The organism is Nocardioides iriomotensis, assembly GCF_004168035.1.
Lineage (GTDB): Bacteria > Actinomycetota > Actinomycetes > Propionibacteriales > Nocardioidaceae > Nocardioides_B > Nocardioides_B iriomotensis.
Map to the genome: position 1 here is coordinate 55,547 of NZ_SDPU01000012.1, position 111,739 is coordinate 167,285.

Here is a 111,739-nt window from a genome sequence, read left to right on the forward strand (position 1 = left end):
CTCGCGGACGACGCCGCTGGCCCACAGGTGCTGGCGCGGGCCGAAGCCGGGCAGCAGGATCCCCTGCCGCAGCAGCTCCTCGCGGTTGTTCCAGAGGATCGTCTGGAGGTACGTCGTGCCGGTCTTCGGCAGGCCGACGTGGAAGAAGACGGTGCGGGCCATGCGGAGGCCTAGAGCCCCTTGCTGTACTTCTCGAACCGCTCGACGGCCTCGGCGACCTTGGCCTCGTCGCGCTGCGCGACAGGGAGCAGCAGCTCCTGGACGACGTCGACCAGCTCGGCGAGCCGCAGGTTGACCTGGCGGGCCTCCTGCACCTCCTCCTCGAGCACGGTGACGCGGTCGCGCAGCTCGTCGATCTGCGCGCCGGCACCGAGCCGGGCGACCTTCTCGGCGCCGGTGCGGAGACCGGACTTGAAGCGGTTCATCGTTGCCATGCGACCACCATTCGACAGATGCGACGGCTCGTCTCGCCGTCCTTGATGACCTTGCGGGACACGATCGTGGCCCCGCGCTCCCGTAGCCCGTGCTCGACCAGGTCGACCGGCAGCGGCCGCAGGTGGTGCTGCCGCGCGAACGGGTCGTCCTCGCCACGGGTGTTGAGGAACTCCAGGTAGAGGGTGCCGCCGTCACGCAGCAGCATGTCGGCGATCCGCCAGAGGTTCGCCCGGCCGACCTTGTCGGTCGCGTCGGCGAGGTGCCGGGCGGTCACCACGCGCGGCCCGGGCTCGCGGGCGAGCCGGCCGCCCTCGGCGAGCACGCTGCGCAGCTCGCACAGGTTCAGCATCCGGAAGTCGACCGGCAGCCCCTCCTGCGCGGCGACCTCGGCGGCGGCCTCGCTGCCGCGGATGACGAAGTCGAGCCCGGTGACGCGGGCGCCCTTGCGGGCCCAGAACAGCTCGTCGACGCCGCGGCCGCAGCCGAGGTCGACGATGCGCTCCGGCACGCCGCCGTGCTCGCGCACGACCCACTTGGCGAACGCCGACGCGGTCTGGTCGAGCTCGCCCTCGAGCTTGTGGCCGGAGTAGGTGCGGTCCCACTCGGCGCGCTTCACCCGCGTGCCGCGGAACCAGCCGTTGAGGCGCCGGTGGGTCGACTCGGGCGTCTCGAAGACGTACGCCGGGTCCGGCACGCGCCAGCTCGGGCCGTAGGTGGCGGTGAGGAACCGGTCGGTGTCGGCCGGTGCGGGGTATTCGCGCCCCTCGAGGGTCGTCGTACCGAGGGGGAAGATCCACTCCCGCTTGTACGGCGTCCGGATCTCGCCCATGAGGTGCAGGTAGCCGTCGTCCTCGCTCGGCCCGATGAAGCCGCCGAACACGTCGAGCCCGCGGATCGAGCCGTCGGCCTCGCGGACGTCGACCTTGAACGCGATGCCGCTGTAGCGGGTGATCGCGTAGCCCATGTCGGCGAGCGCGCGCTGGAGGTCGAACGACTCGCGGATCACGTCGACCGGGTGGCTGTGCCGGCTGACGTAGCCGAGGTCGGCGTCGCTGTCGTGGCCGATCAGCTTGCCGCCGCGCACCGCGCCGAGCAGCGTGCCGTAGGCGATGAACGGCTCGATGCCGGCCTTCTGCAGCGCTCCGAGCACCTCGTCGATCGAGTCGAGCAGCGGCGCGACGTGCTCGGCGGAGCGGGTGTCGAAGGTCTGTGCGAGCCTCAGGCTCTTGTCGATGCCGAGCGGCAGGCCGCGGTCGTTGACGACGGCGATCCGGTCGCTCCCCTCGCCGAGCTGGACCTCGGCGTCGTACGCCGTCTGCTGCTCGACGTGGGTGACGAGCTGGAGGCGGGTGGTGCCGTGGAGGAAGCGGCGCAGCGCGCTCGGCCACTCGACGACGTAGCCGCCGCCGCTCGGCTTCCCGTCGCGCGGCAGCCAGAACGACCAGATCCGCCGCTCGTCGAAGAGGACGTCGACGACGAGCTCGCCGTCGCACCGCGCGAAGATCCCGTCGTCGTCGACGCGCACGTCGGTCACCGGGATCGTCACGGCCGCCATGCTAACGACACCGATATCGGTAGCCCGTGCGTGACCCATGGGTCACTCTTCGACTACCGATATCGGTAGTCACGCCTCCGGCGGCGTCCAGACGTCGCCGCGCTCCATCCCGGCGGCGCGGCCCTTGGCGGAGATGACCAGCGCCATCTTGCGCGAGGCCTCGTCGATCATCTCGTCGCCGAGCATGACCGCGCCCTTCGCACCGCCCTTCTCGGAGGTGTAGAAGTCGTAGGCGTCGAGGATGTTCTCGGCGTGGTCGTAGTCCGACTGCAGCGGGCTGAACACCTCGTTGGCGGCGGCGATCTGGTCCGGGTGCAGCGTCCACTTGCCGTCGAAGCCGAGGGCGGCAGCGCGGCCGGCGACGCGCTTGAAGCCGTCGAGGTCCTTGATCTGCAGGTACGGCCCGTCGATGGCCTGCTTGTCGTGCGCGCGGGCCGCCATCAGGATCCGCATCAGGATGTAGTGGTACGCGTCGCCGACGTCGTACCCGGGCGGCTGCTCGCCGACCACCAGGCTCTTCATGTTGATCGACGCCATGAAGTCGGCGGGGCCGAAGATGATCGTCTCGACGCGCGGCGAGGCGGTGGCGATCGCGTCGACGTTGATCAGGCCGAGGGCGTTCTCGATCTGCGCCTCGATGCCGATCCGGCCGACCTCGTAGCCCATCGTGGTCTCGATTTGGGTGAGCAGCACGTCGAGCGCGACGACCTGCTCGGCGGTCTGCACCTTCGGCAGCATGATGCAGTCGAGGTTCGCGCCGGCGCCCTCGACGACCTCGATGACGTCCTTGTAGGTCCACTGGGTCGTCCAGTCGTTGACCCGGACGGTGCGGACCCGGCTGCCCCAGTCGCCGGTGTTGAGCACCTCGACGATGTTCTTGCGGGCGTCGGGCTTGGCCAGCGGCGCGACGGAGTCCTCGATGTCGAGGAACACCTGGTCGGAGTCGAGGCCCTGGGCCTTCTCCAGGAACCGCGGGTTGGATCCGGGTACGGCGTGGCAGGAGCGGCGGGAGCGCAGCGACTTCGTCTCGGTGGCCATGACCGGGAATGTAGCCACCGGCACGCGCGCAGCGGCACCCCCGCGGCCCGTGGCATATCCCACAGGTGCCTCAGGCCGGCGGCGCCTCCTCCGGCAACGGCGTCCGGTTGCTCACGATCACCAGCGCCATCCCGGCGACCATCACGGCGAGCCCGACCAGGGCGGCGGCCGGCGGCTGCTGGCCGAGGATCAGCGCGGCTAGCAGCGAGGCGCCCGGCACCTCGAGCAGCAGCGCGAGCGACACGTAGACCGGCGAGGTCGTGGCAAGCAGGTGGTTGAACACCGAGTGCCCCATCAGCTGCGCGGTCGCGGTCACGGCGACCAGCAGCGCCCACTGCGACGCCGGGTAGCCGGCGAGGTCCTGTCCCGCGACCAGGCAGGCGACCGCGAGGAGCGCCGCGCAGGAGCCGTAGCAGACGAAGGTGTACGTCGTGGTGCTCGTGTGCTGGCGGGCGTGCCCGCCGATCACGGTGTACGCCGCCGCGGCCATCCCGCCGACGAGCGCGAGGAGGTCGCCGACGAGGGCCCGCGTGGACAGCGTGAAGTCGACGCCCGACACGACCAGGACACCGGCGAAGGCGAGCGCCAGGCCGGTCAGCACCCGGCCGCCGAAGCGCTCGCCGCGGGTCATCTGCCACAGCACGATCCAGGCCAGCTGGAGGCACACGATGGCCGTCGCCGAGGACACCGACGTGAGGAACAGCGAGGTCACCCAGGTGCCGAAGTGGATCGCGAGCATCAGCCCGCTGAGCAGCACGAGCCCGAGCCGCCGGCCCCGCATCTCGCGCAGCTCGTCGCGCCGCCGTACCACCGCGCCGGGGGCGAGCACGGCCGTGGCGAGCGCGTTCCGCCAGAACGCGATCGCCAGCGGCGGCACGACGGCGTAGGCCATCAGCGGGCCCGACAGCGACACCGCCACGACCCCGACGGCCATCAGCAGGAGCGTGCGCACGGGGCAGGAGTCTGGCACGCTCGACGGCGTGAGCGAGCCGGATCTCGTCCCCGCCCTGGTCGCCGAGCTGGGCAAGAAGACCGGCGTGTCCTGGTTGACCTACGCCAGCGGCTACGACCAGGTCCGCGCCACCCACGCGGCGTGGCACGCGTGGGTGGAGACCGACGACGGCGGCGCGCTGTACGTCGTGTCCGGCGGCGACGAGCAGCCTCTGCCCGGCATCGAACAGGCCCGCCGGGTCGAGGTGACGATGCGTAGCAAGGAGAACGGCGGCCGCCTGGTCACCTGGGTGGCCGACGCGTCCCGGGTGACGCCCGACGAGGAGAGCTGGGGCACCGTGACGGCCGCCCTGGTCGCGGGCCGGCTCAACCTCGACGACCTCGCCACCGCCGCCGACGGGTGGGCGGCGACCAGCGTGGTGACCCGGCTGGCGCCCACCGGGGAGACGGTCGAGCGGCCGGGCGAGCTGACCGACGCGTCGCACCGAGCGGTCCCCCGCGAGACCGAGGCGACCACCCGCGGCCCGCTGCCGCGGGTGCTGCACCGGCGCGTGAAGAGGCGGCCCCGGCTCAGCTGAGCGGGTCCTGCGGCACGTCGCGGTACGTCGCCACGAGCCGGTCGACGACCGGGTGGGCGGCCGGCCACGCCACGTCGTCGACCTCGGCGACGGGGACGACGCCCCACGAGTTGCAGAGGAACGCCGCGTCGAGGTCGACCAGCTCCTGCACCCGCACCGGGCGGCTGGTGACCGGGACGCCCGCGGCGGGCGCGTGCCGCAGCAGGAGCAGCATCGTGATCCCGGGCAGCAGCGCGCCCTCGGGGAACACGACGGTGCCGTCCTCGACGAAGCCGACGTTCCAGATGGTGGTCTCCAGCACCCGCCCGCCGCGGCCGACGAACAACGCGTCGTCGTAACCCGCCGCCGCGGCCCGGCGGCCCTGGTAGCCCTGCATGAACGTGCCGAGGTGCTTGACCTCCGGCACCTGCCGCTCGGCACCCACGGTCAGCAGCCGCTGCGGGGTCGTCGGCGGTTGTGCCGGGTCGTCGACCACCACGGTCACGGTCGGTCCCTCCGTGACGACGACGCGGACCGACGCGTCCGGGTGGTCGCGGACGGCGTGTCCGGCCATCCGCAGCACGCGTTCGCCGTCCAGCAGCTCGCCGAACACGGTGTGGTGCTGGCGCTCGAGCCGGTCGACGTGCAGGTCGAGCCCGCGGGTCGCGCCGCCCCGCACCTGCAAGGCGGTGACGTGGCCGTAGCCGCGGTGCAGCAGCCGCGCGAGGGTGTCGGCGTCGGGCACGACGCCGTCGACCTCGACGTAGGTCACGGAGCGGGGACCTCGATCTCGCCACGCGCGACCGTCTGCACCTCGCCCGCGACGTGGCACAGCACCGGGCGGCCGTCGGCGTCGACGTCGACACGCCCGTGCAGCGTGGACGGCCGACCCATCTCGAGGCCCTGACGGATCGTGTAGGACCCGCCCCCGGCGAGCCGCCCGGTCTCGACCAGCGCGATACCCAGGCCCGCCGCGGCTGCGCCGGTCGCCGGGTCCTCCGGCACGGACAGGCCCGGCACGAACACCCGGGCGTGCACGGCGAGGTCGTCGCCGGAGCGCGCCACCGAGTACACGTCGACGCCGTCCATCGGGTCGCGGACGTCGGGCTGGTCGTCGTACTCCGAGAGCGCACGCGGCGGCACGTGCACCCGGCCGAGCGCGTCGTCCGCGACGGGCACGTACGCGAAGGTCAGGCCGCAGCCCGCCACCCACACCGGCCCGTCGAGGTCGCTCGGGAAGAGGCCGAGGTCGGCGAGCAGGCGTGCGACGAACCGCCCGTCGTGGCCGACCGAGTCGCGCGGCCGCGCGGACAGCTCGACCGTCCGGTCGCCGCTGAAGCGCACCCCGACCTCGCCGGCGCCGCAGTGCTGCGTCGCGGATTCCCCGGACAGCCGGCCCTGCGAGCGCAGCACCCAGGCGGTGCCGAGCGTCGGGTGGCCCGCGAACGGGATCTCCGAGCCGGGCGTGAAGATGCGCACGGCGTACGCGTCGTCGGACTGCGGCACCGGGAACGTCGTCTCGGAGAAGTTGAACTCCCGCGCGATCTGCTGGCACTGCGCCGTCGTCAGGTCGCCGCCACCGTGGACCACGGCGAGCTGGTTGCCGGCGAAGGGACGATCGGTGAAGACGTCGACGATGTCGTAGGCCAGCCGCATGGCGGCAAGTGAACCAGACCCTCACCCACTAGCCTGTCTGGACGTGAGCACCTCCCCGACCCGAGTCTTCGTCGCACGCCTCGCCGGCGTGCAGGTGTTCGACCCGGCCGGCGACCAGGTGGGCAAGATCCGCGACCTCGTCGTGGTGCTCCGACCCAGCGGCCTCCCGCCCCGCGTGCTCGGTCTCGTCGTCGAGGTGTTCGGCCGTCGCTCGATCTTCGTGCCGATGACCCGGGTGACGAGCATCGACTCCGGCCAGGTCATCACCACCGGGCTGGTCAACATGCGCCGCTTCGAGCAGCGCCCGACCGAGACCCTGGTGTTCGGCCAGATGCTCGACCGCCGGGTGACGATCAGGGAGTCCGGCGCGCAGGGCCTCGTCTACGACATGGCCATGGAGCTGGCCCGCAACCGCGACTGGGTGATCAGCCGGGTGGCCCTGCAGGAGGGCACCGCCAAGCGGTTCGGGAGGCGCGGCCAGACCCACCAGGTCGAGTGGCGCGACATCGAGGGCTTCGCCCCGCCGGAGGAAGCCCAGGGAGCCACCCACCTGCTCGCCGCGCTCGAGGAGATGCGCCCGGCCGACCTGGCCCACGTGATCCACGACCTGCCGCCCAAGCGCCGCGGCGAGATCGCCGCGGCCCTCAACGACGAGCGCCTCGCCGACGTGCTCGAGGAGCTGCCGGAGGAGGACCAGGTCCAGATCCTCGGCGCCCTCGACAGCGAGCGGGCCGCCGACGTCCTCGAGGAGATGTCCCCCGACGACGCGGCCGACCTGATCGCCGAGCTGCCGCCCGAGACCGCGGAGACGCTGCTCCAGCTGATGGAGCCGGAGGAGGCCGAGGACGTCCGGCGGCTGATGTCCTACGAGGAGCACACCGCCGGCGGCATGATGACCACCGAGCCGGTGATCCTGCCTCCCGACGCGACGATCGCCGACGCCCTGGCGCACGTGCGGCAGGCCGAGCTCAGCCCGTCGCTCGCCGCCCTCGTCTACGTCGTACGCCCGCCGCTCGAGCCGCCCACGGGCCGGCTGATCGGCGTCGCGCACATCCAGCGGCTGCTGCGCGAGCCCCCGTCGTCCCTCGTCGGGGCCGCCCTCGACACCGACATCGAGCCGCTGCGCCCGGACTCGACGCTCGAGGAGGTGGCGCGCCACCTGGCGACGTACAACCTGGTCGCCGCCCCGGTCGTCGACGAGGACAACCGCCTGGTCGGCGCGGTGACCGTCGACGACCTGCTCGACCACCTGCTCCCGGAGAACTGGCGCGACACCCCTGCCCCGCTGCGCGGGCTCGGTGACGGACGGAACCTCCGTGGCTAGCCGCCGGGAGGACCGTGGTCCGCGGCTCGACCAGCCGAAGGAGACGCGGCGGCAGCTGATCCGCCGGCCGGACGTGGACAGCGACCGGTTCGGCCGGTTCGCGGAGAACTTCGCGCGCTTCATGGGCACCGCGCGATTCCTGCTCTACATGACGCTGTTCGTGGTCGTCTGGCTGCTCTGGAACTGGCTCGCGCCGGCCTCGTGGCTGTTCGACGGCTTCCCGTTCATCTTCCTGACGCTCATGCTCAGCCTGCAGGCGTCGTACGCCGCTCCCCTGATCCTGCTGGCGCAGAACCGTCAGGAGGACCGCGACCGGGTCATCGCCGAGCAGGACCGGCAGGCCAACACCCGGGCGCACGCCGACATGGAGTTCCTCGCGCGCGAGATGGCGAGCCTGCGCATGGCGCTCGGGGAGGTCGCCACCCGCGACTACGTCCGCTCCGAGCTGCGGGCGCTGCTGGCCGAGCTGGAGGAGAAGGACCGCAAGGCCCGCGACCTGGCGGAGTCCGGCGACCCGGACCGCGACCCGCTCCACTGATCCCGCCACGTACCCTTTCGGTATGGCTTCCCCCGCTCTCGACGCGATCCAGGCTGCGCTGGCCACGGTCAACGACCCGGAGATCCGCCGGCCGATCACCGACCTCGGGATGGTCGACTCCGTGGAGGTCGGCGACGACGGCGTCGTGCACGTCAAGGTGCTGCTCACCGTCGCCGGCTGCCCGCTCAAGGACACCATCACCCGCGACGTCAACGCCGCCGTCGGCAAGGTCCCCGGCGTCACCGGCGTCGACCTGAGCCTCGGCGTGATGACCGCGGAGCAGCGCTCGGGCCTGCAGGACTCCCTGCGCGGCGGCCAGGCGCAGAAGGAGATCCCGTTCGCCCAGCCCGGCTCGCTGACCAAGGTCTACGCGATCGCCAGCGGCAAGGGCGGTGTCGGCAAGTCGTCGGTCACCGTCAACCTGGCGGCCGCGATGGCCAAGCAGGGGCTCAAGATCGGCATCGTCGACGCGGACATCTACGGTCACTCCGTGCCGGCCATGCTCGGTGTCGGCGACACCCGGCCCACCCAGGTCGAGGACATGATCATGCCGGTGCCGACGCCGCTCACCCGGGAGTACGCCGGGGAGCTGTCGGTGATCTCGATCGGCATGCTCAAGCCGCGGCGCGACCAGGTCGTCGCCTGGCGCGGCCCGATGCTCGACCGGGCACTCGTGCAGATGCTCAGCGACGTGTACTGGGGCGACCTCGACGCGCTCTTCCTCGACCTGCCCCCGGGCACCGGCGACATCGCGATCTCGCTCGGCCAGCACCTGCCCAACGCCGAGGTGGTCGTCGTGACCACCCCCCAGGAGGCCGCGGCCGAGGTCGCCGAGCGCGCCGGCACGATGGCGTCGATGATGCACCAGCGCGTCGTCGGCGTGGTCGAGAACATGTCGTTCCTGCCCTGCCCGCACTGCGCCGAGGAGGGCAGGGAGCACCGCCTCGAGGTGTTCGGCAGCGGTGGCGGAGCCCGGGTCGCGGCCACCCTGTCCGGCCGGTTCGGCTACGACGTCCCGGTGCTCGGCGAGATCCCGCTCGACCTCGACCTGCGCGAGGGCGGCGACTCCGGCCGCCCGATCGTCACGACCGCCCCCGGCTCGGCCTCGGCGGCCGCCCTCGAGAAGGTCGCGGCGACGCTGTCCGGCCGCGGCCGCGGCCTGGCCGGCCTGCAGCTCGGGCTCACGCCCGCCGGTAGGCTCTAGGCGTGTTCGGAGTCGGCCTGCCGGAGATGGCAGTCATCGCAGTGGTGGCACTCCTCATCTTCGGTCCCGACCGGCTCCCCGAGTTCGCGAAGCAGGCCGGCCGCATGGTCCGCCAGGTCCGGCAGTTCTCGCAGGCCGCGCGCGACGACATCCGCTCCGAGCTCGGCCCCGACTACGCCGACTTCGAGCTGCGCGACCTCGACCCCCGCCGCGCGGTGCGCAAGTACATCAACGAGGCGTGGGACGAGAACGACGACGACCAGACGGCCTCCGCCCGCGAGCCGGAGCGGCCGGGCCTTCGCCCCCTGGCTGCGGGCGAGCGACCGCCGTACGACGCCGACGCGACCTGACGAAGCCGACCCACGACGCCACGACGAGCAGCCCGACGAGGACCTGCACGACGGCGAGGTACCGCTCCGGGTAGACCACACCCGTCAGGTAGTGCTGGATGAAGCCGCCCGCGGGCAGGGCGGGACGTCCCGCCCGCTCCCGGGCCCACTGCTCCGCCGCGGTGAGCGGGCAGGGGTACCCGATCACCACCGAGCCGAGACCCCACGCCACGACGGCGACGTGGACGGGCAGGGTGCGCGGGTAGCGCCAGGCGAGGAACCCGCCCAGCGTCAGGTACCCGAGGAAGGCGAGGTGCGCGGCCAGCGCGGCCACGACGAGGAGGTCGTAGGGCACCCCGCACCTCCCGTCCCTCGGTGGCCGGTCAGCCCACCTTCGCGTCGAGGGTGATGTCGACCTGCACCTCGTCGCCGTCGCGCAGCACGGTCAGCCGGATCGTCTCACCCGGCTGGTGGCTGCGGATCGCGACGATCAGCCCGATGCCGTCGGTGATCCTCTTGTCGTCGACGGAGGTGACCACGTCGCCCTCCTCGAGACCCGCCACCGCCGCCGGCGTGCCGGACGGGACGTCGACCACCTCGGCCCCGCCGCGCTGCTCGCCGGTGTTGACGTTGGCGCCGATGACGGGGTACTTCGCCTCGCCGCTCGACAGGATCTGGGCCGCCGTGACCTTGACCTGCTCCATCGGGATCGCGAACCCCACGCCGATGTTGCCGGACTCGCCGCCGAACGACCCGCCGGTGGTGGCGATCGCCGAGTTGACGCCGACGACCTGCCCCCGCAGGTTCACCAGCGGGCCGCCGGAGTTGCCCGGGTTGATCGCGGCGTCGGTCTGCACGGCGTTGATGTACGACGACTCGTCCTCGGTGCCGGTCGTGACCGGCCGGTCGATCGCCGAGACGATGCCGGACGTGACCGTGCTGCTCAAGCCGAGGGGCGAGCCGATCGCGACGACACTCTCGCCGATGCGCATCGAGCGGGAGGAGCCGAGCGACGCCGGGCGGAGCCCCTCGAAGTCCTCGACCTGCAGCACGGCGATGTCGTAGACGGGGCTGCGGCCCACGATCGACGCCGCGTGCTCCTCGCTCTTGTTGTCGACGACGGTGATCTCGCCGTCCCCGGTCGCCTCGGCGACGACGTGGTTGTTGGTGATGACGTGGCCCTTGCCGTCCAGCACGAAGCCGGAGCCGGTCGCGCCGCCACCGCTGCCGGCCCCGCCGGCGGCGAGGATCTGCACCGTGCTGGGGAGCAGCTTGGCGGCCACCGCCGCGATGCTGCCGTTGTCGGCCGCGAGCGGCTCGGCGGCCTGCTCGTCGGACTCGATGGTCGGCACGTTGACCGAGCCCGTGCCGTCGAGGGACCGGAAGACCGCCACGGACGCGAGCGTGCCGCCCAGCAGCCCGACGACGAGGGCTACCGCGGCGACGACGGGCCAGAACCAGCCGGGCTGGCCGCTGCTCGACGACGTTCCGCCGGTGGGCGCGGGCTCGCCGTAGGCCTGCTGGTCGTAGGTGCCGTAGGCGGACGTGGGCCAGGCCGGGGTGTGCTGGTCGGGTGCCGGGTCACCGGCCGGCGGCTGCCAGATCGGCGGCGCCTGCCCGGTCGGGGCGTCAGCCGGCGGGTCGGTCTCAGGGCTCGGCGCGTGCGGGTCGGCGCCGGCGATGGGCTGGGTGTCGTCCCAGGCGCCGCGGTCGCCTGCCTGCCCGGTGTCGTCACCGGACACGGGCGGCTGGTCGCGGTCGTCGTACTGGCTCACCCCTCCATGATGGACCACCGGCCCAACGGCGAAACGCCCGCCCGGGACGGTCAGCGGGGGGTCTCGACCGCGGCGCCGGCGACCCGCGCCGCCACGGGGGTGGAGAAGCTCCAGCCGGAGAAGGGCACGAACGACGACGGCACGGTGGCGCCCGTCGACGGGTCGGCCGAGCGCCGGCCACGGACGTCGAGCGTCGAGCCGAGCTGGGCCAGCGGGCCGGTCGTGGGGGTGTTGCGCGTCAGCGCGGAGGGTGGCGGCCCGGAGGGCACGCCGCCGATGCCGAGCGGGGAGCCGCTCAGGGCGGTGAAGCCGAGGACCGCGGCCGAGACGGAGCCGACGCCCACCGCGGCGAGGCCGGCCCGGCGACGGCCTCGGCCGCGCTCCTCGATCTCACCGACCGCGGCCCAGGCCTCGCGCGTCTCGCGCTCGACGGGGTCGAGGTCCGTCAGGGGATGCAGGGCGTGGAGGGAGCCGAGGAGCCCGTCGGGCACGTCGGCCTCGGGGCTGCTGCCGGCCATCCGGGCGAGCTGGCACTTGACCCAGCCCTCGCGCTCGACGGCGCGACGGCACGACGGGCAGTGCAGGACGTGCGTCCACGCCCGCTCGGTGGACTCCTCGTCGAGCTGACCGTCGACGAGGGCGCTCACCGTCGGGCCACCGAGGTGACCGCCGAGGGGTCCGAGTCGCCAGCCGCCGCCCATCACGTCGGTTGGGCGGTCAGGCCCCCGCGCCGCGGCGAGGGTACGTCGAGCGGGCCGGAGTAGCGCGAGCGGCCGGCGCCGGGGGCGCGGTGCGCCAGCGCCTTGCGCAGCATCGAGCGGCCGCGGTGGATGCGGGAGCGGACGGTGCCGAGCTTGAGCCCGAGCACGTCGGCGATCTCCTCGTAGCTGAGGCCCTCGATGTCGCAGAGCACGACCGCCGCGCGGAAGTCGGGCGACAGCGCGGACAGCGCCGCCTCGACGTCGTCGTCGAACAGGCCGGCGAGCACGGCGGCGTCGGGCGTCACGGCCCGGCTGGGCAGCCGGGTGTCGGCGTCGTCGGCGAGCGCGTCGAAGCGGATCTTCGCCTTGCGGCGGGCGCCGTCGAGGAACAGGTTGGTGGTGATGCGGTGCAGCCAGCCCTCGAACGTGCCGGGGGTGTAGGAGGACAGCGACCGGAACACCCGGACGAAGACCTCCTGGGTGAGGTCCTCGGCGTCGTGCTTGTTGCCGGTCAGGCGGTAGGCGAGCCGGTAGACCCGGGCGGAGTGCTGCTCGACGATCTCGTCCCAGGTGGGCACGGCCGGGGCAGCGGGCGACGCAGCGGCCGTGTCGGGCGCACGCCCGTCGGCCGGACTGGCAGGGCTCGTGCTGTCCAACATGGCGTCTCCTCGACGTCGGGTACTCACCGGAGCGGTTCGTCCTCCTCTGAACCTAGGATCTGCGCCTGAGAGCGACCTGAGGAGCAGGCTCGATCATGCTGGGAGTTCCCCCAGCTGTTCCCTCTTGAACGTGTGACGCCGTTCCGGTGTTCCCGGGTTCGATGCCGGTAGAGTCCCGCGCAGGATTCGGACCGAGGAGGCCACCATTTCGGGACTCAAGCCGGCCAGCTGGGCCTACGCCGAGGAGTTCGTCACCGAGGACGAGGTGCTGGCCAACGCCCGAGCCCGCGCCCAGGAGGTCGGCGTCGCGCCGATCGGCCCCGGCGGCGGCGCGGCGCTGCGCTTCCTCGCGGCGATCACCGAGGCGCGGGCCGTCGTCGAGATCGGCACGGGCACCGGCGTGTCCGGGGTCTGGCTGCTGCGCGGGATGCGTCCCGACGGCGTGCTGACCACGGTCGACACCGAGGGCGAGCACCAGCGGCTGGCCAAGGAGGCGTTCACCGAGGCCGGGATCCCGTCCCAGCGGGTGCGGCTCATCCCGGGCCGGGCGCTGGAGGTGCTGCCACGGCTGACCGACGGCCACTACGACCTCGTGTTCGCCGACGGCGACAAGGAGGAGTACCCCGCCTACCTCGACGAGGCGCTCCGCCTGGTCAAGCCCGGCGGCATCGTGGCCTTCGACAACGCCCTCTGGCACGACCGCGTCGCCGACCCGGCCCAGCGCGACGGCGAGACCGTGGCGATCCGCGAGCTGGTCCGCACCGTGGCCGAGCACGACCGGCTGGTGCCGGTGCTGCTGCCGGTCGGCGACGGCCTGCTCGTCGCCAAGAAGGTCTGGACCCCCGAGACCTGAGCCGCGTGGGCACGTTCCGGCTCGTCGACCCGGACCCCGGCTTCCAGCGGTCGTTCCTCGACGCGGCCGACGAGTTCGTCGCGTCCGGGCAGCCGTCGTACGCCGGGATCGTGCACCTGCCTGAGGCCGGCGTGGTCTTCACCCGGGAGGGGCTGGAGGAGCCGGCGGAGTTCGCCCGGCTGGTCGCCTACCTGCTCGGGGACCGGCGCGAGGACTCCCCCCGCCCCGACGGCTGGGTGCCGGCGACGGTCAAGTGGATCGTCGAGGACGACGAGTACGTCGGCCGGGTCAGCCTGCGCCACCGGCTCACCCCCGACCTGCTCACGTGGGGCGGCCACATCGGGTACGGCGTCCGGCCGAGCGCGCGCGGCCGGGGCGCGGCGACGTACGCCCTGCGGGCGATGCTCGAGGTCGCGGGCGGGCGCGGCATCGCGCGGGCGCTGGTCACGTGCGACGTCGACAACGAGGCCTCGCGGCGCACGATCGAGCGCAACGGGGGCGTCTACGAGGACACCCGCGAGGGCAAGCTGCGCTACTGGGTACGGACCCGGCCCTGACGGATCACATGGCGTAGGACGGCGCGGCGAGGAACCCGGAGCCCCCCTCGGCGACCGCGACGACCTCGCAGGGCTCGATCAGGACCGGGGCGGAGCCGACCAGCTGCGAGCCGGGCGACTCGGCCGCGACGGCGGTGAACTCGCGCTCGAACGTGTCGCGCTGGTCGGGGGACTCGAAGACGTAGCAGCCCTCGAACCACTCCCCCTCGCGCATCCGCCAGGTCTTGAAGCGCAGTCCCTCCTTGCCCGTGAAGCGGGCGTGGGAGGTCGACTCGACGTACCCCCGGAGCGCCTCGGCGGCACCCCCGGGGGCGTCCTCGAGCGACCAGCGGACGGTCAGGCCGTGCATGGGAGGCTCCTTCGTTCGGCTTCTGGGGTGGGTCGTCGGGTCAGCCGCCGACGCCGGCGAGCGGCTCGCGCAGCTCCAGCCAGTGCAGGAGCGCGCGGGCGCCGAAGCCGGTGGCGCCCTTGGTGTACTCGTACTCGTCCTTGGGTGCGTCGCCGACCGACGCGATGTCGAGGTGCGCCCACGGCACGTCGCCGGCGAAGTGGCGCAGGAACAGCGCGGCGGTGATCGCGCCGGGCGGACCGGCGGCGTTGTCGGCGTCGGCGACCTTGGAGGAGAGCCGCTCCTCGTAGTCGTCGACGAGCGGCATCCGCCACAGCGGCTCGTCCGCGGAGAGCGAGGCGGTGCGGAGCAGGTCGGCGAGCGCCTCGTCGGTGGCGAAGTAGCCGCCGGTCTTCTGCCCGAGCGCAATCTTCATCGCGCCGGTGAGCGTGGCGATGTCGACGAGGGCGTCGGGCGCGAGCTCGTCGACGGCGTACGCCATCGCGTCGGCGAGCACCAGCCGGCCCTCGGCGTCGGTGTTGGTGACCTCGGACGTGCGGCCGCCGTAGTGGACGAGCACGTCGCCGGGGCGGATGGAGTTCGCGCCGACGGAGTTCTCGGCGAGCGGCAGCAGGCCGGTCACCCGGACGGGGCAGTCGACGGCAGCCAGCGCACCCATGACCGCGAGCACCACGCCCGCGCCGGTCATGTCGCGCTTCATCAGCATCATGTTGTCCTTGGGTTTGATCGACAGCCCGCCGGTGTCGAACGTGATCCCCTTGCCGACCAGGACGACGTGCTTCGCCTTGCGGGCGCCCGACGCCGGCGTGTAGTCGAGCCGGACCATCCGCGGCGGGCGTGCCGAGCCCTGGCCGACGCCGAGGATCCCGCCGAAGCCCTGGGCGGCGAGCTGCTTCTCGTCCCACACCTTGACGGTCAGGCCGGCGTTGCGCGCGACGGTCCGCGCCTGGTCGGCGAGCCACTCGGGCGACTTCTCGTTGGAGGGCACCAGCGCGAGGGTGCGGGACATCCAGCCGGCGCCGGCCACGGCGACCGCCCGGTCGAGCGCGGCCTTGCGCCCGGCCGCGTCGGAGACGCCGGCGAGCACGACCCGCTCGACCGGCTCCTTCAGCGCCCCCGTGGAGCGCCAGTGGAACTCGAACGAACCGAGCACCAGGCCCTCCACCAGCGCGCGGAGGCCCCCGTCGTCGGCGAGCGCCGCCAGCGACGTCGCGACGGTCTCGTGGCCCTTGGCGCGGCGGACCAGGGCGGCGCCGGCGCGGCGCAGCTCGGACGGCGAGCCGCCGCCGACCCCGACCAGCAGGACGAGGCGGAGCGCGTCGTTGGTGAGCCCGGACGGCGACAGCACGGCGTGCTCGACGACCTCACCGACGGCCCCCGTCGCCTTGTGCAGCTCGAGCAGGGAGAACAGGTCGAGGTCGAGCTCGTCGAGCAGCTCGGCCGCACCGGGCCCGAGGGTCGGTCCGGCGGCCTCGGCCCCGTCGCCGGGGTCGGCCAGCACGGGGAGCGCGACGACGTCGGCGCCCACCACCGCGGACGGCGCCACGTCGCTCAGCGCGATCTGCGGCGGGCTGACCTGGGCGGGGAGGGACACGCGGGCTCCTGACGGCTGCGGGGCGGGGTGGCCGGCGTACGCCGGGGTGGCCCCGACCCTACTCGCGGAGACCGCCGTCCCGGCACGGCAGGACCCCGCCCACCCTGAGGGTGGACGGGGTCCTGGCGATCCGATGATCAGTGGTTGTGCGGGGTGGGGGTCAGCCCACGACCTCGTTGAGCGCCGCGCCGAGGGCACCTGCCTCCTCGGCGTTGAGCTCGACCACGAGGCGGCCACCGCCTTCGAGCGGGACCCGCATCACGATGCCCCGACCCTCCTTGGTGACCTCGAGCGGACCGTCGCCCGTCCGCGGCTTCATCGCCGCCATGCGCACACCTCTTCCTGTACCAGTTCAGTGCGCCGTTGCTGTGCGTGGCCTGATCCCACCCGGGTGTGAACCGACCGTGGCGCTGCTTCGTGGTCCATTATTCCCCAAAGACACCCGGTTCGACGGTCGAGTTCCCGAACGGCGGCCGGATCGGTGTCCGCGGCGTGCGGCAGACTGCGTCCAGACGACCCCCGCCACCACCGCGAGAGGCCACCTGCCGATGTCCGACCCGACCCAGCCGCCCGTCCTGCTCGACGTCAGCGACGGCGTCGCGACCGTGCAGCTCAACCGTCCCGAGGCGATGAACAGCCTCGACGTCGCGACCAAGGAGCTGCTGCGCGACACCCTGCAGCAGGTCGCCGCCGACGACGCGGTGCGCTGCGTGGTGCTGACCGGCAGCGGCCGTGCGTTCTGCGTCGGCCAGGACCTCAAGGAGCACATCGGGCTGCTGGAGAGCGGGACCTCGGACTCGCTGTTCACCACGGTCCCGGACCACTACAACCCGATCGTCACCGCGCTCGTCACGATGCCGAAGCCGGTCGTCGCCGCCGTCAACGGCGTCGCCGCCGGCGCCGGCTGCAGCCTGGCGTTCGCATGCGACCTGCGCGTCGTCGCCGACACCGCCGGGTTCAACCTGGCGTTCACCGGGATCGCGCTGTCCTGCGACACCGGCTCCTCGTGGACCCTCCCCCGCCTGGTCGGCCGGGCGAAGGCGCTCGAGCTGCTCTACTTCCCCCGCACCATCCCGGCCGCCGAGGCGCTCGACCTGGGCTTGGCCACCAAGGTGGTGCCGGCCGACGAGCTCGCCGGCGAGGTGGCCGAGCTCGCCACCCGGCTGGCGGAGGGCCCGACCGTGGCCTACGGCGCGGTCCGCCGCGCGGTGACGCACTCCTCCGAGCACGACTTCGCCGACTCGGTCGCGTTCGAGGCCGAGATGATGGCGCTGACCGGCCGTACCCGCGACCACCGGCACGCGGTCGAGGCGTTCGTGGGCAAGCAGAAGCCGTCGTTCGAGGGCCGCTGATCGTGGGCCGCCTCTCGGGAGTGCTCGCGGCCGGCCTCGGCGCGGTCCTGCTCGTCACGACCGTGGCGGTGCCCGGTCCCGCCGCGGCCGCCGGTTCGCTGCCGTCGTACCTCCAGGTGGGCGACGGGGTCCGCCAGCTCGTCACCGTCACCAGCGACCGGTGGAGCGACACGCGGGCGCGGTTGTCGGTGTGGGAGCGCGCAGCGGGCGGTGACTGGCAGCGGGTCCGCGGCCCGGTGCGGGTGCGGCTGGGCTGGAACGGCTGGGTGCCGGGCGGCAGGCGGCGGCAGAACACCGGGACGACGCCGGCCGGGTCGTACTCCATGGAGCGCGCCTTCGGCACCCGCACGAGTCCCGGCACCGCGCTGGACTACCGGCACGTCGACCGCGACGACGTCTGGCCCTACGAGCCGCGCGACCCGGCGACCTACAACATCCTGCAGCCGCGCCGGGCGGCCGGCTCGCACTGGCGGCCCGACTACCACGAGCGGCTGCGGTCCTACGGCTACGAGTACTCCTACGCGGTCGTGCTGGGGTTCAACCTGCCCCGGGACGTGCGCTGGTCGTCGGAGCGGCGGCAGTACGTCGCGGGCACGCCGGCCGACACCAGGCGGGGCGGCGGGATCTTCCTGCACGTGCAGCGCTCGACGTACACCGCCGGCTGCGTGGCGGCGCCGCTCGACGACGTCCGCTGGATCGTGCGGCGGCTCGACCCGGCCGCCTCGCCGCGGATCGTGATGGGCCCGACGGACTGGGTGAAGCGCCGCTACTAGTAGTGGCCGCCGAGCGTGCGCACCAGCTGGCGCGGGGCGCGGTGCCGCATCCGGTGCTGGCCGGGACGGGCGGCGTACTCGACGGTGACGGCCTTGCCGCGGTACCGGTGGTTGAACCACTGCGTGAACGTGCCGTGGCAGACGCCGCCGCAGACGAATCGCTTGCGCGGCAGGTTCAGCCCGCGCGAGAGCCGCAGCGCGAACCGCCGTACCGACGGGACCGACGTGTCCACGCCGTGCAGCGGCTGGTGGAAGCTGACGACGTACCGCGGCCGGATCTCGTCGAAGAAGGCCATGACCGCCCGCGTCTCCGGCTCCGACGCAGCGTGCGGCCCGGACTCGTAGCTGCCGTCGAGGTCGGCCCAGCGGTAGGGGAAGTTGCGGTTGAGGTCGACCCCGTGGGCGTTGCGGCGGGTGTGGCGGGCCAGACCGTCGGGGTTGTAGGTCGGGATCACCCAGAGGTCGAGCCCCTTGACCTTCCGGCCGTCACGGATGCCGCGCAGGATGTGCCGTGTGGCCGGCTCGTTGCCGTGCATGGTCGCCATCGCGACGGCGGTGACCTTCGCGTCCGGGTTGCCGACCCGGTAGGCCATGATCTTGCGGCCCTTGACCGACAGCCCGACCACGCGGGTCTGGACCACTGCGGAGCGCTCCTCCCCGGCGGCGCGGACCGCACCGGCGGGCGGGGGTACGACGAGCAGGGCGGCGAGGACGACGAGGGCGGTCCCGAGAGCGCGGCGCATGACCTAGATGTTGCCGGTGGCGAGGAAGCCGGTGAAGAGCAGGACGCCGACCAGCAGACCGACATGGGCCAGGGCGGAGAGCCCGGGGCCCTCGCCCCAGGTGTCCGCGGTCGGTCCGGACGAGTGCCGCCCCCGGGCCGGGAGCCAGCGCGCCAGGATCAGCAGGCCGGCGACCACGGTGACCCACCAGAACAGCAGCGCGATCCAGCCGAGCAGGGCGTTCCCGGTGACGAGGAAGGCGACCCACAGGATGACGGCCGGCACGCCCGAGAACGTGTGCGTGTTGAGCAGACCACGCGGGATCGAGAGTCGTCCGGCGCCCTCGTCCTTCGCGAGCCGGACGCGGGTGAGGACCACGACGACCGCGGCGAGGACGGTGAGCACCAGGGTGATGCGGTACGGAGTCACGCGACGATCCTGCCGTAACGCCCTGGTCACCTGCACGCAACCTGCCGTCGCGGTCCGAACCGGTGGTGCTCTCCGGGACTCTCCGGGGCCGCGGCTAGGCCCGGGCGGCTTCCTCGGGGCCGCCCTCGAGGCGCTCCTTGAGCACGGCCAGCCCCTGGTCGAGGAGCCGCTCGATGACGGGCCGCGCGACCTTCCAGCCGAGCGCCCCGAGGCGCCCGCCGGGCACGACCGCGAGCTCGGACCACAGGAACCGCGAGGCGTCGGGGCCGTCGGCGACGACCTCGAACTCGCCCTCGCCGCGCACGACCGTGCCGGTGTGCAGCACCTCGCAGCGGCCGCCCCCGTCGGGCCGGACCTCCCAGGAGGTGATCGTCATGGTGTCCCAGAACCCGATCCGGCCCAGCCCGGACCAGGCGCGGATCCGTCCCCCGACGCCGCGCGCCGGTGCGGCGGGGTCGGCGTGCTCGACACGGGTGTGCGGCACCCAGTCGCTCTGGCTCGGCCAGTCGGTGACGTACTCCCACGCCGCCGCGGCCGGCACGGCGAGGGGCACCTCGCGCCGGATCAGGGCGCGCATCAGCCCGCCCCGTCCTCGCGCCGTACCCCCTCGTCGCGGTCGGCGTCGCCGATCTCGGCCGCGTCGCGCTCGGCGGCGAGACGGTCGAGCAGCGCGTCGACCTCGGACATCCGGTAGCCGCGGAACGCGGTGGAGAAGCGCACCCGCCGCAGGTCCTGCGAGGTCAGCGGGCCGTCGGCCTGGACGCGGCTGTCGGGCCGGTCGTCGAACGTCTCCGCCATCGCCCCGCCGCGCCCGGTCGCCGCGACGGCGACCACGCCGATCAGCGCGACGATCAGGATCGCGAACACCCAGGTCATGAGGCCCATCCTGCGCTACTCACCCTGACGGTCACTCGGGCGGCACCGTCGCGTCGCCCGGCTCCGCCTTGGCCCGGTCGCTGCCCCGCGGGCGGCGGGTGCGCGCCTCGACCATCAGCGCGACCGCCTCGTCGACGTCGTCGGTGACCGTGAACATGTCGAGGTCGGCCGGGCTGACCTTGCCCTCGGCGAGCACGGTGCCGCGGATCCAGTCGACGAGTCCGGCCCAGTAGGAGGTGCCCATCAGCACGATCGGGAACGAGGTGACCTTGCGGGTCTGCACCAGCGTCAGCGCCTCGAACAGCTCGTCGAAGGTGCCGAAGCCGCCCGGAAGCACGACGAAGCCCTGGGCGTACTTGATGAACATCGTCTTGCGCGCGAAGAAGTAGCGGAAGTTCAGGCCGAGGTCGACGTACTCGTTGAGCCCCGACTCGAACGGCAGCTCGATGCCGAGCCCGACGGAGTGGCCGCGCGCGGCGCGGGCGCCCTTGTTGGCCGCCTCCATGACGCCGGGACCGCCGCCCGTGATCACCGCGAAGCCCGCCTCGACGAGCTTGCGGCCGATCTCCTCCCCGAGGGCGTACGACGGGTCGTCGAGGGTCGTGCGCGCGGAGCCGAACACCGAGATGGCCGGTCCGAGCTCGGCCAGAGAGCCGAAGCCCTCGATGAACTCGCTCTGGATACGCAGCACTCTCCATGGGTCGGTGTGCACCCAGTCCGTCGGGCCGCGCGAGTCCAGCAGCCGCTGGTCCGTCGTACTCGTGTCGAGCTCGCCGCCGCGGAGCCGGGTGCGACCGCGGTACTTCTCGTGGGGCTGCTCGGTCAGGTCGCTCACGACGCGGCCCCCAGCCAGGTGCGCAGCTGCTCCTCGACGGAGCGGATGTGGTCGAGCGGCACGAACTCCTCCTGCTTGTGGGCGAGGTGCGGGTCGCCGGGGCCGAAGTTCACCGCCGGCACGCCGAGCACGCTGAAGCGGGCGACGTCGGTCCAGCCGAACTTCGGGTTGGCCGTGCCGCCGACCGCCTCGACGAAGGCGGCCGCCGCGGGCACGCTCAGCCCGGGCATCGCGGCGGGCGCTGAGTCGCTGACCTCGATGTCGAAGCCGTCGAACACCTCCCGCATGTGCGCGAGCGCCTGCTCCTCGGTGCGGTCGGGCGCGAAGCGGTAGTTGATCGAGACCCGGCACTCGTCGGGGAGCACGTTGCCGGCGACGCCGCCGGAGATGAAGACGGCGTTGAGGCCCTCGTGGTACTCCAGCCCGTCGATGACCGGTCGGCGCGGCTCGTACGCGTTGAGCCGCGCGAGCACCTCGGCGGCGCCGTGGATCGCGTTGACGCCCATCCAGGAGCGGGCCGAGTGGGCGCGCTCGCCGCGCGTGATCACGTCGACGCGCATCGTGCCCTGGCAGCCGGCCTCGACGACCGCGTCGGACGGCTCCATCAGGATCGCGAAGTCCGCCTGCAGCAGCTCCGGGTGGCTCTGCGAGAGCAGGAATAGGCCGTTGCGCTCGGCCTCGACCTCCTCGCACTCGTAGAACACGTACGTCACGTCGCGGTTGGGAGCCGGCACCGTGGCGGCCGTCCGGAGCGCGACCGCGACCCCGCCCTTCATGTCGCAAGCACCGAGGCCGTGCAGGTCGGTGTCGGTCAGCTTGGCGGGCAGGTTGTCGTTGAGCGGCACCGTGTCGATGTGCCCGGCGATCACGACGCGCTCGTCGCGGCCGAGGTCGGTGCGCGCCACCAGCGTGTGGCCGAAGCGCTGCACCGTCAGGTGGTCGAGCCCGCCGAGCGCGGCCTCGATCGCGTCGGCGATCGCCGCTTCGTTGCCGCTCACCGACTCGATGTCGACGAGGTCGCGGGTCAGGCTGACGGCGTCCTGCGTGAGGTCGAGAGACATATGGGTCATCCTGCCAGCGCAACCGGTGGTCCGCCCCAGGACCGTGGTTCCTGCCATCCAGAACTGTCGGTGCTCGGTGGTCGAATGAGTCATGGCAGAGATCCCGGCACCCGAGCAGGCGGACACCCCTGCCGCGGTGCTGGCTGCGGTCCGCGCCGAGCGTGAGGCCGCGGATCGCGCGGAGTGCCGGGTCCTGGAGCTGGCCCAGGACTGGGCGGCGATGCACGCTCCCGATGGTCTCGATCCGCTGGGCATGGAGCGGTCGACGCTCGTTGCTGGCCCCGGGACACCGCCGGTCGGCGAGTTCTGTGTCGCCGAGCTCGCTTCCGCGCTGCGGATCAGCACCGACGCCGGCCGGACCCTGCTGGCCGAAGCGGTCGAGCTGGCCCACCGACTCCCCCAAACCTGGCGGCGGGTCCGTGCCGGTGAGCTGCCCGCCTGGCGGGCCCGGCGGGTCGCGCGGTCCACCCTCGCGCTGACCCGGGAGGGGGCGGCGTTCGTGGACCGGCACGTCGCCTCCTTCGCGCACAAGGTCGGGCCCGCGCAGCTGGACCGGCTGGTCGAGGAGGCCCTGGTCCGGTTCGAGCCCGACCTCGCCGACGCCCGCCGCCGCGCGGCCGCCGACGGTCGGCACGTCACGGTGCACACCGACCAGGTCGGCTACGACGGCACCGTGCACGTCGAGGGCGACCTCGACCTCGCCGACGCGCTCGACCTCGACGCCGCCCTGATCACCGGCGCGGCTCGGCTGGCCGACCTGGGCTGCACCGACTCGCTCGACGTCCGCCGCGCGCACACGCTCGGCGAGCTCGCCCGCGGCACCGACCCGACCCTCGACCTGGACCAGCCCGGCCACGGCCGCGAGGTCGTGCTCCACGTCCACATCACCCCCGACGCCCTCAACGGGCACGACGGCACTCACCTCGCGCGGGTCGACAACACCCGCAGCTTCGTCGACGCCGACCAGGTCCGCACCTGGTGCGGCACCCCCGGCACCACCGTCACCGTCCGGCCAGTGCTCGACCTCGACGAGCACATCAGTAGCACCGCCTACGAGACCCCCGACCGGCTCGCCGAACAGGCCACCCACGTCGACGGCACCTGCGTGTTCCCCTGGTGCACCCGCCCCGCCCGCAGCACCCACGGCACCGACTGCGACCACGTCGTCCCGCATGCCGAGGGCGGGACCACCTGCTCCTGCAACATCGCGAGGCTCTGCCGCCGGCACCACCGGCTCAAGACCCACACCGCCTGGCACTACGACGTCCTCGAGCGCGGCAGCTACCTGTGGACCAGCCCGCACGGACTGGGATTCCTCCGGGACCGCACCGGCACGATCGACGTGACGCCGCCCGATCGACCGTCAGGCAGACACGCCGGCCATCTCCTCGTCGTCTCCGACCCCTGATCACCGCGCCCCTTCCTGCGTGTGTCCTTATCGCACGGACGGAGCCGATGGTCACCGTGCGAGGCATGTCGTACCCAAGTGACCTGACCGATGACCAGTGGGGGCTGCTGGAGCCGGTGTTCAACGCGCCGGGCAAGCGTGGCCGCAAGCACGCCGATGACCTGCCCACCGTGGTGGACGCGATGCTCTACATCGCCCAGACCGGTTGCCAGTTGCGCTACCTCCCGGAGTCGTTCGGACCCTGGACTCGGGTCTGGTCGCAGTTCCGTCGCTGGACACGCAACGGCACTTGGGCGCGAGCGCTGACGGTGCTGCACGAGGCCGCGCGCGCAGCGGAAGGCCGGGCCGATGCGACGCCGTCGATGGTGGTGGTCATCGACCCCACCCCGCCCGAGGAGCGTCTAACGGCGGCTTCTCCTTCCACGACCGCGGCGGCCCCTACGGCCGCAACAAGGGCGCGAAGCGCATCGTTGCGGTCGACGTGCCCGGCCTCCCGGTGGGTGCTCGGGTCGTGCCGGCCTCCACCCACGACAACGGGACCAGCGAGCTCATGCTGGTGCACCTCACTCGACGCCAAGCCCGCGCGCTCGTTCCGGCCGCAGGGTGAGAACGCCGGACTAGGCCCCACCCGGACGATCGTCGCAGCCTGCGTGCTAGGAGGCTCAACCCTCGAGCCTCCCGAAGATCGACGTAGGGTCCATGCGTGAGCCGCGTGGTCTTCATGTGCGGGCCCTCGGGGGCCGGGAAGTCGACATACGCCCAGCGCCTGGAAGGCGAGGGGATGGTTCGGCTCTCATTCGACGTGGAGATGTGGCGTCGCGGGATCTCGACGGTGCCCCTACCCCCAGACGTACGCGACGAGATCGAGACTGACCTGCGGGCTCGGCTGCTGGAGCTTGTCGCGGCGGGCACCGACGTCGTCCTCGACTTCTCGTTCTGGTCGCGACGTATGCGCGACGACTACCGCGAGCTGCTCGAGCCGACTGGCGTCGTACCCGAGACGATCTACCTTGCGACCGATCGCGAAACGGCCCTGAGGCGCATGAGAGCCAGGCGTGGCGGCCATTCCGATGACTTCGTGCTCACCGAAGACCTCGTCGCCCAGTACTTCGACCACTTCGAGACCCCGACGCCGGACGAAGGCCCGCTCACAGTCATTCGGTAGCCCAGTCACCGACATGCCGTTCCGTGCGGACGGCAACGCCCGAGAAGACCGAGCCGTTGAGCGATCGGGTTCACATCGGATCGGCGTTGCTGCCGTCGATCGCCCCCGCTCGGCGGAGTATCTCGTCGACGACATGGTCGAGTGGTGCGGTCGCGTCGATCGGGATGCCGTCCGTGGGGATGTCTTCGCCCGTGCGATGCAGCCGCACGATCAGGTCGCGTTCTGACTCCCGCGCGCCGAACTCGTCGTCCGGCCGCTGGTCGAGTCGCCGGTTCAGGGTGTCGAGATCGACCTCCAGGACGAAGACGCCGTCGAACAGGTCCACGAACTTCGAGAAGTTCCGCGAGCCGCCGCAGAAGAAGGTGACAGGCTCGCCCTGGTCGGCCACCAGCGCTCGGACCTTGTCCACGTCCCAGATGTGATGGAAGTGCGACGGCGTGCCGTTCGCGGGCTCACCCGTCTCCGGGTCCCCCTGGTAGGCCAGGTCGGTGTCACCGTTGACGGCGTGGAAGCCACGGCGGCGCAGCTCGTGGCAGACCGACGTCTTGCCGGTGCCCGAGACGCCCTCGACCAGGTAGTTGCGTAGGCCCACGTCAGACCGGCGGGAAGACGCAGAACTCGTTGCCCTCGGGGTCGGCCATCGTGATCCACTTCGGCATCTCCCACAGCACGGTCGCGCCGGCTCGCTCGAACGCGGCGACGTCGCCGTACACGTCCCAGTGCACGCGGTTCTTGACCGTCTTCGGCTCGGGCACGGGGGCGAAGTCGAGCGTCATGACCGGGTCGTGGGTGACCTTCTCGAGGGTCCACCAGTCCTCGCCCTCGGGGTTGACCGGCTCGACGCCGAAGCGCTCGCCCCACCACCGCGCGGTCGCCTCGGCGTCGACGCAGTCGATACCGACCCCGTGCAGGCGGTACGGCGGCAGCTTGTCGGGCTCGCGCAGGAAGGCGCAGAACTCGCCGCCCTCGGGGTCGGCCATCACCGTCCAGCCGAGCCCGGACTCCTCGGCCGGGATCTGCACGGTGGCGCCCAGCGCCTCGAGGTCGGCGATCGAGGCGGTGTAGACGTCGAGGTGGACGCGGTGCTTGACGGTCTTGCCCTCGGGCACGACGCACATCGCGATGCCACCGCCCTCCGGCACGTCGACGACGACGTCGCCGGCCGGGTCGTCGGCCGAGGCGCGGTGCTCGCCGCCGATCACGGCCGCCCAGAACGCACCCAGGCGCGGACCGTTCTCCTGCGTGTCCATGCACAGCTCCAGCCAGCGGGCGTCGGGTGTGGCGGGGGTCATCGCAGTGCGGTCCTCTCGGCGGCGGGTCGGCGTGCCTGGGTAGCGTTGCACAGATGACGGACAACGCCGCGCCTACGACGCCTGCCCCGACGACCGCCTGGGCCTACGGCCTCGCGACCTTCGCCGGCACCGAGGGCGAGGCCCCGTCCGGTGCGCGTGTGCTCGACACCTGGTACCCGATGCCGGCGCTGGGCCGCGCAGAGGACGACAAGGCGTCCAGTGAGGCGCCGGCCGAGCTGGTGAGGCTGGAGGGTGTCGACGAGGCGCGCGGCGTCCGCCGGTCGGTCGTGCTCACGATGATCGAGGACCTCCAGGCGCCGCCGGTCGACACCCACGACGTCTGGCTGCGGCTGCACCTGCTCAGCCACCGTTTGGTGGCACCGCACAGTGTCAACCTCGACGGCGTGTTCGGCCTGCTCACCAACGTCGTGTGGACCAGCGCAGGCCCCTGCGCGGTCGACGGCTTCGAGCTCACCCGGATGCGGTTGAGGGAGGCGCACGGCCACGTCACCGTGTACGGCGTCGACAAGTTCCCGCGCATGGTCGACTACGTGCTGCCGGCGGGCGTGCGGGTCGCCGACGCCGACCGGGTCCGTCTCGGCGCCCACCTCGCGGACGGCACGACCGTCATGCACGAGGGCTTCGTGAACTTCAACGCCGGCACGCTCGGCACGTCGATGGTCGAGGGCCGGATCAGCGCCGGCGTCGTGGTCGGCGACGGCTCCGACGTGGGCGGCGGCGCCTCCGTCATGGGCACCCTGTCCGGCGGCGGCAAGCAGGTCGTCTCGATCGGCGAGCGCTGCCTGGTCGGCGCCAACGCGGGCATCGGCATCTCGCTCGGTGACGACTGTGTCGTCGAGGCGGGCTGCTACGTCACGGCCGGCACCAAGGTGCTGCTCACCGACCACACCGGCGCGGAGCCGAAGGTGGTCAAGGCGCTCGAGCTGTCCGGCGCCTCCAACGTCCTGTTCCGCCGCAACTCGACCACCGGCGCCGTGGAGGCCGTGCCGTGGAAGGGCCAGGGCATCGAGCTCAACGCGGACCTCCATGCCAACTAGCCGACCCAGCCCCGCGCGCCTGCGGGCCAGGCGTGCGGGGGCTGTCGTGATCACCCTCCTCCTCGCCGTCGGTGTCGTCGCGGGCGTGGGGTGGTACCTGCGCGGCGGTCCCCCGCTGCTCGACCTCAACGGCTGCACGGCCGAGGTCGGCGGCGTGGTGGTGGACCTCGACACGGAGCAGGCCGAGAACGCCGCGACGATCGCTGCCATCGGCGTCCGCCGCGGCATGCCCGCGCGGGCGGTGTCGATCGCCCTCGCCACGGCGTACCAGGAGAGCAAGATCCGCAACCTCGACCATGGGGACCGCGACTCGCTGGGCATCTTCCAGCAGCGGCCGTCGATGGGCTGGGGCACGGAGGAGCAGATCCAGAACGTCCGCTACGCGACGAACAAGTTCTACGACGAGCTGCAGAAGGTCGACGGCTACGAGTCGATGCGGATCACCGAGGCCGCGCAGATCGTGCAGCGGTCCGGCTTCCCCGAGGCCTACGAGGACCACGCCGAGGACGGCCGCGCGCTCGCGTCCGCGCTGACCGGCTACAGCCCGCACGCGTTCACGTGCGAGGTGGACGACGTCGACGGCATGGACGAGCAGGACCTCAACCCGGCCGGCCTGACCCCGCGGGCGGCGAAGGTACGGCGCACGCTGGAGCGCGCCTTCGGCTCGCAGTCGCTCGGCGGGTTCGCGCCCGGCGGCGTCCAGGACGGCCACCAGGAGGGGTCGGCGCACTACGAGGGCCGGGCGGTCGACGTGTTCTTCCGGCCGGTCAATGCCGAGAACCAGCGACTCGGCTGGGCGATGGCGCAGTACCTGGTCGCGCACGCCGAGCGGCTGGACATCGCGACCGTCATCTTCGACGCCCGGATCTGGTCCGCCCGGCACTCCGACGACGGCTGGCGGACGTACGACCCGGGCGAAGGACCCGGCGACCCGGCCGTCCGGCTGCACCGGGACCACGTCCACGTGGACGTGGGGTAACGCTTCCTGGACGGGTGAGCCACCCGATCGGAGTCGGGGATCGGCCAAACGGACATTCCTTGCCTGTCAGGCGGTGGATCCGCGTGTCTCGCCGTCATGCGGGGACGTTCCGGGCGTCTACATTTCCAGAAGTCAGACCTGTGGGGGTCCATCTCGGGACTTGAGGGGAGGCAGACGATGAGCTCGATCCTGTACACCATCGGCACCGCACTGAACCGCGCGCACGACAACGACGTGCCCGTGCAGGTGCTCGTCGAGGGCCAGTGGCTGTCCGGCCGCGTCGCGGCCGTCGACGGTCACGGCCTGGTCCTGCACTCCGACGAGCTCGAGCACTCGGTCATCCGCGTCGAGAACGTCGCGGCGGTCCGCGTGTTCAGCGAGGCGCCCCAGCGCACCCCTATCCCCAAGGAGGCGACCCCGATGGGGCCGCGTCCGATGGCCTTCGCCGCGGCCGCGGCCGCGGGCGCCTGAACCCTACGCAGCCACCTCGGCGAGGCGGCGTACCGCAGCCTCCACGCGCTCGTCCGTCGCGGTGAACGCGACCCGGACGTGCTCGGCCCCCTTCGGACCGTAGAAGTCGCCGGGGGCGACGAGGATCCCGAGCTCGGCCATCGCGGCGACCGTGTCCCAGCACGGTTCGCCGCGGGTGGCCCACAGGTACAGCGACGCCTCGGAGTGGTCGACCCGGAAGCCGGCGCGCTCCAGCGCCGCCCGCAGCCCGGCGCGCCGCGCGGCGTACCGGGTGCGCTGCTCCTCGACGTGGACGTCGTCCTCCAGCGCCGCGCGCATCGCGACCTGCTGGGGGCCGGGCAGCATCAGCCCGAGGTTCTTGCGGACCGCGAGCAGCTCCCCGACGACGGCCGGGTCGCCGGCGACGAATGCGCAGCGGTAGCCCGCGAGGTTGGAGCGCTTGGACAGCGAGTGCACGGTGAGGATGCCGGTCGGGTCTCCCCCGCACACGTCGGGGTGCAGGACACTGACCGGCCGGATCTCCCAGCCGCACTCGAGATAGCACTCGTCGGAGACGAGCAGGGCGCCGCGCTCGCGGCACCAGTCGACGACCTTGCGCAGGTGCTCGACCGGCAGGACGCGGCCGGTCGGGTTGGACGGCGAGTTGACCCAGACCATCGACACCCGCTCCGGGCCGACGGACGTCAGCGCGTCGGTCGCGACCGTCCGTGCGCCGACGAGGCGGGCACCGACCTCGTAGGTCGGGTAGGCGAGCTCGGGGTGGACGACCAGGTCACCCGGGCCGAGGCCCAGCAACATCGGGAGCGACGCGACGAGCTCCTTGGAGCCGATCGTCGGCAGCACCGTGTCCAGGCCCAGCCCGGTGACTCCGAAGCGGCGGGCCAGCCAGTCGGCCGCCGCCTGCCGGGTCGTCGGCAGCCCGACGGTGGTCGGGTAGCCGGGCGAGTCGGACGCCTCGGCCAGCGCCGCCCGCACGACCTGCGGTGTCGGGTCGACGGGAGTGCCGACCGAGAGGTCGACGATCCCGTCGGGGTGGGCGCGCGCCCGCTCGCCGTACGGGAGGAGCTTGTCCCACGGGAAGTCCGGCAGGCGCTCGCTGACGCGGCCCACCGGCCCCGTCACTCCTGGTTCTGCGGCGGCAGAGCGGCGATCAGCGGGTGGTCCTTCTCGATGACGCCCATCTTGGCGGCGCCGCCCGGCGAGCCGAGGTCGGAGAAGAAGTCCACGTTGGCGGTGTAGTAGTCCTTCCACTGCTCCGGGGTGTCGTCCTCGTAGAAGATCGCCTCCACCGGGCACACCGGCTCACACGCACCGCAGTCGACGCACTCGTCGGGGTGGATGTAGAGCATCCGCGAACCCTCGTAGATGCAGTCCACGGGGCACTCGTCGACGCAGGCGCGGTCCTTGAGGTCCACACACGGCTGCGCGATGACGTAGGTCACCTGGTTCCTCCTCTGTGTTACCGGTCCTCACAGCCTAGTGTGTCGGTCGGTCGGACCGGCGCCCCGGTCCGCCACCTGTCGCCCCGCCGTCCCCGGCCCTCCGGAGGTCCCCGTGCCGCCCGCGTCCCCGCCCGGTCTCGGTCCGCACTGCGTCGGGCAGAGGGTGGTCGTACGGCGGGTCGTCCGCGGCGAGACCGGACCCTCCGGGGGTCCCGCGATGACCGACCTGCTGGGCGAGATGACGGCGTGGTCGGCGACGTCGACGACGGTGCGCGCCGAGGACGGCAGCCTGGTGGAGATCGCCCTCGCCGACATCGTCTCCGGCAAGCCGGTGCCGCCCCGGCCGTCGGTGCGGCTGCGGGTCTCGCCCGACCGTGCCGAGCGGCTCGCGCTCGCCGGGTGGCCGGCGCCGGACAGCGAGCCGTTGGGCGACTGGGTGCTGCGCGCCGCCGGCGGCTTCTCGGCGCGCGCCAACTCCGCGCTCGCCTCGGGCTCCCCGGGCGTGCCGTTCGCCGAGGCCGTCGCCGCGGTCTGCGCCTTCTACGACACACACGGGCTGCCGGCCTGGGTGCAGGTCGTGGTCGGCACGGACGAGCACCGCGGCTTCGAGGAGGCCGGGTGGATGCACGCCCGTCCCGGCGAGGCCGACTCCTGCTTCCAGATCGCCTCGACCGCCCAGGTCGCGCGGGCGCTCCGCCCGCTGGTCCCCGCCGACGCGCCGCCTGCGCACCTGGCCGCGACGGCGTCGGACGCCTGGCTGGCCAACGACAGCCGCGCCCTGCGCTCCCCTGGCGTCGCCCGGGCGGTGCTCGAGGGTCCGGCCGACGTGGGCTTCGTGACCGTCGGCCCCACCCCCGACGACGTGTGGGCCAAGGGCCGGGTCAGCGCCGCCGACGACTGGGCGGGCTTCACCGACGTGTGGGTCGACCCAGCGCAGCGCCGACGCGGTCTCGCCCTGGTCGTGGTGCAGGAGCTCGTGCGCTGGGCCGCGGAGCGCGGGGCCGGCACGGCGTACCTGCAGACGCGGGGCGACAACCCGGCCGCGCTCGCGCTGTACGACCGGCTCGGCTTCGTCACGCACCACGAGTACCGGTACCTCGCGCCGTAGGCTGCGCGGGTGCGCACCCTCCTGGCCGGCCTGATCGTGGCGCTCGCCGTCCTCACGCCGTCCGGCGCGGTCTCCGCGGACACCCGGCCGCTGCGGGCGACGATCACGTTCGACAAGAACTGGCGCGATCCGCACCGCTCCACCCTCACCTGGGAGGTCCGCCGGGGCACCGAGGTCGTCGAGCGGCGCACCTGGCGCGCGGGCTCCGGCTTCACCAAGCGCTCGACCGACGCGTGCCGCCGCAACGACGGGTGGCTCCCCGACGGCAGCTACCGGCCGCGGCTGTACGCCGACTACTGGGGCAGCCTGATCAAGGGCCGCGCCATCGGCCTCGGTCAGAAGCCCTGCGCGAACGGCACGATGCGCACCGACTTGTTCATCCACACCGAGCAGGGCGCCCGCTCGCGGCAGTGCCCCGACACCCGCGGCGACCAGGCGTGCCGGTGGGAGTACCCGCGGATCGACGACTACCGCTCCTACGGCTGCATCAAGCTGTCGCCGGGCGACCTGCGCGAGCTGTGGCGGGCGTGGCGCCGGCACTTCGCCCTCGGGTACGACGCCCGGGTCAGCGTCGTGGTCCGGGCCTGAGTCACGCCGCCAGCAGCACCAGCGCGAGCAGCGGCGGCACGCCCTGCACCGCGGCAGCGGGCAGGAACTTCCGGTCGGTCGTCACGAGCACGACGGCGGCGCCGGCCATCACCGCGCACGCGAAGGCCGCGACCGGCACGCTCGACGTCACGACGCCGACGACGGCGCCGACGGCGAGGAACAGGTTGTAGAAGCCCTGGTTGTACGCCATCGGCCGGACCACCTCGGCGTCCGCCGCGGACAGCCCGAACCGGCGCCGCACCGGGGGCCGCGTGAACAGCAGGCTCTCCATCACGAAGAACCCGACGTGCAGGGCGGCGGCGAGGACCACGAGCACCGCGGCGAGCGTCGACATGCGCTCACTGTCCCACCGGCGGCTGGGTGCGGTCCGGCATGCTGGCCGCGTGTCCGGCGACCTGGCAGCGACCCTCGAGCGCGTGGTCGCGCCCACGGCCGGCCGGTACGTCGCCGTGGCGGCCGCCGCGACGCGGGCCGGGGCGACGGCGTCCCTCACGAGCGGGGTGCGGGACGCGGAGCGGGGCGGCGCGGTCGACGAGCACACCGTGTTCGAGATCGGCTCGGTCACCAAGGTGTTCACCGCGCTGCTGCTGGCCGACCAGGTCGTCGCGGGCGCCGTCGTGCTGGCCGAGCCGCTCCAGGCACTGCTGCCGGACGTCGTCATCCCGGTGCGCGGCCGCCCGGTGACGCTGCTCGACCTGGCGACGCACACGAGCGGCTTCCCGCGGTTGCCACCCGGCCTGGTGCGGCAGGCGCTGCGTCACCGGGACGACCCCTACGCGCGGTTCACCGAGGACGACCTGCACGCCGCGCTCGAGCGGGTGAAGCCGAAGCGCGAGCCCGGCGGGAAGTGGTCCTACTCCAACTTCGGGGCGGCCGTGCTCGGGCACGCGCTCGCGCGGCGGGCGGGCACGACGTACGACCGGCTGCTCGCGGAGCGGGTCACCGGACCGCTGGGGCTGGCCGACACCGTGCTCGCCCTGCGGCCGGACCAGGAGGACCGGCGCGCCCACGGCCACACCCGGCGAGGGAGACCCACCGACGACTGGTCGATGCCGGCGATGCCCGGGATGGGGGCGCTGCACTCGACCGTCACGGACCTGACGACGTTCCTGCGCGCCCAGCTCGACCCGGAGAGCACCCCGCTGGCCGAGGCGATCCGGATGACCCGCGAGCCGCGTGCGGGCAGGGAGCCGATGCAGGTCGCGCTCGGCTGGCTGGTGTCCCCGATGCCGAAGGGCGGCCCGGTCGTGCACTGGCACAACGGCGGCACCGGCGGCGCCCGCAGCTGGGCCGGCTTCTCCGTCGCCGACGACACCACGTGCGTCGTGCTGACGACGGGTCAGCGCAGCCCGGACCAGCTGGGGTTCGACGTGCTCAGGAGCAGATGACCGTGTCCGACGGGGTGTAGGTCGTGTGGAACGTCTCCCGCTTGACCAGCTCGTCGCCGCCGGGCTGGAAGAACGACCGGAAGACGTCGATGTCGAAGCCGCCGTACCCCTCGTTGGGCACGCAGTCGTCGCCGGAGAGCCGCCGGGTCTCCGGCTGCGTCTGGTTGTAGCGGTCGCTCGTGGACGCCTTGATGTCCCAGGTCTTGGTCGACCACATCTTCACGGTCATCGCGCCGGACCGGGACGGGGTGCTCGGCGTGATGTACGCCTGCACCAGCACGCCGTGGTCGGTGTCGTTCTGGAACTGCAGGTCGACGTACGGCCACGCCACCGTCGCCTCGCGCCCGACCGGGTAGCGGTCGATGTAGAACGAGTGCGGCTTGTGCTCGATGTCCTTGAGACCGGCGAAGAACATCGCGTTGAACGTCGTCGTGGCGACCTGGCTGACGCCGCCGCCGAAGTCCTCCTTGTAGACGCCGTCGCTGATGATGAAGCCCTCGGTGAAGCCGTTCTCCTTCGTGCGCTCGCCCACGACGTCGTTGAGGCTGAAGACGTCGCCGGGCTTGAGCACGGTGCCGTTGACCAGCTCGGCGGCGCGACCCAGGTTGGTGTTGCGGTAGGAGGCGTGCGGGTAGTACGTCGTGAACTCCGAGACGACCTCCTTGATCCCGAGGTTGCGCGCGTCCTTCGTCGAGAAGTCCGGCTTCGACACGACCGACGACACGCGCAGCGTGCGGTTGCCGGTGGTCTTCACCACGTCGAGGAAACCGCCGACGAGCTCGTCGGGGTTGTAGGTGACGCCCTTCTGGGACTTGACCACCTTGGGGGCGCCGTTGCGCAGCACGACGGTGGCGTCCTTGGCGGCCAGCGGGTTGCCGGCCATCCGGTCGTCGACCGCCTTGAGCAGCACGTCCCGGTCGAGCACGGGCGCGAGGTCGCCGTCCTCGACCTTCATCGACAGCGCGGGCAGGAAGTCCACGGGCCGCAGCACGACCTGCTCGTTCTCGAGCTCGATCCTCACGTCACCGGACACGGCCGGGTTCGCGAAGCTGTGCATCGCGGTGGACACGTCGGCCTTGCCGATGTCGGGGTCGGCCGTCGTCGTGGGCAGCTCGACCCGCTCCACGTCGGGCTCGGTGAGACCGGCCAGGTAGGCGTCGGTGACCGGACCGAGCGAGCCGTCACGGTCGACGACCTGGCCGGTGCGTGGCTCCTTGGCGACCGCCCGGTCACCCTTGAACAGCACGCGCCCGTCGCGCGGCTTGGTGTCGACCTTGTCGCCGAACTCGTCGAGAGCCTTGGTGAGCCGCGGCTCGTCGACGGTCACGATCGCGTCGAAGTCGTCGCCGCCGGTCAGCGAGTCCCAGATCCGTGCGGGGTTCCACGAGCGGCCTCCCCCGGCCTGCGCGACCGAGGCGGCGACGTCGACGTCGAGGCCTGCGCGGCCCGGGTCGATCCGGCCCCGCTCGCCGAGCGCCCGGACCTTGACCGGCGCGCCGCGGGTGTCGTCGAGGCCGTCGGCCAGCGCGGCACGCGCCCCGGCCGGCTCCAACCCGCCGATGTCGACGCCGGCCACGGTCGCCCCGCGCGGCACCCGGTCTCCGGTCACGGCGTACGCCGCCAGGTACGCGCCACCGAAGAGCAGCACCAGGCCCAGCAGCAGCCACGGGATGACCCTGCGGTCGTTGGTGCGGTAGGGGTCGCGGTCTCGACTCACCCGGAGAAGCCTACGGGCCGGGATGGGCCCTTCCGGGGGCGGCCAGCGACGCCACGCCGAGGACGACGAGGGCGAAGCCGGTGCCCATCAGCGCGTACCCGGGCACGTCGGCGGCGACGGCGTAGTCGCCCTCGGGCCGCCCACCGAGCGCCACGCCCACGACGACCACCCAGCCCAGGCAGTACGCCGCCGCACTCCTGGGCGCCGGGCCGCGCCGGACGTGCCACGCGGTCAGCAGCGAGACGGCCACGGCGAGCAGCAGCCCGGCCGGGACGCCGAGCACCACCCAGCGGTGCACGGCCGTCGCCGCCAGCCCGACGACCCCGCCGAGCAGCAGCGCACCGACGTAGCGCCCGACCGCGACCGGGCCGCGAGTCACAGCCCGGCGAACAGGTCCGTCTCCCAGCCGTGCTCCCCGGTCGGACCCTGCTGTCCCTTCGCCAGGCGGTAGAACTCGGTGCCCCAGACCTCGTTGCCGAGGTTGTTCGACAGCGCGAAGAAGGGGCCGTCGACCTGGATCTGCGTGGAGTGCGCCTTCATCGCCCGCAGCTTGGCGTCGACGAAGTCGTTGGCGTCGACGGCGGCGCCGATGTGCTCGTCCGGGATCGCGAAGCGCGGCAGCGGCTTGTCGGGGTCCATGCCCTCGAAGGTGGTGGTGTCACCGGCCTCGCGCAGGTGCCGGATGCCCTCGCGCAGCCGGCTCTCCGACATCGCGACCCAGTAGATCTTGGCGACGTCGTGCGCGGGGCCGAGGTCCTCGCGGTAGGACGGGACGGCCGCGAGCGAGGCGGCGTAGGTCGCGACGCGGTGCGCCTGGATGTGGTCGGGGTGTCCGTAGCCGCCGAACTCGTCGTAGGTGACCAGCACCTGGGGCCGGACCTCGCGGATCACGTCGACCAGGTGGTCGGCGGCCTCGGTGAGGTCTGCCCGCCAGAACGTGCCCTCCTTGACGTCCTCGCCCGCGACGGCGTGGCCCTCGTCGTGCCAGACCATGCCGCTGTCGCGGTAGCGGCCCTCGCCGCCCAGGAAGCGGTGGTCGGTGACGCCGAGCTCGCGCATCGCGTTGGCCAGCTCGGTGATCCGGTGCGGACCGAGCGCGTCGTCGCGGTCGGCGGCCAGGTGGGCGAGCTCGGGGACGAGCACCTCGCCCTCCTCGCCGAGCGTGCAGGTGACGAGCGTGACCCGGGTGCCGCGGGCGGCGTACTTGGCCATCGTGGCGCCGTTGTTGATGGTCTCGTCGTCGGGGTGCGCGTGCACGAGCAGCAGGCTCTGGTCCATGCCGCTGAGCCTACGGCCGGGCTCCGACTACTCGGTGAAGTGACCCTTGATCCGCCGCGGGCCGTCCGGCAGGTCCAGCGGGGACGGCGACGCCGGTCGCGACGCCGGCGGCTCGCCGTGGTCGACCCAGCCGTCGTGCTCCTCGGTGAGCAGCTCGAGCACGACCTCGGGCGCGTCGGTGAGCACGGCCCAGGCGTGGTCCTCGTCGTCGTCCTCGCCGGCGAACCGGTCCTGCGCGACCATCGCGTCCCAGCCCTCGCGCCGCAGCCGGGCGACGACTGTCTCGGCGTCGTCCTGCCCGTGGAACACCGCCCTCATCCGGCCGCCTCCTCCGCATCGTCGAGCAGCACGCGCAGCTCGGCGAGGAAGGGTACGTCGGGCGCCAGCCACCGGACCGCGTCGAGCTCGTCGGCCGCCAGCCAGCGCACGGCGTCGTGCTCGTGCGGCACCGGCTCGCCGTCGACCAGCACCGCGGTGACCACCTCGAGCGTGTAGCCGGGCTTGACCGGCTGGGACCCGGCGAGCCGGCCGGTCACAGCCACGCCGCAGCCGAGCTCCTCCCGGACCTCGCGGACGACGGCGGTCGCGGCGTCCTCGCCCGGCTCGACCTTGCCGCCCGGGAACTCCCAGGCCCCGGCCGCCTCGGGCGGCGTGGTCCGGCGCGCCGCCAGCACCCGGCCCTCGTGCAGGATCGCGGCCCCGACCACGAGGATGCCGTCCGGAGCCGTCATGCGCGTCATGGTGCCATGAGGTCGCGGGCGGATCGGGAAGGATGGGGCCCGTGCACGATCCCCCCGGCGTCCACCTCGTCCGCGGCGCGGAGCGGTCCGACGAGGTCGACGCCCTCGCGACGCGGCTCGGCGGCCGGGTCGGCCTCGACGGCGTGCTGGCGGACCTCAACCGGGTCGCCGAGCCGGTCCGCGTCCCCGGGCTCGCCGTGCACGCGGGCTTCAGGTGGCAGCACGACGACCAGACGACCCGGCGGTGGTGGCCGCAGGGCATCACCACCTCGGCCGACGCGGGGCCGGACGAGACGTTCGCCGGGCGCCGGGTCGTGATGACCAGCGCCTACAGCCAGCGCGTCGACGGCGTCTCCTGGGGCTCGCGCATCTCGGTCGTGGACGTCACCGACCCGCAGGCGATCCGCTACCGGCACGTGCTGCTCGTCGAGCCGTACGTCGACGGCGACGGCCGGGGCGCGGCCCGCGCGCTGCACGTTCACGCCGGCGGCATCGTGTGGCACGGCGAGCACCTGCACGTGGCGGGCACCCGCCGTGGCTTCTGCACGTTCCGGCTCGCCGACCTCCTCCGGGTGCCCGACGACGCGGGGCTCGACGTCGCCGGCTACCGCTACGTGCTGCCGCTGCGGTTCGGGTACGACGCTGTCACGGCCGACGGCCACGAGCAGCTGCGCTACTCGTTCCTGTCGCTCGACCGGAGCACCACACCGCACGAGCTGGTCGCCGGCGAGTACGGCCGCGACGCGATGACCACCCGCCTCGCGCGCTACGAGATCGACCCGGAGACCGACCTGCTGCGGGCCGAGGAGGACGGCTCGGCCCGGCCGCTGCTGATCGACGAGCGCGGCATCGGGCACATGCAGGGGGCGGTCGTCGTGGGCGGTCGCTGGTACCTGACGACCAGCGCCGGCCGCTACCGCCTCGGCAGCGTCTGGTCGGGCACCCCGGGCGCGCTGCGCCGGCACCGGTTCGCGATCCCGGTCGGGCCCGAGGACATCACCTACTGGCCCTCGACCGACGAGCTGTGGTCGCTCAGCGAGTACCCCGGGCACCGCTACGTGTTCGCGATGCGCCGCGCCTGGTTCGGGTGACGCTCACGACAGCGACGACTGCCGGTTGTCCGCGGCGTCGTGCGCCGAGCGTTGCGCCGGGATGACCGCCCGCTGCGCGACGAGGTGCACCGTCACGTAGCCGCCGACGGTGCTCGGCCGGGTCGCGGCCTCGAACTCGACGTGGTCGGACATGACGTCGGTCGCGTGCGCCTCCCAGAACGAGTAGCTGACCCGGTCGGCCCAGATCTCCTCGAGCCGTCGGGCCACGTCGGCCGCGGCGACCTCGGGCTTGAACTGGCAGAGCGCGATCACGAGCTGGTCGGGGTCGTCTGTGTGCTCGACCTCGACCTCCTCGAACAGCCCGCTGGTGAGCAGCATGTAGCGCAGCGAGCCCTCGACGGTCACCAGCTCCTGCTCGGGCCCAGGGGAGGCGTTGTCCTGGATCGCCGTCCGCATGCGGTGGAATTGCATGAGATCCATGAAGAGATGATCCTGGTTCGGCCCGGTCCGGCTATCCCCCGTTTTGATGAGGCATCGCCGGAGGTTCCGGGCAGAACCGGACGATCCAGGACAGATCGAAGGTAAAACTTCTCGCTCAGCCGCGGCCACCCCGGCGCCGCACCGGGTCGACGAGCGACGGCGGTGCGTAACCGCGGTCGGCCTCGTTGAGCGTCGTCCCCGGAGGCACGATCTCGTCGATCCGGTCCAGCACGTCCGGGGAGAGCGTCACCTTCTCCACCCCCAGCTGCGAGTCGAGCTGCTCCATCGTGCGCGGCCCGATGATCGCCGAGGACACGGCCGGGTGCTCGAGCACGAAGCCGAGCGCCAGGTGGATCAGCGAGATCCCGGCCTGGTCGGCGAGGTCCTGCAGCGCGTGCACGGCCTCGAGCTTGCGCCGGTTCTCCGGCAGCGTCGGGTCGTGCCGTGCCGGCTGCCGCTGCTGGCGGCTCGACACCGGGGCCTGCTCCCCCTTGCGGTGCCGGCCGGACAGCCAGCCGCCGGCCAGCGGGCTCCACGGCAGGATCCCGAGGCCGTACTTCTGCGCGGTCGGCAGCACGTCACGCTCCACCTCGCGAGCGAGGATGGAGTACGGCGGCTGCTCGGTCACCGGGCGCTCCCGGTGCCGCTTCTCCGCCACCCACTGCGCCTCGACGATCTGCGAGGGCAGGAACGTCGACGTGCCGATGTAGCGGACCTTGCCCTGGCGGACCAGGTCGGTGAGCGCACCGAGCGTCTCGTCGACGTCGATCTCCGGGCGCGGCCGGTGCACCTGGTAGAGGTCGATGTGGTCGGTCTGGAGCCGGCGGAGGCTGTTCTCGACCTCGCGGACGATCCAGCGCCGCGAGTTGCCGCCCTGGTTGGGGTCGTCGTCGCTCATCGCGCCGTGGAACTTCGTGGCGAGGACGACGTCGTCGCGACGGCCCTTGAGGGCCCGCCCGACGATCTCCTCCGACTCTCCGCGCGCGTAGACGTCGGCGGTGTCGATGACGTTGATGCCCGCGTCGAGCGCACGGTGGATGATCCGGACGGACTCGTCGTGGTCGGTGTTGCCCCAGGCGCCGAACATCATCGCGCCGAGGGTCAGCGGGCTGACCTGGACGCCGGTGGTGCCGAGACTGCGCCACTGCTGGGTGCTCATGCCGTCTCCTTCGTGAGGGCCTGTCGGTCGGGGTGCGCCGGCGAGTACTGGCTGACCGGCCGGTCGAGGCCGAGGTGCTCGCGCAGCGTGCTTCCTGTGTACTCCTCGCGGAACAGGCCGCGCTTGCGGAGGATCGGCACGACGTGCTCGACGAACTCGTCGAACCCGCCGGACAGCCACGGCGGCATCACGTTGAAGCCGTCGGCGGCACCGCTCTCGTACCAGGCCTGGATCTGGTCGGCGACGTACTCCGGCGTGCCGGTGACCACGCGGTGCCCGCGCGCGCCGGCGAGGCGGTGCATGAGCTGGCGGATCGTCGGCTTCTCGCGGTCGACGATGTCGAGCACGAGCCGCGAGCGGCTGCTCACGCCGCGCTCCCCCGACTCGTCGACGAGCTCGCGCGGGAAGGGCCCGTCGAGGTCGTACGACGACAGGTCGGCGCCGGTGAGCCGGTGCAGCACGTCGAGGGAGTACGCCGGCTGGGTGAGGCCGTTCAGCTCGTCGTGCTTGTCCTGCGCCTCCCTGGTCGTGGAGCCGATGAACGGGCTGATGCCCGGCAGGATCTTGACCTGGCCGGGGTCGCGGCCGAGACGCGCGGCACGGGACTTCACGTCGGCGTAGAACGCCTGCGCGCTCTCCAGCGTCTGGTGCGCGGTGAAGATCGCCTCGGCCCAGCGGGCGGCGAAGGAGCGCCCGTCCTCGGACGAGCCGGCCTGCACGTAGACCGGCCGGCCCTGCGGCGAGCGGGCGGTGTTGAGCGGACCGGCCACGTCGAAGAGCGGGCCCTTGTGGTCGATCGGGTGGATCCGGTCGGTGTCCGCGAACAACCCCGACTCGGCGTCGGCGACGAACGCCTCGTCCTCCCACGAGTCCCACAGCTTCGTGACGACCTCGACGAACTCCTCGGCACGGGCGTAGCGCTCGGCGTGCACCGGGTGCTCGGCGAGGCCGAAGTTCTGGGCGGCGTTGGGCGCCCCGGTCGTCACGATGTTCCAGCCGGCCCGGCCCTTGCTCAGGTGGTCGAGCGAGGCGAACAGGCGGGCGAGGTTGTAGGGCTCGGAGTACGTCGTGCTCGCCGTACCGATGAAGCCGATCTTCTCGGTCACCGCGGCGAGCGCCGCCATCCAGGTGAACGGCTCGAGGCGGAACCGCGAGGCGTACCTGATGTTGTCGGCGAGCGCCGGACCGTCGGCGAAGAAGACGGCGTCGAACGTCGCCGCCTCGGCCTTCTTGGCGAGCTCCTGGTAGTAGGAGATGTCCAGCACCCGCTCAGGCGCCGAGTCCGGGTGCCGCCAGGCGGCCTCGTGGTGGCCGCCGGGGTAGATGAACAGGTTGAGGTGCAGGGTCACGATGCGGCCTTCCGGTCGTAGCGGGTGTGCGCGTGCCGCGGCGCGGGCGCGGAGTCGTCCTCGACGCCGAGCTCGGCCAGCAGCTGGGCGCGCAGCGCGGCGAACTCCGGGTCGGCCTGGGACCGCCGGTCGAGGTCGACACGCAGGTCGCGGGCGACGACGCCGTCGTCGAGCACGATCACCCGGTCGGCGAGCACGATCGCCTCGTCGACGTCGTGGGTGACGAGCAGGACGGCGGGCTGGTGCGCCTCGCAGAGCTTGCGCAGCAGCACGTGCATCCGGATCCGGGTCAGCGCGTCGAGCGCGCCGAACGGCTCGTCGGCGAGCAGCAGCTCGGGGTCGCGGACGAGCGAGCGGGCCAGGGCGGCACGCTGCTGCTCCCCGCCGGAGAGCTCGTGCGGCCACGCCTTCTCGCGGCCCTCCAGGCCGACCTCGGCGAGGGCGACCTGGCCGCGCTGGGCGGCGTCCTTGTCGCGCAGGCCGAAGGTGACGTTGTCGAGGACCCGCTTCCACGGCAGCAGCCGCGAGTCCTGGAAGACGACCGACACCTTGTCGGGTACGTCGACCGCGCCGTGCCCGGCGACGTCCCGGTCGAGTCCGGCGAGGGCACGCAGCAGCGTGCTCTTGCCGGAGCCGCTGCGGCCGATCAGGGCGACGAACTCGCCGGGTGCGATGTCGAGGTCGAGCCCGTTGAGCACGCCTCCCGCCCTGCTGAAGCTGCGGTGCAGGCCGCGGACGCGGACCGCCGCGGTGCGGTCGGTCAGCCGGCCAGGGTGCGTCGCCATGACAGTGCCTTCCTCTCGATGAGCCGGACGGACCCGTCTGCGACGAGGCCGAGGATCGCGTAGACGACGAGCCCGACGACGATGACGTCGGTCTGGCCGTAGTTGGACGCGAGCGTGATCATGTGGCCGATCCCGCTCGTGGAGTTGATCTGCTCGACGACGACCAGCGCGAGCAGCGCACCGGTCACCGCGAAGCGCAGGCCGAGCAGGAACCCGGGCATCGCACCGGGGAGCACGACGTGGCGGACGAACTCGCCCCGGCTGACGCCGGCGGTCTCGGCGAGCTCGGCGTACTTGCCCTCGATGCTGCGCAGGCCGTTGTGCGTGTGGATGTAGATCGGCACGAAGACGCCGAGCGCGATCGTGATGACCTTCATCTCCTCGCCGATGCCGAACCAGAGGATCAGCAGCGGGATGAGCGCCAGGTTGGGGATGGATCGCTTGATCTGGACGGGACCGTCGATGAACGACTCACCCAGCCGGGAGAGGCCGGAGACGATCGCGAGGACCGTGCCGGCCGCGACGCCGATGAGCAGGCCGAGGACCGCGCGGACCGCCGAGGTGGCCAGGCTCTCCTGGAGCCGGCCGCTCTCGATCAGGCCACCGGCGGTGGCCACGACGGTCCACGGCTCCGACAGCGTGCGCGGGTCGATGAGGCCCGTGGCGGAGCCGACGACCCAGAGCGCGAGCAGCGCGACCGGGCCGACGGCGTACCCGAACCGGATGCGCCGGCCGGGGCCGAGCCGCCGACGGACCACGCGGTCGTCGGCCGGCTCGGCGCTAGGAAGCCGGGGACGGGTTGCTTCGATCGTGGTCACGAGTCACCTCCGAGGGCCTGCGCGATGGCCTCCTCGTAGCGGCGGTCGTAGAGGTCCTCGACGTTCAGCGGCTCCTGCTTCTGCTCCTTGACGAGCAGGTCGACGGTCTCCTGGTGACGGGCGATGAAGTCGTCCCAGCTGGTCGGGACGTTGAACTTCCCGAGCGTCTCGACGACGAACTCGGCGTCCTCGGGCGACAGGCCCTCGTGCTCGACGTAGTAGCCCTGGGCGAACTCGTCGGGGTGCTCGGAGATCCACTGCTGAGCCTTGGCCCAGACCCCGACGTACTCCTTGAGCGCCGCGGCCTTGTTGGCGTCCTCGACGGTCTCGACGGGCGCGTACAGGGTCCAGGAGTCGTCGCGGACCCCGGGCTTGATGGTGGTGGCGCCGTCGCGCTCGTACTTGGCGAGGTAGGTCTTGACCAGGCTCTGGCCGAGCGGGGCGACGTCGACCTGCTTGCTGGCCAGCGCGTTGACGTAGGAGTCGTCGACGCTGGTCATCTCGACGAGCTCGACGTCGTCCTGGGTGAGGCCGGCCTGCTTGAGCACGCGCAGGACGAGCGCGCCCTGCGCCTGACCCGGGCTGTATGCGACCTTCTTGCCCTTCAGGTCCTCGAGGCTGTCGACCGTCTGGCCGGGGGCGACGCCGAGCTCGTACGTCGGGTGCTCGAGCGGGTCGACGGTCTCACGGGCGGCGACGATCCTGATGTCGGTGCCGGTCCAGTGCGCGAACAGCGGCGGGATGTCGGCGACACCGCCGACGTCGATCGCGTCGGCGCGGAACGCCTCGAGCGTCTTGGGGCCGCCGCTGATGTTGGCCCACTCGACGTCGACGTCGAGCTCGTCGTCGAGGCCGGAGAGCTCGAGGGCGGTCTGGGTGGCGGGGTCACCGACCCGGAGGACGGTGCCCTCCTCGGGCTTGTCGGGCACGGCCGCCGTCAGCTCCAGGTGCGGGCCCTTCTCCTCGGCGCCGCAGCCGGTCAGACCGAACACGGCCAGGAAGACCGCGACCGCGTAGAGGACCACGAGTCGGGGAGACCGGGCCGCGAGGCGGGCCGGGGTGGTTCCAGGGGATGGCATGGGGGACTCCTCGGGACGTTGTTCTCAGTAAGTCACCTAAATTACTACACTAAAGTTCGGACGCAAGCCGGCCGTCCCATCTGGCGGGCGCGTGTCGGCGCAGCCGAAGATCATGCGATCGGAGGATCCGACGTCCGGTCTGGCGTTCCTAGCCTGTAGGCGAGATCGGTGACCGCGCCGACCGTCGGGAGGAGAGCCCATGCCGTCCACACGCAGCCCGCTCACCATGTCCACCACGCCCACCACGGCGCAACGGCTCGCCGCCGAGTTCCTCGGGACCTTCGTGCTCGTCCTGGGCGGCTGCGGCTCCGCGGTGCTCGCGGCCGTCTTCCTCGACGACGCCGACACCCAGCTCGGCATCGGCTTCCTCGGCGTCGCGCTCGCGTTCGGCCTGACCGTCACGACCATGGCGTACGCCGTGGGGCACGTGTCCGGCGGGCACTTCAACCCGGCGGTCACGCTGGGGCTGGCCGCCTCGCGCCGGTTCACCTGGCGCGACTGCGGGGCCTACATCGCGACCCAGGTGGTCGCCGCCATCGTCGCGGCGACCGTGCTCTACGTGATCGCGTCCGGGGTCGCCGGCTTCTCGGCGAGCGAGTCGGGCTTCGCCACCAACGGGTACGGCGACCGCTCCCCCGGCGGCTACAGCCTGCTCGCGTGCGCGGTCGCCGAGGTCGTGCTGACCGCCGTCTTCCTGTTCGTCATCCTCGGCATCACCGACACCCGGGCGCCGAAGGGCTTCGCCCCGCTGGCCATCGGCCTGTCGCTCACCCTGATCCACCTCGTGAGCATCCCGGTCACGAACACGTCGGTGAACCCGGCCCGGTCCATCGGGCCGGCGCTCTTCGCCGGCGGCGACGCGATCGCGCAGCTGTGGCTGTTCATCCTCGCGCCGATCGCCGGTGCGCTCCTCGCCGGCTTCAGCTACGCAGCCCTGCTCGGCCAGGGACCGGCCGCGCCCCTCGAGGAGGCCACCGAGGGCTGAGTTGTCGCCGGTCAGTGACCGTGCGGGATGACCACCGCGCGGCCGTTCAGCTCGCCGGCCTCCAGGCGGCGGTACGCCTCGAGCCCGTCGTCGAGGCCGAACAGCTCGACCTGGGGCGTGACCTTCCCCGCCCGGTACAGGTCGGCCACCTCGTGCAGCTCCTCGATGGTGCCCCAGTAGGTGCTGGTGAGCTCGACCTCGTAGGGCACGCCGTAGAAGTTCCAGGCGTAGCTGCCGTTGCCGATGCCGACGATCGTCACCCGCCCCTGCAGCGCGACCACCGACATCGCCAGCGCGAGCGTCGGATCCACGCCGACGAAGTCGAACACCGCGTCGACGCCACGGCCACCGGTCAGCTCGCGGACGGCGCCGGCCTGGTCGGGCCCGCCCGGCACCGTGACCGCGCCGTACCCCTCCGCCTGCGCGAGCGCCTCGGGCTTCTGGTCGGTCGCGATCACGGTCGCGCCGGTCAGCGCGCGGAGGATCTGCACCGCCACCTGGCCCAGGCCGCCCAGGCCGATGACCAGAGCGGACCGGCCGCCGCCCGCCAGCACCGGCAGCGACTTCTTGATCGCGTGGTACGGCGTCAGCCCGGCGTCCGCGAGCGGCGCGGCGGCCACGGGGTCGGCCTGCCCGAGCGGGACCAGGTTGCGCGCCGGCACGGCGAGGTACTCCGCCATGCCACCGTCGCGGCCGAGGCCGGCCGCCAGGTACGGCATCGTCGCGGCGTTCTCGCAGTAGGTGTCCTGCCCTCGCGAGCAGGCGCGGCAGTGCCCGCACCCGATCGGCCCGTAGACGAGGAAGGCGTCGCCGACGGTGAAACCCTCCACACCCGGGCCGAGCTCCTCGACCCAGCCGGAGCTCTCGTGCCCGAGCACGAACGACGGCCGCAGCTGCGGCGGACCGAACGACTCGTCGAAGTCGCGGTACACCGCGACGTCGGAGTGGCACGCCCCCGCCCCGGCCACCTTCAGCAGGACCTCACCCGGGCCGGGTGCGGGACGGTCGACCTCCTTGAGCACGGGGGTCGACTTGTACTGGTCGAAGACGATCGCTCGCATGACGCTCCCTCGGGGTCCCGCCGACCCCTCGGGAGGCGTCGGCTCAGCGCTTGGACCGAGCGTACGGCGTGGGCGACCAGATGAGCGCGTCGCCGACGGAGCGCTCGCTGCCGCCGCTCACCGAGTTGGCGACCGCGCCGTTGATGGCCATCGTCGTGGAGCCGCCACCGTCGAGGTTGATGGCGTTGGTGAGGCCGAGCGACAGCGCGACCTGCGCCGTCTCCCGCAGGCTGGCGCCGACGCTGCTGGGCTGCCGGCCGTCGATGGTGACGATGCCGATCTGCCCGGCGTCGGTGCGACCGACGAAGGTGCGCGGGTGCCGCATGAACAGCGACGTGTCGCCGCGCGGGACGACCGCCACGCCGTCGCGGGTCAGCGTGAAGCGGCCGTTGACGCCGTACACCCACGGGCCGGTCGGGATCCGGTTGCCGAGCGCGTCACGCAGGCGCATGGTGCTCCGCAGGCAGGCCTTCTTCTCGCCGGCCTTCTTCTTGGCACGGCTGATCGTCCAGAGGCGCTCGGTCTGCTTGCCGGTGGCCTGGAGCGACGTCTGCACCGGCGTGAGCGTGGTGCCGCGCTCCTTCTCCCGGCTGACCACGCAGCCGCTCCGGCCGAGCACGACCTCGACGCCCTTGCCCGCGGGCGTGGTCTCGCTGAACTTCGCCGGCAGCTTGACCACGTCGCCGTCCTGGCGGCAGTTGGTCGGGTCCTTCTTCTTGGCGCACTTCGACGGCACGACCGGAGGGTGGCCGAGGAACTCGAGCTTGAGGCCGTTGCCGGAGCGCTTGTTGACCATCCGCTCCTGCCACGCGAGCTTGCCGGGGAACGTCACCTGGTTGGTGCGGGCGTCCATGAGCATCGACACCTCCGCGGTGCCGCTGCTCGGCTCGCTGAGCAGGTCCCCGTCGTACAGGCCGAGACCGACGGGGTCTCCGGGGAACGACCGGCTCGCGGTGAAGGTGAAGTACGACGCGTTGACCGCGACCTGGGCGCCGGAGTACGCCGCGAGCTGGCTGACCGTCTCGGTCGGGGCGAGCGTCGGGCCGTAGGTGGCGCGCAGGCTGCCGACGGCCCCGGCGGCCGGGTCGATCGTCACCATCCGCACGCGCCACGGGCCGGTGCGCGTGGTCTGGTAGTCCTTCTCCTTCGCCTCTCCGGTGCCGCGCGTGATGTCGGTGAGGCTCACGCCGGGCGCGATGGGGGTGACCGTGCGCGTCTCCGGCAGCGCCGGGTCACCGAGCGGCAGCCCGGTGTTCTTGGACTGGGCCGGGCCGGCGGTCAGCGACGCCGCCACCAGGGCGGTCAGGCCGACGGCGGCGGCGACAGGACGGACTCGGGATCGGCGCACCACGATCTCCCCCGGGGTATGGGACGGACACAGAAGTAAAGAGTGTGACTCATGGTGCACGCGGGACGCCACACCGGGGCCGCGTGTCGGTGCCCCGGCCACGAGCCGCTTCGCACCCACTCGTCTCGTATTCCTCAGGTCCCGCGCCCGCCTGCCGATGAGGGCTTCCGGCGGATCAGTCCGAGGGGAGAACAGGCATGGCGTGGTCGCAGCGCGCGGCGCGGCGGCGCGTGCACAAGGGCACGACGCTGCTGGCGATCTATGCCGCGGCGAGCCTCGTCCCGGTGCTCGCCCTCGGTGTCACCCTGGTGCGCGGGTACCACGACGCCGGCATCACGCGCGCCACCTCCCAAGCCTTGCACCAGGTGGCGGTCATCGAGCGGATGGTCGTCTCACCCGCACTTCGCGACGCCGATTTCAGCCAGGGTCTGACCGACTCCGAGGAGTACTCGCTCCGGCTCTCCACCGACCTCGCCGTCTACGACGGCGGAGTGGCGCGACTGCGCCTCTATGACTTCGACGGCCACGTGGTGTTCGCTGAGAACGGCGACACAGGCACCGTCCTCGCGGACGACCCTGCCTTCCAGCGAGCCGCCAACGGCAAGCCAAGTGCGACGCTTCTCGACTCGGGCGACGCAAGCTCTCGTGGCGCGGTCATCCGAGTGCTCGCGCAAGTGGTTCCCGAGGCCACCGGTCGCGCGCTCGGCGTGCTGGAGGTCCAGCTGACCTACGACAAGATCGCCGACCAGATCGCCGCCGAGACCCGCGCCGCGATCATCCGGCTCGCGATCGGCCTGGCCGCGCTCTACGCCGTCCTGGGCCTGATCTCCTGGTGGACCACCCGGGCCCTCGGCCGGCACGCGGCGGCGAAGGAGCACCAGGCTCTGCACGACCCGCTGACCGGGCTGCCGAACCGCGACCTGTTCCGGCGGGTGTCCGAGCGTGCCGTGGAGCGCGCGCAGGGCCGCGGCGCCCTGGTGCTCGTCGACCTCGACCGGTTCAAGGAGGTCAACGACACCCTCGGCCACCACGCCGGCGACGAGCTGCTGCAGGTGGTCGGCCGGCGGCTGCAGGAGTCGCTGCGCACCGACGACACGGTCGCGCGGCTCGGCGGCGACGAGTTCGGCATCCTGCTGCCCGGTGAGTCCGACCGGGCCGCGACCGTCGAGCTGCTCACCCGCGTGCGCGAGGCCGTCGGCGCCGAGATCACCCTCGACGACTCCACCCTGACCGTCGACGCCAGCTTCGGCATCTGCTTCTTCCCCGACGACGCCGACACCGTCGAGGACCTGCTGAAGAACGCCGACGCGGCGATGTACCAGGGCAAGCACGGACCCACCGGCGTGGTCGTCTACGAGGAGTCGGCGGCGCGTCCCGCGACCGACTCGCTCGTGCTCCAGCGCGAGCTGCGCCGCGCGATCGCCGACGACCAGCTGCTCCTGCAGTACCAGCCCAAGCTGCACCTGAGCACCGGCCAGGTCAGCTGCGTGGAGGCGCTCGTCCGCTGGCAGCACCCCGAGCGCGGCCTGCTCCCGCCGATCGACTTCCTGCCGGTAGCGGAACGGAGCGAGCTCATCGAGCCGCTGACCCGCTGGGTCCTCCGCCAGGCGCTCACCGACTGCGCGCGCTGGGCCGAGGCCGGCCGGCCGTGGTCCGTCGCGGTGAACGTGTCGGCTCGCAACCTCGCGACCCTGGAGTTCGTCGAGGTCGTGCGCGAGACGCTCGCCGCGACCGCCGTACCGCCGGAGCGGCTGTACCTCGAGATCACCGAGACCGCCGTCGCTTTCGACGCCGGGCAGGTGCGGGAGGTGGTCGAGCGGCTGGCCGAGATCGGCATCTCGGTGTCGGTCGACGACTTCGGCGTCGGCTACACCGGACTCTCCCAGCTGCGCGCCATGTCGATCCGCGAGATCAAGATCGACCGCGCGTTCATCGCCAACCTCGAGGAGAGCCAGCAGGACCGCGCGATCGTCGCGTCGGTCATCGACCTGGCGCACGGCCTCGGCTGCACCGTCACCGCCGAGGGCGTCGAGACCCAGCAGGTCGCGGACTGGCTCGCCGACGCCGGCTGCGACCACGGCCAGGGGTACCTGTGGCTGCGGCCCTCGCCCTGGCAGGAGATCGTCCCGGCCGGCGAGGCGTCCGGCACCGCTCTCCCCGCGTCACCCGCACCCTGAGCCCGGAAGGCACCACCATGCTCGTTCGCAGGACCGCCCTCGCGTCACTGTTGCCCGCCCTCCTGCTCGCCGGCTGCGCCGCCGCCGGGTCCGAGCCGGACCAGCAGGACGCGCCGAGCCTGAGCGTCGACGAGGACCTGCACGCGCTGCTCCCCGCCGACGTCCGCGAGCGCGGCGTGCTGCGCATCGGCACGGACCCGTCGTACGCACCGATGTCGTCGTACGGCGAGGACGGCCGCACGATCGTCGGCATGGAGCCGGACCTCGGTGACGCGCTGGGCGACGTCCTCGGCGTCGACGTGCGCTTCGTCGACACCGACTTCACCACGATCCTCCCCGACGTGGACACCGGCCGCCTCGACCTCGGCATGTCCGCCATGACCGACACGCCGGAGCGCGCGGAGCAGGTCGACTTCGTGAACTACTTCAGCGCCGGCACCTCGATCCTGGTGCAGCGGGGCAACCCCGCTGGCGTGTTCGAGCTCGAGGACCTGTGCGGCAAGGTCGCGGCGGTCGAGAAGGGCACCACGCAGGTCGACCTGCTCGACCGCGCGCAGGGCCGGTGCGACGACGAGCCGATCGACGTGCGCACCTACGGCACCAACTCCGATGCGCTGGTCCAGCTCCGCACCGGCCGCGCCGCCGCCGTCCTCAACGACCTGCCCCCGGCAGCGCTGCTGGTCACCGATCCCGACACCAAGGCGAACTACCAGCTCGCCTCGACCGCGCAGCTCGAGCCGGGGCTGTACGGCGTGGCCGTCGACAAGGACCTGCCCGGGCTGCGGGACGCCGTCCAGGCGGCGCTGGAGGTCCTCGTCGACCGCGGCGTCTACGCCGACGTGCTGGCCCACTGGGGCGTCGAGGACGGCGCCGTGCAGGACGTGACGGTGAACTCGGGTCGCTGACGCGACCCGGGGGCCGCGGACGGCTAGCGTTCCCCCATGGACGAGCGGGAGCGGAGCGGTGACGCCGTGCTCTCGATCGGCGACCTCGCGGAGCGCACCGGCGTCAGCACCGCGACGCTGCGGACGTGGGAGACCCGCTTCGGCTTCCCCGAGCCCGTCCGGCGGCCCGGCGGTCACCGCCGCTACACCGAGCGGCACGTCGCCGAGATCGGCGTGGTGCTGCGGCTGCGCGCCCAGGGCCTGGGGGTCCACGCCGCGATCGAGCAGGCCCGCACCACCGCCACGGCCCCGCACCAGTCGATCGTCGGCGCGCTGCGCGCCACCCACCCCCATCTGCGCAGCCAGCCGCTGAGCAAGCGGACCCTGTTGGCGCTCACGCACGCGATGGAGGACGAGAGCGCTGCCCGGGCGCAGCGTCCGGTGCTGTTCGCGAGCTTCCAGGAGGCGCGGTTCTACGAGGTGGCCAGCCGCCGGTACGCCGACCTCGCCCGCACCGCCGAGCGGGTCGTGGTGCTCGCCGACTTCGACCGGCACGGCAGCGTCGACGAGACGCCTGTGCGGGTCGCCGTGCCGCCCGACTCGCCGGTACGGCGTGAGTGGGTGCTGGTCTGCCAGAGCGCCACGCACCAGGCCTGCCTGGCCGGCTGGGAGGTGCCCGGCCAGGCCGGCGTGCCCGACGGCGACCGGCGCTTCGAGACGGTCTGGAGCACGGCCCCCGACGTGGTGCTCGCGGCGGCCCGGGCGTGCACCGACATCCTCGCCGCGGTCGGCGACGAGGACGTCCGGATCCTCGCCGGCGAGCTCGCGGTGCGGTGGGACGGCGAGCCGGTGCGCGCGGCCGACCCGCAGAGCGTGACCGGCCTGCTCGACCGCGCGCTGCACTACCTCGACGCGCGCTGACCCGTCACCGCTCGAGCGCGTGCTGCTCCCGCTGCTCCCGCTGCTCGAGCTGCTCGTGCTCGTGCGCCGCCTCCAGCTCCTCCGCCGTCGGCTTCTGCACGTTGTGCGCGAACCACGCGCGCGACAGGCGCGCCCGCAGCCGGCCGAGCCGGGGGTGCCGGGCGGCGACGCCGTTCTCGTCGGTCGCGTCGGGCGCCGGGAGCAGCGGGTCGCGGTCGCGGGCGGTCAGCCGGTAGGCCTCGTCCGCCGGGAGCGGCAGGTGCTTCTCGGCGTACCCGCCCTCGGGCGAGCGGGTGATCACGCCGGTCTCGTAGCCGTGCAGCAGCCGCGCCTCGTCCTGGCGCTGGAGCGAGATGCACCAGCGTCGCGTGACGACGAACGCGATCACCGGGCCGAGGAACACCATCACCCGCATGAAGTAGGTGATGTTGTTGATGCTCAGGTTGAACACCACCGCCAGGATGTCGTTGCCGCCGGCCGCCCAGAGCAGGCCGTAGAACGTCATCAGTGCGACGAACAGGGCCGTCCTCGTGGGTGCGTTGCGCGGTCGCTGCAGCAGGTGGTGCTCGCGCCGGTCGCCCGTGATCCAGGCCTCCACGAATGGCAGCACGAGGAGGATCGTGAACATCAGGCCGGGCAGCACGATGATCGGCAGGAAGACGTTCCAGCTCAGGGTGTACCCGAGCAGGTGCGTCTCCCAGCCGGGCATGATCCGCAGCGCGCCGTCAGGCCAACCCATGTACCAGTCGGGCTGCGATCCCGCCGTGACCTCCGACGGGTTGTAGGGCCCGTAGCGCCACACCGGGTTGATGGACAGCAGGCCGCCCATGACCGCGACCAGGCCGAAGACGATGAAGAAGTACCCGCCTGCCTTGGCGGCGTACACCGGCAGCATCGGGTAGCCGACGACGTTGTCGTTGGTGCGGCCCGGACCCGGCCACTGCGTGTGCTTCTGGAAGACCAGCAGCAGCATGTGCGCGCCGATCAGCGCCAGCAGCACGCCGGGGATCAGCAGCACGTGCACGGTGTACAGGCGGGAGATGATCGCGCCGCCGGGGAACTCGCCGTCGAACAGGAAGAACGACGCGTAGGTGCCGATGACCGGGATCGACTTCATGAAGCCGTCGGCCGCGCGGAGGCCGGTGCCGGACAGCAGGTCGTCGGGCAGCGAGTAGCCGGTGAACCCCTCGAGCGTGCCCAGCATCAGCAGCAGGCAGCCGATCACCCAGTTGAGCTCGCGCGGCTTGCGGAAGGCGCCGGTGAAGAACACCCGCATCATGTGGATCAGCATCGCCGCGACGAAGAGCATCGCGGCCCAGTGGTGCATCTGCCGCATCAGCAGTCCGCCGCGCACCTCGAAGGAGATGTGCAGCGTGGACGCGTAGGCCTCGGACATCTCCAGGCCGCGCAGCTGGTCGTAGGAACCGTCGTAGACGACCTCGGCCATGCTCGGCTTGAACCACAGGGTCAGGAACGTGCCGGTGAGCAGCAGGACGACGAAGCTCCAGAGGGCGATCTCGCCCAGCATGAACGACCAGTGGTCGGGGAAGACCTTGCGGATCTGCTTCTTCGACGCCGTGGCGAGGCCCGTGCGGTCGTCCACCCAGGTGGCGAGCACCGCGCCGGGCCGGCGCCGCGGGACAGTGGCGGCTTCGGCGGGCATGCCTCCCACAGTAGGCCGGAACTTCGTCAAACTGAAGAAGTTGACTTCGCCAGTTTGTCGAGGTTTGGCGCCGACCCGGGGCGGCGGGGCCACCAGAACCGGTCCCCCAGCACCACGCCCAGCGCGGGCACGACCACCGTGCGCACGAGCAGGGTGTCGAGCAGGACGCCCACGCAGATCACGACGCCGAGCTGGGCGAGCACGACCAGCGGCAGCACGCCCAGCACGGCGAAGACCGCCGCGAGCAGGACGCCGGCGCTGGTGATCACGCCCCCGGTCGCGCCGAGGGCGCGCAGCATGCCGCGTCGCGCGCCGTGCTCGCGCGCCTCCTCGGCGGCCCGGGTGACGAGGAAGATGTTGTAGTCCACGCCGAGCGCCACGAGGAACAGGAACGCCAGCAGCGGTACGCCGACGTCGAGCGCGTCGAACCCGAGCACGGACACGAAGAGCCACCACGACGCACCCAGGGCCGCGACGTACGTCGCCAGCACCGTGAGCACCAGCAGCACCGGCGCGACCAGCGAGCGGAGCAGCAGCCCGAGGGCGAGCAGGACGAGGCCCGCGATCAGCGGCAGGATCACGGCGCGGTCCCGGCCGGCCGCCGCGCGCTCGTCGACCGCCTCGGCGTCGGTCCCGCCGACGAACGTGTCGGCGAGGCCGGCCAGCGACGAGCGGATCTCCCCCACCGCACGCTCGGCCTCGTCGCTGCCGGGTGGCACGGTGAGCACGACGTCGACGCGGCTGAGCCCGGCCTCGCGGGCCGTGACCCGCGTGGACTGCACGACGTCGAGCGGCGCGAGGGCGCGACGCACCGCGCCGGGGTCGTCCTCGGTCAGGACCTGCACCGGGTCGGTGCTGCCCGCGGGGAACGAGTCGGCCAGCCGCTCGGCCGCCGCGATGGACTCCGGCCGGTCGAGGAACTGGTCGGCGGTGCCGAGCCCGCTGTCGATGCGCACCACGCCCGTCGCGAGGGCGGTCAGCACGACGGCGGACGACACCAGCAGCAGGACCGGCCGGCGCGCGACCACCGAGCCGACCCGGCCCCACAGCGTGCGGCTCTCCACCAGCGGGGTCTGGCCGACCCGCGGGACGCGCGGCCAGAAGACCCAGCGGCCGAACACCACGAGGGCGGCCGGCAGCACGACCAGCGCGAAGGCCGCCGCGACGACGACGCCGACCGCACACGCGAGGCCGAGTCCGCGGGTCGACGGCACCACGGACAGCAGCAGCGTGAGCAGGCCGAGCACGACGGTGGTGGCGCTGGACAGCACCGCCTCCGCCGTGCGCCGCAGCGCGTGCGCCATCGCCGCGAACCGGTCGTCGGTGACGCGCAGCTCGTCGCGGTAGCGCGAGATCAGGAGCAGGGCGTAGTCGGTGCCCGCGCCGAAGACGAGGACCGACAGGATCCCGACGGTGGACTCGTCCCACGGGATGCCGGCGAGCGCGAGGGTGTGCGTCGACGCCGAGGCCGCGAGCCGGTCGGCCACGCCCACGACCGCCAGCGGGACGATCCAGAGGATCGGGCTGCGATAGGTGATCAGCAGGAGCAGCGTCACCACACCCGCGGTCGCGAGCAGCAGGTCGACGTCGGCACCCTGGAAGACGGCCGCGAGGTCCGCCTGCACGGCGGCCGGGCCCGTGACGGCGACGTCGACCCCGTCCGGCGCGTCGGCCCGAAGCAGCGAGCGCAGCTCCTCCACCCGGTCGGCGTTGTCGGTCGCGCTGCCGCCCGGGAGCGTGACCACACCGACGGCGGCGGTGCTGTCCTCGCTCGGCTGGGGCGGCGGCCCCTGCTGCAGGTCCAGCTCGTCACGGACACCGTCGAGCACCGAGGCCAGCTCGCCGACCTGGGCGCGGGACAGTCCGTCACCCTCCCCGGACGTCCACAGCACCACCGCGGTCGAGGCGTCCCGGGCGGGCAGCTGCTCCTGCAGCTCCACGGCCCGGGTGCTGTCGTAGCCCGCAGGCAGCGCGTCGAGCGCCCCCGGGTCGCGCTCGGCCTCGCCCACGCCGAAGGCGACGAACCCGCCGAGGCCGAGCAGGATCAGCGCGACGAGCCCGGCGGTGCGGCGTCCGGTGACCATGCCGACCAGCACCGCGAAGGGGCCGCGACGACTACGGTGTCCTCGGGACATGGGTCCGGATCCTCTCAGTAGATTGCTAACTAGATTAGCAATCTGGAAAGGTAGCAGGGTGGTCCGAGAACGACAACGCGTGCTCACCGGTGACGTCGACGACTACCGCGACGACTGGGGTGCCTCCGACAGCCTCCAGGCGCTGCGCGACCTCACCGACGCCGCCGCCGCGACCCGACCCGCCCTCGCCCGCCGCGCCGGGATGAGCCACTCCGAGCTGGTCGCGCTGGAGCACCTGTTCGCCGGCCCGCTCGGCCCGGCCGAGCTCGCGCGACGGCTGGGGGTCACCACGGCCGCGTCGACGACGATCATCGACCGGCTCGTCGAGCGCGGCCACGTACGCCGTACCCCTCATGCGACGGACCGCCGGCGCACCGAAGTGGGGCTCACCGACTCCGGGCGCCGCGAGGTGCTGACCTACCTGATGCCGATGTTCCAGCAGCTCGAGGAGCTCGACCACGAGCTCACCGACGAGGAGCGCGCGGTCGTCACGCGCTACCTGCGCCGGGCCACCCGCGCGCTGCGCTTGCTGGCGCTCGACTGAGGCTCGGCCGCGTCCTTGACCGCGTCGACGGCGTCCCGGGTCGCGCCCACCACCTTCCGAACCGGCTTGGCGACCGGCTCGATCTTCTTCTCGACGACCTTGGCCGCGACGTTCTCGACGACTTCGCCGCCTATGTCCGTGACGAGGTCCGTGAGTCCGCGCCCCTGCTTGGGCTCGAGCTCGAGGCGGTTCGTGGCCTCGGCGAAGCGCAGGTAGGTGTCGACGCTGGCGACCACCACGCGAGCGTCGACCGTGAGCAGCTCGATGCCGAGCAGGCTGACCCGCACGTACGCGTCGATGACCAGACCACGGTCGAGGAGGACCTCGACCACGTCCGCGAGCCCGCTGGGAGCCGGCCGCTCCAGGTAGCCACCCGACGCCGTCACCGGCCGCTCTCCCTGCCGACGAGAACCGTCCTTGTCGTCTGCATCTGATCGACGTACCCATCGAACGACGGGTCAACCGCTCAGGTCGAACCAAACACTCTTCGTGCCGGCGTGGTGCTCCACACCCCACGTGTCGGCGAGCGCCGCGATGATGACGAGTCCGCGCCCCCTTTCCTCGGTGTGGCTCAGCGACTTCGCCGAGATCTCACGGCTGTCCTCGTCGGTGACGGTCACCCGCAGCGTGGGAGCGGTGAAGGCGGCGTGGACCACGCAGTCGGTGCGCGCATGCAGGAAGGCGTTGGTCACCAGCTCGGTGACCATGAGCGCGGCGGAGTCGGCGAGCGCGCCGCACTGCCACTCGTCGCAGCGCTGGATGATCCAGTGCCGCGCCCGTCTCGGCGCCCGAACGTCGTGCTCGAGCCGCAGAGTCTCGATCATGCGCCCCCATCTCGGGCTCCGACCCCGTCGCGGCCCTGCCCGGAGCACCGCGTCCGTAGCCCTCTGCCACCACTATGCCCCCCGATACGCCGGATCGACAGTCTGGACGGTTATCGGGCGAATGGGTTGCGGGTGCGAGGTTGCGCGGCATGACCGGGCCACGGACGATCGTGACCGGGCCGTCAACGGGGGCCGCCGCCCTCACGAGACCGGGTACGCACGGCCTCCAGGGTCTCGATCGTGAGGTAGGCGACCACGGCAGCCACGATGATGATGGGCCCCACGCCGGCGCCGGACCTGGACGTCAGCAGCAGCGTGATGACCACCGCCGAGAGGGGAAGGCGGAGGACCGCCACCGTGCTCGCGGCCATCAGGGCGGCCACGGCCGGCGTCTCCGAGAAACCGGGGAGCTGGGCAGCCATCAGTCCTCCGGCTGCCCCGAGGAACAGGGCCGGGAACGTGGGGCCACCACGGAAGCTGCCCAACGAGATCGCCCAGGCCACTCCCTTGAGCGCGACCAGCAGGAAGAGGGTCCAACCCGAGACAGAGCCTGCCTGGGACAGCAGGGCGCTGAACGCGTCCTCCCCGGAGAACAGGACGGCTTCCGCGCTCTGGTCGGTCGAGGCCACGAACACGATCGCCAGCGCGGCGACCACCAGCCCGGCGACCGGGGTCAGCACCCAGGGACTCCTCGCCACGACGCGCGCGGACACCTTTGCCGCCTCGACGACGAGGAACACCGCGAGCGCGGCGGCCACGGACAGGGGCAGGGTCCAGGCGAAGTCGACCGCAGTGGGAACCGGGTACGACGGGAGGGAGAACGGGCTCAGCGAGTAGTCGCTGTTGTCCAGCCCCGTCCACGTGCCGATGCCGACGAAGACCAGGGAGCCGATCCCGGCCGACATCAGTCCCGGCAGCAGGATCAGCGGCAGCATCGCGCCCCCGAGACCGGCCGCCTCGATGAGGATGACGGCACCGATCACCGGGGATCCGAAGATCGTGGCCAGCGCCGCGAACGCGGCCGAGGCCGAGATCACCGACACGGCCTGGTCGGGGATGTCGCGCAGCGCCTTGACGGCGAAGATCGCCAGGCCGGAGCCCAGCGCGATGAGTGGAGCCTCCGGCCCGAGGACGAGTCCGAGCCCGATGCTCGCCAGCGCCGCCAGCAACACGCCGGGTACCGCGTTCGGGAGCGTCACCCCTCCGGACAGGCCCTGGTAGGGCACGTGTCCCCCTCCGCCGGTAAGGCGGACGGCCCCTGCCGTCACGATCCCCGCGAGGACCAGCACCGGCACCGGCCACCAGATCGGCGCCGAGTCGTGGCCGAGCGCCTGCGGAAGCTCCTCGTAGACCCACACCTGGATCCAGTGGAGCAGCTCGAGGAACGCCCAGGAGGCCAGCGAGACGACGACACCGACGAGCGCTGCGACGACGAGGAGCCGGCGGTAGTCGCTGCTCCTGATCAGCGTGCCGGGGTCACTCGCCGGCGCCGCCTGCGCCTCGCCCACCTCGACCCTCCACCCGCTCCGTCTGCCGGTCAGCGCCTCGTCGAGCCCTCGACCCGGGTCAGTAGCCGGTGCCCTGCTTGACCTGCTGCCGCTCCTTCTCGTGCGCGCCGCCCTTCTGGTCGAGCGTGGTGCAGGCGTCGTCCACGTCCCGGGCCAGGCGCTCGACCTGCTCGCGGCTCAGCGTCTCCTTGACCAGAGCGCGAAGGATCTTCACGTGCTGCGCGTTCGGGGGGAGGGTGTAGGCCGGCACCATCCAGCCGCGCTCGGCCGAGAGCTGCCAGGCGATGTCCGACTCGTCGTACGCCTGCGCACGGGCCAGCCGGAACGCGACCAGCGGCAGCTGCTCGAGGTCGCTGCCGATCACCTCGAACCGGCCGCTCTTCTCCAGGTGGAGGGCCAACGCCCGCGCGTTCTCCTGCATCTGCATCATCACGTAGGTGTAGCCCTGCCGGCCGAGCCGGACGAAGTTGTAGTACTGCGCCAGCACCATCGACGCACCGGTGGAGAAGTTCAACGTGAAGGTGGCGTCCGTCTTGCCGAGGTAGTTCTCGTAGAAGACCAGGTCCTTGGCCAGGTCGGACTCCGTCCGGAACACCAGCCAGCCGATGCCGGGGTAGACCAGGCCGTACTTGTGACCGGAGACGTTGATCGAGCGGACCTGCTCGAGCCGGAAGTCCCACGCCGACTCCGGGTAGAGGAACGGCCACACGAAGCCGCCGCTGGCGGCGTCGACGTGGAGGGGGATGTCGAGGCTGCGCTCCTGCTTGACCCGCAGGAGGAGCTCGTTGATGCCGACGACGTCGTCCATGTGTCCGGTGAAGGTGGTCCCGAGGACCGCCACCACGCCGATCGTGTTCTCGTCGAGGTGCGCCTCGACGTCGTCGGGGCCGATCGTGTACTTGTTCTCGGCGAGCGGGATGATCCGCGGTTCCACGTCGAAGTAGCGGCAGAACTTCTCCCAGACCACGTGCACGTCGCCGCCGAAGACGAGGTTCGGCCGGTCCACCGGCTCGCCGGCCGCCGTGCGGCGCTCGCGCCACTTCCACTTCAGGGACAGGGCGCCCAGCATGATCGCCTCGGACGAGCCCTGGGTCCGGCACCCCGCCGTGGCTCCGGGAGCGTGGAAGAGGTCCGCGAGCATCCGCACGCACCGCTGCTCGATCTCGGCGGAGATCGGGTACTCGGCGTGGTCGATGAAGTTGCGGTGCAGGTTCTCCGCGATGATCCGCTGCGCCTCCGGCTCCATCCAGGTGGTGACGAAGGTGGCGAGGTTGCGCTGCGGGTCTCCTTCCATCGCGAGGTCCTCCCCCACCAGCCGCATCGCCTCCACCGGGCTCATCCCGACGTCCGGGAACCGGGTGGCTGGTGCGGGCTGGGTCAGGAAGCGGTTGCCGTACAGCGCCGCCGCGGCGTCGTCACCGATGGTCATGCCGAGGACTCCTGTCAGACGTGATCGCCCCGGCGACCGCTGAGCTGCGGGTTCCCGTCGTCGGACGTGCAGTCGGTCGTCATGGGCGACGCCTCGGGGAGAACCGCTCCTCGACGCCGCTGCTCGACGTCCTAGCCCCGAGGATTCACCGGTCGCGTGGCGAGGCACAACCGCCCAGGCAGGCGGGATCGTGTGGCCCGGACGTGGGCGGACGAGGCCCAAATCCACCCTCACCTCGCAAACCGTCGAGCGACATGACGGCCCGCCTGAGCGGCGTACCGCGGATCGGGCGGGTCGTCGCGTTCACGTCGTCGAGCGCTTCGACGGGTTCGCCCGGAGCCCGGGATCACCTGAGGACCGACGCCAGGTCCACCAGGCCGTCGAGCACGAGGAATGCCCCGGCGACGCCTGCCACCACGGCGAAGACCGCCGGCGCCAGGTCGATGGCGCGATCGCGCAGGTGGGCCAGGTACGCCTGCGCCTCGGCGGGCTTCCGCGCGTAGAAGAGGTACATGAGCACGACGCTGGCGGTGGAGGCGACGGCGAAGCAGGCGAAGGCGATGAGGGCGACGAGGCGGGGTGGCTGGTGGTGCACCACCAGGACGGCCGCGGCCGTGGTGATCGCCCACGGCTGCTTGAGCACGCCGAACAGCGCTGCACCGCGCGGGCTCAGGTCGTCCACGCCCCCGGACAGCAGACGAGCCTGCCAGCCGTCGGTGGTGTCCGGGGCCTCGGCGCGGCTACGCCACTGACGAACGCCCGCGACGACGAGCGCGCATCCGAGCACGACCTCGACGACCAGGACCACGGTCCGGCCGTCCCTGTGCTGCACGCTCCTCGACGAGCTCAGCAGGTACCCGAGCGTGAAGACGACGGTCAGTGATGCTGTCCAGCCGACCAGGAACGCGGTCGCGTTGACGCCGGCTCTGGCCGACTCGAGCACCAGGATGAACACCACGATCGTGATGGGAGACAGGCTTGCCACCAGACCCATCAGCAAGATCGACAGGATCAGCCCCATGGCGGCGCTCCAGGCATCCTCTGGGCGGGCGCCTGCCCGCGCCTTGGAAGGAAGATATAGCAGCGCCCCGGTCCGTCGGCTCGATCCGACGAGGTTCGAGCCGGGAGCGCCTAGCATGTTCGAGGGACTTGGTCGGCGGAGGGTGGAGCGGCCATGAACTGGGCCCTCGCGGTGATCGCGCTGATCGTCCTTGCCTATGCCGTGTGGGTACGTCGGCTGGGCGCGGTGAACGTCTCGGCCGCCATGTTCTTCACCACGGCCGGTCTGGTCGCCGGTCCGGTGCTCGGCGTGCTCGACCTCCATCTCCGGAGCGAGGCGATCAAGCTCCTCGCCGAGATCACCCTCGTGCTGGTGCTGTTCTCCGACGCCTCGCGGATCTCGCCGCGGGCTCTCCGCCGGGGGGCGGCGATCCCACTCCGGCTGCTCGGGATCGGCCTCCCGCTGACCATCATCGCCGGCACCGCGGTCGGCACCCTGGTGCTGCCCGACCTGGCCGGCGTCGAGACGCTGATCCTGGCGGTGATGCTCGCCTGCACCGACGCCGCGCTCGGGCAGGCGGTCGTGGTCGACGAACGTCTCCCCGCCCGGATCCGGCAGGGACTCAACGTCGAGAGCGGGCTCAACGACGGGCTGTGCGTCCCGATCTTCCTGATCGCGATCGGTTTCGCCGAGGCCGACCAGGGCGACACGTCCGGTCACCACGCGCTGCGTATCGTCGTCGAGCAGCTGGGGTACGGCCTGGTCGCCGGCGCGGTCGCCGGGGCACTCGGGGTCGTCGCGCTCCGGACGGCGCTGCGCCCGAAGCACCGGGAGACCGGCTGGCTCCAGGTCCTCCCCGTCGCGACCGCCACCGCGGCAGCAGGAGGCGCGTCCGCACTCGGCGGCAGCATCTTCATCGCCGCGTTCACCGCGGGCATGGTGTTCGCGTGGTACCACCGCGCGCACGACGCGCAGGTCACCCACCTGGTCGACGAGTCCGGCGAGCTGTTCAACGCGGTGACGTTCATCGTCTTCGGGGCCGTCATCCTCGGCCCGACCCTGAGCCACCTCACGTGGCAGCTGCTCGGGTACGCCGTCCTCAGCCTGACCGTGGTCCGGATGGTCCCGGTCGCGGCGGCGATGCTCGGCAGCGACAGCCGTCCCGCGACGCTCGCGTTCCTCGGCTGGTTCGGCCCCCGCGGGCTCGCGTCGATCGTGTTCGGCGTGATCCTGCTCGACGACACCAGCCTCCACGGCGAGACCGAGATCCTCCGCGCGGTCGCCTTCACCGTCGCGCTGTCGGTGTACGCGCACGGACTGACCGCCGGACCGCTGACCGACCGCTACGCGCGGTGGTGGGCCTCGCAGCCGGGCCGAGGCGCAACCGAGGCCGAGCCGGAGGACGCCACCCCCCACGTCCGGCCGCGATGGCACAGACCGGCCCCGCCCCACGGGGAGACGACGAGCCCGTGACCCGCCGGACGGGCTGGGTCAGCTGGACCGGACCTGCAACCGTGGGGTGTGACTTCGCTGTTCGCGGCCAGAGGAGCCCGATCTCCGTCGACGCGTCCAGCGGTCGCGGTCAGACCGGAGAGCTCGTGCACGCGGTCCAGTGCGGGCCGACGAACTCGGGGAACCGTGCCCCGAGCCGGTTCAGCGCAACGGTGGCTTCCTCCACCTCCGGCCCGGTGAACCCGAGGCCGTCGCGGCGCAGCTGATAGGTCCGACGGGTCACCCGGAACCGCTTGCCATCGCTGGTCTGCGCGGCCTGGGAGAGGATGAGCCGCCCATCGGCGGTGCAACCGGCTCCGCGTGGGTAGATCACGCCGCCGCCCTCGACGATGAACGAACCGTCCGGCTGGTCCGGTACGTGCAGCGCCCGCAGCCCTCCGCCGGAGAACGTGAACATCTGCGCGAGCACGGCGTCGACCGCGGCCCCGGTGTCGACGACGATCTCCGCGCCGTGCCGGTCGCCGAGATGCGGGAGACCGACGATCCGGGCACGGATGCCCTTGATCGGCACAGCGGCCGGGATCAGGTGTGTGGAGGAGATGCCTGCTCCGTCCACGCGGACGCCGACGAAGCCTCGGCAGGGCTCGGCAGCGCCGGGGTCGGATGCGGCGGCCACCGTGTCCGGCTTCCCGTCACCGGACACGTCGACCCGCAGGTGCGACCTCTCCAGCGCACGTCGTACCACCGCCTGCTCGTGCGGGCACTCCGAGGAGTCGGCGACCTGCGCCCGGGGCTCGGCCGCACCCCCGCAGCCCGACACCGCGAGCAGGCCGACCACGATGACGGCGATCAAGAAGCGCCCCAGACGCATCAGCGGCTCCCGCGTGATGGTGGCCGACTCTCGAAGTTCCGGCGCACCACGCAGAACCCATCGTCACACCTCCAGCGGCCTTCCGCGAGAAATCGCGGCGATCCCGCCCGTACGGCGTGCGATGGAGTGCGTCGGCGCCGCCATCCAGCCTGGCCGGACAGGTCGGCGACTGCCAGGGCCCTTGGTCCTGCGGACCGGGCCGCATCAGACGTTGAAGCGGAACTCCACGACGTCACCGTCCTGCATGACGTAGTCCTTGCCCTCCATGCGCACCTTGCCGGCGGACTTCGCGGCGGCCATCGTGCCGGCCTCGACGAGGTCGTCGAACGACACGATCTCGGCCTTGATGAAGCCGCGCTGGAAGTCGGTGTGGATCACGCCGGCCGCCTCGGGGGCGGTCGCGCCCTTGCTGATCGTCCAGGCGCGGGACTCCTTGGGCCCGGCGGTCAGGTACGTCTGCAGGCCGAGGGTGTCGAAGCCGACGCGGGCGAGCACGTCGAGGCCGGGCTCGTCGATGCCCATCTCCTCGAGCATCGCGCGGGCCTCGTCGTCGTCGCCGAGCTCGACGAGCTCCGACTCGAACTTCGCGTCGAGGAAGATCGCCTCGCTCGGTGCGACCAGGTCGCGCATCTTCTGCTTGAGCTCCTCGTCGCCGAGCTCGTCGGAGTCGCAGTTGAAGACGTAGATGTACGGCTTGGCGGTGAGCAGCGAGAGCTCGCGGATGACGTGCGGGTCGATCCGACGACGGTCTGCCGCGATGATCGGCGTGCCGCCCTCAAGAAGCTCTTTGGCCTCCTTGGCGGCCTCGAGGACGGCGACGTTCTCCTTCTTCATCCGCGCCTCCTTCTCCAGGCGCGGGATCGCCTTGTCGACCGTCTGGAGGTCGGCGAGGATCATCTCGGTCTGGATCGTGGAGATGTCGTTGGCGGGGTTGACCTCGCCGTCGACGTGCGTGACGTCCTCGTCGCGGAACACCCGGGTCACCTGGCAGATCGCGGCGGACTCGCGGATGTGCGAGAGGAACTTGTTGCCGAGGCCCTCGCCCTCCGACGCACCGCGCACGATGCCGGCGATGTCGACGAACTCCACGGTCGCGGGCAGCACCCGCGCCGACTGGAAGATCTCCGCGAGCTTGCCGAGCCGGGGCTCGGGGACGCCGACCACCCCGACGTTCGGCTCGATCGTCGCGAACGGGTAGTTCGCCGCGAGCACGTCGTTCTTGGTCAGGGCGTTGAAGAGCGTCGACTTGCCCGCGTTGGGGAGACCGACGATGCCGATGGTGAGAGCCACGGGCGGCGATTCTACGTTTCCGCTGAGACACTCCGGACATGACCTACGTCGCCAGCGCTCGTGCCGTCTCCGACCTGGTACGGCGGATCGCCCCGGACGCCTGGGACGGGCCGGGGCTGGGCGCGTGGTCGGTGCGCGACCTGGTGGGCCACACGAGCCGCTCGCTGGTGACCGTCATCGAGTACTTCGAGCGTCCCGTCGAGCACGAGGAGCTGGCCGACGCGGCCGACTACTACGTCGCAGCGGCCGCGATGCTGGCCGTCGCGGACGGCAGCGTGGACGAGCGCGGCCGTGAGGCCGGACGCGCGCTCGGCGAGGACCCGGCCGCGCGCTTCGCCGAGCTGGTCGACCAGGCCGAGGCGGTCGCCGCCCGCACCGACCCGGACCTCGTCGTGCACACGATCTGCGGCGGGATGCGCGCGGCGGCGTACCTGCCGACGCGCACCTTCGAGCTCGTCGTGCACGGTCTCGACCTGTCCCGCGCCACGGGGCTGCCACTCGACCTCCCTCCCGGGGCGGTCGAGGAGGCCGTCACGCTCGCCGCGCGCGTCGCTGCACGCACCGGCAAGGCTCCGGACCTGCTCATGGCCCTGACCGGTCGTGAGTCGCTCGCCGCCGGCTTCTCGATCTTGTAGCTACAGCAGCGCCAGCCGCACGTCGCGCAGCACCAGCTCGCCCTCGGCGTCGGAAGCCGCGAGGTCGACCGTCGCCGTGACGCGCCAGTCGTGGTTGCCCTCGGGGTCGTCGAGGATCTGCGCGACGTCCCAGGTCAGCGTCGTCTCATCGACGACGAACAGGCCGGGTCCGCGCGCGTCCGGGCCGGTGCCGACGTCGGCGTGCTCGGCGAAGTAGTCGTCCAGCAGCTCCCACGCCTCCTCGCCGTCGAGCTCCACGAGCTCCTCGACCTGGCGCAGCGCGGCGAGCTCGACCCGCCGGAACAGCGCGTTGCGCACGAGCACCGTGAACGCCCGCTTGTTGGCGGTGAGCAGCGAAGGCTCGGGCGGGCGCAGCGGGTCCTGCTGCACGGGTACGGCGGACGGGTCGGTGAGCTGCTCCCACTCGTCGAGCAGCGACGAGTCGGTCTGCCGCACGACGGCGCCGAGCCACTCGACCAGGTCGTCCAGCTCGTCGGTGCGCACCCGGTCGGGCACGGTCTGCCGCAGCGCGCGGTAGGCGTCGGACAGGTAGCGCAGCACCAGCCCCTCCGACCGCGACAGCCCGTAGGCGGCGACGTACTCCTGGAACGTCATCGCCTGCTCCCACATGTCGCGCACCACCGACTTCGGCGACACCGGCGTCTCCGCGATCCACGGGTGGGTCCGCGCGTACATCTCGAACGTCGCGGTCAGCAGCTCCTCGAGCGGCTTGGGCCAGGTGACGTCGTCGAGCAGCTCCATCCGCTCGTCGTACTCGACGCCGTCGGCCTTCATCTCCGCCACCGCCTCGCCGCGCGCCCTGAACTGCTGCGCGAGCAGCACCTGCCGCGGGTCGTCGAGGGTCGACTCGATGACGGACACGACGTCGAGGGCGTAGGTCGCCGCCTCGGGGTCGAGGGTGTCGAACGTCGCCAGCGCGTACGTCGACAGCGGCTGGTTGAGCGCGAGCCGGTCGCCGACGTCCTCGACGACCCGGCAGCCGTCCTCGCCGCCGGACACCACGCCGGCCGTGATGAGCGACCGGTACTGCGCGACGGCCCGCCGCACCAGCCGCACCTGCGCGCGGCCGTCCTCGTGGTTGTCGCGCAGCAGGTGATGCATCGAGGCGAACGCGTCGCCGTCGCGCTGCAGGACGTTGAGGAGCATCGCGTGCGTGACCCGCATCCGCGACACCAGCGCCTCGGGCTCGGCCGCGACCAGCCGGTCGAAGGTGGCCTCGCTCCAGGTCACCTGCCCCTCGGGTGCCTTCTTGCGCTGCACCCGCTTGAGCTTCTTCGGGTCGTCGCCGGCCTTCTTCACCAGCCGGGCGTTCTCGACCACGTGGTCCGGCGCCTGCACGACGACGTGCCCGGCCGTGTCGTAGCCGGCCCGGCCCGCGCGCCCGGCGATCTGGTGGAACTCGCGGGCCTTGAGCACGCGCTGCCGCCGCCCGTCGTACTTCGTCAGCGCGGTCAGCACCACCGTCCGGATCGGCACGTTGATGCCCACCCCGAGCGTGTCGGTGCCGCAGATGACCTTGAGCAGCCCGGCCTGGGCGAGAGTCTCGACGAGCCGGCGGTACTTCGGCAGCATCCCGGCGTGGTGCACGCCGATGCCGTGCTTGACCAGCCGCGACAGGGTCTTGCCGAACCCGGTGCCGAACCGGAACGCGCCGATCAGCTCGGCGATCCGGTCCCGCTCCTCCCGCGTCGCGACGTTCACCGAGGTCAGCGCCTGCGCGCGCTCCAGCGCCGCCGCCTGGGTGAAGTGCACGACGTACACCGGCGCCTGGTTCGTCGTCAGCAGCTCCTCGAGCGTCTCGTGCAGCGGCGTCTCGGCCCACTCGTAGCTCAGCGGCACCGGCCGCTCCATCGACGAGACGACCGCGGTGTCCCGTCCGGTACGGCGGGTCAGGTCGTCGCGGAAGAACGCCACGTCGCCGAGCGTCGCGGACATGAGCAGGAACTGCGCCTGCGGCAGCTCGATCAGCGGCACCTGCCACGCCCAGCCGCGGTCGGGCTCGGCGTAGAAGTGGAACTCGTCCATCACCACCTGCCCGACGTCGGCGGCGCGGCCCTCGCGCAGCGCGAGGTTCGCGAGGATCTCGGCGGTGCAGCAGATGACCGGGGCGTCGCGGTTGACCGAGGCGTCGCCGGTCAGCATCCCGACGTTCTCGGGACCGAACACGTCGCAGAGCGCGAAGAACTTCTCGCTCACCAGCGCCTTGATCGGCGCGGTGTAGAAAGTGCGATCGCCCCGGGCCAGCGCGGTCGCGTGCGCGGCGAGCGCGACCAGGCTCTTCCCGGACCCGGTGGGCGTCGACAGGATCACGTTGCTGCCGGTCAGGACCTCCAGGAAGGCCTCGTCCTGCGCGGGGTAGAGCGTGATGCCCTGGTCGGCGGCCCAGCCGGTGACGGCGTCGTAGACCGCGTCGGTGTCGAGGTCGGCGTCGAGGTGGGGGGCATCGCCGTCGACGGGCGGGCGCGGCAGCAGGTCGGTGAGGGACATGAGGCGCCCATCGTCCCCGATGCGCGCCAGGGACGGACGCGGCGACCCCTGACGGGTGCCAGCCGAGGGGCCGCCGTCGCTGCCGTTCCTACTTCTTCTGCGAGGTGGTCAGCTTCTCGGGCAGCAGCCCGAGCTGGGCCATCATGGACCCCGTGTCGAAGTAGCTGCGCTGCCGCGCGATGAGCCCGTCGCGGAACTCGATCACGTCGCACAGCTTCAGGGTCATCGACCGGCCGGTCGCCGGGATGTCGCCCATGGACGTGGCGAGGGTCCCGGTGTGCGTGCCCTGCCCGGTGAACTCCACGACGACGGTGTCGCCGTCGCCGTGCACCCGGTCGACGGCCACCCGGCCGTCCGGGAAGCCGGTCGCCCAGTTCTCGTTGTACTTCCGCACGCCGTCCTTGCCCCGGAACACGTCGCCGGTGCCGACGATCGTCAGCTCGGCGTCGTCCGCGGCGTACTGGACGATCTCGTCGAACGCGCGCTCGTTCCAGCCGTCGTACAGCCGCCGAGCGATGGAAACGTTGTCTGCCATGCGAGCCTCCGCTCCGGCACCCGCCACCCACGAACCTAGGGGTCGGTCTGGTCCACGGCCATAGCGTGTTTGGGCCCTTGCCCCGGCGGAAACTCTCCCGGCACCGAGGCGAAGGAGGTGGGCCGTGTTCCCGTCCCGCTTCATGCCGTGCCCCGAGTGCGGCGGGTCCGTCGAGCGCGCCGAGCAGGAGAGCCACGCCTGCGACCCCGAGCGTCGCCTCGACTTCCGGATGTTCCTGCTGCGCGAGGAGATCCTCTCGTTCGAGCGGCAGTTCCACGAGTTCGCCGACACCCGCGACGGCCGCTTCGAGACCTGGGTCGCGTCCCGGACCGTCCGCGGCCGCCCCTGAGCACCGTCCCTACAGTGACCACGTGCGTATCGCCACGTGGAACGTCAACTCCGTCCGCTCCCGCATCAGCCGCGTCGAGGCGCTCGTCGAGCGCCACGACATCGACGTGCTCGCCCTCCAGGAGACCAAGGCCCGCGACGACCAGTGGCCACTGATGGGGCTGCAGGCGATGGGGTACGACGTCGCCACGCTCGGCTTCAACCAGTGGAACGGTGTCGCCCTGGTGTCACGCGTCGGGCTCGAGGACGTCCAGCGCGGCTTCTCCGGGATGCCCCAGTGGGGTGAGCCGCTCGCCGACGAGGCGCGCGCGATCGGCGCCACCTGCGGCGGCGTCCGCGTCTGGTCGCTCTACGTCCCCAACGGCCGCAAGATCGACGACCCGCACTACGTCTACAAGCTCGACTGGCTGGCCCGGCTACGCGACGCCGCGAAGCCCTGGCTCGACGCCGACACCGCCCTGGTCGGCGACTGGAACATCGCGCCGCTCGACGAGGACGTCTTCGACATGGCGGCGTACGCCAAGGACACCCACGTCACGCCGCCCGAGCGGGCCGCCTTCAAGGCCTTCCTCGACGACGGGTACGTCGACGTGGTCCGTCCGCACACGCCGGGCCCGGGGGTCTTCACGTACTGGGACTACTACCGCCAGCGCTTCGAGCGGAACCGCGGCATGCGCATCGACTTCGTCCTCGGCTCGCCGTCGCTCGCCGGCCGGGTCACCACCGCCTTCATCGACCGCGACGAGCGGGCCGGCCAGGGCGCGAGCGACCACGCCCCGGTGGTCGTCGACCTGGACTGACCGAGCGCCGCTCCCCGATCCTGTCGGCGGCCTCCGCCATCCTCGGGGCATGGATCTCGGTACGACGCTCTCGCTCCTCGTCACGCTGCTCGTCGGCGTCGCGATCGGCACCGGCGTGGGCTGGCTCCTCGCCCGCACCCGCGCCACCGGGCACGACGCCGCCATCGCCCGGCGCGAGATCGAGTCGCGTGCCGCCGACCACGCCGTGGTCCGCGAGGGGCTCGACCGGCTCCACGACCGCATGCGCGACCTCGAGCACCACCGCGTCTCGTGGCAGAGCCAGCTCAAGCAGCAGGTCGACGAGATGCGGCTCTCCACCGAGTCGCTGCGCCGCGAGACGTCGACCCTCACGACCGCCTTGCGGCGGCCCCAGGTCCGCGGCCGCTGGGGCGAGCTGCACCTCCGCCGCGCCGTCGAGCTCGCCGGCCTGGTCGCGCGCTGCGACTTCGACGAGCAGGTCTCCGTGCGCCACGACCCTTCGACAGGCTCAGGACACGGCGAGGCCGCCCTCCGGCCCGACATGGTGGTCCACCTCGCCGGCGGCAAGCAGGTCGTCGTCGACGCCAAGGTGCCGCTCGACGCCTTCCTCGACGCCACCTCGGCCGACGACGAGGAGGAGCACCTCGCCCACCTGCGCCGGCACGCCCGCCAGCTGCGCCAGCACGTCGACACGCTCGGCGGCAAGGCCTACTGGCGCGGCCTCCGGGCGACGCCCGAGTTCGTCGTGCTCTTCGTGCCCGGGGAGTCGTTCCTCTCGGCCGCGCTCGAGGCCGACCCCACGCTGATCGAGCACGCCGCCTCGCGCCAGGTGGTGCTGGCCACCCCGACCACGCTCATCGCCCTGCTCCGCACCATCGCCCACGCCTGGACGCAGGAGGTCCTCGCCGACCGGGTGCACGACATCCACGTGCTCGGCCGCGAGCTGCACGAGCGGCTCGCCACCATGGGCGACCACCTCGACAAGGTCGGCCGCGGGCTCACCGCCGCCGTCGCCGCCTACAACCGCGCGATCGGCTCGCTGGAGTCGCGCGTGCTCGTGTCGGCCCGGCGCTTCACCGACCTGGAGGTCACCCCCGACGCACTCCCCGCTCCCGAGCCGGTCACCGACGCCCCGCGCCAGCTCAGCGCGGCCGAGCTGCTCGACGCCGTCGCGGAGCCACGACCCGAGCTGCCCGACGCCGCCGACGAGGGGCCGCGGGGCGACAGCACCCCCCGACGCACCGCATGAGTCCCCCGGCGCGTCGCCACGACCGAGGACGCGCAGGGCCCTACCGTGGGCTGCGTGAGCAGCACGCGCACCGCTCGGAGGAGGACCCTCTGGGAGGAAGGGCGCCACCCTGGTCGCCTGATCCGCACGGTCACCGCCGCCGTGCTGCTCGTCGTCGCCCTCGTCGAGGCGACCGCGCTCGACTCGCTCGGCTGGATCTTCGACCTCACGTTCGTGGCGGTCTGCGTGGCGGCCGCACTGCTCGTCCGCCCGCGGGACTTCTTCGTCGTCGGGGTGCTCCCGCCGTTGAGCATGCTGGTGATCGTCGCGGTCCTCGCCGCGTTCGACCGCACGGCGGTGGCCGACCCGGGCGACGGCTTCGCGCAGGCGACCGTGTCCGGCCTGGCGCACCACGCGGGCGCGCTGGTCGTGGGCTACATCCTCACCCTGGGCCTGCTCGCGCTCCGCCAGGTCGCGCTCAAGAACGCCGGCGCGATCCGGCACGGCGCCCGCCCGCACGCACACGCACCGGCGGCCGACGGTCCCGCGACCGTGCCGCAGCAGCGTCGCGCGTCCGAGTCCGCGCGCCGGGTCGGCTGACCGACCCTCCGCTCAGCGCCCGCGGGTGCTCGACGAGAACGACGCCGCGCTGTGGCTGCGTCCCGACGACGCGGGACGCTTGCGCCCCTCCGAGCGTCCGCTGCCACTGGGCTTGCCCCCGCCGGTCGTCCCGGTGGTCCCGGTCTTCGCCGTCGTCCCGCGACCGGACGAGCCGCCGCGTCGCCGCCGCTGACCGCCGCGGCCGGTGGGCTTGGCGCCGCCGGCCGGCGTGCCACCGTTCGAGCGGCCGCCGGAGGGTGCCGGCCTCTCGGTGGGCGCGACGAAGCTGCGCTCCCCCGGTGCGATGTCCTGGAGCACGGCGTGCCCGACCGACACCCGGGTGATGGTCGGCTTGATGCCGGCCTTGCGGGTCAGCGCCCGGACGTCGGAGACCTGGGCGTCGAGCATCATCGTGACGACGGTGCCGGAGGCTCCGGCACGCGCCGTACGACCGGAGCGGTGCAGGTAGGCCTTGTGCTCGACCGGCGGGTCGGCGTGGACGACGAGGCCGACGTCGTCGACGTGGATCCCGCGCGCGGCGATGTCCGTCGCGACGAGGGTCGTCGCCCGCCCGGAGGAGAACGCCTCGAGGTTGCGGGTGCGCGCGCCCTGGGAGAGGTTCCCGTGCAGCTCGATGGCGGGGACGCCCCGGCTGTTGAGCTGGCGGGCCAGCGCCTTGGCGCCGTGCTTCGTCCGGGTGAACAGCACGGTGCGGCCGGGCGCGGCTGCGAGGTCGGTGATCACGTCGAGGCGGGCGGTCTTGTCGACGTGCAGGACGTGGTGGGTCATCGTGCCCACCGGCGAGCGGTCGGAGTCGACGCTGTGCACGACCGGGTCGTGCAGGTAGCGCTTCACCAGCACGTCGACGCCGGAGTCGAGCGTGGCCGAGAACAGCATCCGCTGGCCGCCGTCGGGGGTGCGGTCGAGGATCCGCTTGACGCCCGGCAGGAACCCGAGGTCGGCCATGTGGTCGGCCTCGTCGAGCACGGTGACCTCGACGGAGCCGAGGTCGACGTGGCCGGAGCGCATGAGGTCCTCCAGCCGGCCAGGGCAGGCGAGCACGACGTCGACGCCCTGGCGCAGCGCCTGGACCTGACGGTTGGCCTTGACACCGCCGAAGACGGTGGTCGACCGGAGCCCGAGCGCGTCCGCGAGCGGCGCCAGTGAGGCCTCGATCTGGGTGACCAGCTCGCGGGTCGGGGCGAGGACCAGCGCGCGCGGCCGGCCGGGGCGGGTACGCCGGGGACTGCCGGCGAGGCGGCTCAGCAGCGGGAGCACGAACGCGTAGGTCTTGCCCGAGCCGGTCCGCCCCCGTCCGAGGACGTCACGTCCGGCGAGCGAGTCCGGCAGGGTGGCGCTCTGGATCGGGAACGGCGAGACCAGCCCGGCGTCGGTGAGGGCCGCGAGCAGCGGGGCGGGCAGGTCGAAGTCGCCGAAGGTCGGCGTGGCGGTGGGTGCAGGGACAGAGGGGCGGCGATCCGCCATGGGGTGGCTCCGGTGCTAGAGAGGTCGGTCGTCCTGCCCGGCGCGGGATCGGTGCCCGCGGCGCTCGGTGGATGACGCGTCGAGAAGCGACCCGAGGCAGAACTGACGGGGCCGCTACCCCCACCCTACGGGGACTACGACGTCTGCGGGCCGTCACGGGACGGTGAGTCCCGTCACCCGCGCAGCGGCCTGGGCTCAGCCGCGTGCCTTCTCGGCGGCGCGGATGTCCCGGCGCAGCTCGGGCGGCAGCGCGAAGATCAGCGACTCCTCGGCGGAGTGCACGGCCTGCGCGTCGGGGTAGCCCCGCTCGGCGAGCCAGGCCAGCACGCCCTCGACGAGGTCCTCCGGCACCGAGGCACCGGAGGTGACCGAGACGTTGTCCACGCCGTCGAGCCAGGCCTCGTCGATCTCGGTGGCGTCGTCGACGCGGTACGCCGCCTTCGCGCCGGCCTCGAGCGCCACCTCGACGAGGCGCACGGAGTTGGAGGAGTTGCCGGAGCCCACGACGATGACCAGGTCGGCCGCGCGGGAGATCTCCTTGACGGCGATCTGGCGGTTCTGGGTGGCGTAGCAGATGTCGTCCGACGGCGGGTCGAGCAGCTGCGGGAACCGCTCGCGGATCGCCGCGACGATCGTCATCGTCTCGTCGACCGACAGCGTGGTCTGCGACAGCCAGGAGACCTTGGCCGGGTCGCGCACCTCGATGTCCGCGACGTCCTCGGGGGTCTGCACGAGCTGGATGTGGTCGGGGGCCTCGCCGGCCGTGCCCTCGACCTCCTCGTGGCCCGCGTGGCCGATGAGCAGGATGTCGTAGTCCTCACCGGCGAACCGGCGGGCCTCGTGGTGCACCTTGGTGACCAGCGGGCAGGTGGCGTCGATGGTCTTCAGCGAGCGTTGCTCGGCCTGCTGGTGGACCAGCGGGCTCACGCCGTGGGCGGAGAAGACGACGGTCGCGCCCTCGGGGACCTCGTCGAGCTCCTCGACGAAGACGGCCCCGCGCGACTCGAGGTTCGCCACGACGTGCTTGTTGTGCACGATCTGCTTGCGGACGTAGACGGGGGCGCCGTACAGGTCCAGGGCCTTCTCGACCGTGATCACGGCCCGGTCGACGCCCGCGCAGTAGCCGCGCGGCGCCGCGAGGAGCACCGAGCGCGCGGCGTCGGCGTCCAGGACGGGCGGGATCCCCAGGTCGGTGCTCATCCGACCATCGTAGGTGGTGGGCCTTAGGGTGCTCCCGACGACCGCGACCACTGCGACGGAGGGCACATGGGGCTGGAGACCACCTCCGAGAGCCCCGCGCCCGTCCGCCAGATCGCCAACGCGATCGCCCAGTGGATCGACCGGCTCGGCACGGTCTGGGTCGAGGGCCAGGTCGCCCAGATGAGCCGCCGCCAGGGCATGAACACCGTGTTCCTGACGCTGCGCGACCCGGTGGCCGACGTCTCGGTGCCGGTGACCTGCTCCCGGCAGCTGTTCGACTCGCTCAACCCACCGCTCGTCGAGGGCGCACGCGTGGTGGTGCACGCCAAGCCGTCCTACTACGCCAACCGCGGCACGCTGTCGCTGCGCGCCAACGACATCCGCATGGTGGGTCTCGGCGAGCTGCTCGCACGCATCGAGCGACGCCGCCAGCTGCTCGCCGCCGAGGGGCTGTTCGCGCAGGAGCGCAAGCGCCCGTTGCCGTTCCTCCCCCGCTGCGTCGGGCTGATCACCGGCGGCGGTTCGGCCGCGGAGCGCGACGTGCTGGAGGTCGCGCGCAGGCGCTGGCCGGCGGTGCAGTTCCGGGTCGTGCACACGGCCGTGCAGGGAACCCAGGCGGCCGGCGAGGTGATGCAGGCGCTCGGCCGCCTCGACCGCGACGACGAGGTCGACGTGATCGTGATCGCGCGGGGTGGCGGGTCGGTCGAGGACCTGCTGCCGTTCTCCGACGAGGGCCTGCTGCGGGCGGTGTTCGCGGCCCGCACCCCGGTGGTGTCGGCGATCGGCCACGAGCCCGACTCGCCGCTGCTCGACCTGGTCGCCGACCGGCGCGCGGCCACCCCCACCGACGCCGCCAAGACCGTCGTGCCCGACGTGGCCGAGGAGACCGACCGCATCCAGCACGCGCGGGTCCGCCTGCGCCACGTGCTCACCGCCTGGGTCGCGCGCGAGCAGCACGCCCTCGACACCCTGCGGGCGCGGCCCGCGCTCGCCGACCCCGCGAGCGGGCTGGCCGACCGGCTCGACGAGGTGCACCTGCTGCGCGACCGGGTCCGGCGCTCGCTGCGGCACCGGATCGAGCGGGCCGACGACGACCTCGAGCACCGGCTGGCCCGGGTGCGGGCGCTGTCGCCGCTGGCCACGCTGAGCCGCGGGTACGCCGTCGTGCAGGACGCCGACGGCCACGTCGTGACCTCCCCCGCGCAGACCGCGGCGGGAGCGGCCCTGACGATCCGGGTGGCCGACGGCCGCATCGGCGCCGAGGTCACCGACACCCACCACGAACCCACCGACCCACCCGACGCGACCCGAGGAGCATCCCGATGAGCAAGGCCGAGCCGACGGCGGAGCAGCTGCCGGACCTGTCCTACGAGGAGGCCCGCGAGGAGCTCGTCGAGGTGGTCCGCACGCTGGAGTCGGGCGGCGGCACCCTGGAGGAGTCGCTCGCTCTCTGGGAGCGCGGCGAGCAGCTGGCCCGGGTCTGCCAGTCCTGGCTCGACGGCGCCCGCCGGCGTCTCGACGCCGCGATGGCGGTCGACGCCCCCGACGAGGACGACGACGCGGACGCGGACGAGTAGGTCAGCGCAGCCGCGCGGCGAAGTCCGCGAGGGCTTCCTCCGGCACCTCGTGACCGACGACGAGCGTCGTCGTCTCCCCCGTCCCCAGGACCAGCGCGAGGTCGCCGCCGCTGTCGCTGAACGTCGACCAGGCGCGGCCGTCGACGTCGACCGGGTCGCCCTCGACCGCGTCCGGGTCGACGTGCTGCTCGACCATCGCGTCGACGGAGGAGGCCGACTGCTCGAGGCCCACGTAGCGGCCCTCGCCGGTGAGCAGCCCGAGGTGCCACGACGCGTTCTCGCCCGGGACGTAACGGGCCGACGTCGCCCGCCAGCCCTCCGGCAGGGTGTCCGGTGAGAGCACGTCGAAGCGGGCCTGCTCGCGCGCGTACTCCGCGGACTGCGCGTAGTCGACCGTCCGCACCGGGCTCGGCGGGTCGTTGCGGTTGAGGTCGCGGAACAGCACGAAGCCGATCACCACGACGACCAGGACGACCATCGCGCCGACCATGCCGGCGGCGGAGCGCTGGTAGCGGCCGGCCTGCTCACTCATGGTGCGATCCTCTCAGGGGGCCGGGGGCCTAGGCTTCGCCGGTGCCCGCACCGCTCGTCGAGACGGCCGCCGTCGTCGCCCTCGTCGCGATGCTTGCGGTCGCCTTCGCCCACCCCCCGGAGTGGGTCGAGGCGACGGTCGGGGCCTCGGCCGCGGCGGTCCTGCTCGCGCTCGGAGCGGTCGACCTCGACGTGGCCCGGGCGCAGGTGCTCGAGCTGCTGCCGGTCGTCGGGTTCCTGATGGCGATCCTGGTGGTCGCGTCGCTGTGCGCGGCCGAGGGCGTCTTCGCGGCGGTCGGGTCGCTCGTCGCCGCGCGGGCCCGCGGCCGACCGGTGCGGACGCTGACGATCACCTTCGTCACGGCGGCCGCGGTGACGGCGGCGCTGAGCCTCGACGCGACCGTCGTGCTGCTCACCCCCGTCGTCGTGGCGGCGGCGGGGTCGGCGCTGGTCGAGGCGCGGCCGTCGACGTACGCCTGCGTCCGGCTCGCCAACAGCGCCTCGTTGCTGCTGCCGGTCTCCAACCTCACCAACCTGCTCGCGCTGCCGTACCTGGACCTCGACTTCCACGCCTTCGCGGTGCTGATGGCACCGGTGTGGCTGGTGGTGCTGGCCGTGGAGTACGTCGGGCACCGGCTGTTCTTCCGCCGCGAGCTCGCCGTGCCGCCGCACCCCTCGTCGACGGTCGAGCCCCGGCCGCTGCCGGCCGTCCCGGTCGCCTACGTCGCCGCGATGCTCGTCGGGTTCGGGGTCGCCTCGCCCCTGGGCATCGAGCCGTTCTGGGTGGCCGCGGCGACGGCGCTGCTGCTGGCGGTCCACGCGCTGCGGCGCCGCCAGGTGCGGGTGCGGGAGGTGCTGCACGCGACGCACGCGTCGTTCGCGGTCTTCGTCCTGGGGCTCGGCGTGGTGGTCGCGGCGCTCGCGGACGGCGGCCTCGCCGACGTCGTACGGCGTGCGCTGCCGCACGACGCCACGCTGCCCTCGCTGCTGCTGGTGGCCCTCGTCGCGACCGTCCTGGCCAACGTCGTCAACAACCTCCCGGCCACGCTGCTGCTCGTCCCGCTGGTGGCCCCGCTCGGCACGGTGGCGGTGCTCGCCGCGCTGGTCGGGCTCAACGTCGGGTCGGGGCTCACCTACCCCGGCTCGCTCGCGAACCTGCTGTGGCGGCGGAGCCTGGTGCGGCACGGCGGGCCGGGCTCGCCGCGGCCGTCGGCGCGGACGTTCCACGCGCTCTCGTTCGCCGTCACGCCTCCCGCGCTGGTGCTCGGCGTGGTCGTGCTGTGGGCGTGGGGCGGGGCCTGGAGCGGCTTGGTCTCGTGAGGCCGTTCTCGGGCTAGAGTTCGGGGCATGACCGACGAGTCGCCGCAGCTGTCGCCCAGCCTGTCCGCGGCCCACGTGGCCCCCGACCGGAACCTCGCGCTCGAGCTCGTGCGCGTCACGGAAGCCGCCGCGATGGCGGCCGGCCGGTGGGTCGGCCGCGGCGACAAGAACGGCGCCGACGGCGTCGCGGTCAACGCGATGCGCGCCCTCATCTCGACGGTCGGGATGCGCGGCGTGGTGGTGATCGGCGAGGGCGAGAAGGACAACGCCCCGATGCTCTTCAACGGCGAGGAGGTCGGCGACGGCACCGGCCCCGACTGCGACGTCGCGGTCGACCCGATCGACGGCACCACCCTGACCGCCAAGGGCATGGCCAACGCGATCGCCGTCATGGCGGTCGCACCCCGCGGCTCGATGTACGACCCGTCGGCCGTGTTCTACATGGAGAAGCTCGTCACCGGTCCCGAGGCCGCCGACGTCGTCGACATCCGCTACCCCGTCGCCGAGAACATCCACCAGGTCGCCAAGGCCAAGGGCTCCGCGCCGGAGGACGTCACCGTCGTGCTGCTCGACCGGCCGCGCCACGAGGGCCTGGTCGAGGAGATCCGGCACACCGGCGCCCGGATCAAGTTCATCGTCGACGGCGACGTCGCCGGCGCGATCATGGCCGCCCGCCAGGGCACCGGCATCGACCTGCTGCTCGGCGTCGGCGGCACCCCCGAGGGCATCATCGCCGCCTGCGCGATGAAGTGCCTCGACGGCGTCATCCAGGGCCGGCTCTGGCCCCGCGACGACGAGGAGCGGCAGAGGGCGATCGACGCCGGCCACGACCTCGACCGCGTCCTGCTCACCGACGACCTGGTCACCAGCGACGACGTGTTCTTCGTGTCGACCGGCATCACCGACGGCGAGCTCATGGAGGGCGTGCGCTACCGCGCCGGTGGCGCGAGCACCCACTCGCTGGTGATGCGCTCGCGCAGCGGCACGATCCGGTCCATCCGGTCCGAGCACAAGCTCCGCAAGCTCAAGTCGTACGCCGCCGTCGACTACGAGCACTGAGGAGCGAGCTCGCGTGTCCGGACCCTTTCCGTTCGTCGTGGCCGGTGAGGCCCTCGTCGACGTGGTCATCCCGGTCGAGGGCGAGCAGGTCGACGCGCCCGGCGGCTCGCCGCTGAACGTCGCGGTCGGCCTGTCCCGCCTCGGCCTCGAGACCGTGCTGGTGACCCAGCTCGGCGACGACGAGTACGGCCACCTCGTCCGCAAGCACGTCGAGGACAGCGGGGTCGCGCTCGACGAGGGCAGCTGGATCCCGGGCCACCGCACGAGCTCGGCGACGGCGCACCTCGACGCCGCCCACGCGGCGACGTACGACTTCGACCTGGCCTGGACCCTCGGCCCGCGCACCCTGCCCGGCGGCGCCTGCGGCCTCCACGTCGGCTCGATCGGCGCCTCGCTGCGCCCGGGCCGCGACGCGGTGGTCGACCTGCTCGACCAGGCGGTGTCGGCCGGGCTGTTCGTCAGCTTCGACCCCAACGCCCGCCCGGCGTTCCTGCCGGAGACGGCGCAGGCCTGGCAGGACATGACCGAGGTCGCCGCGCACGCCGACCTGGTCAAGATGAGCGACGAGGACGTGCACGCGTTCGCCCCCGGCAGCACCCCGGCCGACGTGGCGGCCCACCTGCTCGGCGCGGGACGCACCAGGCTGGTCGTGGTGACCGAGGGCGGGGGCGGGGCCCGGGCGTTCAGCCGCACCGGCTCGGTCGCGGTGCCCTCCGAGCCCGTCGACGTCGTCGACACCGTCGGGGCGGGCGACTCCTTCATGGGCGCGCTCATCGCCGTGACACTCGAGTGGGGGCTCGACCTCGACGACGACCGGCTGACCGCCCTGCTCCGGGCGGCGCACGGCGTCGCGGGCATCACCTGCTCGCGCCGCGGCGCTAACCCGCCGACGCGTCAGGAACTGCCTGCAGGCTGGCCCGCCGGCTGAGCTCGCCGTCCCTCTGCGCGCGGGCGGCGGCGAGCGCGTCACCGACCAGGTCGAGCACGCCCGGGTCGAACGCCATCCCGAGGTGGCTGGTGCGCACCTCGACGGTGCGGGCCTGCGGGTCGAGGCAGCTGCGCCAGTCGACGATGCCGTCGCGCCGGGAGAAGACCGACGTGAACGGCGTGCCCGCCACCAGAGGTGCGCGCGCCTCGTCCCAGCTCAGCCGCGCGCACTCACCGGACGTGCAGTCGGCCCCCATCAGGCCGCCCAGCCCGACCCGCTGCAGCCGCACCAGGACGGCCAGGTCGAGCAGCAGCAGGGAGTGTGCGGCTCCCGGCGCCAGCAACGGACTGCCGAGCGTGACGATGCCCTCGATGAGGTCGGGCCGGCGCGCGGCGAGGCCGCGCGCGAGCAGGCCACCGAGGCTGTGGCCCACGATCGAGACCGGGCGGCCGCGCTTGGTCGCGATCTCCTCGACGCGCCGCTCCAGCGCCTCGGTGGCGTCGCGGGTGCAGCCGACGTTGGCGTGGATGGCCGAGCGGTACGTGCGGTGCCCCCGCCGCCGCAGGTGCCGCGCCATCAGGCTGAGGCTCCCGTCGCCGGCCATGAACCCCGGCACTAGCACCACCGGCGCCTGGCCGGGCTGCGGGCTGCGGGCGGCGTACGGCGTGTCGTGGCGGGCCAGCCGGTCGCGGGTGGAGCGGCCGACGAAGCGGGCCGCCTCGGTCACCGCGCTCCCCTCGCGGGCGATGGCGCGCAGCCCGCGCGGGCCGGCGAAGCCTGGCGGGCACAGAAAGGCGGCCATCGGAGAACTCACATATGTGACGGTAACCACATTCGCCCCATGCGAAACATCTAACAGGCGTATCCGGGCCGATCCAGGCGGAGGGCAACACCCTCTCGGCCGCCGACCGGGTGTAACTCCACGTCGATAGAATCGGGGCGATGTCGACGGCCCCGCAGACCAGCCCCACGGATCCCTGCCCGTCCCCCGAGCGGTTCGTCACGCTGCGGACACCCCAGGGCGACCTCGAGCTGTGCTACCAGACCTTCGGCGACCCGGCCGACGAGACGGTCCTCCTCGTCATGGGACTTGGCGGTCCGATGACCTGGTGGGACGCGGCGTTCTGCCAGCGCCTCGCCGATCGCGGCTTCCACGTGGTCCGCTACGACAACCGCGACACCGGCCGCTCCAGCCGGGTCCAAGGGCGGGTGACCCTCCCCGGGATCGTCGGGTCGTTCCTCGGCCGATCCGGCCCGCCGCCGTACACCCTCGTCGACATGGCCGACGACGCCTTCGGCCTGCTCGACCACCTCGGCAGCGAGCGCGCGCACGTGGTCGGCATCTCGATGGGCGGCATGATCGCCCAGACCATGACGGTCGCCCGACCCGGGCGGGTCCGCTCGCTGACCTCGATCATGTCCACCACCGGCCGGCGCACGGTCGGCTGGCAGGACCCGCGCCTGCTGCCGATGTTGGTCGCCCGCCGCGCACACACCCGCGAGTCGTACGTCGCCGCATCGGCCCGGCTGTGGAAGGTGATCGGCTCGCCGCTCTACCCCGACCGCGCCGAGGACGTCCAGGAGCGGGCCGGCGAGACCTGGGACCGGGGCGTGAGCGCCTCGGGCGTGGCGCGGCAGATGAAGGCCATCCTGTCCGCCCCCGACCGGACCCGCCCGCTCCGCGACCTCGACGTCCCGTCCCTGGTCATCCACGGCACGAGCGACAGGATGGTCCACGTCTCGGGCGGCCGGGCGACGTCCCAGGCGCTGCGAGGCTCCGAGCTGCTGCTCGTCCCGGGCATGGGCCACGACGTGCCCAAGGACCTGCACGTCACGTTCGTCGACGCGATCGAGCGCACGGCGCGCCGGGCGTCCTGACCCCGGGTGGTCAGTCGGGCACCGACGCCACCAGCTCGTCCAGGGCGTCGGCGAGGTAGCCGACCATCTTCCACACGTCCGGCACCATCTCGCGGCAGGCGATGAAGCCGAAGTCGAGGTGGCCGTCGTAGGAGAACAGCGTGATGTTCAGACCGCCGGTCATGTCGGTGACGGCCGAGACCGGGTAGATCCCCTCGACCCGCGCGCCGGCGACGTACAGCGACCGCTGCGGGCCGGGCACGTTGCTGACGAACAGGTTGAAGGGCACACCGGGCAGCGTCGCCAGGCGGAACAGAGCCCGCGCGGCGAGACCGGACAGCGCGGTCGGGATGGCCGTCGACAGGTCCTGCAGCAAGGTCGCCGGGACCGCCTGGAAGTGCCGCTTGGCCTGCAGCATCGACCGGCGCATCGACTCCGCGCGCTCGACCGGGTCCGCGACGTCGGTCGGCAGCGCCGCGACCATGACCGAGACCTGGTTGCCGAGCTCGCCCCGCTGGTCCTTGGTGCGCACCGAGACGGGTACGGCGGCCACCAGCGGCGACGTCGGCAGCGCGTCGTGGTCGAGCAGCCAGCGGCGCAGCGTGCCGGCGGTCAGCGCCATGACCACGTCGTTGACGGTCATCCCGTAGTGGTTGCGCACCCGCTTCACGTCCGCCAGCGGCACCGACCCGAAGGCGAACCGCCGGTGCGCGGTGATCGGCCCGTTCAGCGGCGTGCGCGGCGCGCGCAGGTCACGGGCGTCGAGGTCGGGCACGTGCTGGCCGAGCGCGCGGCCGACCATGCCCGCCGTGGTGCTGACCAGGCGGACGCCGGGCACGCCGGCGGCGCCGGGGAGCTGGTCGAGGTAGCTCAGCGACTTCGGCACGCTGCGCACCACCTCGAGCGGGTTCATCGCCAGCGAGCGAAGCCCCCGCCCGACCAGGTCGACCGTCGACGGCATCGGCCGCGGCACGAACGGCTCGGCCTCCGGCTCGACCTCGCGCGGCTCCGGCGTGAGGTCCATGATCGTCTCGATGATCTCGGAGCCGGAGACGCCGTCGATCGCGGCGTGGTGGATCTTGGAGTAGAACGCCGCCTTGCCGTCCTCGAGGCCGGTGATGACGTAGCCCTCCCACAGCGGCCGCGACCGGTCGAGCTGGCGGGCGTGGATGCGTGCGACCTGCTCGCCGAGCTGCTCCCGGCTGCCCGGTGACGGCAGCGCGAGCTCGCGCAGGTGGAACTCCAGGTCGAAGTGCGGGTCGTCCACCCAGTACGGCCGGCCGAGGCCGAGCGGCACCTCGACCAGCCGCTGCCGCAGCGGCGCGGCGAGGTGCAGCCGCGGCTCCAGCAGGTCGCGGACGGTCTCGACGTTCCACACGCCGCCCGGCGCCGTGGCCGGGTCGACGACGATGAGGCTGCCCACGTGGCCGACGGTGGTGGGCGACTCGACGTTCAGGAACTGCGCGTCGAGCGACGAGAGCTGGCGCATGCTCCCCTCCTCTGGGGTGGTCGCTGAGACGACGACGCCCGGGCCCGGCGTGGCCGGGTCCGGGCGTCGAACGGTATCTGGCTACTCGCTGAGGCGCGCGCCGGACTCGGTGTCGAACACGTGCACCTTGGCCGGGTCGGTCGTGACGTAGAGCGTCTCGCCCTTCTGCACGGAGTCGCGGGCGCTGACCCGGATGATGATGTCGTGCGGGGTGCCCTCGACGCCGCTGGTGCCGTAGACGAAGCCGTCGGCGCCGAGCTCCTCGACGACGGTGACGGTGACCGGGAGGCCGCCGTCGTTCTCGCCGACGATGCGCCAGGCCTCGGGCCGCACGCCGACGGTGACGTTGCCCTGCATCTTCTTCGCGGCGGTCGGGTCGACCGGCACGTGGTAGTTGCCGAGCTTGACCTCGCCGTTGTCGGCGACGCCCTCCATGAGGTTCATCTGCGGGGAGCCGATGAAGCCGGCGACGAACAGGTTGGCCGGCTTGTCGTAGAGCCGCAGCGGGGTGTCGACCTGCTGGAGCTCGCCGAGCTTCATGACCGCGACCCGGTCGCCCATCGTCATGGCCTCGACCTGGTCGTGGGTGACGTAGACGGTCGTGACGCCGAGGTCGGACTGCAGCTTGGCGATGTCGGTGCGGGTCTGCACGCGCATCTTCGCGTCGAGGTTCGACAGCGGCTCGTCCATGCAGAACACCTGCGGCTGGCGCACGATCGCGCGTCCCATGGCCACGCGCTGGCGCTGACCACCGGAGAGGGCCTTCGGCTTGCGCTCGAGGTACTCGGTCAGCCCGAGGATCTTCGCGGCGTCGTCGACACGCTTGCGACGCTCGTCGGCCGGGACCTTGGCCATCTTCAGCGCGAACGCCATGTTGTCGGCGACGGACATGTGCGGGTAGAGCGCGTAGTTCTGGAAGACCATCGCGATGTCACGGTCCTTGGGCGGGACCTTCGTGACGTCGCGGTCACCGATGAAGATGTGACCGGAGTTGACCTCCTCGAGGCCCGCCAGCATGCGCAGCGTCGTGGACTTGCCGCAGCCGGAGGGGCCGACGAGGACCATGAACTCGCCGTCCTCGATCTTGAGGTCGATGCCCGGGACGGCCGGGCTGTCTGCGCCGGGGTACCAGCGTTGGGCCTTCTCGAAAGTGATCGTGGCCATGGGGTAGTGCTCCCTTCACCGGCAGGTACGTGCCGGACGATCCGTAGTGAAGTGACGGCGCTCACAGTAGCGGCACGGTCGTCGACCGCGCCATCAGCGGGCCCGCAGGACGGACGTACCCCGCGCCACGGGCATCGGAACCCGGACCACGCTCGGGCCCTGCTCCTTGGTGTCGAGCAGCATCTCCACCGCCCGCGCCCCGAGGTCGGCGTACGGGATCGCCACCGACGTCAGCCTCGGCCGCAGCCAGCCGGCCAGCTCGGAGCCGTCGAACGACACCACGGACACGTCGTCGGGCACGACGAGCCCGTGCTCGGCCAGCGCCTGGAACGTGCCCAGGGCGACCCGGTCGTTGAGGCAGACGAGGCCCGCGGCGCGGCCGCCGTCACGCAGGAACCCGTCGACGACGTCGAACGCCGGCGCGACGTCCCACGGGCACGAGAGCACGCCGGCCAGGTCACGGCCGGCCTCGCGCAGCGCGTCCCTGATCCCGTCGAGCCGCAGCGGTCCGGCGAGCGAGCCGCCCTCGCTCGACATCTCGCCGACGACGTGGATCTCGCCGGGCACCTCGCCGGCCAGCAGCTCGGCGACGGCGGTTCGGCCGCCTTCGTACTCGTCGGGCAGCACCGCGGGCAGCTGGGTGGCCCGGTCGACGCAGTTGAGCAGCACCACCCGCTGCTGGCGCAAGGGGCGCGGCACGCTCACCTCGGACGTGGCCAGCGTGGCGTAGATGATCCCGTCGACGTGCCGGTCGAGCATCTCCTCGACGAGCAGCGCCTCGAGCTGCGGGTCGCCCTGCGACTCCCCGATGACGATCAGGTGGGCGAGCATCCGCGCCGCGGCGCTCGCACCGGTGAGCATCTGGCTCGCGAAGGAGCCGCCCGCGACCAGGTCGGAGATCACCCCGACGGTGCGGGTGGTCGAGGTGCGCAGGCTGCGCGCGCTCGGGTTCGGCCGGTAGCGCAGGTCGGCCGCCGCCTTCAGCACCCGGTCCTGTGTCGCCGGCGCGATCCGCATCTGCGCCGACCGCCCGTTCAGGATGTACGACGCCGTGGTCGCCGAGACCCCGGCCCGACGGGCCACGTCGCTCAACGTGGACTTGCGCACGGTCGCCACCGCCGCACCACCTCCCCTCCGCGTCCACCCGCGAGTCGGCCCGGACGTCGCGACGGAAGCGCGGGATCCGGGCAGGAAGAAACGGTTGGGTCACCGTTCCGCCACGAGATGTCCTGATCCTTGACACTCGTCCGACGGTGACGCCATGATCCTGCTGATTCGATTCAGCATGTGGTGAGGGTCACACTACGCCCAGCCGACGCACGTCGTCCAAGGGCTCACCAACCGAGGAGGGCACATGAATTTTCGCGCCAACCGGGTCCGGCGTGGCGTGGCGATCGTCGCCACAGCCGGCGCCGCACTCACGCTCACCGGCTGCCTGGGCAGCGGGTCGGGTGGCGGAGGCAGCGAGGACGACACCGTCACGATCTGGACGAGCATGGACGCGCCGATCGTCGAGGGGCTGGAGAAGAGCCTGGGCGAGAAGGCCGACGAGGCCGGCATCGACGTCAAGTGGGAACGCGTCACCGGCATCGACAAGCTGATCATGACCAAGCTCAACGCGAGCGACAAGCCGGACATCGCGATCGTGCCGCAGCCCGGCGTCGTCGCCAACATCGTCAAGCGCGGCGGCGCCCAGCCGCTCGACGACGTGGTCGACATGGGCGCTCTCCAGGACAGCATGCTGCCGGGCATCGTCGACGCCGGCATGGTCGACGGGAAGTACTACGGCCTGCAGGTCAACGCCAACGTCAAGAGCCTGGTCTTCTACCCCAAGAAGGCTTGGGACGCGGCCGGCTACGAGGCCCCGGAGACGCTCGACGACCTCGAGGCGCTGACCGAGCAGATCAAGAGCGACGGCACCCCACCCTGGTGCCTGGGCATCTTCTCCGAGGGCGCGGTCGGCTGGCCGGCCACCGACTGGATCGAGGACCTCGTGGCCCGGGTCGGCGGCGAGGACACCTACAACGGCTGGGTCGACGGCGAGGTCAAGTTCAACTCGCCCGAGGTCAAGGAGGCCGCGACCTGGTTCGAGGACACGGTGCTCGCCGAGGGCAACGTGCTCGGTGGCCGGCGCGGCGTCGCCAGCATCGACTTCGGTTCGGCCGGCAACCCGATGTTCGAGGACAAGCCCGGCTGCTGGATGTTGAAGCAGGGCACGTTCATCACCGGCTTCTTCCCGGACGACGTCCAGAGCAACCTGGACGAGGAGGTCGGCGTCTTCGGCTTCCCGCCCATGGAGTCCGGCGGTGAGAACTACGTCGTCGGCGGCGGCGACCTCGCCACCATGCTCAGCGACGACGACAACACCAAGGAAGTCATGAAGATGCTGTCGGAGACCGACGTCGGCGCCGAGGCGGCCAAGACCGGTGCTTACATCTCCCCGCACCAGGACTTCGACCCGGAGGCGTACCCGAACGAGATCATGAAGACCGCGTACACCACCGCGACCGAGGCCAACGCCTTCCTGTTCGACGGTTCGGACCAGATGCCCGGCGAGGTCGGCGCGGGCACGTTCTGGAGCGAGATGACCGCCTGGGTGACCGGCGACACGGACCTCGACACGGCGCTGCAGAACATCGACGACAGCTGGCCCGCCAGCTGACGTCCGCGGGGCTCGCGGGGCGGGCGCTGAGGCGTCCGTCCCCGCGGCTCCGGTCTCCCACCACCGGCTGACGGCCGGCACAGAAAGGGTCCGCTCATGTGGCTCAAGGCCATCAACACGATCCTTACCGTCATCGTCGGCATCGGCGTGGCGGTCTTGCTCTACTGGCTCCTCAACAAGATCGCAGAGCTCCTGCCGTCGAGGCTCGAGGACAAGATCAAGCCCTGGCTCTACATCCTCCCGGCGTACCTCGCCCTCGTCGTCTACCTGATCTATCCCACGATCGTCGCGTTCATCAAGAGCTTCCAGGACGCGACGAGCACGGAGTGGGTCGGGTTCGCCAACTTCGAGGCGCTGCTCACCAACGCCGGCTTCCAGCAGACGCTCTTCAACACCGTGCTCTGGATGATCATCGTCCCGACGGTCACGATCATCCTGGGTCTCGGGATCGCGGTGCTCGCCGACCGGCTCCAACCCCGCTACGAGAACCTCTCGAAGACCATCGTCTTCATGCCGATGGCGATCAGCATGGTCGGCGCCGCCACGGTGTGGCGCTTCGTCTACGCGTACCGTCCCGCGGGGTCGGACCAGGTGGGCCTCCAGAACGCCATCATCACCAGTCTCGGCGGCGACCCGGTCCCGTGGCTGCAGCAGAGCCAGTTCCACCTCAACAGCCTGCTGCTGATGGTGATGCTGCTGTGGGCACAGATCGGCTTCGGCATGGTGCTGCTGTCGGGTGCGATCAAGGGCGTGCCCACCGACACGCTCGAGGCCGCCCGCATCGACGGCGCCGACGAGCGGCAGACCTTCTTCCGGGTCGTCGTGCCGCAGATCAAGGGCACGATCGTCACGGTCTTCATCACCACGCTGATCTCGGCCATGAAGACCTTCGACGTGGTCTACGTGATGACGTCGGGCCAGTTCAACACCAACATCCTGGGCGTCGAGTTCTACCGACAGCTGACCAGCAACTTCAACAACGGCGCGGCCTCGGCCATCGTCGTGCTGCTGCTGATCGCCACCTTCCCGGTGATGCTCTACCAGGTGAAGCACTTCCGCGAGGAGGCGGCGCGATGAGCGGCACGACCAGCACCACCCCGGCGACGGCCACCACGTCGCAGAAGACCCCGCGCAAGGCGCCGAGCAGCCGCGAGGGCAACCCCGCCAAGGCCGGCTGGTTCGCCCGGATCACCCTGGCCGTCATCTGCTTCCTGTGGATCGTGCCGGTCGTCGGTCTGTTCATCACGTCGTTCCGTGGTGAGACCGAGGCCAACAGCACCGGCTGGTGGACGGTGTTCACCAACCCCGGCGGCTTCGGCTTCGTCGGGTTCGACAACTACACCCAGGCGAACGCCACGGCCGATCTCGGGAACGCGTTCATCAACAGCGTGGCGATCGCGCTGCCGGCGACGTTCATCCCGCTGCTGGTCTCCGCGTTCGCGTCGTACGCGTTCACCTTCATGCACTTCCCCGGCCGGGACGCGCTGTTCCTGATCGTGGTCGCGCTGCTGGTGATCCCCAACTACGTCGCGTTCGTGCCGATCCTGGACCTCTACGGCAGCCTCGGACTCTCGGGCACGTTCCCGGCGGTGTGGTTGTTCCACATCGGGTTCGGCATGTCGCTGGCGATCTACATCCTGCGCAACTACATGGGGACGCTGCCGCTGAGCGTCATCGAGTCCGGACGCATCGACGGCGCCAGCCACTTCCAGACGTTCTGGCGCCTGATCCTGCCGATGTCCATGCCCGCCCTCGCGTCGTTCGCGATCTTCCAGTTCCTGTGGGTCTGGAACGACCTGTTCGTCGCGCTGGTGTTCATCGGCCCCGGCGAGAACTCCCCGATGACCGTCTCGATCCAGAACACCCTGCTGTCGCAGCAGGGCGCGGGCTGGAACCTCGTGACGGCGGGCGGCTTCTTCTCGATGATCGTGCCGATCATCGTGTTCCTCTCGATGCAGCGCTTCTTCGTCCGCGGACTGACCGCGGGCGCGGTGAAGGGCTGACCTTCCGGGAGGATCGACCAGCGCACGACCACGCGGGCGGCCGGGACGACTGTCCCGGCCGCCCGTGCCATGACCACCACCTCTCCCGCACCGAGGAGCCCCGAGCATGCTCTTCCCGCCCGACGCGACCCGGGTCACCGGCCTCGACCTCCGCGAGGACGACGGGCTGCCGTCCGTCCACTGGGTCGGGGTGGTGCCGGACGACCGCTTCGGAGGCGGCTCCGCCAGCGACGGCGGTCCGGGCACCCCGCTGCTGGGCGAGCACGCGCACGCCCGGTTCACCCGGCCGCACCTGCGCGGCCACCGGGTGGACCCCCAGGGCGGCACCGGCCGGTCCTGGACGACCCGCTTCGAGCCGCGCGCCACGACCGTCGACACCGTCGAGGACGACCCGCTGGTCCGCGCCCGGCTGCGGGTCGAGGCCGCCGACGAGGCGGCCGGGCTGTCGCTCGTCGCGGAGGTCGAGTCGGTCGCCGGCGGGGCGCTGCGGGTCCGCTACGCCCTGACCAACGACGCCACGGACAGCTACGTCGTCGACGGGCTCGAGGTCGCGCTGCCCGTCGCCGACCATCTCGTCGAGGTGCTCGACTTCACCGGCCGCCACGAGCGCGAGCGCTCCCCGCAGCGGCACCGGGTGACCGACGGGCTCTGGCTGCGCGAGAGCCGCGGCGGCCGCCCGGGCCTGGCCGCGGCCACGATGGTCGTCGTCGGTACGCCGGGCTTCGGCACGACGCACGGCGAGGTCGTCGGCGTGCACGTCGCCTGGAGCGGCAACTCGCTGCTGCGGGTGGAGCGCGACCCGGCCACCGCGACGACCGTGGGCGGCGGAGAGCTGCTCCAGCCCGGCGAGGTGGCGCTCTCCCCCGGCGCGACGTACACGACGCCCTGGGTGATCGTCGCCGCCGCCGACGACGGGCTCGACGGTCTCGCCGCGGGCTTCCACGGCTACCAGCGGGCCCTCGCCGCGCACCCGGCGCGCCAGCCGGTCGTGCTCAACGTCTGGGAGGCGGTCTACTTCGACCACGACCTCGACCGGCTCCAGGGCATCGCCGACCGGGCGGCCCGGGTCGGCGTCGAGCGGTTCGTCCTCGACGACGGCTGGTTCCGGAACCGCCGCGACGACAACGCCGGCCTCGGCGACTGGTGGGTCGACGAGGAGGTCTGGCCCGACGGGCTCACCCCGCTCGTGGACCACGTGCGCGAGCTGGGCATGGAGTTCGGGCTGTGGTTCGAGCCCGAGATGGTCAACCCCGACAGCGACCTGTTCCGCGCGCACCCCGACTGGATCCTCTCCTCCGGCGACCGGATGCCGCTGCCGCACCGCCAGCAGCAGGTGCTCGACCTCTCCCGGCCCGAGGTCTGGGACTTCCTGTTCGAGCGGGTGCACGCCGTGCTCGACGCCTACCCGATCTCCTACGTGAAGTGGGACCACAACCGCGAGCTGCTCGAGGCCGGCTCAGGCCGGGTCGGCGGCGCGCCGGCCGCGCGCGCCCAGACCGAGGGGTTCTACCGGCTGCTCGACGCGCTCGCCGAGGCGCACCCCGACGTCGCCTGGGAGTCCTGCGCCTCCGGCGGCGGCCGCGTCGACCTCGGTGTCGCGGAGCGGGTGCAGCGGTTCTGGACCTCCGACATGACCGACGCGGTCGCGCGGCAGCAGATCCAGCGCTGGACGACGCAGCTGCTGGCCCCGGAGTACGTCGGCGCGCACATCTCCTCGCACACCTCCCACACGACCGGACGCACGCTGACCCTCGACTTCCGCGCGGCCACGGCGCTGTTCGGGTCGTTCGGCATCGAGTGGGACCTCATGGAGGCCCAGGACGAGGACCTCGACGCCATCGCGCACTGGGTGGCGCGCTACCAGACGTTCCGCGGGCTGCTGCACTCCGGCCGGGTGGTGCGCCCGGAGTCGTCCGACCCGGCCGTGCTGCTGCACGGCGTCGTCGCGCAGGACGGCTCCGAGGCGCTGGTCGCGCACGTGCAGATGGACGAGTCGGCGCACAACCGCGGCGTGCACGTCCGGGTCCCCGGCCTCGACCCCACAGCGTCGTACCGGCTGGCGTGGGAAGGTCCGTATGACGAGAAGGAGGTCAGCATGTCGGCGCCGATGCCCGCGCACGGCCCGCTCGGCACGGACGAGGCGACCGGCAGCCTGCTGGACCTGCGCGGCTTCTGGATGCCGCGGCGCAAGCCGGAGACGGTCACGCTGGTGCACGTGACCCGGGTGTGAGCGCTACCGGTTGGTGATGCCGAGCCGGTTGCGGGTCGTGCCAGGGAGGTCCTTGCGCTTGACGTCGACGCCGGCCATCAGCGCCAGTCCCTTGATCCGGACGACCGGCGAGTCGGGGCGGATGTCGGGCGTGACCTTGGAGCGCGCCTCGCCGAACGCCCCCATGATGCCGACACCCTCGACGATCACCTGGGTCCACGGGTTCACGACGATCTCGACGCCGGCCATGATCGCGTAGGCCTCGATGACGGTCTCCTGCGCGGAGAACTGCGCCTCGCGCAGGTCGAGGGTGATGCTGCCCATCATCGTGAACGCGTTGTGCTTCGCCGGCACCTGCCAGACCCCGCGGCGGGTGCAGTCGCCCATGATCGAGAACGACGACTCGTGGACGGTGGCCGGCACCTGCGGCGCCTGCGGGCGCGGGGCGGGCGCGACGGCGTGCTGGACGCCGGCGACGGGCAGGTCGGCGGTGATCGGGACCAGGTCGCCGTAGGTCTTGGCGGCGTAGGTCGCCTCGAGCCGCTCGTCGAGCTCCTCGAGGTCGATGCGGCCCTCACCCGCGGCCTTGCGCAGCACCTCGGCGACCTTGTGGCGGTCGTCGTCGGAGATGCGCAGCCGGCTGGGGTCGCCCACCGGGCCCACCGGCCGCCGCTGCAGCCCACCCTGTCCGTCCATGCGGCCCAGCCTAATCGCTCGGATCCAGCGGGATTAGGCTCCTTCGACATGAGCGGCGATCCTCAGTTCCAGTACTCCGACCTCCTGCCGACCGGCGCCGACGAGACGCCGTACCGCCTGGTGACCACCGAGGGGGTCAGCACCTTCGAGGCCGGCGGCCAGCAGTTCCTGAAGGTCGAGCCCGAGGCGCTCCGGCTGCTCACCGACGAGGCGATGCACGACATCGCCCACTTCCTGCGTCCGGCTCACCTCGCGCAGCTGCGCCGGATCATCGACGACCCGGAGGCGAGCGGCAACGACCGGTTCGTCGCCCTGGACCTGCTCAAGAACGTCAACATCTCCGCCGGCGGCGTGCTGCCGATGTGCCAGGACACCGGCACCGCGATCGTGATGGGCAAGAAGTCCGAGCGCGTGCTCACCGGCGCCGACGACGGCGAGTGGATCAGCAAGGGCGTGTACGACGCGTACACCCGGCTGAACCTCCGCTACTCCCAGCTCGCGCCGCTGACGATGTGGGAGGAGAAGAACACCGGCACCAACCTGCCCGCGCAGGTCGAGCTCTACAGCACGCCCGGCACCGGCGACCCCGCCTACAAGTTCCTGTTCATGGCCAAGGGCGGGGGCTCCGCCAACAAGTCCTTCCTCTACCAGGAGACGAAGGCCGTCCTGAACCCCACGCGGATGCTGGAGTTCCTCGACGAGAAGATCCGCTCGCTCGGCACCGCCGCCTGCCCGCCGTACCACCTCGCGGTGGTCATCGGCGGCACCTCCGCGGAGTACGCGCTGAAGACCGCGAAGTACGCCTCCGCCCACTACCTCGACAACCTGCCGACCGAGGGCTCGATGTCCGCCCACGGCTTCCGGGACGTGGAGCTCGAGGAGGAGGTCTTCAAGCTCACCCAGTCGTTCGGGATCGGCGCGCAGTTCGGCGGCAAGTACTTCTGCCACGACGTCCGCGTCGTGCGGCTGCCCCGCCACGGCGCCTCCTGCCCGGTCGCGATCGCGGTGTCCTGCTCGGCCGACCGGCAGGCGCTCGGCAAGATCACCGCCGAGGGCGTGTTCCTCGAGCAGCTCGAGCGCGACCCGGCGAAGTACCTCCCCGACACCACCGACGAGAAGCTCTCGGTGTCCGGCTCCGAGGACGTCGTACGGATCGACCTCAACCGGCCGATGGACGAGATCCGGGCCGAGCTGTCGAAGCACCCGGTGAAGACCCGGCTGTCGCTGACCGGCCCGCTCGTCGTGGCGCGCGACATCGCGCACGCCAAGATCAAGGAGCGGCTCGACGCCGGCGAGGGCATGCCGCAGTACATGAAGGACCACGCCGTCTACTACGCCGGCCCGGCCAAGACGCCCGAGGGCTACGCCTCGGGCTCGTTCGGGCCGACGACGGCGGGCCGGATGGACTCCTACGTCGACCAGTTCCAGGCCGAGGGCGGCTCCATGGTGATGCTGGCCAAGGGCAACCGGTCCGTGCAGGTGACCCGCGCCTGCGACACCCACGGCGGCTTCTACCTCGGCTCGATCGGCGGCCCGGCCGCCCGGCTGGCGCAGGACTGCATCAAGCACGTCGAGGTGCTGGAGTACCCCGAGCTCGGCATGGAAGCGGTCTGGAAGATCGAGGTCGAGGACTTCCCGGCCTTCATCGTCGTGGACGACAAGGGCAACGACTTCTTCGCCGAGACGCAGAAGCCGATCGCGCTGACCGTCCGCACCCGCTCGGCCGAGAAGGTCTGAGCCGGTCCGGGCGCCGACCAGTCAGGCGGGGTCCCGCTCGCGCAGCACCTCACGTCGCCGTGCCCGGTATCGACCGGTCGACTCCCCGACGGGGGCGGGGTGGCGGTGACCGGGCCCGCCGAGGTGGCACGAGAGGATGAGGCCGTGACGGCAGTACGGCTCAGCGACGTGGCGGCCCGTGCCGGCGTCTCGGTCAAGACCGTCAGCAACGTGGTGAACGGCTACGAGCACGTCCGCCCGGAGACCCGGGCCCGGGTGCAGGCCGCCCTCGACGAGCTCGGCTACCGGCCCAACCTCTCCGCGCGCAGCCTTCGGCAGGGCCGCTCCGGCCTCGTCGCCCTGGCCGTCCCCGCGCTCGACGTGCCCTACTTCGCCGAGCTCGCGAGCTCGGTCGTCGCCGCGGCCACCGAGCTGGGCTGGACCGTCCTGGTCGACCAGACCGACGGCGACGCCGGCCGGGAGCGCGACGTCGCCGCCGGGCTGAGCGGGCACCTGATCGACGGTCTGATCCTCAGTCCCGTCGCCCTCGGCGCGGCCGACCTGCGCCGCAGCGAGCGGGACGTGCCGCTGGTGCTCATCGGCGAGCGGATCAGCGACGGCGCCATCGACCACGTCGCCGTCGACAACGTCGCGGCGTCCCGCACCGCGACCGAGCACGTGCTCTCGCTCGGCCGCACCCGAGTCGCCGCGCTCGGCTTCCAGGCCGCGGACCACGCGCACTCGGGGGTCGCTGCGCTGCGGCGCCAGGGGTACGTCGCCGCGCTCGGCGCCGCGGGCCTCGCGGCGGACCCGACCTGGACCCCCGAGATCAGCAGCTACACCCGGGCCGAGGGCGCCGCGGCCACCGAGGCCCTGCTGGCGGGGGCCGAGCGGCCGGACGCGATCTTCGCCTTCAACGACGAGCTCGCCCTCGGCGCCCTGCACGTGCTGGCCCGGCACGGCCTCCGGGTGCCCGACGACGTCGCGGTCGTGGGGTTCGACGACATCGAGGACGGCCGCTACGCGAACCCGCCGCTCAGCACCGTCTCCCCCGACAAGGCCGCGCTGGCCCGCGAGGCCGTGCAGCTGCTGCAGCGGCGGATCGCCGAGCCGTCGACGCCGACCCGCGACGTCCAGGTGCCCTTCGAGCTGCTCGCCCGCGACTCCACGATCGGCCGCCGGTAGCCTGGCCCGCCATGGGGGACCACTTCTCGCTCGACGTCGACGCCGACGTCGTCGCGGCGGCGGCGCGCCGGCTCGGTGAGCGCGGCGACCACCTCCGCGGCCGGGGCCGGACGACGAGCTCGGCGCCCGACCGCTGGCGGTCCGGCTGGTCGAGCAGGACGTCGACCACCGTCGGCGAGGAGGCCAGGACGCTGGGCGGACACCTGACCACGTTCGCCGGGAAGCTCGACGCCGCCGGCGACGCGGTCGGCCGGCTCGCCGAGGATCTCGCGCACGCCCAGGGCGTCGAGATCCCCGACCTCAACCGGCGCTGGGCCGCGGCGGACGCCGCCTACGACGACGCGGTCGCCGCGGCCGACGCACGCCACGACCGGCAGGTGGCCGGCATCCCCGCGGACACCCCGCCCCAGGTGCGCCGGATGATCCGAATGGACCTCGACGACTCGCGCACGTCGGGCGTCTCGTCGGCGAGCACGGCGCGCACCGCCGCCCAGGACAAGCTGACCCTCGAGTTCGACGACGTCCGCGACCGGCTCCGGCGGCACGCCGTCCGGGTCTCCCAGGCGCTCACGCAGGCGGTCGCCGTACCCGTGCCGCCGGCGCTCGTCGCGGCCTACCGCGCCGCGCAGGGCAACGTGCTCGCCCAGTGGCTGTGGAACCGCGGCGGCAGCGCCCTGACCGACCTGCTGACCGCGGCGGAGCAGCAGCTCGGCGGCCCGATGGACGAGCTGGCCGGCCGGCTGCAGGACCCGCCCGACGACTACGCCGGGATCCAGGCGCTGCTGGCCCGGGCCCGCGAGCTCGGGGTGCCGCCGGACCAGTACGCCCCGACGCTGCGGGAGTACTGGAACCACCGCGCGGCCGAGGTGGCCGGCATCGACCTCGCCGCCTGGGACCCGACCCTGGGCGCCGACGCCAACCGCGACATCATCGTCGAGGTCTACGAGTACTACGCCCGGCTCTACCTCGACCACCCCGACCTGCAGTGGGCCGGCATGGCGAACATGATCGGCCCGTCGTTCGCGGCCGGCTTCTTCGACCTCGCGCAGTTCCGCCGCATCGGCGAGTCCGTCGGCGACCTCCCGCCGGCGTTGCGCGGCGCGGTGCCCCCGGGCGTGGACCAGCTCGCGGACCTCAGCGTCGAGGAGCTGCGGTTCTTCGAGACGACCTTCCTCGACATGCAGCAGCAGATCTTCTTCGACCAGGGCGCGATGCACCAGGCGTACGTCGACGGCGGGATGGCGGCGATCGAGGAGATGGTCGCGGCCGGGATCATCCCGCCCGAGATCGGCGATGCCTGGGCCGACGTGGACAGCGGCGTACCGGCGCGGGTCGCGGCCGGCAACGTGCGGTTCCTGCTGCGCGAGCAGCAGGACATCATCGACGACGACTACCAGGTGATGTACGACCACTCCCCGACCGGGCCCGCGATGACCTGGGCGATGACGTTGATCGGCGCGCCGTCGATCCCCGACGCCCAGGGCTACGCCGACGTCTTCCCGCTCACCGTCGGCTTCGACACGCCCGGCCCCGAGAACATCGGCACCCCGAGCTCGATCTTCGGCCGGCCGATCCCGCACGTCTCCGTCGACAACCCGACGCAGGTGCACGTCACGGTGGAGACGCCGCTGCCCGACGGCAACATCGCCCACTTCGACGACCGGTGGGCGCTGATCGAGCAGGACACCCTGCCGCGCTACCAGGACCTGCTGGCGCGGGACCCCGACCGGGCCCGCGCCATCATCGGCAGCAGCGTCGAGGACCGGATCGCCGACTATCGGATGACCGAGCGGATCGACGAGATCATCGGGCAGATGCTGGACTGGGACGTCGATGTCGACCAGTAGCCGCCCTGTCGGACCACCCACCAGGAGGACCGTGCGCACGCTCGGGAGCGCCCTCACCGCCCTCGCCCTGACCCTCACCCTCGGAGGCTGCAACGTGACCGTCGGCAACTCGGACCGCCAGGCCCAGCGCGACGCGATCGCCGACGTGGTCGGCGACGGCGAGCTCACCCTCGACCTGTCGTCACCGCCCTCGCGCGACGACCTCGCGCTGGCCGAGGGGCGCAGGACCGTGATCCTCGAGCGCGAGGGCGGCCAGCCCTACGACCTCACCGTGGTGTTCGGCGACGGCACCCGGCTCGCCACGAGCGTCGAGTGGATCAGCGTCACCGCCCCCGACGCCGAGAGCGACCCGACCCAGCTGGTGGCCCGCCGGGCGGGTGACGACCTCGACGGTGTCCGGGTGGCGCTCGACGAGGCCGTCGCCGACCTCGGCGTCGACGCGGGCGAGGCCGACCGGGTCTACGGCGACGTCGCCGGGGCCGGCGGGGGCGCCGCCGACGTGCAGCGCAGCGTCACCACGTCGGTCTCCGCCCCCGAGCGGCTGAGCATCCAGCCGATCGGCAAGGCGAACCGTGAGGAGTACGTCGTCAACTACACCGTCGAGTGGGGCCGCTCGTGACCGACCAGCCGATCCACGTCGACCCCGCGGTGCTCGCGGGCGTCAAGGACGAGTTCCGCGCGCTCGGCCGCGAGCTGCGCGACGCGCCCGATGGGGTACGCCGCGACGCGGCGCGGGTGCGGGAGGGGGCCGGCGAGCTCGGCGACCTCCTCGCCGACGGCGTCGCGGCCTTCGAGCTGTCCTGGCAGGCCGCGTTCGACGCGACCAGCGAGACCTCCGGCCACATCGCCGCGAACGTCGGCGGGTTCACCCTCGACCTCGAGGCGCTCGACCTCGGCAACAGCTGACGGATGGCCTCCGAACAGGTCGCTCGCGCCGAGTCCGAGCGGGGCGAGGTCGTGCTGCTGCGGCGCGAGTCCGGCGCGGTCGAGCTGCGGGTCAACGGCGTGTTCGTCATGGACACCGTCGAGACGTCCACCGAGCAGGCGCTGGCGACCCGGGCGCTCGCCGTCGTCAACGAGCCCCGGGCCGTCCTCGTCGGCGGGCTCGGCCTCGGCTTCACCGCCCACGCGGTGCTCGCCGACCCGCGGGTCGAGAAGGTCGCGGTCGTCGAGATCGAGGAGGCACTCGTCGGCTGGATGCGCGACGGGACCGTGCCGCACGGACCGTCCTACCTCGCCGACGAGCGGCTGACGGTCGTGGTCGCGGACGTCCGCGCCGCCGTCGCCGAGGCCACCCCGGCGTCGTACGACCTCGTGCTGCTGGACGTCGACAACGGCCCCGGCTACCTCGTCCACGACAGCAACGCGGAGGTGTACGGCGCGACGTTCCTGCGCCGGGTGCACGACCTGCTACGGCCCGGCGGCGCCCTCGTCGTCTGGTCGGCGGCCGCCGCGCCGGAGCTCGGCGAGGCGGTCGCGGAGGTGTTCGGCGCGGTGGTGCCGGTGCCGTTCGACGTCGACCTGCAGGGGCGGGCCGAGCACTACTGGCTGTACCGGGCCCGTCGCTGACCCGCGCTAACGTCGGTCGCATGGCGCGCATCGAGCACGACAGCATGGGTGAGGTCGAGGTCCCGGACGAGGCGCTCTGGCGGGCGCAGACGCAGCGGGCGGTCGAGAACTTCCCGATCAGCGGCACCCGGCTGGAGGCCGACCACGTCAAGGCGCTCGCGCAGGTCAAGGCCGCGGCCGCGAAGGTCAACGCCGACCTCGGAGTCATCGGCGCCAAGCAGGCGCAGGCGATCCGCGACGCCGCCGCCGCGATCGTCGACGGCGAGCACCTCGACCACTTCCCGATCGACGTGTTCCAGACCGGCTCCGGCACCTCGTCGAACATGAACATGAACGAGGTCCTCGCCTCGCTCGCCGCCCGCGCCGGCGTCGACGTGCACCCCAACGACCACGTCAACGCCAGCCAGTCGAGCAACGACACGTTCCCGACCTCGATCCACGTCGCCGCGACGAGCGCCACGACCCACCAGCTGCTGCCCGCGCTCGACCACCTCGCGTCCACGCTGGAGGCCAAGGCCGACGAGTTCGCCGAGACGGTGAAGGCCGGCCGCACGCACCTCATGGACGCGACACCGGTGATGCTCGGGCAGGAGCTCGGCGGGTACGCCGCCGCCCTGCGCCTCGGCATCGAGCGGCTCGAGGCCGTGCTCCCCCGCGTCGCCGAGCTGCCCCTCGGCGGCACCGCCGTCGGCACCGGCATCAACACGCCGCCGGGCTTCGCCGCCGCCGTGATCGAGGAGCTCGCGTCGAGCACCGGGCTGCCGTTCACCGAGGCCCGCAACCACTTCGAGGCACAGGGTGCGCGCGACGGCCTCGTCGAGCTCTCCGGCCAGCTCCGCACGGTCGCCGTGTCGCTGACCAAGCTGTGCAACGACCTGCGCTGGATGTCGTCCGGCCCGCGCACCGGCCTCGCCGAGATCAGCCTGCCCGACCTGCAGCCCGGGTCGAGCATCATGCCCGGCAAGGTCAACCCGGTCCTCCCCGAGGCCACCCTCATGGTCTGCGCCCAGGTGGTCGGCAACGACGCCACCGTCGCGTGGGCCGGCGCGTCCGGGTCGTTCGAGCTGAACGTGATGATGCCGGTGATGGCGCGCGCCGTGCTCGAGTCGATCCGCCTGCTGTCCACCTCGACCCGGCTGCTCGCCGACCGCTGCGTCGCGGGCATCACCGCCCACGAGGACCGGATGCGCACCTACGCCGAGTCGTCACCGTCGGTGGTCACGCCGCTCAACCGCTACATCGGCTACGAGGAGGCCGCCAAGGTCGCCAAGAAGGCGCTCGCCGAGGAGAAGACGATCCGCGAGGTCGTCGTGGAGCTGGGGTACGTCGAGCGCGGCGACCTGACCGAGCAGCAGCTCGACGAGGCCCTCGACGTCGCCCGGATGACCCACCCCTAGCCCGAGGGCGGCCGCTCGTCGATGTGCGGACGCCACCCTGCGGCGACATCCGCGCGCGTCCTCGGATCGGCGGCGGATCAGTACCAGTTGTTGGACTGCTTGAAGTCCCAGGCGGCGCAGGGGGTGCCGTAGCTGGACCGGATGTAGTCCAGCCCCCACTCGATCTGCGTGACCGGGTTGGTCATGTAGTCGGCGGGCATGTCGTGCGTCTCGGTCAGCGCCTGCGGGATGCCGTAGGCGCTGGAGCTCGGGTTGTCCGCGTGCGGGTCCCAGCCGGACTCGCTCATGTAGAGCGCGTCGAGGCAGCTGAACTGGTCCTGCGAGAAGCCGTACTTCGGGAGCAGCTGCCGCGCGATGTCACGCGGGTCGGCGTCGGAGAGGTCCTCCGTGCGGGTCGCCTGACCGCCGGAGGTCTGGCCGAGGGAGGCCAGCTTGTCCTGGTCGACGGCGGTACGGCGGTCGCCGCGGGAGACGGCCTGGGCGTCACGGCCGGCGAGGGCGGAGTCGCCCGCGGTACCGGCGGCGTCACGGTCGAGCTGCGGGGCGGCACGGAGCGCGGCATGGGCAGGCTCGCTGGCGGCGTCCTGCTGGGCGAGGACACCGGAGGTCACGGCGATGCCGGTGGTGGCCACGGCCACACCGGAGAACATCACCGTCTTCTTGATGCCCTTCTTGACGGAGGGCTCGGGCGCGGGGCCTCGGTGCTTCGGGACGTACTCGTCACGTCGGGGCACAGGGGTATCTCGCTGACGTCGACTGCAGGGGGACAAACGTGACGGGGCCCACGAAAGGGCCCCGTTTCGAACCTCCACCGTGCCTGACGGGCGTGTCGGGACGCAAGTCGGGCTCCCGAGGGCACGCGTGGCGTGTGCCCGGCACCACACCCGGCCGGCACGGTGGAGGCCTCGATCAGACGGTCACGTTCTCGAGCATCTCGGTGACCAGCGCGGCGATCGGCGACCGCTCCGAGCGGGTCAGCGTGACGTGCGCGAACAGCGGGTGGCCCTTGAGCTTCTCGACCACCGCCACGATCCCGTCGTGCCGGCCGACGCGCAGGTTGTCGCGCTGCGCCACGTCGTGGGTCAGCACCACCTTGGAGTTGGCGCCGATCCGGGACAGCACCGTGAGCAGCACGTTGCGCTCCAGGGACTGCGCCTCGTCGACGATCACGAACGCGTCGTGCAGGGAGCGGCCGCGGATGTGCGTGAGCGGCAGCACCTCGAGCATCCCGCGGTCGAGCACCTCGTCGATGACGTCGGAGGAGGTGAGCGCGCCGAGGGTGTCGAACACCGCCTGGCCCCAGGGCGACATCTTCTCGGACTCGCTGCCCGGCAGGTAGCCGAGCTCCTGGCCCCCGACGGCGAACAGCGGCCGGAACACCACGACCTTCTTGTGCTGGCGGCGCTCCATCACCGCCTCCAGCCCGGCGCACAGCGCCATCGCCGACTTGCCGGTGCCGGCGCGGCCGCCGAGCGACACGATCCCGACCTCCGGGTCGAGCAGCATCTCGAGCGCGATGCGCTGCTCGGCGGAGCGGCCGTGCACGCCGAACGCGTCCCGGTCGCCGCGGACGAGGTGCACGCGCTTGTCGGCCTTGACCCGGCCGAGCGCGCTGCCCCGGTCGGACAGCAGCACCAGGCCGGTGTGGCAGGGCAGGACGCGGGCGTCCTCGAGGTCGATCACGCCGTCGTCGTACAGCTCGTCGAGGTCGGTCGACACCACCTCGAGCTCGGTCATGCCGGTCCAACCGGACTCGGCGGCAAGCTCGGCGAGGTACTCCTCGGCGTCGAGGCCGACCGCCGACGCCTTGATCCGCATCGGCAGGTCCTTGGAGACCAGCGTGACCGCGCGGCCCTCGTTGGCGAGGTTGCGGGCGACCGCGAGGATGCGGGAGTCGTTGTCGCCGAGGCGGAAGCCGCTCGGCAGCGACTCGGGGTCGGTGTGGTTCAGCTCGACCCGGATCGAGCCGCCTTTCTCACCGACGGGGACGGGCTCGTCGAGGCGGCCGTGGGTGACGCGCAGCTCGTCGAGACGCCGCAGCGCGGCGCGGGCGAAGTAGCCCAGCTCGGGGTGGTGGCGCTTGCCCTCCAGCTCGGTGATGACGACGACGGGGAGCACGACCTCGTGCTCCTCGAAGCGGTACAGCGCGCCGGGGTCGGCGAGCAGCACGCTGGTGTCCAGCACGTAGGTGCGCACGGCCGGGTCGACCCGGTCGGTCGCGCTGGTCGGGCTGGTGGCGCCGGCGGTGGCGGCCCGTGTGCGGGCCCGTCCCCCTCCGGCAGTACGGCGGGCGGCGGTGCCCGCCGACGACGCGGGCGATGCCGAGGTGCTCTTGTTTGCAGCCACGCTACGTCCCCTCGCAGACCGGCACGCGCACTCGCGTCCCGGTCCTGGTCAGATCACGCCGTTGGACCGGGAGCGGGCCCGAAAGTCCGAGTGCGGACCTCCGGTGTTGCTAGGTCGTGAAGGTTCACGAACGGGCCTCCCGAGACGGCCGGCTTCCCCACCGACCGTCCCTTCGAAGGTAAGCGGCGGGGGCGTCGCGCGTGGGCAGACACGCCCGATCGCGTGTGTCGGGAAGGTAAAACGTTGGTGGCCGGGGTGGTGGTGAGCCGGGGACTCAGGCCCCGAACCGGCGGTTGCGCTCGGAGTAGGCCCGCAGCGCACGCAGGAAGTCGACCCGGCGGAAGTCGGGCCAGTAGGCCTCGCAGAAGTAGAACTCGCTCTGCGCGCTCTGCCAGAGCAGGAAGCCGCCGAGCCGCTGCTCCCCGGACGTGCGGATCACCAGGTCGGGGTCGGGCTGGCCCTTGGTGTAGAGGTGCTCGGCGATGTGCTCGACGTCGATCACCTCCGCGAGCTCCTCGATCGACGTGCCCCGGGAGGCCTGCTCCTGGAGCAGCGACCGGACGGCGTCGGCGATCTCGCGGCGACCGCCGTACCCGACGGCGATGTTGACCAGCAGCCCGTCGATGTCCCGGGTCTCGTCGGCCGCCTCCTTGAGCCGGCGCGCGGTGTCGGCGGGCAGCAGGTCGAGCGCGCCCACCGGGTTGAGCCGCCACCGCCGCTGAGCGGCCAGGTCGGCGACGGCCTCCTCGATGATCACCAGCAGGTTGCGCAGCTCGTCGGCGGGGCGGTTGAGGTTGTCCGTCGACAGCAGCCACAGCGTGACCACCTCGACGCCGAGCTCCTCGCACCACTCCAGCAGGGGCGAGATGTTCGCGGCCCCGGCCCGGTGCCCGTGGGCGGCGTCGCGCCCGACCGCGCGGGCCCAGCGGCGGTTGCCGTCGAGCATGACGCCGACGTGCTTGGGCAGCTTGTCGGGCTGGAGCCGACGGACGAGGCGACGTTCGTAGGCCGGGTAGAGCACCCGCCGCGCGCCTTGCTTCCAGTCCGCCACGACCCACCACCATACTCGCGAAACCGTCAGGGACCCGTGCCCCACCTGTGAGGGTTCCGTGCGGGTTCGGCTCGGCCCGTGACGGCCGACACGAAGCCGCGACAACCGTTGCCCAGGCTCGCTACCGTCGGGTACATGACCGACGCGCACCCCTCGGGTACGGCGGGCCCCCGCTCCGCCGCAGGCCGCCTGGGCGACCAGGTGGACCGCATGGCCGGGCACGTGCGCGAGGCGTTCGACGAGGTCAAGCCGCGGCTGCGTGGCTGGCTGCACCTGGTCACCGCCCCCCTGGCCCTGGCGGCCGGCATCGTGCTGGTGGCGCTCTCCCCCAACGCCACCACCCGCGTCGGGTCGGCGGTGTTCGCCGGCACCGCGATGGTGCTGTTCACGGTCTCCGCGATCTACCACCGCGGCCGCTGGAGTCCCCGCATCTGGGCGTTCCTGCGGCGCTTCGACCACGCCAACATCTTCCTGCTCATCGCCGGCACCTACACGCCCTTCTCGCTGCTGCTGCTCGAGGGCCGCAACCAGGTCATCCTGCTGACGACCGTGTGGACCGGCGCCGTGCTCGGCGTGCTGTTCCGGGTGTTCTGGACGGGCGCGCCGCGCTGGCTCTACACCCCGATCTACCTGGCGCTGGGCTGGGCGGCGGTCTTCTTCTTCCGCGACTTCGTGCACGGCACCGGCGCGGCCGTGCTGACCCTGATGATCGTCGGCGGCGGGCTCTACACGCTGGGCGGGTTGGTCTACGGCTTCAAGAAGCCGGACCCGTTCCCGCGCTGGTTCGGCTTCCACGAGGTGTTCCACACGCTCACCATCGCGGCGTTCGTGACCCACTACGTCGGCGTCTCCATCGCGACGTACAGCCTGCGCTGACACTCCCTGAGACGCGCCGAAACACCCCTTTACTCGGCTTCGGCACCGGCGTACCGTCGAACGATCAGAAGATTCTGAGCGGGAGGTGTTGCCCTTGCCACGCAGCCCACAGCGATCGCACCACGAGCCCGAAGGGCCGTGAACGATCCCGCAAGAACCGACCGGAGGGAAGGCGCGACTCGCGCCTTCCCTCCGCTCTGTTCCGGGCCCGTTCCGGGCAGATCCGGCCGGCCGTGTCAGGCCAGCAGCGCGCGCAGCTCCTCGACCGTGGTGACCGGGCGGTCGCACACCATCCCGCGGCAGACGTACGCCGCCGCGCGCCCGTCGACCAGGCCGCGCCCCGCGAGCAGCGGCAGCGCACCCGGCTCGTCCGGCCGGCCCGCCGCGACGACCAGGCCGGGCCGGCTGCTCGCCCACGCGGTGGCGACGAGGTCGCGGTGACCGGGGTCGTCCGGGTCGCCCACGACCGCCACCTCCAGCGGGCCGTCGAGCACCGCCTCGGCGGCCGCGAGCGACCAGCCCGCGAACCGCGGCGCCCGCTCGGCCAGCGTGCGGACGTGCCGCAGCGCCTCCTCGGCGGCGTCGCGGTGCCGGCCCGACCCGGTGACGGCGGCGTAGCGCACCAGCGCGTGCACGAGCGCGGACTGGCCCGACGGGCTGGCGTTGTCGCTGGGGTCGCGGGGCCGGGCCACCAGCGCCTCGGCGTCGTCCGCGGTGTCGTGGAAACCGCCGTCGTCGGCGGCGAAAGCGTCCAGCGCCCGGTCGAGCAGCGCCTCGGCGTGGTCGAACCAGGCCCGCTCGCCGGTCACCGCGTGCAGGACCAGCAGCCCGTGCGCGACGAGGGCGTGGTCCTCCAGCACCCCGGCGTGCCGGCCGGCGATGCCGTCGCGTGAGACCCGCAGCAGCCGGTCGCCGTCGAGGTGCACGTCGACGAGCAGCCGGGCGGCCGCCACGGCCGCGTCGACGTACTCCGGCTCGTCCAGCACCGCGCCGGCCTCGGCGAGCGCGGCGACCGCGAGGCCGTTCCAGGCGGCGACCACCTTGTCGTCCCTCGCCGGGTGCGTGCGGCTGGCGGCGCGGTGGGCGGCGAGCCGCTCCCGCAGCACCGCCCAGCGGGCCGGGTCGCGGTCCTCGCGCAGCTGCAGGGTCGACATGCCGTGCTCGAAGGTGCCCGCGTCGGTGACCGACAGCAGCCCGGCGGCCCAGGCACCGTCGTCCGCCCCGAGCACCTCGACCACCTCGGCCGGCGTCCAGGCGTAGAACTTCCCCTCGACGCCGTCGGTGTCCGCGTCGAGCGCCGACGCGAACCCGCCCTCGGCCGTGCGCAGCTCGTCGAGCAGGAACCGGGCGGTCTCCCGCACGACGCGGGCCGCGAGGTCGCCGCCGCCCTGCCGCCACCAGTGCGTGTAGACGGCGAGCAGCTGAGCGTTGTCGTAGAGCATCTTCTCGAAGTGCGGCACGACCCAGCCGGCGTCGACGGAGTAGCGGGCGAAGCCGCCGTCGAGCTGGTCGTAGATCCCGCCGCGCGCCATCGCGGTCAGCGTCGCGCCGGCGAGGTTGGCCGGCAGCGCCTCGCCGGTGCGTGCGGCGTGGCGCAGCAGCAGCTCGAGGACCATCGACGGGGGGAACTTCGGCGCCCCGCCGAAGCCGCCGTTGCGGGCGTCGTACTCCGACGCGAGCGTGCGTACGGCGCCCGCCACGACGTCGTCGTCGAGCGGCTGCTCGCCCACGGCCATGGTCGCGCCGCGGAGGTGCTCGCCGATGTCGCCGGCGACCCGGGTCACCTCGTCGCGCCGGTCGCGCCACGCCTGCGCGAGCGCCTCGAGCACCTGCCGGAAGGCGGGCTGGCCGTGCCGCGGCTGGTCCGGGAAGTAGGTCCCGGCGAAGAACGGCTCACCGTCCGGGGTGAGCACGACCGTCATCGGCCAGCCGCCCTGGCCGGTCATCGCGGTGGTCGCGGACATGTAGACCGCATCGACGTCGGGCCGCTCCTCGCGGTCGACCTTCACGTTGACGAAGTGGTCGTTCATGAACGCCGCCGTCGCCTCGTCCTCGAAGGACTCGTGCGCCATCACGTGGCACCAGTGGCAGGCGGCGTACCCGACGCTGAGCAGCACGGGGCGGTCGGTCGCGCGCGCCTCCGTGAACGCCTCGTCCGACCACTCCCACCAGTGCACGGGGTTGTCGGCGTGCTGGAGGAGGTAGGGCGAGGTGGCTCGGCTCAGCCGGTTCGGCATGGTGGTTCGTCCCGTCGTCGCTGGACGTGCAGTTCGGCACCGCACGGTATCCAGCAGGGCGGGTCGGCATGCGCGCCCGTCGGGTCGCGAGGCCCCGTCGGGCGCGCGGACCGGTTCAGCCGGACGTGGCGCTCGTGCGCAGGATCTCCTTCTCGACCGCGTTCGCCAGGTCGGCGACCAGGCGCGAGTGCCAGGCCTGGTGGGCGGCGAGGTCACTCACCAGCGCGCGGCAGTCCGGGCAGGTCTCGTGCTCCGTGCCCATGACGACACCTCCTCCTCGTGTGTTCCTGCCACCGTGTCACGGCCCCTCGAGCGCGTCTACGGCCGAAGGTCCGGGAGCTACGAGCGCAGCAGGACGGCGCTCACCCGGCCGTCGTCGTCGAGGTACAGGTCGACCGCCCACCAGCCGCGGCACATGTTGTCCAGCACGCGGGGCTGCAGGCTCACCCACCGTCGGCCCTCGAACCCCGCCGCCTGCATCCGCGGCTGACCACGGCACGTGACGTGGTGCTCGTCGTCGACGCGCAGCCGGGACCCGGACGTCGAGGCGAGGGGCGAGAGCAGGTACGGCGGGTCGGTCCAGGTCTCGACCCGGTCGGCGGCCGAGGCGGACACGACGCGGTTGACGTCGACCGGCCCCTCCGCGAGCACGAGCACGCGATCGGCCCACGGCATCCCGATCGTGGGCCCGGGATCGTGGGCGAAGGCGCGCATCGTGCGGGCGAGCCGTCGGCTGTCCCGGTCGGCGAGGCCGGCGGGCCGGCCGCCGTCGGTCACCGGGTCCACCACGTCACGTCGTCGTGACCGCTCTTCCTTGTCGCACTCCTTGTGTGCGACCGGAGCGGCGGCAGGGCTCGCCTGCTCCACCCTCGGCGGGTCCGGACGGCCGACGTACCACCCCAGGCCCGCGACGACGGCCACCGCCGCCAGCGCCGCCCACGCCCACCGAGGGAGGGACCGGGGCGGACGGTCGGGTCCCTGCTCGAGGACGTCGTGCCGGGGCTCCGGGTCCATCGCTCACCTTCCGTTCCCTCTACGGTGCCACCATGCCCGGCACCGCACTAGAGGAAGCACTGGCCGACAGCGAGCTGCGCGAGACCACCGGCCTGGTCGAGACCGCGCCACCGGGCCTCGGCCAGGCCGAGGTGCTGCTGCACGAGTCACCCGAGGGCGCGCTGACCTGGCACCGTCCGGGCGAGACCGCCCTGGTCGCGGACGGTGCCGACCGGGTCCGGCGTTTCGTGTTCGACGTGGTGGACCGGGCGGTCGAGGCGTTCGAGACCCGGGCGCGGCCGCACCGGCTGAACGTCTTCCCCGACGGCGTCGAGGCCGACCTCCCCACGCTCGCCGCGCAGGGGCGCATGCTGCTCCTGGTGCACGGCACCGCGAGCACCGCCGCCAGCGGGTTCGGCGCGATGCCGGACGCGCTGCTGGCCACCCTCACAGAGCGGTACGGCGGCCGGGTGGTGGCGTTCGAGCACCCGACGCTCTCGGTGACGCCCGCCGCCAACATCGCCTGGCTCGCGGAGCGGCTCGGCACCGACCGGGTGCCGGTCGACCTGCTCGCGCACTCCCGCGGCGGCCTGGTGTGCCGCCTGCTGGCCGAGCAGCCCGGGCTCACCGGTGGCCGGCTCGACGTCGGCCGCACCGTGCTCGTCGCCGCGCCCAACGCCGGCACAGCGCTCGCCGACGACGCCCGGCTCGGGCAGCTGCTCGACCGGTTGACGACGCTGGCCGACCGGTTGCCCGGCCACCTCGGCCGGCCGGTCCTCGACTTGCTGCTGCGGCTGGTGCAGCAGGTCGTGGTCGGTGTGCTCGACGGGCTCGACGGCCTGGCCGCGATGGACCCGGGCGGGCCGTTCCTGACCGAGGAGCTCAACAAGGGTGCTCCCGACCGGTCGGGCTACGCCGCGGTCGGCGCCGACTACGAGCCGCGTCCCGGCTCCGCCCTGGCCCGGGTGGCGCTCGACGGGCTGAGCGACGTGGTGTTCGGCGACGTCGCCAACGACCTCGTGGTGCCGACCGACGGCTGCTACGACGTACCGGGCCTGGACGGGTTCCCGGTCGCCGACCGGCTCGTGTTCGCCGCGGCCGACGCCGTGGACCACAACGGCTACTGGACCCGCGCCGGGTTCGGGGAGCGGCTGCTGGAGTGGCTCGACCCGTCCTGAGCCGGGTGGGCCAGACCCCCGGTTCGTGCCGGGCGTGCTGGGAATGATGACGTAGCAGCGCGCGTTGTCGCGAGTGAACGTCCCCCATCCGATCCGAGGAGCCCCTCCGTGTCCACGACCAACCTGACGGCCGCCGACTTCGAGCAGACGGTCGCCGACAACGACATCGTGCTGGTGGACTTCTGGGCGTCCTGGTGCGGCCCGTGCCGGCAGTTCGCGCCGACGTTCGAGAAGGCGTCCGAGGCCAACCCGGAGATCGTGTTCGGCAAGGTCGACACCGAGGCCGAGCAGGCCTTGTCGCACGCGGCCAACATCACCTCGATCCCGACGCTGATGGCGTTCCGCGAGGGTGTGCTGGTCTTCGCCCAGCCGGGCGCGCTGCCGCCCGCCGCTCTCGACCAGGTCATCGACGCCGTCAAGGGCCTCGACATGGACGAGGTGCACGCCGAGGTCGCCAAGCAGCGCGGCCAGCAGAACTGACGCCCGCGCCGGAGCCCACGCCCTAGTCTGGGCACGTGGATGCACGGGCCTGGGACGAGCGGTACGCCGCCACCGATCTCGTCTGGTCCGCCGGCCCCAACCAGTTCGTCGAGAGCGAGCTGGCCGGGCTACGACCCGGTCGGGCACTCGACCTGGCCGCCGGCGAGGGCCGCAACGCGATCTGGCTGGCCGACCAGGGCTGGGAGGTCACGGCCGTCGACTTCTCGCTGGCCGGGCTCGACAAGGGCCGCGCGGCGCTCGCTCAGCGGCCGGGTGGGCGTGACCTGCACGTCGATTGGGTGCACGCCGACGTGCTCGACTACGACGCCGGCGCCGTGCCCTTCGACCTCTGCGTGACGGCGTACCTGCAGCTGCCGCCCGACGAGCTGCACCGTGCGGTACGGGTGGGGTTCGGCGCGCTGGCCGTCGGCGGCACGTACCTCCTCGTCGCCCACGACTCCACGAACTTCACCGAGGGCACCGGCGGCCCGACCGACCCCACCGTGCTCTACACGGCCGCCGACGTGCTCGCCGCGCTGGACGGCGAGCGGTTCGACGTGGAGCGCGCCGAGCGGGTCGCCCGCCTGGTCGACGGCGGCGAGGACCCCGTCTCCCACCGGGCGCAGCCGGCCCGCACGGCGTACGACGCCCTGGTGCGCGTCGTCCGCACCGGCTGACCCGAGACCGTCCCGGCGCCCGTGGGCCGGTCGTAGAGTGCGAACGTGACCCCCACGCAGCTCAAGGCGTTCGCGAGCGTGGTGCGCTTGGCGTCGGTGAAGGCAGCGGCCAAGGAGCTCGGCGTCACCGAGGCCGCGGTGTCGATGCACGTCGGCCACCTGCGCAAGGAGCTCGACGACCAGCTGTTCGTCCGGACGTCGTCAGGGCTCGCGTTCACCCCGGGCGGGCTGCGGCTGGCCAGCCGGGGCATGGAGATCCTGGGGCTGCAGGACCGCACCGTCCTCGAGGTCGGCCAGGCTCGTGACGGACGCCGCCTGCTGAGGCTGGCCACGACCAGCCTCTTCGCCGAGCACGCCGCCCCCGGGCTGATCGAGCTGTTCGCCGGCCGTGCCGCCGACCTCGACGTCGAGCTCAGCGTCTGCGCGCCGACCCAGATGCCCGGCCTGCTGGCCGCACGCACGGTCGACCTGGCGGTGGGGCCGGCGCCCAGCGCCCCGCCCGACGCGCTCGTGCACAAGGCGTTCCTGAACTTCGAGATCGTCACCGTGGTCGGTCCCACACACCCGCTGGCCGGGCGCACGGTGGCACCGGGCCAGGTCCGTGACCAGCAGTGGCTGCTCGGCCCCTCCGCGGCCCACAAGGAGAGCGTCATCTCGAGCATGATCCGCCGGATCGGTGTCCCCGAGGCGCAGCAGACCATCTTCCAGAGCGAGGCCGCGGCGGTGGAGGAGACCAAGCGGGGCAGCGGAATGGCGCTGGCGGTGCGGTTCGCGGTGACCGCCGACGTCTCCACCGGCCGGCTCGCCACGGTGCACGGCAGCGCCCTGAACGCACGCGGCGGGTGGGCGGCGCTGGCCCTGCCCGCACACAGCCAGACCCCGGCTACCGCCGAGCTGCTGCGGTTCATCACCACGCCCCGGGCGACCCAGGCGATGGTGCACGGGTCGGGTGTGGGCGTCGGGCGGTTCCGCCCCTCCGTGCACGTCACGCTGTGGTCGTGAGCGGCCGGCCACCCGGCACGTCCGGCTGGACGATCACGTCGAGCGCCGCGAGCACGGCACGCAGCGTGTGGGCCGGCAGGAACGCGTCGCAGTAGGGCAGCGCGGCGGCCATCGAGCCCACCAGCGGCTCGAAGCCCGGGGCGGCCACGCGGGGGTTGAGCCACACCACCGCGTGAGCCCGCAGCCGGGCCCGCTTCATCGCCCGGGCCAGCAGCTCCGGCTCGTCGGAGTCCCAGCCGTCCGAGGCCACGACCAGGACGCCGCCGCGCAGCGCCTGCCCCTGCCGGGAGGCCAGCAGCCGGGCCAGGTTGGTGGCCAGCCGCGTCCCGCCGTAGCGGTCGGTCACCTGGTCGGAGGCCAGCGCCATCGCCACCTGCGCCGAGCGGTGCCCCAGCGCCGGGGTGAGCCGGGTCAGCGACGTCGAGCAGGCGAAGGTCTCCGCGCGGCCCGACCGCGCCAGTGCCCGCATGACGTGCAGGTACGCCGTGGAGTAGGCCTGCATCGACTCGCTCACGTCGACGAGCATCGTGACCGGGCGCGGGCGCAGCACCGCGCGTGACCGGCTGAGCTCCACCGGCTCCCAGCCGGTGCGCCGCGACCGCGCGAGCGTCTCGCGCAGGGCGATCCGGCGCCCGCCGGGGACGACCCGGTGCCGCCGGCTGGTTCGCATCGGCCAGCGGCGCAGGGATCGCTCCAGCCAGGCCCCGACCAGCGCGAGCTGCGTCTCGTCGAGGTCCTCGAAGGCGACCTCGGCCACCGCGTCGACAGCGCTGGGCATCAGCTCGGGGAGCGCCTGCCCCTCGGCCGGCTCGTCGGACCCGGTCACCCGCGGCAGCGTGTGCCACGGCAGGCTCTCGGCCGTCGTCGCCTCCTGCGGCCCGGGCGCGAGCGTCGGCTGATGCTCCGCGCCGTCGGGGGCGGTGAGCGCCGCGTCGTCGGGGCCCTCGGCCTGGCCGCCGAGGCGCAGGCCTACGTCCCGGAAGACTTGGTCGAAGAGCCGGTCGAACGTCGCGAGGTCGTGCGGCTGGTGGACCAGCGTCACGCGGCACAGCCAGTAGAGCGCGGTGACCGTGCGCGGCGGCGCGACCGCGAGGCCCTCGGTGAGAGCCGAGAGCGCGGTCGAGGTGACCGGCACGCCGACCGCCCGCAGCCGTTGCCCGAGCGCCACCGCGAACGCCGCCCGGTCGACCGCGCGGAACAGGGGCGCCGCGACGTCGCTCATCCGAAGGCGAAGGTGTCGGCGGCCTCGGCGAGGAGGTCGCGGTCGTCGGGGGTCTTGGCCAGCGCGCTGATCGTCGCCAGCACGTCCTCCCGGACGAGCGAGGTGGCGCCGAGCACGGCGAGGGCCGCGACCCAGTTGATCGCCTCGGCCACCCCGGGGGCCTTGTCCACGTCGAGAGAGCGCACGTGACCCACGAACTGCGCTGCCGACTCGATCAGCGCGGCGTTGGCCTCCGGGACCGTGCGCCGGAGGATCTCGATGGCCCGCGCGGCGGAGGGGAACTCCAGCCAGTGGTAAAGGCACCGCCGGCGCAGCGCGTCGTGCAGGTCGCGGCTGCGGTTGGAGGTCAGCACCACGGTGGGCGGGCGCCTGGCGGTGAAGGTGCCCAGCTCGGGCACGGTCACCGACCCCTCCCCCAGGAACTCGAGCAGGAGCGCCTCGAACTCGTCGTCGGCCCGGTCGATCTCGTCGATGAGCAGCACCGGCGACGCGGGGCCGTCGTAGCGCACGCACTGCAGGATCGGCCGTTCGAGGAGATACTCCTCGGAGAACAGGTCGGACTCGGCGAGCTTCTCGTGCCGCGCCTCGGCGAGGCGGATCGCGAGCAGCTGGCGCTGGTAGTTCCAGTCGTAGAGCGCCTCGCTGGCCGAGAGGCCCTCGTAGCACTGCAGCCGGATCAGAGGCACTCCCAACGCGCGCGCCAGCACCTTGGCGGCGGCAGTCTTGCCCACGCCCGGCTCTCCCTCCAGCAGCAGCGGCAGCCCGAGGCGCAGCGACAGGAACACCGCCGTGGCGGTGCCCTCGTCGGCGAGGTAGTCCTGCGCGTCGAGCAGCCGCCGTACGTCGTCCGCGCTCGTCGGCGGTACCGCAGGCGGGGCGGCAGTCACGACGCGAGCGACGCGGCGAAGGCGTCGCGGCAGCCGGGGTTGCAGAACCAGTAGTCGGTCCCGTCGTGGTGCAGGTGCGGGGTGTCGGCCATGACCGTCACGGTCATCCCGCAGACCGGGTCGACCGCGGTGCGGGGCAGCGCTGTGGTCGCCCCCGCGGGTGCGGGTGCGGCGGCCAGGCCGTCGACGCGGATCGCGCGCACGATCGCGGCGAGGATGGACAGCGCGATCTCGGGCGCGTTGCGCGCGCCGATGTCGAGGCCCACGTGCGGGTGCACCCGGGCGCGTTCCTCGGGCGTGGGTGCGAGCTCGTCGAGGATCGCGGCACCGCGCGTCCGGCTGCACACCACGCCGACCAGGCCGACCCCCGCGTCCAGGGCGCGGCGGATTGCCGAGACCTCGTCGCCGCCGTGGGTCGAGACGACCACCGCGACGGAACCGGCAGGCCCCGGCACGTCGTCGGCGCGCTGCACGACGAAGCCCAGCGCGGGCGCGAGCGTGGCCAGCGCCTCCGCCGTCGGGGAGGCACCCACGAGGTGCAGCACTGGCGACGGCAGCACCGGCTCCAGGTAGATCTCCATGGCGCCGCCGGACAGGCAGGGGTTCACCACGATGCTGGCGCCCGGCGTCTCCGGGAAGGCCTCGCCCGTGTCAGGGAGCACGCGCAGCAG

The 111,739-nt window shown here is 72.5% G+C and carries 117 protein-coding genes and 1 pseudogene (2 of these 118 cut by a window edge); 52 read left to right on the forward strand and 66 right to left on the reverse strand.

From position 1 onward, the window contains the following. The 5 genes from ETU37_RS04215 to ETU37_RS04235 form a co-directional block, all read right to left on the reverse strand. On the reverse strand, positions 1-162 hold the 5' end (the start) of the coding sequence (locus tag ETU37_RS04215) for a hypothetical protein (RefSeq protein ID WP_129985636.1). The gene continues 975 nt to the left of window position 1, outside the view; 162 of the gene's 1,137 nt are visible here — the first part of the coding sequence; its start codon is at positions 160-162; its stop codon lies beyond the left edge, outside the window. Positions 163-170: 8 nt separating this feature from the next. Then, positions 171-434 carry a DUF6752 domain-containing protein gene (locus ETU37_RS04220; protein WP_240755542.1) on the reverse strand — a complete coding sequence of 88 codons (264 nt, stop codon included), beginning with the start codon at positions 432-434 and terminating at the stop codon, positions 171-173. After that, positions 422-1,981 carry a class I SAM-dependent methyltransferase gene (locus ETU37_RS04225; RefSeq protein WP_129985638.1) on the reverse strand — a complete coding sequence of 520 codons (1,560 nt, stop codon included), beginning with the start codon at positions 1,979-1,981 and terminating at the stop codon, positions 422-424. The genes ETU37_RS04220 and ETU37_RS04225 overlap by 13 nt, the downstream gene beginning before the upstream one ends. 78 nt (positions 1,982-2,059) lie before the next feature. Beyond that, the gene (locus ETU37_RS04230) at positions 2,060-3,028 is read right to left on the reverse strand and encodes an HpcH/HpaI aldolase/citrate lyase family protein (RefSeq protein ID WP_129985640.1); all 969 of its coding nucleotides are present in this window, start codon (positions 3,026-3,028) and stop codon (positions 2,060-2,062) included. A gap of 70 nt (positions 3,029-3,098) precedes the next feature. Continuing rightward, complete coding sequence (locus ETU37_RS04235; RefSeq protein WP_129985642.1) at positions 3,099-3,980, reverse strand: DMT family transporter; 882 nt, start codon at positions 3,978-3,980, stop codon at positions 3,099-3,101. A gap of 28 nt (positions 3,981-4,008) precedes the next feature. On the opposite strand from ETU37_RS04235, the gene ETU37_RS04240 reads away from it, so the two are divergent. Beyond that, entirely contained in the window at positions 4,009-4,557 is a 549-nt protein-coding gene (locus ETU37_RS04240; protein WP_129985644.1) for a hypothetical protein, read from the forward strand. On the opposite strand, the gene ETU37_RS04245 is transcribed toward ETU37_RS04240, so the two are convergent. Next, a complete protein-coding gene (locus tag ETU37_RS04245) occupies positions 4,550-5,308 on the reverse strand; it encodes an aminotransferase class IV (protein ID WP_165372396.1) in 759 nt (252 codons plus the stop codon). The two genes, ETU37_RS04240 and ETU37_RS04245, sit on opposite strands and share 8 nt — an antisense overlap. After that, positions 5,305-6,192, reverse strand: coding sequence for a PhzF family phenazine biosynthesis protein (locus ETU37_RS04250; RefSeq protein ID WP_129985648.1), 888 nt, complete (start codon positions 6,190-6,192; stop codon positions 5,305-5,307). The genes ETU37_RS04245 and ETU37_RS04250 overlap by 4 nt, the downstream gene beginning before the upstream one ends. Positions 6,193-6,235: 43 nt before the next feature. Between ETU37_RS04250 and ETU37_RS04255 the strand changes: the two genes are divergently transcribed. From ETU37_RS04255 to ETU37_RS04270, 4 genes are read left to right on the forward strand one after another with little or no spacing between them, the layout of a single operon-like run. Then, entirely contained in the window at positions 6,236-7,516 is a 1,281-nt protein-coding gene (locus ETU37_RS04255) for a magnesium transporter (protein WP_129985650.1), read from the forward strand. Next, positions 7,509-8,054: a DUF1003 domain-containing protein gene (locus ETU37_RS04260; RefSeq protein WP_206053717.1), complete on the forward strand. Its 546-nt coding sequence runs from the start codon at positions 7,509-7,511 to the stop codon at positions 8,052-8,054. The genes ETU37_RS04255 and ETU37_RS04260 overlap by 8 nt, the downstream gene beginning before the upstream one ends. A gap of 22 nt (positions 8,055-8,076) precedes the next feature. Then, positions 8,077-9,258, forward strand: coding sequence for an Mrp/NBP35 family ATP-binding protein (locus tag ETU37_RS04265; RefSeq protein ID WP_129985654.1), 1,182 nt, complete (start codon positions 8,077-8,079; stop codon positions 9,256-9,258). A 2-nt stretch (positions 9,259-9,260) separates the two neighbouring features. After that, positions 9,261-9,608: a sec-independent translocase gene (locus ETU37_RS04270; RefSeq protein ID WP_129985656.1), complete on the forward strand. Its 348-nt coding sequence runs from the start codon at positions 9,261-9,263 to the stop codon at positions 9,606-9,608. Between the two features lie 13 nt (positions 9,609-9,621). Here ETU37_RS04270 and ETU37_RS04275 read toward each other — a convergent pair. The 4 genes and pseudogenes from ETU37_RS04275 to sigE form a co-directional block, all read right to left on the reverse strand. Further along, positions 9,622-9,942, reverse strand: a pseudogene (locus ETU37_RS04275) (DUF2784 domain-containing protein); the annotation flags it as partial. A gap of 28 nt (positions 9,943-9,970) precedes the next feature. Next, the gene (locus ETU37_RS04280; protein WP_129985658.1) at positions 9,971-11,362 is read right to left on the reverse strand and encodes a S1C family serine protease; all 1,392 of its coding nucleotides are present in this window, start codon (positions 11,360-11,362) and stop codon (positions 9,971-9,973) included. Between the two features lie 50 nt (positions 11,363-11,412). Further along, positions 11,413-12,009, reverse strand: coding sequence for a hypothetical protein (locus tag ETU37_RS04285; protein WP_129985660.1), 597 nt, complete (start codon positions 12,007-12,009; stop codon positions 11,413-11,415). Between the two features lie 53 nt (positions 12,010-12,062). Next, complete coding sequence (gene sigE, locus ETU37_RS04290; RefSeq protein ID WP_129985662.1) at positions 12,063-12,722, reverse strand: RNA polymerase sigma factor SigE; 660 nt, start codon at positions 12,720-12,722, stop codon at positions 12,063-12,065. Positions 12,723-12,987: 265 nt separating this feature from the next. On the opposite strand from sigE, the gene ETU37_RS04295 reads away from it, so the two are divergent. Next, the gene (locus ETU37_RS04295) at positions 12,988-13,575 is read left to right on the forward strand and encodes an O-methyltransferase (protein ID WP_276319666.1); all 588 of its coding nucleotides are present in this window, start codon (positions 12,988-12,990) and stop codon (positions 13,573-13,575) included. Positions 13,576-13,580: 5 nt separating this feature from the next. Further along, positions 13,581-14,132 (forward strand): GNAT family N-acetyltransferase, encoded by a 552-nt coding sequence (locus ETU37_RS04300; RefSeq protein ID WP_129985666.1) that lies wholly within the window; start codon positions 13,581-13,583, stop codon positions 14,130-14,132. A 4-nt stretch (positions 14,133-14,136) separates the two neighbouring features. On the opposite strand, the gene ETU37_RS04305 is transcribed toward ETU37_RS04300, so the two are convergent. The 3 genes from ETU37_RS04305 to ETU37_RS04315 all read right to left on the reverse strand — a co-directional run bounded on the left by ETU37_RS04305 (position 14,137) and on the right by ETU37_RS04315 (position 16,403). After that, the gene (locus ETU37_RS04305; protein ID WP_129985668.1) at positions 14,137-14,481 is read right to left on the reverse strand and encodes a hypothetical protein; all 345 of its coding nucleotides are present in this window, start codon (positions 14,479-14,481) and stop codon (positions 14,137-14,139) included. Between the two features lie 40 nt (positions 14,482-14,521). Further along, positions 14,522-16,075, reverse strand: coding sequence for a leucyl aminopeptidase (locus ETU37_RS04310; RefSeq protein WP_129985670.1), 1,554 nt, complete (start codon positions 16,073-16,075; stop codon positions 14,522-14,524). A gap of 160 nt (positions 16,076-16,235) precedes the next feature. Continuing rightward, positions 16,236-16,403, reverse strand: a complete 168-nt coding sequence (locus ETU37_RS04315) for a DUF3117 domain-containing protein (RefSeq protein ID WP_129985671.1) — start codon at positions 16,401-16,403, stop codon at positions 16,236-16,238. A gap of 220 nt (positions 16,404-16,623) precedes the next feature. Between ETU37_RS04315 and ETU37_RS04320 the strand changes: the two genes are divergently transcribed. After that, positions 16,624-17,427, forward strand: a complete 804-nt coding sequence (locus ETU37_RS04320; RefSeq protein WP_129985673.1) for an enoyl-CoA hydratase/isomerase family protein — start codon at positions 16,624-16,626, stop codon at positions 17,425-17,427. A gap of 2 nt (positions 17,428-17,429) precedes the next feature. Then, positions 17,430-18,200, forward strand: a complete 771-nt coding sequence (locus ETU37_RS04325) for a L,D-transpeptidase family protein (RefSeq protein WP_129985675.1) — start codon at positions 17,430-17,432, stop codon at positions 18,198-18,200. Here ETU37_RS04325 and ETU37_RS04330 read toward each other — a convergent pair. The 6 genes from ETU37_RS04330 to dapE form a co-directional block, all read right to left on the reverse strand. Continuing rightward, positions 18,197-18,943, reverse strand: a complete 747-nt coding sequence (locus ETU37_RS04330) for a M14 family zinc carboxypeptidase (protein WP_129985677.1) — start codon at positions 18,941-18,943, stop codon at positions 18,197-18,199. The genes ETU37_RS04325 and ETU37_RS04330 overlap by 4 nt on opposite strands. A 3-nt stretch (positions 18,944-18,946) precedes the next feature. Beyond that, complete coding sequence (locus ETU37_RS04335) at positions 18,947-19,351, reverse strand: hypothetical protein (RefSeq protein ID WP_129985679.1); 405 nt, start codon at positions 19,349-19,351, stop codon at positions 18,947-18,949. Positions 19,352-19,445: 94 nt separating this feature from the next. Continuing rightward, entirely contained in the window at positions 19,446-19,928 is a 483-nt protein-coding gene (locus ETU37_RS04340; protein ID WP_129985681.1) for an SRPBCC family protein, read from the reverse strand. Next, positions 19,928-20,227 (reverse strand): DivIVA domain-containing protein, encoded by a 300-nt coding sequence (locus tag ETU37_RS04345; protein WP_129985683.1) that lies wholly within the window; start codon positions 20,225-20,227, stop codon positions 19,928-19,930. The genes ETU37_RS04340 and ETU37_RS04345 overlap by 1 nt, the downstream gene beginning before the upstream one ends. A 31-nt stretch (positions 20,228-20,258) precedes the next feature. Further along, positions 20,259-21,062, reverse strand: a complete 804-nt coding sequence (locus tag ETU37_RS04350; protein WP_129985685.1) for an LOG family protein — start codon at positions 21,060-21,062, stop codon at positions 20,259-20,261. Further along, on the reverse strand, positions 21,059-22,132 hold the full coding sequence (dapE, locus tag ETU37_RS04355) for a succinyl-diaminopimelate desuccinylase (RefSeq protein ID WP_129985687.1): 1,074 nt from the start codon (positions 22,130-22,132) through the stop codon (positions 21,059-21,061). Before dapE ends, ETU37_RS04350 begins: the two co-directional genes overlap by 4 nt. 82 nt (positions 22,133-22,214) lie before the next feature. Here dapE and ETU37_RS04360 point away from each other — a divergent pair, with 82 nt between their 5' ends. The 3 genes from ETU37_RS04360 to ETU37_RS04370 all read left to right on the forward strand — a co-directional run bounded on the left by ETU37_RS04360 (position 22,215) and on the right by ETU37_RS04370 (position 24,696). Continuing rightward, on the forward strand, positions 22,215-23,531 hold the full coding sequence (locus tag ETU37_RS04360) for an HNH endonuclease signature motif containing protein (protein ID WP_129985689.1): 1,317 nt from the start codon (positions 22,215-22,217) through the stop codon (positions 23,529-23,531). A gap of 65 nt (positions 23,532-23,596) precedes the next feature. Then, positions 23,597-24,238: a transposase gene (locus tag ETU37_RS23940; protein WP_165372397.1), complete on the forward strand. Its 642-nt coding sequence runs from the start codon at positions 23,597-23,599 to the stop codon at positions 24,236-24,238. Continuing rightward, positions 24,235-24,696, forward strand: coding sequence for a P-loop nucleotide/nucleoside kinase family protein (locus ETU37_RS04370; protein ID WP_206053718.1), 462 nt, complete (start codon positions 24,235-24,237; stop codon positions 24,694-24,696). Before ETU37_RS23940 ends, ETU37_RS04370 begins: the two co-directional genes overlap by 4 nt. Before the next feature lie 70 nt (positions 24,697-24,766). Here ETU37_RS04370 and ETU37_RS04375 read toward each other — a convergent pair whose 3' ends face one another. Continuing rightward, positions 24,767-25,288, reverse strand: a complete 522-nt coding sequence (locus ETU37_RS04375) for an AAA family ATPase (protein WP_129985693.1) — start codon at positions 25,286-25,288, stop codon at positions 24,767-24,769. Between the two features lies 1 nt (position 25,289). Next, positions 25,290-25,988, reverse strand: a complete 699-nt coding sequence (locus tag ETU37_RS04380) for a VOC family protein (RefSeq protein WP_129985695.1) — start codon at positions 25,986-25,988, stop codon at positions 25,290-25,292. A 53-nt stretch (positions 25,989-26,041) separates the two neighbouring features. Between ETU37_RS04380 and dapD the strand changes: the two genes are divergently transcribed. From dapD to ETU37_RS04395, 3 genes are all read left to right on the forward strand, one after another. Beyond that, the gene (gene dapD, locus ETU37_RS04385; protein WP_129985697.1) at positions 26,042-27,046 is read left to right on the forward strand and encodes a 2,3,4,5-tetrahydropyridine-2,6-dicarboxylate N-succinyltransferase; all 1,005 of its coding nucleotides are present in this window, start codon (positions 26,042-26,044) and stop codon (positions 27,044-27,046) included. A gap of 46 nt (positions 27,047-27,092) precedes the next feature. Then, complete coding sequence (locus ETU37_RS04390; RefSeq protein WP_129985699.1) at positions 27,093-28,025, forward strand: VldE C-terminal domain-containing protein; 933 nt, start codon at positions 27,093-27,095, stop codon at positions 28,023-28,025. Positions 28,026-28,202: 177 nt separating this feature from the next. Further along, positions 28,203-28,496: a hypothetical protein gene (locus ETU37_RS04395; protein WP_129985701.1), complete on the forward strand. Its 294-nt coding sequence runs from the start codon at positions 28,203-28,205 to the stop codon at positions 28,494-28,496. A gap of 3 nt (positions 28,497-28,499) precedes the next feature. Here ETU37_RS04395 and dapC read toward each other — a convergent pair whose 3' ends face one another. Further along, positions 28,500-29,606 (reverse strand): succinyldiaminopimelate transaminase, encoded by a 1,107-nt coding sequence (gene dapC, locus ETU37_RS04400; protein WP_129985703.1) that lies wholly within the window; start codon positions 29,604-29,606, stop codon positions 28,500-28,502. 8 nt (positions 29,607-29,614) lie between these two features. Next, positions 29,615-29,938, reverse strand: coding sequence for a ferredoxin (gene fdxA / locus ETU37_RS04405; protein WP_129985705.1), 324 nt, complete (start codon positions 29,936-29,938; stop codon positions 29,615-29,617). 163 nt (positions 29,939-30,101) lie between these two features. Between fdxA and ETU37_RS04410 the strand changes: the two genes are divergently transcribed. Together ETU37_RS04410 and ETU37_RS04415 are read left to right on the forward strand one after the other, a co-directional pair. Beyond that, a complete protein-coding gene (locus ETU37_RS04410; protein ID WP_420819098.1) occupies positions 30,102-31,046 on the forward strand; it encodes a GNAT family N-acetyltransferase in 945 nt (314 codons plus the stop codon). A gap of 9 nt (positions 31,047-31,055) precedes the next feature. Then, positions 31,056-31,634, forward strand: a complete 579-nt coding sequence (locus ETU37_RS04415; protein WP_129985709.1) for a hypothetical protein — start codon at positions 31,056-31,058, stop codon at positions 31,632-31,634. Position 31,635: 1 nt separating this feature from the next. Here the strand turns inward: ETU37_RS04415 and ETU37_RS04420 are convergent, their stop codons facing one another. Next, complete coding sequence (locus tag ETU37_RS04420; protein WP_129985711.1) at positions 31,636-31,989, reverse strand: DUF1304 domain-containing protein; 354 nt, start codon at positions 31,987-31,989, stop codon at positions 31,636-31,638. Between the two features lie 49 nt (positions 31,990-32,038). Here ETU37_RS04420 and ETU37_RS04425 point away from each other — a divergent pair, with 49 nt between their 5' ends. Beyond that, on the forward strand, positions 32,039-33,043 hold the full coding sequence (locus ETU37_RS04425) for a serine hydrolase domain-containing protein (RefSeq protein WP_165372398.1): 1,005 nt from the start codon (positions 32,039-32,041) through the stop codon (positions 33,041-33,043). On the opposite strand, the gene ETU37_RS04430 is transcribed toward ETU37_RS04425, so the two are convergent. The 5 genes from ETU37_RS04430 to ETU37_RS04450 are packed head-to-tail and all read right to left on the reverse strand — an operon-like array spanning position 33,030 to position 36,769. Then, a complete protein-coding gene (locus tag ETU37_RS04430; RefSeq protein WP_129985715.1) occupies positions 33,030-34,760 on the reverse strand; it encodes a VanW family protein in 1,731 nt (576 codons plus the stop codon). The genes ETU37_RS04425 and ETU37_RS04430 overlap by 14 nt on opposite strands. A gap of 10 nt (positions 34,761-34,770) precedes the next feature. After that, entirely contained in the window at positions 34,771-35,139 is a 369-nt protein-coding gene (locus ETU37_RS04435) for a DUF6113 family protein (RefSeq protein ID WP_129985717.1), read from the reverse strand. Then, positions 35,136-36,038, reverse strand: coding sequence for an N-acetyl-1-D-myo-inositol-2-amino-2-deoxy-alpha-D-glucopyranoside deacetylase (gene mshB, locus ETU37_RS04440; protein ID WP_129985719.1), 903 nt, complete (start codon positions 36,036-36,038; stop codon positions 35,136-35,138). Before mshB ends, ETU37_RS04435 begins: the two co-directional genes overlap by 4 nt. 27 nt (positions 36,039-36,065) lie before the next feature. Beyond that, entirely contained in the window at positions 36,066-36,356 is a 291-nt protein-coding gene (locus ETU37_RS23075; RefSeq protein ID WP_165372399.1) for a hypothetical protein, read from the reverse strand. Further along, positions 36,353-36,769 carry a (deoxy)nucleoside triphosphate pyrophosphohydrolase gene (locus tag ETU37_RS04450; protein WP_129985721.1) on the reverse strand — a complete coding sequence of 139 codons (417 nt, stop codon included), beginning with the start codon at positions 36,767-36,769 and terminating at the stop codon, positions 36,353-36,355. Before ETU37_RS04450 ends, ETU37_RS23075 begins: the two co-directional genes overlap by 4 nt. A gap of 50 nt (positions 36,770-36,819) precedes the next feature. Here ETU37_RS04450 and ETU37_RS23080 point away from each other — a divergent pair, with 50 nt between their 5' ends. Next, a complete protein-coding gene (locus ETU37_RS23080; RefSeq protein ID WP_165372400.1) occupies positions 36,820-37,869 on the forward strand; it encodes a hypothetical protein in 1,050 nt (349 codons plus the stop codon). Between the two features lie 3 nt (positions 37,870-37,872). Here the strand turns inward: ETU37_RS23080 and ETU37_RS04460 are convergent, their stop codons facing one another. The 6 genes from ETU37_RS04460 to ETU37_RS04485 form a co-directional block, all read right to left on the reverse strand. Next, positions 37,873-38,310: a hypothetical protein gene (locus ETU37_RS04460; protein ID WP_129985723.1), complete on the reverse strand. Its 438-nt coding sequence runs from the start codon at positions 38,308-38,310 to the stop codon at positions 37,873-37,875. A 115-nt stretch (positions 38,311-38,425) separates the two neighbouring features. Further along, the gene (locus tag ETU37_RS04465) at positions 38,426-39,469 is read right to left on the reverse strand and encodes an aldo/keto reductase (protein ID WP_129985725.1); all 1,044 of its coding nucleotides are present in this window, start codon (positions 39,467-39,469) and stop codon (positions 38,426-38,428) included. Continuing rightward, complete coding sequence (locus ETU37_RS04470; protein ID WP_206053719.1) at positions 39,466-40,818, reverse strand: LLM class flavin-dependent oxidoreductase; 1,353 nt, start codon at positions 40,816-40,818, stop codon at positions 39,466-39,468. The genes ETU37_RS04465 and ETU37_RS04470 overlap by 4 nt, the downstream gene beginning before the upstream one ends. Then, on the reverse strand, positions 40,815-41,603 hold the full coding sequence (locus tag ETU37_RS04475) for an ABC transporter ATP-binding protein (protein ID WP_129985727.1): 789 nt from the start codon (positions 41,601-41,603) through the stop codon (positions 40,815-40,817). The genes ETU37_RS04470 and ETU37_RS04475 overlap by 4 nt, the downstream gene beginning before the upstream one ends. Further along, positions 41,579-42,421: an ABC transporter permease gene (locus tag ETU37_RS04480; protein ID WP_129985729.1), complete on the reverse strand. Its 843-nt coding sequence runs from the start codon at positions 42,419-42,421 to the stop codon at positions 41,579-41,581. Before ETU37_RS04480 ends, ETU37_RS04475 begins: the two co-directional genes overlap by 25 nt. Beyond that, the gene (locus ETU37_RS04485; protein WP_129985731.1) at positions 42,418-43,500 is read right to left on the reverse strand and encodes an ABC transporter substrate-binding protein; all 1,083 of its coding nucleotides are present in this window, start codon (positions 43,498-43,500) and stop codon (positions 42,418-42,420) included. Before ETU37_RS04485 ends, ETU37_RS04480 begins: the two co-directional genes overlap by 4 nt. Before the next feature lie 199 nt (positions 43,501-43,699). Here ETU37_RS04485 and aqpZ point away from each other — a divergent pair, with 199 nt between their 5' ends. Further along, on the forward strand, positions 43,700-44,485 hold the full coding sequence (gene aqpZ, locus ETU37_RS04490; protein ID WP_240755543.1) for an aquaporin Z: 786 nt from the start codon (positions 43,700-43,702) through the stop codon (positions 44,483-44,485). A gap of 11 nt (positions 44,486-44,496) precedes the next feature. Here aqpZ and ETU37_RS04495 read toward each other — a convergent pair whose 3' ends face one another. Continuing rightward, positions 44,497-45,546 (reverse strand): NAD(P)-dependent alcohol dehydrogenase, encoded by a 1,050-nt coding sequence (locus ETU37_RS04495; protein WP_129985733.1) that lies wholly within the window; start codon positions 45,544-45,546, stop codon positions 44,497-44,499. A gap of 43 nt (positions 45,547-45,589) precedes the next feature. Next, positions 45,590-46,894 carry a phosphodiester glycosidase family protein gene (locus ETU37_RS04500; protein WP_129985735.1) on the reverse strand — a complete coding sequence of 435 codons (1,305 nt, stop codon included), beginning with the start codon at positions 46,892-46,894 and terminating at the stop codon, positions 45,590-45,592. Between the two features lie 197 nt (positions 46,895-47,091). On the opposite strand from ETU37_RS04500, the gene ETU37_RS04505 reads away from it, so the two are divergent. Genes ETU37_RS04505 through ETU37_RS04515 form a run of 3 tightly spaced genes read left to right on the forward strand, consistent with a single transcriptional unit; the run spans position 47,092 to position 50,876 of the window. After that, positions 47,092-49,071 carry a putative bifunctional diguanylate cyclase/phosphodiesterase gene (locus ETU37_RS04505; protein WP_129985737.1) on the forward strand — a complete coding sequence of 660 codons (1,980 nt, stop codon included), beginning with the start codon at positions 47,092-47,094 and terminating at the stop codon, positions 49,069-49,071. 17 nt (positions 49,072-49,088) lie between these two features. Then, positions 49,089-49,976 (forward strand): ABC transporter substrate-binding protein, encoded by an 888-nt coding sequence (locus ETU37_RS04510; protein ID WP_129985739.1) that lies wholly within the window; start codon positions 49,089-49,091, stop codon positions 49,974-49,976. 36 nt (positions 49,977-50,012) lie between these two features. After that, on the forward strand, positions 50,013-50,876 hold the full coding sequence (locus ETU37_RS04515; protein ID WP_129985742.1) for a DICT sensory domain-containing protein: 864 nt from the start codon (positions 50,013-50,015) through the stop codon (positions 50,874-50,876). 4 nt (positions 50,877-50,880) lie between these two features. Here the strand turns inward: ETU37_RS04515 and qcrB are convergent, their stop codons facing one another. Next, complete coding sequence (qcrB, locus tag ETU37_RS04520; RefSeq protein ID WP_129985744.1) at positions 50,881-52,539, reverse strand: cytochrome bc1 complex cytochrome b subunit; 1,659 nt, start codon at positions 52,537-52,539, stop codon at positions 50,881-50,883. Positions 52,540-52,565: 26 nt separating this feature from the next. Next, on the reverse strand, positions 52,566-54,674 hold the full coding sequence (locus ETU37_RS04525; RefSeq protein ID WP_240755544.1) for an MMPL family transporter: 2,109 nt from the start codon (positions 54,672-54,674) through the stop codon (positions 52,566-52,568). Positions 54,675-54,753: 79 nt separating this feature from the next. Between ETU37_RS04525 and ETU37_RS04530 the strand changes: the two genes are divergently transcribed. Beyond that, positions 54,754-55,218 carry a MarR family winged helix-turn-helix transcriptional regulator gene (locus ETU37_RS04530; protein ID WP_240755545.1) on the forward strand — a complete coding sequence of 155 codons (465 nt, stop codon included), beginning with the start codon at positions 54,754-54,756 and terminating at the stop codon, positions 55,216-55,218. On the opposite strand, the gene gvpJ is transcribed toward ETU37_RS04530, so the two are convergent. From gvpJ to ETU37_RS04555, 5 genes are all read right to left on the reverse strand, one after another. Next, the gene (gene gvpJ, locus ETU37_RS24030; protein ID WP_129985748.1) at positions 55,170-55,604 is read right to left on the reverse strand and encodes a gas vesicle protein GvpJ; all 435 of its coding nucleotides are present in this window, start codon (positions 55,602-55,604) and stop codon (positions 55,170-55,172) included. The genes ETU37_RS04530 and gvpJ overlap by 49 nt on opposite strands. Positions 55,605-55,676: 72 nt before the next feature. Continuing rightward, complete coding sequence (locus ETU37_RS04540; protein WP_129985750.1) at positions 55,677-56,042, reverse strand: ATP-binding protein; 366 nt, start codon at positions 56,040-56,042, stop codon at positions 55,677-55,679. Between the two features lie 182 nt (positions 56,043-56,224). Then, positions 56,225-57,550, reverse strand: a complete 1,326-nt coding sequence (locus ETU37_RS04545; protein ID WP_165372401.1) for a chloride channel protein — start codon at positions 57,548-57,550, stop codon at positions 56,225-56,227. 58 nt (positions 57,551-57,608) lie between these two features. Then, positions 57,609-58,979, reverse strand: a complete 1,371-nt coding sequence (gene gad / locus ETU37_RS04550) for a glutamate decarboxylase (protein ID WP_129985754.1) — start codon at positions 58,977-58,979, stop codon at positions 57,609-57,611. Between the two features lie 346 nt (positions 58,980-59,325). After that, positions 59,326-60,000 (reverse strand): GAP family protein, encoded by a 675-nt coding sequence (locus ETU37_RS04555; protein ID WP_165372402.1) that lies wholly within the window; start codon positions 59,998-60,000, stop codon positions 59,326-59,328. A 153-nt stretch (positions 60,001-60,153) separates the two neighbouring features. Between ETU37_RS04555 and ETU37_RS04560 the strand changes: the two genes are divergently transcribed. Continuing rightward, positions 60,154-61,452 (forward strand): cation:proton antiporter, encoded by a 1,299-nt coding sequence (locus ETU37_RS04560; RefSeq protein ID WP_129985758.1) that lies wholly within the window; start codon positions 60,154-60,156, stop codon positions 61,450-61,452. Between the two features lie 109 nt (positions 61,453-61,561). On the opposite strand, the gene ETU37_RS04565 is transcribed toward ETU37_RS04560, so the two are convergent. Both ETU37_RS04565 and ychF read right to left on the reverse strand, forming a co-directional pair. Next, the gene (locus ETU37_RS04565; protein ID WP_129985759.1) at positions 61,562-62,302 is read right to left on the reverse strand and encodes a hypothetical protein; all 741 of its coding nucleotides are present in this window, start codon (positions 62,300-62,302) and stop codon (positions 61,562-61,564) included. Between the two features lie 204 nt (positions 62,303-62,506). Continuing rightward, entirely contained in the window at positions 62,507-63,592 is a 1,086-nt protein-coding gene (ychF, locus tag ETU37_RS04570; protein WP_129985761.1) for a redox-regulated ATPase YchF, read from the reverse strand. A gap of 38 nt (positions 63,593-63,630) precedes the next feature. Between ychF and ETU37_RS04575 the strand changes: the two genes are divergently transcribed. After that, positions 63,631-64,227, forward strand: coding sequence for a maleylpyruvate isomerase family mycothiol-dependent enzyme (locus ETU37_RS04575; RefSeq protein WP_129985763.1), 597 nt, complete (start codon positions 63,631-63,633; stop codon positions 64,225-64,227). Here ETU37_RS04575 and ETU37_RS04580 read toward each other — a convergent pair whose 3' ends face one another. After that, positions 64,228-66,735 carry a DEAD/DEAH box helicase gene (locus tag ETU37_RS04580; RefSeq protein ID WP_129985765.1) on the reverse strand — a complete coding sequence of 836 codons (2,508 nt, stop codon included), beginning with the start codon at positions 66,733-66,735 and terminating at the stop codon, positions 64,228-64,230. Between the two features lie 88 nt (positions 66,736-66,823). Continuing rightward, entirely contained in the window at positions 66,824-67,270 is a 447-nt protein-coding gene (locus ETU37_RS04585; RefSeq protein ID WP_165372403.1) for an ester cyclase, read from the reverse strand. 124 nt (positions 67,271-67,394) lie between these two features. Between ETU37_RS04585 and ETU37_RS04590 the strand changes: the two genes are divergently transcribed. Genes ETU37_RS04590 through ETU37_RS04605 form a run of 4 tightly spaced genes read left to right on the forward strand, consistent with a single transcriptional unit; the run spans position 67,395 to position 70,225 of the window. Continuing rightward, entirely contained in the window at positions 67,395-67,619 is a 225-nt protein-coding gene (locus ETU37_RS04590; RefSeq protein ID WP_129985769.1) for a hypothetical protein, read from the forward strand. A gap of 22 nt (positions 67,620-67,641) precedes the next feature. After that, positions 67,642-68,418, forward strand: coding sequence for an exodeoxyribonuclease III (locus ETU37_RS04595; RefSeq protein WP_129985771.1), 777 nt, complete (start codon positions 67,642-67,644; stop codon positions 68,416-68,418). Positions 68,419-68,467: 49 nt separating this feature from the next. Further along, positions 68,468-69,646, forward strand: a complete 1,179-nt coding sequence (locus ETU37_RS04600; RefSeq protein WP_129985773.1) for a DNA recombination protein RmuC — start codon at positions 68,468-68,470, stop codon at positions 69,644-69,646. 54 nt (positions 69,647-69,700) lie between these two features. Further along, positions 69,701-70,225, forward strand: a complete 525-nt coding sequence (locus ETU37_RS04605) for a DUF6542 domain-containing protein (RefSeq protein ID WP_206053720.1) — start codon at positions 69,701-69,703, stop codon at positions 70,223-70,225. Between the two features lie 12 nt (positions 70,226-70,237). Here the strand turns inward: ETU37_RS04605 and ETU37_RS04610 are convergent, their stop codons facing one another. Continuing rightward, entirely contained in the window at positions 70,238-71,710 is a 1,473-nt protein-coding gene (locus ETU37_RS04610) for a DEAD/DEAH box helicase (protein WP_129985775.1), read from the reverse strand. A gap of 195 nt (positions 71,711-71,905) precedes the next feature. Next, positions 71,906-72,910 carry a 4-hydroxy-3-methylbut-2-enyl diphosphate reductase gene (locus tag ETU37_RS04615; RefSeq protein ID WP_129985777.1) on the reverse strand — a complete coding sequence of 335 codons (1,005 nt, stop codon included), beginning with the start codon at positions 72,908-72,910 and terminating at the stop codon, positions 71,906-71,908. Between the two features lie 66 nt (positions 72,911-72,976). Here ETU37_RS04615 and xseA point away from each other — a divergent pair, with 66 nt between their 5' ends. After that, a complete protein-coding gene (gene xseA / locus ETU37_RS04620) occupies positions 72,977-74,236 on the forward strand; it encodes an exodeoxyribonuclease VII large subunit (protein ID WP_129985779.1) in 1,260 nt (419 codons plus the stop codon). After that, positions 74,233-74,487 carry an exodeoxyribonuclease VII small subunit gene (locus ETU37_RS04625; RefSeq protein ID WP_129985781.1) on the forward strand — a complete coding sequence of 85 codons (255 nt, stop codon included), beginning with the start codon at positions 74,233-74,235 and terminating at the stop codon, positions 74,485-74,487. The genes xseA and ETU37_RS04625 overlap by 4 nt, the downstream gene beginning before the upstream one ends. Position 74,488: 1 nt before the next feature. Here ETU37_RS04625 and ETU37_RS04630 read toward each other — a convergent pair whose 3' ends face one another. Further along, positions 74,489-75,019, reverse strand: a complete 531-nt coding sequence (locus tag ETU37_RS04630) for a DUF4245 domain-containing protein (RefSeq protein WP_129985783.1) — start codon at positions 75,017-75,019, stop codon at positions 74,489-74,491. A 41-nt stretch (positions 75,020-75,060) separates the two neighbouring features. On the opposite strand from ETU37_RS04630, the gene ETU37_RS04635 reads away from it, so the two are divergent. From ETU37_RS04635 to ETU37_RS04645, 3 genes are read left to right on the forward strand one after another with little or no spacing between them, the layout of a single operon-like run. Next, positions 75,061-76,338: an SLC13 family permease gene (locus ETU37_RS04635; protein ID WP_129985785.1), complete on the forward strand. Its 1,278-nt coding sequence runs from the start codon at positions 75,061-75,063 to the stop codon at positions 76,336-76,338. A 27-nt stretch (positions 76,339-76,365) separates the two neighbouring features. Further along, positions 76,366-77,397: a class II fructose-bisphosphatase gene (gene glpX, locus ETU37_RS04640; RefSeq protein WP_129985787.1), complete on the forward strand. Its 1,032-nt coding sequence runs from the start codon at positions 76,366-76,368 to the stop codon at positions 77,395-77,397. Positions 77,398-77,410: 13 nt separating this feature from the next. Continuing rightward, positions 77,411-78,325 (forward strand): carbohydrate kinase family protein, encoded by a 915-nt coding sequence (locus tag ETU37_RS04645; RefSeq protein WP_129985789.1) that lies wholly within the window; start codon positions 77,411-77,413, stop codon positions 78,323-78,325. Here the strand turns inward: ETU37_RS04645 and ETU37_RS04650 are convergent. Further along, positions 78,276-79,139 (reverse strand): esterase/lipase family protein, encoded by an 864-nt coding sequence (locus tag ETU37_RS04650; RefSeq protein ID WP_129985791.1) that lies wholly within the window; start codon positions 79,137-79,139, stop codon positions 78,276-78,278. The two genes, ETU37_RS04645 and ETU37_RS04650, sit on opposite strands and share 50 nt — an antisense overlap. Positions 79,140-79,267: 128 nt before the next feature. Between ETU37_RS04650 and ETU37_RS04655 the strand changes: the two genes are divergently transcribed. Further along, positions 79,268-80,203 carry an alpha/beta fold hydrolase gene (locus ETU37_RS04655; protein WP_129985793.1) on the forward strand — a complete coding sequence of 312 codons (936 nt, stop codon included), beginning with the start codon at positions 79,268-79,270 and terminating at the stop codon, positions 80,201-80,203. Positions 80,204-80,213: 10 nt separating this feature from the next. On the opposite strand, the gene ETU37_RS04660 is transcribed toward ETU37_RS04655, so the two are convergent. The 3 genes from ETU37_RS04660 to ETU37_RS04670 all read right to left on the reverse strand — a co-directional run bounded on the left by ETU37_RS04660 (position 80,214) and on the right by ETU37_RS04670 (position 83,951). Next, positions 80,214-81,671, reverse strand: coding sequence for a WS/DGAT/MGAT family O-acyltransferase (locus ETU37_RS04660; protein WP_129985795.1), 1,458 nt, complete (start codon positions 81,669-81,671; stop codon positions 80,214-80,216). Between the two features lie 81 nt (positions 81,672-81,752). Beyond that, positions 81,753-82,835: an ABC transporter ATP-binding protein gene (locus tag ETU37_RS04665; protein WP_129985797.1), complete on the reverse strand. Its 1,083-nt coding sequence runs from the start codon at positions 82,833-82,835 to the stop codon at positions 81,753-81,755. A gap of 93 nt (positions 82,836-82,928) precedes the next feature. Continuing rightward, complete coding sequence (locus ETU37_RS04670) at positions 82,929-83,951, reverse strand: LacI family DNA-binding transcriptional regulator (protein WP_206053721.1); 1,023 nt, start codon at positions 83,949-83,951, stop codon at positions 82,929-82,931. A gap of 238 nt (positions 83,952-84,189) precedes the next feature. On the opposite strand from ETU37_RS04670, the gene ETU37_RS04675 reads away from it, so the two are divergent. The 4 genes from ETU37_RS04675 (at position 84,190) to ETU37_RS04690 (ending at position 89,730) form a co-directional block, all read left to right on the forward strand. Then, positions 84,190-85,497 (forward strand): ABC transporter substrate-binding protein, encoded by a 1,308-nt coding sequence (locus ETU37_RS04675; RefSeq protein WP_129985799.1) that lies wholly within the window; start codon positions 84,190-84,192, stop codon positions 85,495-85,497. 96 nt (positions 85,498-85,593) lie between these two features. Beyond that, positions 85,594-86,574: a carbohydrate ABC transporter permease gene (locus ETU37_RS04680; protein WP_129985801.1), complete on the forward strand. Its 981-nt coding sequence runs from the start codon at positions 85,594-85,596 to the stop codon at positions 86,572-86,574. Continuing rightward, entirely contained in the window at positions 86,571-87,500 is a 930-nt protein-coding gene (locus tag ETU37_RS04685; RefSeq protein ID WP_129985803.1) for a carbohydrate ABC transporter permease, read from the forward strand. Before ETU37_RS04680 ends, ETU37_RS04685 begins: the two co-directional genes overlap by 4 nt. Positions 87,501-87,606: 106 nt before the next feature. Next, entirely contained in the window at positions 87,607-89,730 is a 2,124-nt protein-coding gene (locus ETU37_RS04690) for an alpha-galactosidase (RefSeq protein WP_129985805.1), read from the forward strand. A gap of 3 nt (positions 89,731-89,733) precedes the next feature. Here ETU37_RS04690 and ETU37_RS04695 read toward each other — a convergent pair whose 3' ends face one another. After that, entirely contained in the window at positions 89,734-90,405 is a 672-nt protein-coding gene (locus tag ETU37_RS04695; RefSeq protein WP_129985807.1) for a DUF1707 SHOCT-like domain-containing protein, read from the reverse strand. Positions 90,406-90,453: 48 nt separating this feature from the next. On the opposite strand from ETU37_RS04695, the gene ETU37_RS04700 reads away from it, so the two are divergent. From ETU37_RS04700 to ETU37_RS04730, 7 genes are all read left to right on the forward strand, one after another. Beyond that, positions 90,454-92,142, forward strand: a complete 1,689-nt coding sequence (locus tag ETU37_RS04700; protein ID WP_129985809.1) for a fumarate hydratase — start codon at positions 90,454-90,456, stop codon at positions 92,140-92,142. A 144-nt stretch (positions 92,143-92,286) separates the two neighbouring features. Further along, on the forward strand, positions 92,287-93,306 hold the full coding sequence (locus ETU37_RS04705) for a LacI family DNA-binding transcriptional regulator (protein WP_129985811.1): 1,020 nt from the start codon (positions 92,287-92,289) through the stop codon (positions 93,304-93,306). 11 nt (positions 93,307-93,317) lie between these two features. Then, entirely contained in the window at positions 93,318-95,153 is a 1,836-nt protein-coding gene (locus tag ETU37_RS04710; protein ID WP_129985813.1) for a WXG100 family type VII secretion target, read from the forward strand. Between the two features lie 31 nt (positions 95,154-95,184). Further along, a complete protein-coding gene (locus ETU37_RS04715) occupies positions 95,185-95,772 on the forward strand; it encodes a hypothetical protein (protein ID WP_129985815.1) in 588 nt (195 codons plus the stop codon). Further along, entirely contained in the window at positions 95,769-96,059 is a 291-nt protein-coding gene (locus ETU37_RS04720) for a hypothetical protein (protein ID WP_129985817.1), read from the forward strand. The genes ETU37_RS04715 and ETU37_RS04720 overlap by 4 nt, the downstream gene beginning before the upstream one ends. 3 nt (positions 96,060-96,062) lie before the next feature. Then, positions 96,063-96,722: a spermine/spermidine synthase domain-containing protein gene (locus ETU37_RS04725; protein WP_129985819.1), complete on the forward strand. Its 660-nt coding sequence runs from the start codon at positions 96,063-96,065 to the stop codon at positions 96,720-96,722. A gap of 20 nt (positions 96,723-96,742) precedes the next feature. Further along, entirely contained in the window at positions 96,743-98,119 is a 1,377-nt protein-coding gene (locus ETU37_RS04730; RefSeq protein WP_129985821.1) for a class II fumarate hydratase, read from the forward strand. 77 nt (positions 98,120-98,196) lie between these two features. Here ETU37_RS04730 and ETU37_RS04735 read toward each other — a convergent pair whose 3' ends face one another. From ETU37_RS04735 to ETU37_RS04745, 3 genes are all read right to left on the reverse strand, one after another. Continuing rightward, on the reverse strand, positions 98,197-98,853 hold the full coding sequence (locus tag ETU37_RS04735) for an aggregation-promoting factor C-terminal-like domain-containing protein (RefSeq protein WP_129985823.1): 657 nt from the start codon (positions 98,851-98,853) through the stop codon (positions 98,197-98,199). A gap of 175 nt (positions 98,854-99,028) precedes the next feature. Further along, positions 99,029-100,315 carry a PhoH family protein gene (locus ETU37_RS04740; protein ID WP_206053733.1) on the reverse strand — a complete coding sequence of 429 codons (1,287 nt, stop codon included), beginning with the start codon at positions 100,313-100,315 and terminating at the stop codon, positions 99,029-99,031. Between the two features lie 424 nt (positions 100,316-100,739). Then, the gene (locus tag ETU37_RS04745; protein WP_129985827.1) at positions 100,740-101,516 is read right to left on the reverse strand and encodes an isoprenyl transferase; all 777 of its coding nucleotides are present in this window, start codon (positions 101,514-101,516) and stop codon (positions 100,740-100,742) included. Between the two features lie 135 nt (positions 101,517-101,651). Between ETU37_RS04745 and trhA the strand changes: the two genes are divergently transcribed. Beyond that, complete coding sequence (gene trhA / locus ETU37_RS04750; RefSeq protein ID WP_240755546.1) at positions 101,652-102,392, forward strand: PAQR family membrane homeostasis protein TrhA; 741 nt, start codon at positions 101,652-101,654, stop codon at positions 102,390-102,392. Between the two features lie 236 nt (positions 102,393-102,628). Here the strand turns inward: trhA and ETU37_RS04755 are convergent, their stop codons facing one another. From ETU37_RS04755 to ETU37_RS04760, 3 genes are all read right to left on the reverse strand, one after another. After that, entirely contained in the window at positions 102,629-104,629 is a 2,001-nt protein-coding gene (locus ETU37_RS04755; protein ID WP_129985829.1) for a thioredoxin domain-containing protein, read from the reverse strand. Positions 104,630-104,744: 115 nt separating this feature from the next. Further along, entirely contained in the window at positions 104,745-104,891 is a 147-nt protein-coding gene (locus tag ETU37_RS23085; RefSeq protein ID WP_165372404.1) for a hypothetical protein, read from the reverse strand. 77 nt (positions 104,892-104,968) lie between these two features. Beyond that, on the reverse strand, positions 104,969-105,643 hold the full coding sequence (locus ETU37_RS04760) for a hypothetical protein (protein WP_129985831.1): 675 nt from the start codon (positions 105,641-105,643) through the stop codon (positions 104,969-104,971). Positions 105,644-105,675: 32 nt separating this feature from the next. Here ETU37_RS04760 and ETU37_RS04765 point away from each other — a divergent pair, with 32 nt between their 5' ends. The 4 genes from ETU37_RS04765 (at position 105,676) to ETU37_RS04780 (ending at position 108,959) form a co-directional block, all read left to right on the forward strand. After that, positions 105,676-106,800 (forward strand): esterase/lipase family protein, encoded by a 1,125-nt coding sequence (locus ETU37_RS04765; RefSeq protein WP_129985833.1) that lies wholly within the window; start codon positions 105,676-105,678, stop codon positions 106,798-106,800. A gap of 108 nt (positions 106,801-106,908) precedes the next feature. Next, positions 106,909-107,280, forward strand: coding sequence for a thioredoxin (gene trxA / locus ETU37_RS04770; RefSeq protein WP_129985835.1), 372 nt, complete (start codon positions 106,909-106,911; stop codon positions 107,278-107,280). 35 nt (positions 107,281-107,315) lie between these two features. Next, complete coding sequence (locus tag ETU37_RS04775) at positions 107,316-107,957, forward strand: class I SAM-dependent methyltransferase (RefSeq protein WP_129985837.1); 642 nt, start codon at positions 107,316-107,318, stop codon at positions 107,955-107,957. Between the two features lie 45 nt (positions 107,958-108,002). Continuing rightward, entirely contained in the window at positions 108,003-108,959 is a 957-nt protein-coding gene (locus ETU37_RS04780; RefSeq protein ID WP_129985839.1) for a LysR family transcriptional regulator, read from the forward strand. On the opposite strand, the gene ETU37_RS04785 is transcribed toward ETU37_RS04780, so the two are convergent. The 3 genes in view from ETU37_RS04785 to ETU37_RS04795 are tightly spaced (each overlapping or abutting the next) and all read right to left on the reverse strand, a layout consistent with a single transcriptional unit that may run on beyond the window. Then, the gene (locus ETU37_RS04785; RefSeq protein ID WP_129985841.1) at positions 108,943-110,181 is read right to left on the reverse strand and encodes a vWA domain-containing protein; all 1,239 of its coding nucleotides are present in this window, start codon (positions 110,179-110,181) and stop codon (positions 108,943-108,945) included. The two genes, ETU37_RS04780 and ETU37_RS04785, sit on opposite strands and share 17 nt — an antisense overlap. After that, positions 110,178-111,068, reverse strand: a complete 891-nt coding sequence (locus ETU37_RS04790) for an AAA family ATPase (RefSeq protein WP_129985843.1) — start codon at positions 111,066-111,068, stop codon at positions 110,178-110,180. Before ETU37_RS04790 ends, ETU37_RS04785 begins: the two co-directional genes overlap by 4 nt. Continuing rightward, positions 111,065-111,739: the 3' portion of an XdhC family protein gene (locus tag ETU37_RS04795; protein ID WP_129985845.1), read on the reverse strand. The gene runs 222 nt beyond the window's last position; only the last 675 of its 897 coding nucleotides appear in the window; the start codon falls outside the window, past its right edge — the gene reads right to left on this strand; the stop codon is at positions 111,065-111,067. Before ETU37_RS04795 ends, ETU37_RS04790 begins: the two co-directional genes overlap by 4 nt.

Bases quoted from the DNA above. Each gene is read 5' to 3' on its own strand.
- ETU37_RS04220 (WP_240755542.1), bottom strand. From the start codon at position 434: ATGGCAACGATGAACCGCTTCAAGTCCGGTCTCCGCACCGGCGCCGAG.
- ETU37_RS04230 (WP_129985640.1), bottom strand. From the start codon at position 3,028: ATGGCCACCGAGACGAAGTCGCTGCGCTCCCGCCGCTCCTGCCACGCC.
- ETU37_RS04250 (WP_129985648.1), bottom strand. From the start codon at position 6,192: ATGCGGCTGGCCTACGACATCGTCGACGTCTTCACCGATCGTCCCTTC.
- ETU37_RS04265 (WP_129985654.1), top strand. From the start codon at position 8,077: ATGGCTTCCCCCGCTCTCGACGCGATCCAGGCTGCGCTGGCCACGGTC.
- sigE (WP_129985662.1), bottom strand. From the start codon at position 12,722: ATGTTGGACAGCACGAGCCCTGCCAGTCCGGCCGACGGGCGTGCGCCC.
- ETU37_RS04305 (WP_129985668.1), bottom strand. From the start codon at position 14,481: ATGCACGGCCTGACCGTCCGCTGGTCGCTCGAGGACGCCCCCGGGGGT.
- ETU37_RS04315 (WP_129985671.1), bottom strand. From the start codon at position 16,403: ATGGCGGCGATGAAGCCGCGGACGGGCGACGGTCCGCTCGAGGTCACC.
- ETU37_RS04320 (WP_129985673.1), top strand. From the start codon at position 16,624: ATGTCCGACCCGACCCAGCCGCCCGTCCTGCTCGACGTCAGCGACGGC.
- ETU37_RS04330 (WP_129985677.1), bottom strand. From the start codon at position 18,943: ATGCGCCGCGCTCTCGGGACCGCCCTCGTCGTCCTCGCCGCCCTGCTC.
- ETU37_RS04340 (WP_129985681.1), bottom strand. From the start codon at position 19,928: ATGCGCGCCCTGATCCGGCGCGAGGTGCCCCTCGCCGTGCCGGCCGCG.
- ETU37_RS04345 (WP_129985683.1), bottom strand. From the start codon at position 20,227: ATGACCTGGGTGTTCGCGATCCTGATCGTCGCGCTGATCGGCGTGGTC.
- dapE (WP_129985687.1), bottom strand. From the start codon at position 22,132: ATGACCCATATGTCTCTCGACCTCACGCAGGACGCCGTCAGCCTGACC.
- ETU37_RS04360 (WP_129985689.1), top strand. From the start codon at position 22,215: ATGGCAGAGATCCCGGCACCCGAGCAGGCGGACACCCCTGCCGCGGTG.
- ETU37_RS23940 (WP_165372397.1), top strand. From the start codon at position 23,597: ATGTCGTACCCAAGTGACCTGACCGATGACCAGTGGGGGCTGCTGGAG.
- ETU37_RS04380 (WP_129985695.1), bottom strand. From the start codon at position 25,988: ATGACCCCCGCCACACCCGACGCCCGCTGGCTGGAGCTGTGCATGGAC.
- dapD (WP_129985697.1), top strand. From the start codon at position 26,042: ATGACGGACAACGCCGCGCCTACGACGCCTGCCCCGACGACCGCCTGG.
- ETU37_RS04395 (WP_129985701.1), top strand. From the start codon at position 28,203: ATGAGCTCGATCCTGTACACCATCGGCACCGCACTGAACCGCGCGCAC.
- ETU37_RS04420 (WP_129985711.1), bottom strand. From the start codon at position 31,989: ATGTCGACGCTCGCCGCGGTGCTCGTGGTCCTCGCCGCCGCCCTGCAC.
- mshB (WP_129985719.1), bottom strand. From the start codon at position 36,038: ATGGACCAGAGCCTGCTGCTCGTGCACGCGCACCCCGACGACGAGACC.
- ETU37_RS23075 (WP_165372399.1), bottom strand. From the start codon at position 36,356: ATGAGGGCGGTGTTCCACGGGCAGGACGACGCCGAGACAGTCGTCGCC.
- ETU37_RS04450 (WP_129985721.1), bottom strand. From the start codon at position 36,769: ATGACGGCTCCGGACGGCATCCTCGTGGTCGGGGCCGCGATCCTGCAC.
- ETU37_RS04460 (WP_129985723.1), bottom strand. From the start codon at position 38,310: ATGGATCTCATGCAATTCCACCGCATGCGGACGGCGATCCAGGACAAC.
- ETU37_RS04465 (WP_129985725.1), bottom strand. From the start codon at position 39,469: ATGAGCACCCAGCAGTGGCGCAGTCTCGGCACCACCGGCGTCCAGGTC.
- ETU37_RS04475 (WP_129985727.1), bottom strand. From the start codon at position 41,603: ATGGCGACGCACCCTGGCCGGCTGACCGACCGCACCGCGGCGGTCCGC.
- ETU37_RS04485 (WP_129985731.1), bottom strand. From the start codon at position 43,500: ATGCCATCCCCTGGAACCACCCCGGCCCGCCTCGCGGCCCGGTCTCCC.
- aqpZ (WP_240755543.1), top strand. From the start codon at position 43,700: ATGCCGTCCACACGCAGCCCGCTCACCATGTCCACCACGCCCACCACG.
- ETU37_RS04495 (WP_129985733.1), bottom strand. From the start codon at position 45,546: ATGCGAGCGATCGTCTTCGACCAGTACAAGTCGACCCCCGTGCTCAAG.
- ETU37_RS04505 (WP_129985737.1), top strand. From the start codon at position 47,092: ATGGCGTGGTCGCAGCGCGCGGCGCGGCGGCGCGTGCACAAGGGCACG.
- ETU37_RS04510 (WP_129985739.1), top strand. From the start codon at position 49,089: ATGCTCGTTCGCAGGACCGCCCTCGCGTCACTGTTGCCCGCCCTCCTG.
- ETU37_RS04515 (WP_129985742.1), top strand. From the start codon at position 50,013: ATGGACGAGCGGGAGCGGAGCGGTGACGCCGTGCTCTCGATCGGCGAC.
- qcrB (WP_129985744.1), bottom strand. From the start codon at position 52,539: ATGCCCGCCGAAGCCGCCACTGTCCCGCGGCGCCGGCCCGGCGCGGTG.
- ETU37_RS04525 (WP_240755544.1), bottom strand. From the start codon at position 54,674: ATGTCCCGAGGACACCGTAGTCGTCGCGGCCCCTTCGCGGTGCTGGTC.
- ETU37_RS04540 (WP_129985750.1), bottom strand. From the start codon at position 56,042: ATGATCGAGACTCTGCGGCTCGAGCACGACGTTCGGGCGCCGAGACGG.
- gad (WP_129985754.1), bottom strand. From the start codon at position 58,979: ATGACCATCGGTGACGACGCCGCGGCGGCGCTGTACGGCAACCGCTTC.
- ETU37_RS04555 (WP_165372402.1), bottom strand. From the start codon at position 60,000: ATGGGGCTGATCCTGTCGATCTTGCTGATGGGTCTGGTGGCAAGCCTG.
- ETU37_RS04560 (WP_129985758.1), top strand. From the start codon at position 60,154: ATGAACTGGGCCCTCGCGGTGATCGCGCTGATCGTCCTTGCCTATGCC.
- ETU37_RS04565 (WP_129985759.1), bottom strand. From the start codon at position 62,302: ATGCGTCTGGGGCGCTTCTTGATCGCCGTCATCGTGGTCGGCCTGCTC.
- ETU37_RS04575 (WP_129985763.1), top strand. From the start codon at position 63,631: ATGACCTACGTCGCCAGCGCTCGTGCCGTCTCCGACCTGGTACGGCGG.
- ETU37_RS04580 (WP_129985765.1), bottom strand. From the start codon at position 66,735: ATGTCCCTCACCGACCTGCTGCCGCGCCCGCCCGTCGACGGCGATGCC.
- ETU37_RS04585 (WP_165372403.1), bottom strand. From the start codon at position 67,270: ATGGCAGACAACGTTTCCATCGCTCGGCGGCTGTACGACGGCTGGAAC.
- ETU37_RS04600 (WP_129985773.1), top strand. From the start codon at position 68,468: ATGGATCTCGGTACGACGCTCTCGCTCCTCGTCACGCTGCTCGTCGGC.
- ETU37_RS04610 (WP_129985775.1), bottom strand. From the start codon at position 71,710: ATGGCGGATCGCCGCCCCTCTGTCCCTGCACCCACCGCCACGCCGACC.
- ETU37_RS04615 (WP_129985777.1), bottom strand. From the start codon at position 72,910: ATGAGCACCGACCTGGGGATCCCGCCCGTCCTGGACGCCGACGCCGCG.
- xseA (WP_129985779.1), top strand. From the start codon at position 72,977: ATGGGGCTGGAGACCACCTCCGAGAGCCCCGCGCCCGTCCGCCAGATC.
- ETU37_RS04625 (WP_129985781.1), top strand. From the start codon at position 74,233: ATGAGCAAGGCCGAGCCGACGGCGGAGCAGCTGCCGGACCTGTCCTAC.
- ETU37_RS04630 (WP_129985783.1), bottom strand. From the start codon at position 75,019: ATGAGTGAGCAGGCCGGCCGCTACCAGCGCTCCGCCGCCGGCATGGTC.
- glpX (WP_129985787.1), top strand. From the start codon at position 76,366: ATGACCGACGAGTCGCCGCAGCTGTCGCCCAGCCTGTCCGCGGCCCAC.
- ETU37_RS04655 (WP_129985793.1), top strand. From the start codon at position 79,268: ATGTCGACGGCCCCGCAGACCAGCCCCACGGATCCCTGCCCGTCCCCC.
- ETU37_RS04660 (WP_129985795.1), bottom strand. From the start codon at position 81,671: ATGCGCCAGCTCTCGTCGCTCGACGCGCAGTTCCTGAACGTCGAGTCG.
- ETU37_RS04665 (WP_129985797.1), bottom strand. From the start codon at position 82,835: ATGGCCACGATCACTTTCGAGAAGGCCCAACGCTGGTACCCCGGCGCA.
- ETU37_RS04675 (WP_129985799.1), top strand. From the start codon at position 84,190: ATGAATTTTCGCGCCAACCGGGTCCGGCGTGGCGTGGCGATCGTCGCC.
- ETU37_RS04680 (WP_129985801.1), top strand. From the start codon at position 85,594: ATGTGGCTCAAGGCCATCAACACGATCCTTACCGTCATCGTCGGCATC.
- ETU37_RS04685 (WP_129985803.1), top strand. From the start codon at position 86,571: ATGAGCGGCACGACCAGCACCACCCCGGCGACGGCCACCACGTCGCAG.
- ETU37_RS04690 (WP_129985805.1), top strand. From the start codon at position 87,607: ATGCTCTTCCCGCCCGACGCGACCCGGGTCACCGGCCTCGACCTCCGC.
- ETU37_RS04695 (WP_129985807.1), bottom strand. From the start codon at position 90,405: ATGGACGGACAGGGTGGGCTGCAGCGGCGGCCGGTGGGCCCGGTGGGC.
- ETU37_RS04700 (WP_129985809.1), top strand. From the start codon at position 90,454: ATGAGCGGCGATCCTCAGTTCCAGTACTCCGACCTCCTGCCGACCGGC.
- ETU37_RS04710 (WP_129985813.1), top strand. From the start codon at position 93,318: ATGGGGGACCACTTCTCGCTCGACGTCGACGCCGACGTCGTCGCGGCG.
- ETU37_RS04725 (WP_129985819.1), top strand. From the start codon at position 96,063: ATGGCCTCCGAACAGGTCGCTCGCGCCGAGTCCGAGCGGGGCGAGGTC.
- ETU37_RS04730 (WP_129985821.1), top strand. From the start codon at position 96,743: ATGGCGCGCATCGAGCACGACAGCATGGGTGAGGTCGAGGTCCCGGAC.
- trhA (WP_240755546.1), top strand. From the start codon at position 101,652: ATGACCGACGCGCACCCCTCGGGTACGGCGGGCCCCCGCTCCGCCGCA.
- ETU37_RS04755 (WP_129985829.1), bottom strand. From the start codon at position 104,629: ATGCCGAACCGGCTGAGCCGAGCCACCTCGCCCTACCTCCTCCAGCAC.
- ETU37_RS23085 (WP_165372404.1), bottom strand. From the start codon at position 104,891: ATGGGCACGGAGCACGAGACCTGCCCGGACTGCCGCGCGCTGGTGAGT.
- ETU37_RS04760 (WP_129985831.1), bottom strand. From the start codon at position 105,643: ATGGACCCGGAGCCCCGGCACGACGTCCTCGAGCAGGGACCCGACCGT.
- ETU37_RS04765 (WP_129985833.1), top strand. From the start codon at position 105,676: ATGCCCGGCACCGCACTAGAGGAAGCACTGGCCGACAGCGAGCTGCGC.
- ETU37_RS04785 (WP_129985841.1), bottom strand. From the start codon at position 110,181: ATGAGCGACGTCGCGGCGCCCCTGTTCCGCGCGGTCGACCGGGCGGCG.